Source organism: Methyloversatilis universalis FAM5 (genome assembly GCF_000214035.2).
GTDB lineage: Bacteria > Pseudomonadota > Gammaproteobacteria > Burkholderiales > Rhodocyclaceae > Methyloversatilis > Methyloversatilis universalis.
In genome coordinates this window covers 229231-342713 of sequence record NZ_AFHG01000059.1, presented here as the reverse complement: position 1 = coordinate 342713, position 113483 = coordinate 229231, and the positions used below count along the sequence as shown (strand labels likewise).

General features: G+C 69.4%; 102 protein-coding genes (2 of these 102 only partly in view). 55 read left to right on the top strand and 47 right to left on the bottom strand.

The genetic code is table 11. The features are described from left to right. From METUNV1_RS19450 to METUNV1_RS19435, 4 genes are all read right to left on the bottom strand, one after another. Positions 1 to 91 carry the 5' portion of a BCD family MFS transporter gene (locus METUNV1_RS19450; protein WP_008064800.1) on the bottom strand. The gene continues 1286 nt to the left of window position 1, outside the view, so only the first 91 of its 1377 coding nucleotides appear in the window; it begins with the start codon at positions 89 to 91; its stop codon lies off the left edge, out of view. Position 92: 1 nt separating this feature from the next. Further along, the gene (gene chlG / locus METUNV1_RS19445; protein ID WP_081471395.1) at positions 93 to 974 is read right to left on the bottom strand and encodes a chlorophyll synthase ChlG; all 882 of its coding nucleotides are present in this window, start codon (positions 972 to 974) and stop codon (positions 93 to 95) included. Between the two features lie 193 nt (positions 975 to 1167). Then, positions 1168 to 2580, bottom strand: coding sequence for a transcriptional regulator PpsR (ppsR, locus tag METUNV1_RS19440; protein ID WP_162829707.1), 1413 nt, complete (start codon positions 2578 to 2580; stop codon positions 1168 to 1170). A gap of 105 nt (positions 2581 to 2685) precedes the next feature. Continuing rightward, entirely contained in the window at positions 2686 to 3591 is a 906-nt protein-coding gene (locus tag METUNV1_RS19435; RefSeq protein ID WP_008064796.1) for a cobalamin B12-binding domain-containing protein, read from the bottom strand. Positions 3592 to 3985: 394 nt separating this feature from the next. On the opposite strand from METUNV1_RS19435, the gene bchF reads away from it, so the two are divergent. Genes bchF through puhE form a run of 12 tightly spaced genes read left to right on the top strand, consistent with a single transcriptional unit; the run spans position 3986 to position 18093 of the window. After that, positions 3986 to 4507, top strand: a complete 522-nt coding sequence (gene bchF / locus METUNV1_RS19430; RefSeq protein ID WP_008064794.1) for a 2-vinyl bacteriochlorophyllide hydratase — start codon at positions 3986 to 3988, stop codon at positions 4505 to 4507. Continuing rightward, a complete protein-coding gene (locus tag METUNV1_RS19425) occupies positions 4504 to 5784 on the top strand; it encodes a ferredoxin:protochlorophyllide reductase (ATP-dependent) subunit N (protein WP_008064792.1) in 1281 nt (426 codons plus the stop codon). The genes bchF and METUNV1_RS19425 overlap by 4 nt, the downstream gene beginning before the upstream one ends. Positions 5785 to 5794: 10 nt before the next feature. Then, positions 5795 to 7387 (top strand): ferredoxin:protochlorophyllide reductase (ATP-dependent) subunit B, encoded by a 1593-nt coding sequence (bchB, locus tag METUNV1_RS19420; RefSeq protein ID WP_008064790.1) that lies wholly within the window; start codon positions 5795 to 5797, stop codon positions 7385 to 7387. Next, positions 7362 to 11138, top strand: coding sequence for a magnesium chelatase subunit H (locus METUNV1_RS19415; RefSeq protein ID WP_008064788.1), 3777 nt, complete (start codon positions 7362 to 7364; stop codon positions 11136 to 11138). The genes bchB and METUNV1_RS19415 overlap by 26 nt, the downstream gene beginning before the upstream one ends. A gap of 31 nt (positions 11139 to 11169) precedes the next feature. Next, a complete protein-coding gene (bchL, locus tag METUNV1_RS19410) occupies positions 11170 to 12096 on the top strand; it encodes a ferredoxin:protochlorophyllide reductase (ATP-dependent) iron-sulfur ATP-binding protein (RefSeq protein WP_008064786.1) in 927 nt (308 codons plus the stop codon). 2 nt (positions 12097 to 12098) lie between these two features. Further along, the gene (bchM, locus tag METUNV1_RS19405; protein WP_008064784.1) at positions 12099 to 12794 is read left to right on the top strand and encodes a magnesium protoporphyrin IX methyltransferase; all 696 of its coding nucleotides are present in this window, start codon (positions 12099 to 12101) and stop codon (positions 12792 to 12794) included. Continuing rightward, positions 12791 to 14245, top strand: coding sequence for a BCD family MFS transporter (locus METUNV1_RS19400; RefSeq protein ID WP_008064782.1), 1455 nt, complete (start codon positions 12791 to 12793; stop codon positions 14243 to 14245). The genes bchM and METUNV1_RS19400 overlap by 4 nt, the downstream gene beginning before the upstream one ends. Before the next feature lie 25 nt (positions 14246 to 14270). Continuing rightward, on the top strand, positions 14271 to 15041 hold the full coding sequence (gene puhA, locus METUNV1_RS19395) for a photosynthetic reaction center subunit H (protein WP_008064780.1): 771 nt from the start codon (positions 14271 to 14273) through the stop codon (positions 15039 to 15041). Continuing rightward, a complete protein-coding gene (puhB, locus tag METUNV1_RS19390; RefSeq protein ID WP_008064777.1) occupies positions 15038 to 15739 on the top strand; it encodes a photosynthetic complex putative assembly protein PuhB in 702 nt (233 codons plus the stop codon). Before puhA ends, puhB begins: the two co-directional genes overlap by 4 nt. Before the next feature lie 10 nt (positions 15740 to 15749). Beyond that, entirely contained in the window at positions 15750 to 16220 is a 471-nt protein-coding gene (puhC, locus tag METUNV1_RS19385) for a photosynthetic complex assembly protein PuhC (RefSeq protein WP_008064775.1), read from the top strand. After that, positions 16217 to 17293 (top strand): magnesium-protoporphyrin IX monomethyl ester (oxidative) cyclase, encoded by a 1077-nt coding sequence (gene acsF / locus METUNV1_RS19380; protein WP_008064773.1) that lies wholly within the window; start codon positions 16217 to 16219, stop codon positions 17291 to 17293. The genes puhC and acsF overlap by 4 nt, the downstream gene beginning before the upstream one ends. A gap of 5 nt (positions 17294 to 17298) precedes the next feature. Continuing rightward, the gene (puhE, locus tag METUNV1_RS19375) at positions 17299 to 18093 is read left to right on the top strand and encodes a putative photosynthetic complex assembly protein PuhE (protein WP_043360367.1); all 795 of its coding nucleotides are present in this window, start codon (positions 17299 to 17301) and stop codon (positions 18091 to 18093) included. Positions 18094 to 18434: 341 nt separating this feature from the next. Here the strand turns inward: puhE and METUNV1_RS19370 are convergent, their stop codons facing one another. From METUNV1_RS19370 to METUNV1_RS19315, 12 genes are all read right to left on the bottom strand, one after another. After that, positions 18435 to 18884: a CBS domain-containing protein gene (locus tag METUNV1_RS19370; protein ID WP_008064768.1), complete on the bottom strand. Its 450-nt coding sequence runs from the start codon at positions 18882 to 18884 to the stop codon at positions 18435 to 18437. A gap of 199 nt (positions 18885 to 19083) precedes the next feature. Beyond that, a complete protein-coding gene (pufC, locus tag METUNV1_RS19365; protein ID WP_008064767.1) occupies positions 19084 to 20172 on the bottom strand; it encodes a photosynthetic reaction center cytochrome PufC in 1089 nt (362 codons plus the stop codon). Continuing rightward, positions 20169 to 21197, bottom strand: coding sequence for a photosynthetic reaction center subunit M (gene pufM, locus METUNV1_RS19360; protein ID WP_232416289.1), 1029 nt, complete (start codon positions 21195 to 21197; stop codon positions 20169 to 20171). Before pufM ends, pufC begins: the two co-directional genes overlap by 4 nt. Then, a complete protein-coding gene (pufL, locus tag METUNV1_RS19355; RefSeq protein ID WP_008064764.1) occupies positions 21170 to 21994 on the bottom strand; it encodes a photosynthetic reaction center subunit L in 825 nt (274 codons plus the stop codon). Before pufL ends, pufM begins: the two co-directional genes overlap by 28 nt. Positions 21995 to 22100: 106 nt before the next feature. Next, a complete protein-coding gene (pufA, locus tag METUNV1_RS19350; RefSeq protein WP_019916985.1) occupies positions 22101 to 22301 on the bottom strand; it encodes a light-harvesting antenna LH1, alpha subunit in 201 nt (66 codons plus the stop codon). A gap of 10 nt (positions 22302 to 22311) precedes the next feature. Continuing rightward, positions 22312 to 22545 carry a light-harvesting antenna LH1, beta subunit gene (pufB, locus tag METUNV1_RS19345; protein WP_024300835.1) on the bottom strand — a complete coding sequence of 78 codons (234 nt, stop codon included), beginning with the start codon at positions 22543 to 22545 and terminating at the stop codon, positions 22312 to 22314. Positions 22546 to 22683: 138 nt separating this feature from the next. Next, positions 22684 to 24123: a chlorophyllide a reductase subunit Z gene (bchZ, locus tag METUNV1_RS19340; RefSeq protein WP_008064758.1), complete on the bottom strand. Its 1440-nt coding sequence runs from the start codon at positions 24121 to 24123 to the stop codon at positions 22684 to 22686. A 34-nt stretch (positions 24124 to 24157) separates the two neighbouring features. Further along, positions 24158 to 25705, bottom strand: coding sequence for a chlorophyllide a reductase subunit Y (bchY, locus tag METUNV1_RS19335; RefSeq protein WP_043360456.1), 1548 nt, complete (start codon positions 25703 to 25705; stop codon positions 24158 to 24160). 10 nt (positions 25706 to 25715) lie between these two features. After that, complete coding sequence (locus tag METUNV1_RS19330) at positions 25716 to 26735, bottom strand: chlorophyllide a reductase iron protein subunit X (RefSeq protein WP_008064756.1); 1020 nt, start codon at positions 26733 to 26735, stop codon at positions 25716 to 25718. Beyond that, positions 26732 to 27667 (bottom strand): chlorophyll synthesis pathway protein BchC, encoded by a 936-nt coding sequence (bchC, locus tag METUNV1_RS19325; RefSeq protein ID WP_008064755.1) that lies wholly within the window; start codon positions 27665 to 27667, stop codon positions 26732 to 26734. Before bchC ends, METUNV1_RS19330 begins: the two co-directional genes overlap by 4 nt. A gap of 92 nt (positions 27668 to 27759) precedes the next feature. Continuing rightward, entirely contained in the window at positions 27760 to 28953 is a 1194-nt protein-coding gene (locus METUNV1_RS19320) for a methyltransferase (protein ID WP_008064754.1), read from the bottom strand. Between the two features lie 16 nt (positions 28954 to 28969). Next, the gene (locus tag METUNV1_RS19315) at positions 28970 to 29854 is read right to left on the bottom strand and encodes a polyprenyl synthetase family protein (protein WP_008064753.1); all 885 of its coding nucleotides are present in this window, start codon (positions 29852 to 29854) and stop codon (positions 28970 to 28972) included. A gap of 151 nt (positions 29855 to 30005) precedes the next feature. On the opposite strand from METUNV1_RS19315, the gene crtD reads away from it, so the two are divergent. Beyond that, a complete protein-coding gene (gene crtD / locus METUNV1_RS19310; RefSeq protein ID WP_008064752.1) occupies positions 30006 to 31496 on the top strand; it encodes a 1-hydroxycarotenoid 3,4-desaturase CrtD in 1491 nt (496 codons plus the stop codon). Continuing rightward, positions 31493 to 32440, top strand: coding sequence for a carotenoid 1,2-hydratase (locus METUNV1_RS19305; protein ID WP_008064750.1), 948 nt, complete (start codon positions 31493 to 31495; stop codon positions 32438 to 32440). Before crtD ends, METUNV1_RS19305 begins: the two co-directional genes overlap by 4 nt. Before the next feature lie 22 nt (positions 32441 to 32462). Here the strand turns inward: METUNV1_RS19305 and METUNV1_RS19300 are convergent, their stop codons facing one another. Further along, complete coding sequence (locus METUNV1_RS19300) at positions 32463 to 32603, bottom strand: hypothetical protein (RefSeq protein WP_008064748.1); 141 nt, start codon at positions 32601 to 32603, stop codon at positions 32463 to 32465. Positions 32604 to 32665: 62 nt separating this feature from the next. On the opposite strand from METUNV1_RS19300, the gene bchO reads away from it, so the two are divergent. Next, the gene (bchO, locus tag METUNV1_RS19295) at positions 32666 to 33538 is read left to right on the top strand and encodes an alpha/beta fold hydrolase BchO (protein ID WP_008064746.1); all 873 of its coding nucleotides are present in this window, start codon (positions 32666 to 32668) and stop codon (positions 33536 to 33538) included. A 10-nt stretch (positions 33539 to 33548) separates the two neighbouring features. Here the strand turns inward: bchO and METUNV1_RS19290 are convergent, their stop codons facing one another. From METUNV1_RS19290 to METUNV1_RS19265, 6 genes are all read right to left on the bottom strand, one after another. Next, positions 33549 to 34598: a phytoene/squalene synthase family protein gene (locus METUNV1_RS19290; RefSeq protein ID WP_008064744.1), complete on the bottom strand. Its 1050-nt coding sequence runs from the start codon at positions 34596 to 34598 to the stop codon at positions 33549 to 33551. Then, on the bottom strand, positions 34591 to 36111 hold the full coding sequence (locus METUNV1_RS19285; protein WP_008064743.1) for a phytoene desaturase: 1521 nt from the start codon (positions 36109 to 36111) through the stop codon (positions 34591 to 34593). Before METUNV1_RS19285 ends, METUNV1_RS19290 begins: the two co-directional genes overlap by 8 nt. Before the next feature lie 28 nt (positions 36112 to 36139). Then, the gene (locus METUNV1_RS19280) at positions 36140 to 37987 is read right to left on the bottom strand and encodes a magnesium chelatase subunit D (RefSeq protein WP_043360357.1); all 1848 of its coding nucleotides are present in this window, start codon (positions 37985 to 37987) and stop codon (positions 36140 to 36142) included. A gap of 11 nt (positions 37988 to 37998) precedes the next feature. Continuing rightward, positions 37999 to 39018, bottom strand: a complete 1020-nt coding sequence (gene bchI, locus METUNV1_RS19275; RefSeq protein WP_008064739.1) for a magnesium chelatase ATPase subunit I — start codon at positions 39016 to 39018, stop codon at positions 37999 to 38001. 112 nt (positions 39019 to 39130) lie between these two features. Next, complete coding sequence (locus METUNV1_RS19270; protein ID WP_008064736.1) at positions 39131 to 39766, bottom strand: trimeric intracellular cation channel family protein; 636 nt, start codon at positions 39764 to 39766, stop codon at positions 39131 to 39133. Between the two features lie 43 nt (positions 39767 to 39809). Next, positions 39810 to 40301: a hypothetical protein gene (locus METUNV1_RS19265; RefSeq protein ID WP_008064729.1), complete on the bottom strand. Its 492-nt coding sequence runs from the start codon at positions 40299 to 40301 to the stop codon at positions 39810 to 39812. A gap of 238 nt (positions 40302 to 40539) precedes the next feature. On the opposite strand from METUNV1_RS19265, the gene METUNV1_RS19260 reads away from it, so the two are divergent. From METUNV1_RS19260 to METUNV1_RS19205, 12 genes are all read left to right on the top strand, one after another. Further along, positions 40540 to 41685 (top strand): M48 family metallopeptidase, encoded by a 1146-nt coding sequence (locus tag METUNV1_RS19260; RefSeq protein WP_008064728.1) that lies wholly within the window; start codon positions 40540 to 40542, stop codon positions 41683 to 41685. A gap of 107 nt (positions 41686 to 41792) precedes the next feature. Then, the gene (locus METUNV1_RS19255; protein ID WP_008064727.1) at positions 41793 to 42725 is read left to right on the top strand and encodes a DMT family transporter; all 933 of its coding nucleotides are present in this window, start codon (positions 41793 to 41795) and stop codon (positions 42723 to 42725) included. Between the two features lie 253 nt (positions 42726 to 42978). Then, positions 42979 to 43461, top strand: coding sequence for an MSMEG_0572/Sll0783 family nitrogen starvation response protein (locus METUNV1_RS19250; RefSeq protein WP_008064726.1), 483 nt, complete (start codon positions 42979 to 42981; stop codon positions 43459 to 43461). 168 nt (positions 43462 to 43629) lie between these two features. Next, positions 43630 to 44667 carry a Nit6803 family nitrilase gene (locus METUNV1_RS19245; RefSeq protein ID WP_008064724.1) on the top strand — a complete coding sequence of 346 codons (1038 nt, stop codon included), beginning with the start codon at positions 43630 to 43632 and terminating at the stop codon, positions 44665 to 44667. Next, entirely contained in the window at positions 44588 to 45724 is a 1137-nt protein-coding gene (locus tag METUNV1_RS19240; RefSeq protein WP_232416290.1) for an MSMEG_0568 family radical SAM protein, read from the top strand. The genes METUNV1_RS19245 and METUNV1_RS19240 overlap by 80 nt, the downstream gene beginning before the upstream one ends. Beyond that, complete coding sequence (locus tag METUNV1_RS19235; protein ID WP_008064722.1) at positions 45711 to 46286, top strand: MSMEG_0567/Sll0786 family nitrogen starvation N-acetyltransferase; 576 nt, start codon at positions 45711 to 45713, stop codon at positions 46284 to 46286. Before METUNV1_RS19240 ends, METUNV1_RS19235 begins: the two co-directional genes overlap by 14 nt. Further along, a complete protein-coding gene (locus tag METUNV1_RS19230; RefSeq protein WP_008064720.1) occupies positions 46283 to 47293 on the top strand; it encodes a sll0787 family AIR synthase-like protein in 1011 nt (336 codons plus the stop codon). The genes METUNV1_RS19235 and METUNV1_RS19230 overlap by 4 nt, the downstream gene beginning before the upstream one ends. Beyond that, complete coding sequence (locus METUNV1_RS19225) at positions 47286 to 48461, top strand: MSMEG_0565 family glycosyltransferase (protein WP_008064718.1); 1176 nt, start codon at positions 47286 to 47288, stop codon at positions 48459 to 48461. Before METUNV1_RS19230 ends, METUNV1_RS19225 begins: the two co-directional genes overlap by 8 nt. Positions 48462 to 48479: 18 nt before the next feature. Then, positions 48480 to 48758, top strand: coding sequence for an MSMEG_0570 family nitrogen starvation response protein (locus tag METUNV1_RS19220; protein WP_232416291.1), 279 nt, complete (start codon positions 48480 to 48482; stop codon positions 48756 to 48758). 19 nt (positions 48759 to 48777) lie between these two features. Continuing rightward, on the top strand, positions 48778 to 50052 hold the full coding sequence (locus tag METUNV1_RS19215; RefSeq protein WP_008064714.1) for an MSMEG_0569 family flavin-dependent oxidoreductase: 1275 nt from the start codon (positions 48778 to 48780) through the stop codon (positions 50050 to 50052). Then, positions 50046 to 50909 carry a Pnap_2097 family protein gene (locus tag METUNV1_RS19210; RefSeq protein ID WP_051165312.1) on the top strand — a complete coding sequence of 288 codons (864 nt, stop codon included), beginning with the start codon at positions 50046 to 50048 and terminating at the stop codon, positions 50907 to 50909. The genes METUNV1_RS19215 and METUNV1_RS19210 overlap by 7 nt, the downstream gene beginning before the upstream one ends. Beyond that, positions 50909 to 52300, top strand: coding sequence for an aminotransferase-like domain-containing protein (locus METUNV1_RS19205; RefSeq protein ID WP_008064710.1), 1392 nt, complete (start codon positions 50909 to 50911; stop codon positions 52298 to 52300). Before METUNV1_RS19210 ends, METUNV1_RS19205 begins: the two co-directional genes overlap by 1 nt. Before the next feature lie 17 nt (positions 52301 to 52317). On the opposite strand, the gene ccoG is transcribed toward METUNV1_RS19205, so the two are convergent. The 5 genes from ccoG to METUNV1_RS19180 form a co-directional block, all read right to left on the bottom strand. Further along, entirely contained in the window at positions 52318 to 53712 is a 1395-nt protein-coding gene (ccoG, locus tag METUNV1_RS19200; RefSeq protein ID WP_008064708.1) for a cytochrome c oxidase accessory protein CcoG, read from the bottom strand. A gap of 115 nt (positions 53713 to 53827) precedes the next feature. Continuing rightward, a complete protein-coding gene (locus METUNV1_RS19195; protein WP_008064706.1) occupies positions 53828 to 54151 on the bottom strand; it encodes an antibiotic biosynthesis monooxygenase family protein in 324 nt (107 codons plus the stop codon). A gap of 180 nt (positions 54152 to 54331) precedes the next feature. After that, on the bottom strand, positions 54332 to 55744 hold the full coding sequence (locus METUNV1_RS19190; RefSeq protein WP_008064704.1) for an aminotransferase-like domain-containing protein: 1413 nt from the start codon (positions 55742 to 55744) through the stop codon (positions 54332 to 54334). Between the two features lie 48 nt (positions 55745 to 55792). Further along, positions 55793 to 56335 carry a single-stranded DNA-binding protein gene (gene ssb / locus METUNV1_RS19185; protein WP_008064702.1) on the bottom strand — a complete coding sequence of 181 codons (543 nt, stop codon included), beginning with the start codon at positions 56333 to 56335 and terminating at the stop codon, positions 55793 to 55795. 88 nt (positions 56336 to 56423) lie between these two features. Beyond that, positions 56424 to 57770, bottom strand: a complete 1347-nt coding sequence (locus tag METUNV1_RS19180; protein WP_008064700.1) for an MFS transporter — start codon at positions 57768 to 57770, stop codon at positions 56424 to 56426. A gap of 158 nt (positions 57771 to 57928) precedes the next feature. Between METUNV1_RS19180 and uvrA the strand changes: the two genes are divergently transcribed. Then, the gene (uvrA, locus tag METUNV1_RS19175) at positions 57929 to 60769 is read left to right on the top strand and encodes an excinuclease ABC subunit UvrA (protein ID WP_008064688.1); all 2841 of its coding nucleotides are present in this window, start codon (positions 57929 to 57931) and stop codon (positions 60767 to 60769) included. A 385-nt stretch (positions 60770 to 61154) separates the two neighbouring features. On the opposite strand, the gene METUNV1_RS19170 is transcribed toward uvrA, so the two are convergent. Then, a complete protein-coding gene (locus METUNV1_RS19170) occupies positions 61155 to 61820 on the bottom strand; it encodes a response regulator (protein ID WP_008064686.1) in 666 nt (221 codons plus the stop codon). After that, positions 61817 to 63310, bottom strand: a complete 1494-nt coding sequence (locus tag METUNV1_RS19165) for a sensor histidine kinase (RefSeq protein WP_008064683.1) — start codon at positions 63308 to 63310, stop codon at positions 61817 to 61819. Before METUNV1_RS19165 ends, METUNV1_RS19170 begins: the two co-directional genes overlap by 4 nt. A 129-nt stretch (positions 63311 to 63439) precedes the next feature. Here METUNV1_RS19165 and METUNV1_RS19160 point away from each other — a divergent pair, with 129 nt between their 5' ends. After that, positions 63440 to 63649 carry a DUF2970 domain-containing protein gene (locus METUNV1_RS19160; protein WP_043360350.1) on the top strand — a complete coding sequence of 70 codons (210 nt, stop codon included), beginning with the start codon at positions 63440 to 63442 and terminating at the stop codon, positions 63647 to 63649. Here the strand turns inward: METUNV1_RS19160 and METUNV1_RS19155 are convergent. After that, positions 63639 to 64472, bottom strand: coding sequence for an IclR family transcriptional regulator (locus METUNV1_RS19155; protein ID WP_008064681.1), 834 nt, complete (start codon positions 64470 to 64472; stop codon positions 63639 to 63641). The genes METUNV1_RS19160 and METUNV1_RS19155 overlap by 11 nt on opposite strands. A gap of 174 nt (positions 64473 to 64646) precedes the next feature. On the opposite strand from METUNV1_RS19155, the gene METUNV1_RS19150 reads away from it, so the two are divergent. From METUNV1_RS19150 to METUNV1_RS19110, 9 genes are all read left to right on the top strand, one after another. Continuing rightward, complete coding sequence (locus METUNV1_RS19150) at positions 64647 to 65312, top strand: pyridoxamine 5'-phosphate oxidase family protein (protein WP_008064679.1); 666 nt, start codon at positions 64647 to 64649, stop codon at positions 65310 to 65312. A 97-nt stretch (positions 65313 to 65409) separates the two neighbouring features. Further along, positions 65410 to 65946, top strand: a complete 537-nt coding sequence (locus METUNV1_RS19145) for a DUF1097 domain-containing protein (RefSeq protein ID WP_008064677.1) — start codon at positions 65410 to 65412, stop codon at positions 65944 to 65946. A 112-nt stretch (positions 65947 to 66058) separates the two neighbouring features. Further along, positions 66059 to 67081: an AAA family ATPase gene (locus METUNV1_RS19140; protein WP_008064676.1), complete on the top strand. Its 1023-nt coding sequence runs from the start codon at positions 66059 to 66061 to the stop codon at positions 67079 to 67081. Beyond that, entirely contained in the window at positions 67078 to 67941 is an 864-nt protein-coding gene (locus tag METUNV1_RS19135) for a DUF58 domain-containing protein (protein ID WP_008064673.1), read from the top strand. The genes METUNV1_RS19140 and METUNV1_RS19135 overlap by 4 nt, the downstream gene beginning before the upstream one ends. Before the next feature lie 53 nt (positions 67942 to 67994). Next, positions 67995 to 69011: a hypothetical protein gene (locus METUNV1_RS19130; RefSeq protein ID WP_008064672.1), complete on the top strand. Its 1017-nt coding sequence runs from the start codon at positions 67995 to 67997 to the stop codon at positions 69009 to 69011. After that, entirely contained in the window at positions 69008 to 70090 is a 1083-nt protein-coding gene (locus tag METUNV1_RS19125; RefSeq protein ID WP_008064670.1) for a vWA domain-containing protein, read from the top strand. The genes METUNV1_RS19130 and METUNV1_RS19125 overlap by 4 nt, the downstream gene beginning before the upstream one ends. Next, positions 70087 to 70623: a tetratricopeptide repeat protein gene (locus tag METUNV1_RS19120; protein ID WP_008064668.1), complete on the top strand. Its 537-nt coding sequence runs from the start codon at positions 70087 to 70089 to the stop codon at positions 70621 to 70623. Before METUNV1_RS19125 ends, METUNV1_RS19120 begins: the two co-directional genes overlap by 4 nt. Positions 70624 to 70633: 10 nt before the next feature. Beyond that, a complete protein-coding gene (locus METUNV1_RS19115; protein ID WP_051165314.1) occupies positions 70634 to 71587 on the top strand; it encodes a vWA domain-containing protein in 954 nt (317 codons plus the stop codon). A gap of 183 nt (positions 71588 to 71770) precedes the next feature. Then, positions 71771 to 72934 (top strand): OpgC family protein, encoded by a 1164-nt coding sequence (locus METUNV1_RS19110; RefSeq protein ID WP_008064658.1) that lies wholly within the window; start codon positions 71771 to 71773, stop codon positions 72932 to 72934. A 137-nt stretch (positions 72935 to 73071) separates the two neighbouring features. On the opposite strand, the gene METUNV1_RS19105 is transcribed toward METUNV1_RS19110, so the two are convergent. Both METUNV1_RS19105 and METUNV1_RS19100 read right to left on the bottom strand, forming a co-directional pair. Continuing rightward, complete coding sequence (locus METUNV1_RS19105; protein ID WP_008064656.1) at positions 73072 to 73851, bottom strand: SDR family NAD(P)-dependent oxidoreductase; 780 nt, start codon at positions 73849 to 73851, stop codon at positions 73072 to 73074. 151 nt (positions 73852 to 74002) lie between these two features. Continuing rightward, positions 74003 to 74332 (bottom strand): YnfA family protein, encoded by a 330-nt coding sequence (locus METUNV1_RS19100; RefSeq protein ID WP_008064653.1) that lies wholly within the window; start codon positions 74330 to 74332, stop codon positions 74003 to 74005. A 149-nt stretch (positions 74333 to 74481) separates the two neighbouring features. On the opposite strand from METUNV1_RS19100, the gene METUNV1_RS19095 reads away from it, so the two are divergent. After that, entirely contained in the window at positions 74482 to 75684 is a 1203-nt protein-coding gene (locus METUNV1_RS19095) for an MFS transporter (RefSeq protein WP_008064652.1), read from the top strand. Positions 75685 to 75752: 68 nt separating this feature from the next. Then, positions 75753 to 76202: a hypothetical protein gene (locus METUNV1_RS19090; RefSeq protein ID WP_008064650.1), complete on the top strand. Its 450-nt coding sequence runs from the start codon at positions 75753 to 75755 to the stop codon at positions 76200 to 76202. A gap of 10 nt (positions 76203 to 76212) precedes the next feature. Here METUNV1_RS19090 and METUNV1_RS19085 read toward each other — a convergent pair whose 3' ends face one another. The 10 genes from METUNV1_RS19085 to METUNV1_RS19050 form a co-directional block, all read right to left on the bottom strand. Beyond that, complete coding sequence (locus tag METUNV1_RS19085) at positions 76213 to 76830, bottom strand: hypothetical protein (protein ID WP_008064648.1); 618 nt, start codon at positions 76828 to 76830, stop codon at positions 76213 to 76215. After that, entirely contained in the window at positions 76824 to 77492 is a 669-nt protein-coding gene (locus METUNV1_RS19080) for a hypothetical protein (protein ID WP_232416292.1), read from the bottom strand. The genes METUNV1_RS19085 and METUNV1_RS19080 overlap by 7 nt, the downstream gene beginning before the upstream one ends. 72 nt (positions 77493 to 77564) lie before the next feature. Next, positions 77565 to 77837: a BrnA antitoxin family protein gene (locus tag METUNV1_RS20050; RefSeq protein ID WP_242059676.1), complete on the bottom strand. Its 273-nt coding sequence runs from the start codon at positions 77835 to 77837 to the stop codon at positions 77565 to 77567. Positions 77838 to 77847: 10 nt separating this feature from the next. After that, positions 77848 to 78123: a BrnT family toxin gene (locus tag METUNV1_RS20045; RefSeq protein WP_008064644.1), complete on the bottom strand. Its 276-nt coding sequence runs from the start codon at positions 78121 to 78123 to the stop codon at positions 77848 to 77850. A gap of 169 nt (positions 78124 to 78292) precedes the next feature. Continuing rightward, the gene (locus METUNV1_RS19905) at positions 78293 to 78634 is read right to left on the bottom strand and encodes a hypothetical protein (protein ID WP_043360348.1); all 342 of its coding nucleotides are present in this window, start codon (positions 78632 to 78634) and stop codon (positions 78293 to 78295) included. Between the two features lie 257 nt (positions 78635 to 78891). After that, a complete protein-coding gene (locus METUNV1_RS19070; RefSeq protein WP_008064639.1) occupies positions 78892 to 82932 on the bottom strand; it encodes a translocation/assembly module TamB domain-containing protein in 4041 nt (1346 codons plus the stop codon). A 69-nt stretch (positions 82933 to 83001) separates the two neighbouring features. Beyond that, positions 83002 to 84300: an HlyD family type I secretion periplasmic adaptor subunit gene (locus METUNV1_RS19065; RefSeq protein ID WP_008064637.1), complete on the bottom strand. Its 1299-nt coding sequence runs from the start codon at positions 84298 to 84300 to the stop codon at positions 83002 to 83004. After that, a complete protein-coding gene (locus METUNV1_RS19060; RefSeq protein ID WP_008064635.1) occupies positions 84284 to 85999 on the bottom strand; it encodes a type I secretion system permease/ATPase in 1716 nt (571 codons plus the stop codon). The genes METUNV1_RS19065 and METUNV1_RS19060 overlap by 17 nt, the downstream gene beginning before the upstream one ends. Before the next feature lie 166 nt (positions 86000 to 86165). After that, positions 86166 to 87977, bottom strand: a complete 1812-nt coding sequence (locus METUNV1_RS19055; protein WP_043360345.1) for an autotransporter assembly complex protein TamA — start codon at positions 87975 to 87977, stop codon at positions 86166 to 86168. Further along, entirely contained in the window at positions 87978 to 88652 is a 675-nt protein-coding gene (locus tag METUNV1_RS19050; protein ID WP_008064630.1) for an FKBP-type peptidyl-prolyl cis-trans isomerase, read from the bottom strand. A 382-nt stretch (positions 88653 to 89034) separates the two neighbouring features. On the opposite strand from METUNV1_RS19050, the gene METUNV1_RS19045 reads away from it, so the two are divergent. The 11 genes from METUNV1_RS19045 to METUNV1_RS18995 all read left to right on the top strand — a co-directional run bounded on the left by METUNV1_RS19045 (position 89035) and on the right by METUNV1_RS18995 (position 101968). After that, entirely contained in the window at positions 89035 to 90054 is a 1020-nt protein-coding gene (locus METUNV1_RS19045; RefSeq protein WP_008064627.1) for an AAA family ATPase, read from the top strand. Between the two features lie 14 nt (positions 90055 to 90068). After that, positions 90069 to 90920 carry a DUF58 domain-containing protein gene (locus METUNV1_RS19040; protein ID WP_008064626.1) on the top strand — a complete coding sequence of 284 codons (852 nt, stop codon included), beginning with the start codon at positions 90069 to 90071 and terminating at the stop codon, positions 90918 to 90920. Position 90921: 1 nt separating this feature from the next. Continuing rightward, complete coding sequence (locus METUNV1_RS19035; protein WP_008064625.1) at positions 90922 to 91986, top strand: hypothetical protein; 1065 nt, start codon at positions 90922 to 90924, stop codon at positions 91984 to 91986. Positions 91987 to 92140: 154 nt separating this feature from the next. After that, on the top strand, positions 92141 to 93169 hold the full coding sequence (locus tag METUNV1_RS19030; RefSeq protein WP_008064623.1) for a vWA domain-containing protein: 1029 nt from the start codon (positions 92141 to 92143) through the stop codon (positions 93167 to 93169). Beyond that, positions 93166 to 93705, top strand: a complete 540-nt coding sequence (locus METUNV1_RS19025; RefSeq protein WP_008064621.1) for a hypothetical protein — start codon at positions 93166 to 93168, stop codon at positions 93703 to 93705. The genes METUNV1_RS19030 and METUNV1_RS19025 overlap by 4 nt, the downstream gene beginning before the upstream one ends. Further along, positions 93702 to 94724 (top strand): VWA domain-containing protein, encoded by a 1023-nt coding sequence (locus METUNV1_RS19020; RefSeq protein WP_008064619.1) that lies wholly within the window; start codon positions 93702 to 93704, stop codon positions 94722 to 94724. The genes METUNV1_RS19025 and METUNV1_RS19020 overlap by 4 nt, the downstream gene beginning before the upstream one ends. A gap of 289 nt (positions 94725 to 95013) precedes the next feature. Continuing rightward, complete coding sequence (locus tag METUNV1_RS19015; RefSeq protein WP_008064618.1) at positions 95014 to 96816, top strand: methanol/ethanol family PQQ-dependent dehydrogenase; 1803 nt, start codon at positions 95014 to 95016, stop codon at positions 96814 to 96816. Between the two features lie 454 nt (positions 96817 to 97270). Beyond that, positions 97271 to 99073 carry a methanol/ethanol family PQQ-dependent dehydrogenase gene (locus METUNV1_RS19010; protein ID WP_008064614.1) on the top strand — a complete coding sequence of 601 codons (1803 nt, stop codon included), beginning with the start codon at positions 97271 to 97273 and terminating at the stop codon, positions 99071 to 99073. A 241-nt stretch (positions 99074 to 99314) separates the two neighbouring features. Beyond that, entirely contained in the window at positions 99315 to 100190 is an 876-nt protein-coding gene (locus tag METUNV1_RS19005) for a quinoprotein dehydrogenase-associated putative ABC transporter substrate-binding protein (protein WP_008064611.1), read from the top strand. Then, positions 100153 to 101244 (top strand): trypsin-like peptidase domain-containing protein, encoded by a 1092-nt coding sequence (locus METUNV1_RS19000; RefSeq protein WP_008064609.1) that lies wholly within the window; start codon positions 100153 to 100155, stop codon positions 101242 to 101244. The genes METUNV1_RS19005 and METUNV1_RS19000 overlap by 38 nt, the downstream gene beginning before the upstream one ends. 43 nt (positions 101245 to 101287) lie before the next feature. After that, complete coding sequence (locus METUNV1_RS18995) at positions 101288 to 101968, top strand: altered inheritance of mitochondria protein 21 (RefSeq protein ID WP_008064608.1); 681 nt, start codon at positions 101288 to 101290, stop codon at positions 101966 to 101968. A gap of 40 nt (positions 101969 to 102008) precedes the next feature. Here METUNV1_RS18995 and METUNV1_RS18990 read toward each other — a convergent pair whose 3' ends face one another. Genes METUNV1_RS18990 through METUNV1_RS18975 form a run of 4 tightly spaced genes read right to left on the bottom strand, consistent with a single transcriptional unit; the run spans position 102009 to position 109387 of the window. After that, positions 102009 to 104105, bottom strand: coding sequence for a putative bifunctional diguanylate cyclase/phosphodiesterase (locus METUNV1_RS18990; protein WP_043360341.1), 2097 nt, complete (start codon positions 104103 to 104105; stop codon positions 102009 to 102011). Beyond that, positions 104102 to 106852 (bottom strand): response regulator, encoded by a 2751-nt coding sequence (locus METUNV1_RS18985; RefSeq protein WP_008064604.1) that lies wholly within the window; start codon positions 106850 to 106852, stop codon positions 104102 to 104104. Before METUNV1_RS18985 ends, METUNV1_RS18990 begins: the two co-directional genes overlap by 4 nt. Then, on the bottom strand, positions 106849 to 107382 hold the full coding sequence (locus METUNV1_RS18980; RefSeq protein ID WP_008064602.1) for a YfiR family protein: 534 nt from the start codon (positions 107380 to 107382) through the stop codon (positions 106849 to 106851). Before METUNV1_RS18980 ends, METUNV1_RS18985 begins: the two co-directional genes overlap by 4 nt. Positions 107383 to 107401: 19 nt before the next feature. After that, on the bottom strand, positions 107402 to 109387 hold the full coding sequence (locus METUNV1_RS18975; protein ID WP_008064600.1) for a TonB-dependent receptor plug domain-containing protein: 1986 nt from the start codon (positions 109385 to 109387) through the stop codon (positions 107402 to 107404). Between the two features lie 266 nt (positions 109388 to 109653). On the opposite strand from METUNV1_RS18975, the gene METUNV1_RS18970 reads away from it, so the two are divergent. The 4 genes from METUNV1_RS18970 to METUNV1_RS18955 all read left to right on the top strand — a co-directional run. Next, a complete protein-coding gene (locus METUNV1_RS18970; protein WP_008064598.1) occupies positions 109654 to 111717 on the top strand; it encodes a M3 family metallopeptidase in 2064 nt (687 codons plus the stop codon). Positions 111718 to 111819: 102 nt separating this feature from the next. Further along, entirely contained in the window at positions 111820 to 112356 is a 537-nt protein-coding gene (locus tag METUNV1_RS18965) for a DUF4124 domain-containing protein (protein WP_008064596.1), read from the top strand. 14 nt (positions 112357 to 112370) lie between these two features. Further along, positions 112371 to 113129 (top strand): exodeoxyribonuclease III, encoded by a 759-nt coding sequence (gene xth, locus METUNV1_RS18960; protein ID WP_008064594.1) that lies wholly within the window; start codon positions 112371 to 112373, stop codon positions 113127 to 113129. Next, positions 113126 to 113483, top strand: partial view of a Crp/Fnr family transcriptional regulator gene (locus tag METUNV1_RS18955; protein ID WP_008064592.1) — the 5' portion only. 305 nt of this gene lie beyond the right edge of the window; 358 of the gene's 663 nt are visible here — the first part of the coding sequence; the start codon lies at positions 113126 to 113128; its stop codon lies off the right edge, out of view. The genes xth and METUNV1_RS18955 overlap by 4 nt, the downstream gene beginning before the upstream one ends.

Genomic DNA, 113483 nt, shown 5'->3' with positions numbered 1-113483 from the left:
GCGTCGAGGTGGTCAGCACCACGATGGCGCCAAGCGCGGTCTGTACCAGACCGAGACGGAAGATGCCGAGCCAGCCGAGCGGCGTGTTCATGTCAGTCACCTCCGAGTGCGCGCAGCGCAAAGGCGCTCACCAGCATGCCGACCACGTAGAGCGTGATGCCGGTGCCGTTGTACCAGGGCGCACGGCCGCGCGGATCGTCCAGCAGGCGCGACATCAGCATGAGCTGTACGCCGAGCAGCAGGCCGACCAGCGCGGCATGCACCGGTGCGCCCCAGTGCGCGAGCAGCGCAACGACCACGATCTGCGGCAGCGCCATCACCCAGCAGGCGACGCGGCCGGCACGTGCGACGCCCAGCTGCACCGGCAGCGAAGCGATGCCCATGCGGCGGTCGCCCTCGACCGACTTGAAATCGTTCAGCGTCATGATGCCGTGCGCACCGGCGCTGTACAGACCGGCCAGCAGCAGGCTGCGCAGATCGGGCATGCTGCCGCCGGCCATCACCGCCGCGCCGGTCACCCAGGCCAGCCCTTCGTAACAGAGCGCGCAGGCGCTGTTGCCCCACCAGCCGTTGGCCTTCAGCCGCAGCGGCGGCGCGCTGTAGGCCCAGGCCAGCAGCAGGCCGACCGCGGCCGCGGCAAAGCCCCAGGGACCGAGCGCAGTGGCCACCGCGAGCGACAGCGCGGTCCAGATGACCGCGATGTAGAGGCCCCAGTGGCCGGGCATGCGACCGGATGGAATCGGCCGCTGCGGTTCGTTGATCGCATCGACATGGCGGTCGAACCAGTCGTTCACCGCCTGACTGGTGGCGCAGACCAGCGGCCCCGCCAGCAGCACGCCGAGCAGCACCACCTGCCAGCGCTCGCCGGCCGGCAGGCCGGACGCCACGACGCCACAACCGAAAGCCCACATCGGCGGAAACCAGGTGATGGGCTTGAGCAGTTCGGCAACGGCAGAGAGAGCAGGACGTGTCATGAGCTAACAGTAGGCTTGACACACCAGAGCGTCAAGACAAACTTACACTCAATCAGTCTATTTTGATTTACATCTCGGCGCTTCAAGGGCGGTCTGGGCATTCAGGGGCAACACCCTCCGCCAGATCATCGCGAATGCACCACAGCGGGCGACGCCGGCCCGCCTCGAATGGCAGGGCCGGCCGCTCACCGCGTCACTCCTCGCCCGCGTCCTGCCCGCCCTCGTCGCCCTGATCGGCGTTGAGGTCGCCGATGCCGTAGCGGCGCAGCTTCACGTACAGGCTCTGCCGGCTCAGGCCGAGCATTTCAGCCGCCGAGGCACGGTTGTCGTTGGTCATGTCCAGCGCCGCCTCGATGCACAGCTTCTCGATCAGGTCGGTCGATTCGCGCACCAGATCCTTCAGCGACACCCGGCCGACCAGCCCGGTCAGCTGTTCGACCGAGCGCGGCATTTCGCGGCTGATGCGCGGTTCCGGTTCGATGCGGCGACTGACGCCCCGCACGGTGAACCCGATGCACGGGTGATCGCCACGGTCCACCGCGACCGCCGACACCTCGACGTCCACGTCCGAACCGTGCTCGCCGCGCAGCACCGTTGAAAACAGGCGGATCGAGCCGTGCTGACGCACATTCACCATCAGCACCTTGAAGTCGACCCCAGGGCGGCCGAGCCAGCGCTCCAGCGACTGCGTGCGCGCCTGTTCGATGGTCGCCAGCTGGGCAAGATCGACGAAAGCCTGGTTGGCGGTCAGGATGACGCCGTCCTCACCGGTCAGCACGAAGGCGTCCGGCACCATTTCGACCGCGTCCGTCACCGACATCCGTTCGCCGGATTCGGCGCCGGCGGCTCCGATCTGCGACAGGCGCACCAGATACAGCGAGGCCGCGTCCTGCCTGACCAGCGAGGCGGCCACCAGCCAGTCGCTGCCGCCCGGTCCGCGCACGCGCACGTCGTCCGAGCGGCCGTTGGCGCGCACTGCGGCGAACAGCCCCTGCACCGCCTGATTGCCGGCGTCGTCCAGCCCTTCGGGAAAATTGCGCCCGAGCACGCTGCGCGTGTCGTCCCCGAGCAGCCGGTTCGCGGCCGCGTTCGCCTCGACGATGCGCTGGCTGACCGTATCGACCACCAGCACCGCTTCCGACGTCATCTGGAACAGCAGGCGGTAGCGCGCCTCCAGCTGGCGCAGGCGGGCGTAGTCGCGCTCTATCGACTGCTGCGCGTCGACCAGCCGCTGCTGCAGCATGGACAGCGCGGTCAGGTCACGACCGAGCGCGACCACCGTACCGTCGTGGCCGATGCGCACGGTCGAGTAGAGCAGCGGCAGATCGCTGCCACCCGCCACCGGATGATTCACGTGCCGCGCACGGCGGCTGTCGCCGCTCGCCGCGTCCTGCAGCAGCGCCTCGACCTTGGGGCGGCTTTCCACCGTGACCACCTCGGTCCAGCGACGCCCCAGCCAGCGCGCGCCGGCCTCGGGCAGCAGCGCGCCGTCGTTGAATGCAAGGTCGCGGATGACGCCCTTGTCGTCGAGCAACAGCGCAACGTCGGAGGCGGCGGCAATGAGTCGTGCAGCCGACTCGGCGTCGACGCCATGTAGCAATCCCATCGGCGAATCAAAAGGCTTCACCGTCAACCTTCCCGCATCGGCGTCCATTTTCGCGATCTGATCGCGCCCCTGCTCCGAACCCAATCGATACCCTCCAGAAACTGATCACCCATGCGCGAATCGCACAGGCAGCAATGATTCGGCCATGTCGACCGCCGCGCTCGCGTCGCGGGCCGTGGCATCGGCGCCGACCAGCGGCACCCACTCAGGGCGGCTGACGAAGATCGGGCCACCGACCATCACCACGATGTCGCGCTGCAGCGATACGCGACGTGCCGCGACGATCCATTCGGCCAGTTCGTCGACCCGCGTTTCGCTGCCGAGCGACACGCCCACCAGATCGAAGCGCTCGGCGCGCAGCAGGCGCAGGGCCTCGCCGCGCGGTCCCGGCGTATCGAGCCGCACGTCCCAGCGGCGCTGGCGGAAGAAGTCGGCCACCATGGACATGCCAAAGGTGTGCTGCTCCCCGGGCAGGGTCGCAAGCAGCACGCGGCGGCCGCTTTCACCCGAATGCAGGTCGCTGCGGAAACTCGGGCTCACGTCGTGCAGCACCTGCTGTATCCGCCACAGGCCCAGCGTGACCTGGGTGAAATCGCACAGATCGGCTTCCCACAGTTCCCCGAGCCGCCGTGCCGCCGGCGCCAGCAGATCGAGGCAGAGCGCCTTGGGCCCGACACCGCGCGCGCGGATCGCCTGCACGCAGCGGCGCACGACGCCAGCATCCTGCGCCAGCACCAGATTGGCGAAATCGTGGATTTCGCGCGCCGAGATGCTCGCCGAGCCGATTGCGGCCTGCGGTGCATCGGCGACACCGCCATGCGCCAGCATCAGGCGCGGAATGATTTCGGCTTCTATCGTCTGCGCCAGATCACCCAGCCAGTCGGGGGCGGCGAACACCGGCGGCCCGATCGGCGGTCCGCCGAACTGACTGACCCCGCCCTGCTCCTGCGTGGATAGAGCCTCGCCCGACATCGGCACCCTGCGGGCGCCTCGCTGCGTCATCCCGGCCATCTTCCTGCCTCCTTGCGTCTTTTTTCTGTCGTGCCTCGACCGTGTCGGATGCGTCTTCGGCGGACGCAGCCTGGATGCGGACGGGCTGTACGGCTGCTGCGGGTCGTGAACCCAGTGTCCGTGGAGGCACTGATGACGAGGGTGAGCAAGTCTCTGGGCAGGAAGGCGGGTGTTCTGTCTGTCTGCAGAACTGGACGCCAACATTGTAGGAATAGAGCGCGCACCCCTGCACTGTCAAGTTAACTTGTCATTTTTGACCGCGCGGTCCGCCGGACGGGCGCCCGCTCCGCACGCATCGCCTCCGACCAATGTAATTTCGTCGTGACGTCAATTTACATTGACACTTTGTCCTCAGCCGTCTAGATTCGATTACGAGGACAGAGGAGACGCGACGATGCGCAACAAAGAGGCCTCACCGGCGACGCGGCACACGCCGCTCTACACGCCGGAAGAACGCCGCCGGCGTGACGATTCGCCCTGGACCCTGGTGCAGGGGGTGCTGGCGCCGGTGCAGTTCATCGCCTTCGCGATCAGCCTCGCGCTCGTGCTGCGCTATCTGTGGTCCGGCGAAGGCCTGACCGCCGCGACCTGGTCGGTGGTGATCAAGACCCTGCTGCTGTACGCCATCATGGTGACCGGCTCGATCTGGGAAAAGGCGGTGTTCGGCGTCTGGCTGTTCGCCCGCCCCTTCTTCTGGGAGGACGTGTTCAGCTTCGCGGTACTCGCGCTGCACACCGCCTACCTGGTCGCACTGGCGACCGGCAGCCTGGGCCCGGACGGCCTGATGTGGCTCGCGCTGGCCGCCTACTTCACCTATGTCATCAACGCCGGACAGTTCCTGCTCAAGCTGCGCGCCGCGCGGCTGGACGTGACCGGACCGGTCGCCTGCGAGCCCGCACCGGCGGTGCAGGCATGAGCAATCTGCACGACATTCCGGTCACCACCCGCAGCGGCTGCGGCGAACGCCCGGTGCTGCGCGAACGCGGCCAGCGGGAAGTGTTCTGCGGCCTGACCGGCATCGTCTGGCTGCACCGCAAGCTGCAGGACGCCTTCTTCCTGGTGGTCGGCTCGCGTACCTGCGCCCACCTGATCCAGTCCGCCGCCGGCGTCATGATCTTCGCCGAGCCGCGCTTCGGCACCGCCATCCTGACCGACCGCGACCTGGCCGGCATGGCCGACGCCAACGACGAACTCGACCGCCTGTGCGTCACGCTGCTCGAACGCCGGCCGGAAATCCGCACGCTGTTCCTGGTCGGGTCCTGCCCGTCGGAAGTGATCAAGCTCGACCTGGCACGCGCCGCCGAACGCCTCAATGCCCGGCTGCTGCCGCAGGTTCGGGTGCTGAGCTATTCCGGTTCCGGCATCGAAACCACCTTCACCCAGGGCGAGGACGCCGCGCTGCGCACCTTCGTGCCGCTGATGCCGCACACCGACGCGCGCCAGCTGATGGTGGTGGGCTGTCTGCCGGACGTGGTCGAGGACCAGTTCCGGCGCCAGTTCGAGCAGATGGGCATCGCAGACGTGGTGTTCCTGCCCGGCCGGCGCGCATCCGACGTGCCGGCGATCGGTCCGAACACCGACCTGCTGCCGGCCCAGCCCTTCAATGGCGACACCGTGCGCGCGCTGGTCGCCCGCGGCGCCCGCCTGCTGCACGCGCCCTACCCCTTCGGCGCCGAAGGCACGACCGCCTGGCTGGAAGCGGCCGCCCGCGCCTGGGGCGTGACACCGGCCGCCTTCGACGCGGTCACCGCGCCGGCGCGTGCGCGGGCTGAAACCGCACTCGCCCGGCAACGCCCGCTGCTGGCCGGACGCAGCCTGTTCATGCTGCCGGATTCGCAGCTCGAACCGTCGCTCGCACGCTTCCTGCATCGCGAACTGGGCATGCGGCTGATCGAGGTCGGCACGCCCTTTCTCGACCGCCAGATGGTGAGCGAAGAACTGGCACTGCTGCCGGAGGACGCCGTGCTCAGCGAAGGCCAGCACCTGGAGCGCCAGCTCGCCCGCGTGCGCGCCGCCCGTCCCGATCTCACCGTGTGCGGTCTCGGTCTGGCCAATCCGCTCGAGGCCGAAGGCCTGGCCACCAAGTGGTCGATCGAACTGGTGTTCTCGCCGATCCACGGCTACGACCAGGCGGGCGATCTGGCCGAACTGTTCGCCCGTCCGTTCGCGCGCCGCGCACGGCTGGCCGTCTGAGGGACGCACGATGCAGCTCACGCTCTGGACCTACGAAGGCCCGCCCCACATCGGCGCCATGCGCATCGCCACCTCGATGCGCGACCTGCACTACGTGCTGCACGCACCGCAGGGCGACACCTATGCCGACCTGCTGTTCACGATGATCGAGCGGCAGGACCACAGGCCGCCGGTCACCTACACCACCTTCCAGGCTCGCGACCTCGGTGGCAGCACCGCCGAACTGGTGAAGGCCGCGGTCGCCGAGGCCTGGGAACGCCATCGCCCCGCCGCACTGCTGGTCGGCGATTCCTGCACCGCCGAGCTGATCCAGGACCAGTCCGGCGCGCTGGCTGCCGGCATGCAGTTGCCGATACCGGTGGTACCGCTGGAACTGCCCGCCTACTCGAAGAAGGAGAACTGGGGCGCCGCCGAAACCTTTTACCACCTGGTGCGTGCCCTGCTCGCTGACCAGGTGCCGGCGCCCGGAAGCAGCCGCCCGCCGCGCGACCCGGCGCGCCGGCCGTGCGCCAACCTGCTCGGCCCGACCGTACTCGGCTTCCGCTGCCGTGACGACGTGATCGAGATCCGCCGCCTGCTCGACGCGCTCGGCATAGACGTCAACGTGGTGGCACCGCTCGGCGCCTCGGTCGACGACCTGCGCCGCCTGCCGGATGCCGACTTCAACATCGATCTCTACCCGGAGGTGTCGCGCACGCTGACCGGCTGGCTCGGCCGCAGCTTCGGCATGCCGGCCACGCGGACCATTCCGATGGGCGTCGGCGCCACGCGCGACTTCATCGCCGAAGTCGCCGCACTGGCCGGCGTCGATCCGTCACCGCTGCTGGCCAGTGAAACGCCGGGTGCAGCCGGACGCGGCACTTCGGCCTCGCGCCAGCCCTGGTATGCGCGCTCGGTCGACTCGACCTATCTGACCGGCAAGCGGGTATTCATCTTCGCCGACGCCACGCACGCGATCGCGGCCGCCCGCATCGCGACCGAAGAGATGGGCTTCACCGTGGTCGGCCTCGGCTGCTATGCCCGCGACTTCGCACGCGACGTGCGCGAGGCGGCGACGCGTTACGGCGTCGAGGCGCTGATCAGCGACGACTACCTCGAAGTCGAGAAGGCCATCGCCGCCGCCGCACCCGAACTGGTGCTCGGCACGCAGATGGAGCGTCATATCGCCAAGCGGCTCGGCATCGCCTGCGCCGTCATATCGAGCCCGATCCACGTGCAGGACGTGCCCGCCCGCTACAGCCCGGTGTACGGCTTCGAAGGCGCCAACGTGCTGTTCGACAGCTGGGTGCATCCGCTGGTGATGGGGCTGGAGGAGCACCTGCTGCAGATGTTCCGCGACGACTTCGAATTCAACGACGCCGCGCCCGCCTCGCACCTGCCTGCCGTCGCCGCACAGACGATGGCGGTGGCCGAACTCGGCAGCAGCGACGACGCGGACGACGCCCCCGCATGGACCGAGGACGGCGAGCGCGAACTGAAGAAGATTCCGTTCTTCGTCCGCGGCAAGGCGCGCCGCAATACCGAAAGCTACGCCCGCAGCCGCGGACTGAGCACCATCACGGTGGAGACGCTCTACGATGCCAAAGCTCACTTCGCGCGCTGAGCCCTCGACCGCCGATGCCACGCCGGTACGCGTGGTCATCGTCACGATGGACACCCACCTGGCCAGTGCCACCGAGCGCGCACGCAGCACGTTGCGGCGCGAACTGCCCGGTCTGGAACTCGAGGTGCACGCCGCCTCCGAATGGAGCGACCGGCCGGAGGCACTGGCGCGCTGCGAAGTAGCCATCGGCGCCGCCGACATCGTCATCGCCACCATGCTGTTCATGGAGGACCACTTCCGCCCGGTACTGCCGGCGCTGATCGCGCGCCGCGAGCACTGCGATGCCATGGTGTGCGCGATGTCGGCCAGTGAGGTCGCGCGGCTGACCCGCATCGGCCGTTTCGACATGAGCGCGCCGCCGAGCGGTCCGATGGCACTGCTCAAGCGGCTGCGCGGCAATGCCGGCAAGGGCGGCAGCAGTTCCGGCGAACGGCAGATGCGCATGCTGCGCCGCCTGCCCAAGCTGCTGCGCTTCATACCCGGCACCGCACAGGACGTGCGCGCCTACTTCCTGACGCTGCAGTACTGGCTGGCGGGCTCGCAGGACAACATCGCCAACATGGTGCGCTTCCTGATCGACCGCTACGCCGACGGCCCGCGCGCCCATCTGCGCGGCCGCATGAAAGCGGGCGCACCGTTCGACTACCCGGAGGTCGGCGTCTATCACCCGCGCATCGCCCAGCGCATCGGCGAACAGGTCGCTGCGCTGCCGACTGCGCCGGACGCGCGCGGCACGGTCGGCGTGCTGCTGATGCGTTCCTACCTGCTGGCCGGCAACGCCGCCCACTACGACGGCGTGATCGCCGCGCTGGAAGCGCGCGGCCTGTCGGTCATTCCCGCCTTCGCCACCGGTCTGGACGCGCGGCCGGCGGTCGAGCGCTTCTTCATCCGCGACGGCCGCGCCGTGGTCGACGCAGTGGTTTCGCTGACCGGCTTCTCGCTGGTCGGCGGGCCGGCCTACAACGACGCGAAAGCGGCGGAAGACCTGCTGGCGAAACTGGACGTGCCCTACCTCGCCGCCCACCCGGTGGAGTTCCAGACGCTGGAACAGTGGGGCGCCTCCGAGCGCGGCCTGCTGCCGGTCGAGAACACCATCATGGTCGCCATCCCGGAACTCGACGGCGCCACCAGTCCGATGGTGTTCGGCGGCCGCTCGGCCGGCGCCGGCGGTACCTGCGAAGGCTGCGCGCGCCGCTGCAGCTTCCCGCCCAGCGAGGGCGGGCGCGACATGCACGTGTGCGCCGAGCGCGCCGACATGCTTTCGGACAAGGTGGCGCGGCTGATCGCGCTGCGCCGCGCCGAACGGGCGCAGCGCCGGGTTGCGGTCGTGCTGTTCAACTTCCCGCCCAATGGCGGCGCGGTCGGCACCGCCGCCCACCTGTCGGTGTTCGCCTCGCTCTACCGCACGCTGGGCGCGCTGAAGCGCGAGGGCTACCAGATCGACATGCCTGCCAGCGAGTCGGCACTGCGCGACGCGCTGCTGACCGGCAATGCCGAGCGCTTCGGCGCACCGGCCAATGTGCATCACCGGATCCCGGCGGACGAACACGTGCGGCGGGAAACCTGGCTTCGCGAGATCGAGGCGCACTGGGGCCCGGCACCCGGCCGCGATCTGAGCGACGGCCGTCACCTGTTCGTGCTCGGCGCGCGCTTCGGCAACGTGTTCGTCGGCGTGCAGCCGTCCTTCGGCTACGAAGGCGACCCGATGCGCCTGCTGTTCGAACAGGGCTTCACGCCGACGCACGCCTTTTCCGCCTTCTACCGCTGGCTGCGCGAGGACTTCGCCGCCCACGCGGTGCTGCACTTCGGCACCCACGGTGCGCTCGAATTCATGCCGGGCAAGCAGGCCGGCCTGTCCGGCGCCTGCTGGCCGGACCGCCTGATCGGCGCGCTGCCCAACCTCTACCTGTACGCCTCGAACAACCCGTCCGAGGGCGCGCTGGCCAAGCGCCGCTCCGGCGCCACGCTGATCAGCTACATGACGCCACCGGTCACCCAGGCCGGCCTGTACGCCGGACTGGCCGAACTGAAGGTATCGGTCGAACGCTGGCGCGCACGCGAACCGGGCAGCGAGCGCGAGGCGCCGGCACTGGCTGCGCTGATCCAGGCGCAGGCGGCTGCGCTCGAACTGTGCGCGGCGACGCCGCCATGGGCCGACGCTGAAACCGCCATCACGACGCTGGGCCTGCAGATGCACGAACTGGAGCGCACGCTCATCCCCTGCGGTCTGCACGTGGTGGGCGAGGCGCCGACAGAAACCGAACGTGCCGACCTGCTGCACGCGGTCGCCCAGGCCGGTCACGGCATCGAATTGCCGCGCGCGATGATTGCCGCGGTCATGCGCGGCGACAGCCCGGAGCGCATCCGCAGCGCAGGCAACCTGGCCGACGATGACGGCACGCGCGCGCTGATCGAAGAACTGACGAAAACCAACCGCCTGCTGGCGAAGGACCACGAGGTCGATGCGCTGGTGCACGCACTGGACGGCCGCTTCGTCCGTCCTGCGCCCGGCGGGGACCTGCTGCGCACGCCGGCGGTTCTGCCGACCGGCCGCAACCTGCACGGCTTCGACCCCTTCCGCATCCCGAGCGCCTTCGCCGTGATCGATGGCGCGAAACAGGCGGCCCGGCTGCTCGCCCGCCATACCGACGACGGCCACCCCTTCCCGGAATCGATTGCCATGGTGCTGTGGGGCACCGACAACCTGAAGAGCGAGGGCGGGCCGATCGCGCAGGCGCTGGCGCTGATGGGCGCGCAGCCGCGCTTCGACAGCTACGGCCGCCTGGTCGGTGCGCAGCTGGTGCCGCTGGAAGAACTGGGCCGGCCGCGGGTCGATGTCGTGATCACGCTGTCCGGCATCTTCCGCGACCTGATGCCGCTGCAGATCCGCATGCTGGCCGAAGCCGCCTTCCTCGCCGCCAGCGCCGACGAGCCGCTGGCGCACAACTTCGTGCGCAAGCACGCACTGGCCTTCCAGGCGGCCAATGGCTGCGACCTCGAAACCGCCGCGCTGCGCGTGTTCGGCAATGCCGAAGGCGCTTACGGCTCGAACGTGAATCACCTGATCGAGAACAGCCGCTGGGACGACGAGGACGAACTGGCGGAAACCTATACCCGACGCAAGGGCCACGCCTACGGCCGCAGCGGCCGTCCGGTCGCCCGCAGCGCGCTGCTCGCCAGCGTGCTGGCCGACGTCGAACTGGCCTACCAGAACCTCGAATCGGTCGAACTGGGGGTGACCACGGTCGACACCTATTTCGACACGCTGGGCGGCATCTCCCGCGCGGTGCGCCGCGCCCGCGGCGCCGACGCCGCGGTGGCACCGGTCTATATCGGCGACCAGACCCTGGGCGAAGGATCGGTGCGCACGCTGGACGAACAGGTGGCGCTGGAAACGCGCACCCGCATGCTGAACCCGAAGTGGTACGAAGGCATGCTGGCGCACGGCTACGAAGGCGTGCGCCAGATCGAAGCGCACATCACCAACACCATGGGCTGGTCGGCCACCACCGGCCAGGTATCGCCCTGGGTGTACCAGCAGCTGACGCAGACCTTCGTGCTCGACGAGAAGATGCGCACCCGGCTGGCCGAACTGAATCCCACCGCCGCCGCCAAGCTCGCCAACCGGCTGATCGAGGCGCACGACCGACGTTACTGGCAGCCGGACGACAGCGTGCTCGCACGCCTGCGCGAGGCCGGTGACGAACTGGAAGACCGCCTCGAAGGCGTGTTCCAGCGGGCCAGCGCATGACGCACCTCACCCACTTCTCCAGGGCCGCACCGTGAATACAGTCACCACCACCCATGTCCCGCTGTCGTCGCTGAAGACGCGTCGCGGCACCTCGCAGGCGGACGGCGAAGGCAGCGTTCAGGTGCATCAGGACCCGACGCTGCGCATCGGCACCGCCAAGGTGTTCGCCGTCTATGGCAAGGGCGGCATCGGCAAGAGCACGACATCGTCCAATCTGTCGGTCGCCTTTTCCAAGCTCGGCAAGCGCGTGCTGCAGATCGGCTGCGATCCCAAGCACGACTCGACCTTCACGCTCACCAAGTCGCTGGTGCCGACGGTGATCGACATTCTCGAAACCGTCGATTTCCATTCGGAAGAACTGCGGCCGGAGGACTTCGTGTTCCCCGGCTACAACGGCGTCATGTGCGTCGAGGCGGGCGGCCCGCCGGCCGGTACCGGCTGCGGCGGCTACGTGGTCGGACAGACCGTGAAGCTGCTGAAGGAACACCACCTGCTCGACGAGACCGACGTGGTCATCTTCGACGTGCTCGGCGACGTGGTGTGCGGCGGTTTCGCCGCACCGCTGCAGCACGCCGACCGCGCGCTGGTGGTGACCGCCAACGACTTCGATTCCATCTTCGCGATGAACCGCATCGTCGCCGCCATCCAGGCCAAGTCGAAGAATTACAAGGTGAGACTGGGCGGCGTGATCGCCAACCGCAGCAATGCCACCGACCAGATCGACCGCTTCAACGAGCGGGTCGGCCTGAAGACCATGGCGCAGTTTCCGGACCTCGACGTGATCCGCCGCAGCCGGCTGAAGAAGGCCACGCTGTTCGAGATGGATCCGACGGTCGAGGTCGAGGCGGTGCAGCACGAATACCTGCGCCTGGCCGCCTCGCTGTGGGCCGGCGCCGATCCGCTGGAATGCGCGCCGATGAAGGACCGCGACATTTTCGACCTGCTGGGATTCGACTGATCATGGACAGCTCCTACCTCGAACGCCGTGGCGAGATCGCCACCTATTTCGACCGCACCGCGGTGGATGCCTGGAAGCGGCTCACCTCGGACGCACCGGTCGGGCGCATCCGCGCCACCGTGCGCGCCGGCCGCGACCGCATGCGCGCCACGCTGCTCGACTGGCTGCCGGAGGACATGCGCGGCCGCCGGCTGCTCGACGCCGGCTGCGGCACCGGCGCGCTGGCGGTCGAGGCGGCACGCCGTGGCGCGCATGTCGTCGCAATCGACCTGTCGCCGACCCTGGTCGGGCTGGCGCGCGAGCGCATGCCGCAGGGCCTGGCCGGCCACATCGACTTCCGCTCCGGCGACATGCTGGATCCGGCGCTCGGTCACTTCGACCACGTGGTGGCGATGGATTCGCTCATCCACTACCGGCCGCGCGACGCGGTGCGCGTGCTGTCCGGTCTGGCCGCACGGACCGCCGCCTCCATCCTGTTCACCTTCCCGCCCAGCACGCGCGCGCTCGACGCCATGCATTTCGTCGGCCGCCTGTTTCCGCGCGGCAACCGGGCACCGGCGATCGAACCGGTGCGCGCCGCGGTGCTCGGCCGCCTGATCGCCGAGGAGGACGGCCTGCGCGCGATGGCGCCGCTGCGCAGCGAACGCGTGGTCAGCGGCTTCTACACCTCGCAGGCGATGGAACTGGTGCGCACATGAACGCGCCGCGCAGAGGGCACGGACTGCCCGCACTGAACGCCCGTGCCGCACGGCTCTGGACCGGTGTCGGCGCGCGCTTCCTGCCCTTCGCCGACGCGGCCAGCGACGCGCTGCCGCTGGCCCGCCTGCTGCGCCTGTCGCTGTTCCAGGTGTCGGTCGGCATGGCCACCGTGCTGCTGATCGGCACGCTGAACCGGGTGATGATCGTCGAGATGGGCATGGCCGCCTGGCTGGTGGCCGCCATGGTGGCGCTGCCGCTGCTGTTCTCGCCCTTCCGCGCGCTGCTCGGCTACCGCTCGGACACTCACCGCTCGGCGCTCGGCTGGCGCCGCGTGCCCTATCTGTGGATGGGCACGCTGGTGCAGTTCGGCGGGTTGGCCATCATGCCCTTCTCGCTCATCCTGCTGTCCGGCGACACGCGCGGCCCGGAATGGGTGGGCCAGGCCGGCGCCGCGCTCGCCTTCCTGATGGTGGGCGCCGGCATGCAGACGGTACAGACCGCCGGCCTCGCGCTCGCCACCGACCTCGCACCGGCCGCGGCGCGCCCGCGCGTGGTGGCGCTGATGTACCTGATGCTGCTGGTCGGCATGGTGGGCAGCGGCATCGCATTCGGTCTGCTGCTGGCCGACTTCTCTCAGCTGCGGCTGATCCAGGTGATCCAGGGATCGGCCCTGCTCACCATGGCGCTGAACATCGCCGCGCTGTGGAAGCAGGAGGCGCGCAGCGCACGCGGCACCGACGCGCCGCGCCCGCCCTTCCGCACGATCTGGCAGCAGTTCGCGACGCACGCGCGCGCCACCCGCTACCTGCTGGCGCTGGGGCTCGGCAGTGCCGCCTTCAGCATGCAGGACATCATTCTCGAACCGTATGGCGCCGAGGTACTGGGCATGGGCGTCGGCGCGACCACCGCACTGACCGCGCTGATGGCCTGCGGCGCGCTGGCCGCCTTTGCCTTCGCGGCGCGCACGCTGGCGCGCGGCGTCGATGCCTGCCGCGTCGCCGCCTTCGGCGCGCTGATCGGCATCGTCGCCTTCTCGACCGTGGTGTTCGCCGAGCCGCTGCACTCGGCCGCGCTGTTCCGCGGCGGTGTCGGCCTGATCGGCTTCGGCGGCGGACTGTTCTCGGTCGGCATGCTGACCGCCGCCATGGGGCTGGACAGCGGCGGCCTGAACGGACTGGCGCTCGGCGCCTGGGGTGCGGTGCATGCCTGCAGCACCGGCCTGGCCATCGCCCTCGGCGGTGCGCTGCGCGACATGGTGTCCACGCTGGCCGCCGCCGGCACGCTGGGCCCGGCGCTCATCTCGCCGGCCACCGGCTACAGCTTCGTCTATCACTGCGAAATCTATCTGCTGTTCGCCAGCCTGGTCGCACTCGGGCCACTGGTGCGCAGCGCCCCGCACGCACCGGCTCCGGCCAGCGCGAAGTTCGGACTGGCCGATTTCCCCGGCTGACCATCCATCACACAGGAGAATGACCATGGAAACCGGCGCCATCACACAGTACATCGACGTCGCCCAGCTCGTGCTGTACGCGTTCTGGATCTTCTTTGCGGGGCTGATCTACCACCTGCACCAGGAGAGCAAACGTGAGGGCTACCCGCTGGAATCGGACCGCTCGGACAGCATCCGCGTGCAGGGCTATCCACCGATTCCCGACCCCAAGACCTTCCGCCTGCAGGACGGCCGCACGGTCACCGTACCCAATGACTTCAGGTCGCCGCAGACGCTGAAGGCCACGCCCAGCGGCAACTGGCCGGGCGCCCCGCTGGACCCGACCGGCAACCCGATGCTGGATGGCGTCGGTCCCGGCGCCTGGGCTGACCGCGCCGACCTGCCCGACCTCACCTTTGACGGCGCGCTGCGCATCGTTCCGCTGCGCGACGCGCCGGACTACGACGTCGCGCACCAGGACACCGACCCGCGCGGTCTGCCGGTGCTCGGCGCCGATGGCGCACGGGGCGGCGTGGTACGCGACCTCTGGGTGGACCGCTCGGAAGCGATCTTCCGCTACCTCGAACTGGACGTGCCGGCCGAAGGCGGCACGCGTCGCGTGCTGCTGCCGATGAACTTCTGCCGTGTCGGCGAACGCGCGGTCAGGGTGGCCTCCATCCTCGGCCACCAGTTCGCCAGCGTGCCCCAGCCCAGGGCGACTGATCGCATCACGCTGCTGGAAGAGGAAAAGGTGATGGCCTACTACGGCGGCGGCACGCTGTACGCCGAGGCGTCGCGCAAGGAACCTCTGCTGTGAGCGGCCTGCGCGCAGTCCGCCACGACGGCCACGAACACGAGTTCGAAGCTGCGCCTGGCCTGCCTGAACGGCTGCCGGCCGACGAAACCCTGCTCTGGCAGGGTGGCCCGGACTGGAAGCAACTGGCACGCGAGCGCTTCCACTTGCGCGCGCTGGCGCTCTACTTCGCAGTCATCCTCGCGCTGCGCGCCGGTTTCGTCGTCGCCGACGGCGGCAGCTTCGGCGACGCAGCCAGTGCCGTGCTGATGCTGCTGCCACTGGTGCTGGCCGCGCTCGGCATGATCACGCTGCTCGCCTGGCTGAGCGCGCGCACCACGGTCTACACGATCACCGACCGCCGCGTCGTGATGCGGGTCGGCATCGTGCTCAGCCTCACCTTCAACCTGCCGCTGAACCGCATCGAATCGGCCGGGCTGAAGCTCACGCGCGACGGGCACGGCAACATTCCGCTGCTGCTGGCCGCGCCCGACCGCATCGCGCTGCTGCACCTGTGGCCGCACGCGCGACCGTGGCGGGCCGCGCGGCCGGAGCCCATGCTGTGCTGCATCGCCGACGCCGCCCGCGTCGCCGGCCTGCTGACCGAAGCCTGGCAGACCGCGCACCGCGCAGGGCTGCAGCCGGCACGCGCGCAGGCCGCCGATGCGCCCGCACCGCGTGCCCGCCGCACCGCCGGCGCGCCGCAGCTGGCAACGCACTGAGGCCGACCGCATGAGCGCGCATTCCGCCCCCGCACTGCCGCGCTGGCCGCTGTTGGCCATCGGCCTGACGCTGGCAGGCGTGCTGGCCGCGGTGGCGCTGGTCCGTGTGTCCGGCACACCGATCGCCGCACCGGACGCGCCGGCGATCGCGGAGCGCGCGCTGCGCTTCGAGGACAGGCCGGACGGCAGCATCGCCGTGATCGACGCGCGGACCGGCACCCAGATCGACGCCTTCGTCGGCGAACAGGGCTTCGTGCGCGGCACGCTGCGCGGTCTGGTGCGCGAACGCCGCCGCCAGCAGATCGGGCCGGAGCAGCCGTTCTCGCTGGTCGCCCGCGCCGACGGCCGGCTCACGCTGATCGACCCGGGCACCGCACGCCGGGTCGACCTCGAATCCTTCGGCCCGGTGAACGCCGGCGCCTTCGGCCGGCTGCTCGACGCCGGCCGCCCCACCCTGCATGCATCGGGAGCACAGCCATGAGCACCGCCACACAGCCTGCGCCGCAGGCCGCCGTTTCCGTCGAGGCCACCGACAAGGCGCGCGTCAGCACCATGCTGAGCCCGCGCTTCTACACCACCGACTTCGACGCGATGAACCGGCTGGACGTGAGCCCGGTGCGCGCCGAGTGGGACGCGATGATGCTGGAGTACGAAGGCGACAACAATCACGACCACTTCCAGCGCAGCGCCGATTTCGGCGAACAGATCCGCGACCTGCCACCGGCCCTGCACCAGGAGTTCATGGACTTCCTGATCAGCTCGATCACCTCCGAGTTCTCCGGCTGCGTGCTGTACAACGAAATCAAGAAGAACGTCGACAACCCGGACATCAAGGCACTGATGGCCTACATGGCACGCGACGAGGCGCGCCATGCCAACTTCCTGAACATGTCGCTGAAGGACTACGGCCTCGGCGTCGATCTGGGCAGCCTGAAGCGCACCAAGCGCTATACCTTCTTCAAGCCGAAATACATCTTCTACGCCACCTATCTGTCGGAGAAGATCGGCTATGCACGCTACATCACCATCTACCGGCAGCTCGAACGTCATCCGGAACTGCGCTTCCATCCGATCTTTCGCTGGTTCGAGCGCTGGTGCAACGACGAATTCCGGCACGGCGAATCGTTTGCCCTCATCCTGCGCGCCCAGCCTCACCTGCTGCGCGGCGCCAATCTGCTGTGGGTGCGCTTCTTCCTGCTCGCGGTGTACGCCACGATGTACGTGCGCGACCACATGCGGCCGCAGCTGCACCAGGCCATGGGACTGGAGGCGGACAGCTACGACTACGCTGTATTCCGCATCACCTCGGACATCTCGAAACAGGTGTTCCCGCTGACACTGGACACCGACAGCCCGGCCTTCCGCGCCGGCCTCGAACGGCTGTTCGCGCTGGCCCAGGCGAACGAGTGGGCCAAGCAGCAGGGCGGCCTCACCGGTCTGCTCAAGCGCGGCGTCTGCGCAGTGGCCGCCTTCGGCACCTTCGCCCGTCTCTACCTGCACCCGGTCAAGCCGAACACGGTGCCGGACGACGTGCGCGTGTCGCCGGCCTGGTGAGCGCGATGGACGGCGCCCTGCCCGGCTGGGCGCTGCCCCTGCTCTACGCGCTGGCGCTGTGGTGGGCGGCGACCGGTGTCATCCTCTATCTGGACGGCCTGCCGCGACGCACCTTCCGCGTCAGCATGACGGTGGCCAGCGGGCTGGCGATCGCGGCGCTGATCGGCCTGCATCACAGCGCGCAGCTCGACAGCGCGCTCGGCAGCTACTGCGGATTCACCAGCGCGCTGGTGGTGTGGGGCTGGATGGAAATGAGCTTTCTGATGGGCTGGGTGACCGGCCCGCGCAAGCACGCCTGCGCCGCCGGCTGCGACGGCCTCGCGCATTTCCGGCACGCGACCGAAGCCATCATCCATCACGAACTGGCCATCGCCGGCGGCGCGCTGCTGATCCATCTGCTCACGCTGGACGCCGCCAACGCCACCGCGCTGCACAGCTATCTGCTGCTCTGGGGCATGCGGCTGTCGGCCAAGCTGAACCTGCACTTCGGCGTGCGCAACTTCAGCGAGGAATTCCTGCCGCCGCACCTGCTCTATCTGAAGAGCTTCTTCCGCCGGCGCCGCATGAACGCGCTGTGGCCGCTGTCCATCGTCGCTGGCGGCGCGCTGACCGGCGAACTGGTCGGCCACGCGGCCGCCGCAGCCCCGGGCAGCGCCGATGCGGTCGCCCTCACCCTGCTCGCCACGATGGCCGGCCTGGCGGTGCTCGAACACCTGTTCATGGTGCTGCCGCTGCCGCTGAACGCGATCTGGAACTGGGGTCTTAAATCGCGTGCTCGTGAGGGCGTGAAACCGCTCTGATACGACCGCGGTCAGGCACGTACTCCTTGCAGGAGCGACTTCTGGTCGCGATGCGACCTGCCGGGCCTTCGGCTTCGATACAGGCTGCATCGCGAGCAGGCCCGCGCCCACAAAAGCCGGCTCCGGTGGCGAACAGGGCGCAATCCTTGTGGGACCGAGCACGGGTCGCGATGCGGCCATTGCAGACCGCGAGCGCCGGCCGGTTCAGGCCGTAATCGCGGGCACGCGCGCCCCCGCAATGCCCGGCTCCGTCGACGGGGCGAGCGTGCTTCTCATGGGCGCGGCCCTGGCCGTGCCATCACCGCGCCAGCAGATCCAAGGGCACACCGGACCGGCCGGTATCAGCTGCCGACGCGCGCGAAGAACAGCCCGCGGTTGATGTCGCCGATGCTCACCATGCCCACCAGCTTGCCGTCACGGGTGACCGGCATGCGGCGGAAGTTCTTCACGCCCATCCAGGACGCGGCTTCGAGTACCGGTGTCTCCGGCGCCAGCGCCAGCGGATTGCGCGTCATCACCGCGTCGACGCGCATCGCCAGCACGGCGTCGTAGCCCTGCTCCATCGCGAGAAAATCGCGCGTACCGACGTTGTCGTGGATGTAGTCGCCGAGCTTGGGATACATCGGCAGCATGATGTCGCGCACCGACACGATGCCGACCAGGGTGCGGTCCGGCTCGATGACCGGAATGGCGCCACAGTGACGGCTGAGCATGTGGATGACGACCGATCTGACACTGTCGCCGGGGGCTGCGCTGAGCACGCCGGACGACATGACTTCGCTGACCTGCATGACTGTCTCCTCTGCGCGGAGTGCGGGAGGGGCCAGCCGACCCGGGCGCTGCGCGATGCGGGCGCACCGGGTGGCGCGCCCTGCCTGCGTGGTGTCCGGATCCGCTCCCGCAGAGGCGCTGTCTGGCCCAGCGCGGAGGAGAACTGCAGGAGCGGCCGAACGGGGTCAGGTCGGCGCACCGCAGCGCGCCGACCGCGGATCAGGGCTTGGCTGCCGCCGCCGGCTCTGCGGCCGGTGCCGGTGCCTCGGCCGCCGCGACAGGCGGCAGCGCGGCCTGTGCGCCGGGCGCGCTGAGCGCCAGATAGTCCTTCAGCATCGAGCTGCCGTAGAGCGGCTTGTAGGCGCCCTGGTGGCAGGTCGCGCAGTTCAGCTTGGCGACATCGCCTGTGGGGCCGCGCCGGTGCGCCGGGAAGGTTCCGGTCAGCGGCGTCATGTAGTCGTTGTTCAGGTCGCGCGCCATCCGTATGCCGTGCCAGGCGGTCTGCCGCTGCGGCGTGCTTTCGCTCCAGGGGGCGAAGGCGCGGCTGTTGTGGCAGTAGGTGCAGTTCACGCCGAGCGCATCCGACATGTGCATCATCAGACCGTAGGTGCCCTCGGTGTCCGCCAGCGAGCCGTGCGGCGCGGTCGGCAGCGCGCTCACCGCATTGACGCGGATCTGCTGGCCCTTCTGCAGATAGCGGCTGAAGGCATCGTAGGGCAGCGAGGCATAGGCAACCGCGGCATCCGGCGTGTTCTGCTGCATCTTCGATCCGGCCATGCGGGTCGCGTGTTTCTGCGGCGCCGGCTGGAACCATACCTCGGCCGGTACCGGCTGACCGCGGTGACAGGTGTAGCAGGTGACGCCGGTCTCGGCGACGTGCGCCTTCCAGTCGGCATTGATGTGCTGCGTCATCTGGATCATCCGCCGCGCCACCACCTTGGTGTACATCGAGTCGTCGGCCATGTTCTCCAGCTTGTGGCAGTAGGCGCAGCCCTTTTCCGGCGCGACCCAGGCGCTCATCGCCACCATCAGCCGGGTGAATTCGGCCACGCTGACGTCGCCCAGCACCTTCACGTTCTGGAACACCTCGGACGCCTTCTGCCCTTCGCGCGGCGCTGCCGGTATCGCGACCGGCACCACGTTCTTCGGCTGCTCGCCCTCGACGATGCGCGGGTTGTACACCTGGACCATGCCGGTGCCGCGCATGCCGCGCTGCACCGTGTCGATCGGCGGCTTCTCGCAGGCGGCGAACAGCAGCCCCGCCCCCAGCATCGCGACGACGCGCAGTATTGCCTTCAGCCTGTTCATGGTTGCACTCCTTGCACGGTGGCGGGATCGACGACGGTGCCGAACACCGCCGGATACATCGGTGCAACGTGATGCTTGACGGCCCACAGATACCAGTTGTCGACCACCGTGCCGGTCAGCAGGATGCCGATGCCGCCGGTCAGCGGGCACAGCACCGCGAACCACCAGGCCCAGCGGTGGATGGATTCCATCGACGCGTTGAAACCCATGGTCCAGCGCCAGAACAGCGCGGCGCGCTCGGACGCGGTCCCGCGATCGACGATCTGTTCGATCTCGCGCTCGCCACCGAAGCGGCTGACCGCAAGGATGGTGGCGCCGTGCATCGCGAACAGCAGGGTCGAGCCGTAGAGGAAGGCGATCGACAGCATGTGGAAGGGGTTGTAGAACAGGTTGCCGTAGCGGATCGAGAACGCGGCGGTCCAGTCCAGGTGCGGGAAGATGCCGAAGGGCACCGCTTCCGACCACGACCCCATCAGCACCGGGCGGATGAAGCCGAGCACCAGGTAGAGCCAGATCGCGGCCGCGAAGGCCCAGGCCACGTGGGTACCCATGCCGAGCGCGCGTGCCCTGCGGTACATGCGCACCCACCAGAGCAGGATGGAGGTGGTGAGGAAGAAGCCCGCCATCAGCCACCATCCGCCTTCGTTCAGCGGGGGTATCGACAGTCCGTAATGCGGCGCCGGTGGCTCCAGCGCGAGCCAGAACAGCTGGCGCACGAACTCGATCGGATCCCAGTTCACCGAGGCCATCATGTTCAGGCCGATGATCTCGAAGGCGATGAAGCCGCAGATCAGCGACGCCAGCCCGAACCAGCCGAGGTAGATGGGCCCGACCTGCGCGTCGCCAAGGCGACCGAACAGATGCACGTGGATCGGCGTGCCGGTGCGCTCGCGGTCGTCACGACCGACCGACACCCCGGGAAAGGACGGTGCATGCACCTGCACCTGCGTGAATAGATTCTGGTACTCGGCCATGATGGCACCCTCGCTTTCGTCTGTTATCGCCACACGGGAAGGTTGAGCCACCAGCTCCACCATTCAGGCCACCCGCGCGTCCAGAACGGACCGCTGATGACGATGCACACCGCGCTCCAGAAGCCGGCGGACAGCGCCAGGAACAGGCCCAGCCGGTGCACGCCCAGCGTGCCGATCGAATAGCCGATGGCGTCGCGGAAGAAGGTGTTCTCGTGGTCCGGTGTCTTGACCACGCCATCGCCCGGCGGATTGGTCGCCGACAGGATGAGCGCACCGTGCAGCGACAGCGCCAGCGTGGTGGCGAAGAAGCAGCTCACCGCCAGCATGTGCGCCGGGTTGTAGTGGAAGTGCAGATACTGGTAGCCGGTGTTCGACACCCAGTCGAGGTGGCTCATGATGCCGTACGGAAAGCCGTGGCCCCAGGCGCCGAGCAGCAGCGGCCGGAACACCACCAGGGTCACGTAGGCGAAGATGGCGAACGAGAAGGCCACCGGCACGTGATAGCCCATGCCGAGCTTGCGGCAGATCTCGACCTCGCGCAGCGCCCAGGACACGAAGGCGCCGATGGCGCACACCGTGATCAGTTGCCACAGCCCGCCTTCCATCAGCGGTGCCATGCCGAGGCCGTACTTCAGGTCGGGCGGCGCGATGCTGATCTGCCAGAGATTCCAGGTGCTGCCCTGCGAGGCGCCCCAGATGATGAGCAGTGTGCCCAGCAGCGCGAAGAACAGGCTGGTCACACCGAAGAAACCGACGTAGAAGGGGCCGACCCAGAAGTCGAACAGGTCTCCGCCGAGCAGCGTCCCGCCACGGATGCGGTATTTTTTTTCGAAACTGAGCATGGACATGCCAACCCCCTTATCCGGAAGCGCAATGCCTCCGCGGTAGAAACGCGCTGCAGCCCTCATGCGGGGCCGGGCAGGCCCGGTCCCCGCACTCCTGCCGTCAGTGCATTTACTGCGTGGTCCGCATCGCGACCGGAGCCGGCATTGCGCTCTGGGCCGTGGCTGCGGGCTTCTTGCTCGGGCCTTCGATCCAGTTGAAGCGATCGGTGCTGAGCAGGATGAAATGGATCAGGAGCGCCAGCACCATGAGGAAGGTGAACAGCGCGACCAGCGATCTGCGCGGATCGAAAAGCAACCAAATACGCCACATATCTGCGCTCCTATGCCTGGTAGATGTAAGGAATGACCGAGTAGGTCGCCGCCTTGACGCCTTCGATCAGCGACGCGTATCCCTCGGAACCCGGCAGCCACGGGCGCCAGTTCCAGACGAGGATGTGCGCGATGATCGCGACGACCAGAAAGACGATGAAACTGGTCATGAAAATGGCGTGGAATTCCCGCGCCTCGGAATCTGTCAGTCCTGACAGGGATCCGCTTCTAGTGCCATCAGCCATACCGATTACCTCCTGACGGGCCTTTCGGCCATTGCCGCGCAACGCCCGCGCGGCGGGGACTTCCGGGGCCGACTGCGCCCCGCAAGAGGGTGGACGGGCGCGTGCTGCGCCCGCTCCGGACGGTGGCCAGACCGGTCCTCATGTCGTTTCCAGCGCACGCTGCACGCGCGCTGCGGTGATGCGTTGTTCGTCGGCGCTGCGCGCCGCTTCCTCCGCCTTGTCGCGCAGCCGCTTGGCGGCCGAGATGCGCACCAGAAAGGGCTGCCGGTCGAGGTACTGATCGAGCAGGCGCTGGGCGTCGTCGTCCCAGGGGCGCGCGTCGGCGCGCGCCAGCCGCGACGGGGTGGCGTCGACCCGGTCCATGTCGCTGCCCAGCGGCAGGATGTGGAACAGCGCATCGAACAGCGCGTTGCACACCTCCTGCACCAGATAGGTGGCGCCGGCGTAGCCCATGAAGGGCGTGCCGGTGTGGCGGCGGATGATGGCGCCGGGAAATGAGGCGGGGATGTAGCTGCCGCGTGCACCGCACTCGGCCATGTACATGCGCTCGTTGTAGCTGCCGAACATGACCAGCGGCGCCTTGTCGCGCACCAGCGCGCGCACCGCGTCGTTGTCGGTCTTGGCGCCGGCCCGGCGCGACACCGCGAAGGCGCAGGGCAGGCCCATGTCCTGTTCGAGGAAGTGGCGGATGCCGCGAGCGTAGGTGTCGTTGGCGACCACGGCGAAGCTGGCGGTGCCGAAGAAATCCTGGGTCACCGAACGCCACAGATCCCACAGCGGCTTGATCGTCGTGTGCTTCTCGCGCTCGATGAAAGGCTCCGGATCGAGACCGGTCAGCTCGCCCAGCGCGCGCAGGAAGCGGGTGGTCGAGTGCAGGCCGATCGGCGCCTGCAGATAGGGCCGCTCCAGCGTTTCGCACAGCAGCCGGCCGTACTCGCGGTACATGCAGACATTGACGTCGGCATCGACCAGTTTCGGCACGTCGGCCAGATGGCTGCCGAGCGGGAAGCTGAGATTCACCTCGCAGCCGATGCCTTCGACCAGGCGCCGGATTTCCGCCAGATCGCTCGGCGTGTTGAAGCAGCCGTAGATCGGCCCGATGATGTTCACCCGCGGCTTCACGCCGTCGGCGCGCGGCTTGCGTTCCGGGATGCGCTTGGCACCGTACTGCGTCCACAGCCAGTTGATGGCGCGGTTGGCGCACTGCCACTGGTCCTCGTCTATCGTGCGCGGCAGGAAGCGCTGGATGTTGGTGCCTTCCGGCGTCACGCCACCGCCTATCATTTCGGCGATCGATCCGGTCACCACCACCGCCGGCTGGTCCGGGTCCAGCACCTGGTGCGCGCGGCGCATGCTGCCTTCGGTGCCTTCGCGGCCGAGCTGTTCCTCGGCCAGGCCGGTCACGACGATAGGCAGTTCGTGCGGCGGCAGGCCGTCGGTGTAGTGCAGCACCGACGTGACCGGCAGGTTCTCGCAGCCGACCGGGCCGTCGATCACCACCTGCAGACCCTTGATCGCGGTGAAGGTGTACACCGCACCCCAGTAGCCGCCCGCGCGGTCGTGGTCGAGGATCAGCATGTCGTCACCTGCTGGAGGGCGGATTGCCGAGTACTCATATCGCCTCCTCGACGCTGCGCGCGCGGGCCAGCTTGGCCATCTTCGCGCGGTAGGCGGCACGGTACTCCGGCCTGTCCTTCGGCACGTCCTGCCACACGCCGCCGGCGTGACCGCTGCCGACGCCGTCGAAGAACTCGCTCATCGTGTCGAAGCGCAACTTGTTGCCGATGGCGCCATTGATCACCTGCGCCAGCGAACCGGCGCCGGCCGGCCCCATCAGCGGTCGCGCCGAAATCAGGTTGGTGAAGTAGAGCGCCGGGATGCGCGCCTCCTTCGCCGCCTGCACCACCGGCGTCGTGCCGATGGCCAGGTCCGGACGGAATTCGCGCATCGCGGCGAGATCCTGTTCGAGCGAGGCGCGGTACTGCACATGCACGCCGCGCGCGCTCAGCCATTCGCGGTCGGCCGCGCTGTGCGGCGTCTGCGGGCAGGCGGTGCCGACATAGCGCAGGTCGGCGCCGCTCTCGACCAGCAGCCGCGCCACCAGCAATTCCGAGCCCTCGTAGCCGGACAGCGTGATGCGGCCCCTGATCGGGTTGGCGGCAAGCGCACCGCGTATCGCCGGCAGAAAGCGGTTCTTCGCGGCGTCGATCTGCGCCTGACCCACGTTGGCCGCACGACCGATGGCCTGCAGCCAGGCTTCGGTGCCGTCGTGACCGATCGGCGCCGAGCCTACGATGGGTCGACCGGCCGCTTCGAACTCGCGGAAGCTGGCGGTGTAGAAAGGATGGATGGCACCGACCACAGCGCAGTCGAGCGCGGCGTACAGCTCGCGCCATTCGCGTGTCGGCACCACCGGGCCGGCGGCCAGTCCCATCGGTTCGAGCAGCGAGCCGATGATGACCGGATCGACCGGGAACATTTCGCCCACCAGCGCCACCGTCGGCCGGTCGGCCACGCCGTTGCGCGGCGCCTGCACCGGCCCCTGCTCCGCCTCCTGGCGGGCATAGCGCAGCATCGCACCGGCCAGCACGTCCTTCGCCTCGGCATGCGTCGGCACGCCGAAGCCCGGCACGTCGATGCCGATGATGCGCACGCCGTCGATCTCTTTCGGCAGCAGCTGCAGCGGCACGCCGCTGGCCGTCGGCACGCACAGATTGATGATGACGATGGCGTCGTACTGCGCCGGGTCGGCCAGCTTGTACACCGCCTCGCGGATGTCCTCGAACAGCTTGCCGGTCACCAGCGTTTCGCTGTTGAAGGGCACGTAGCCGACGCTGCGGCGGGCGCCGTAGAAATGCGAGGTGAAGGTGAGGCCATAGACGCAGCAGGCGGAACCGGACAGCACGGTCGCGGTGCGGCGCATGCGCAGGCCGACGCGCAGCGAACCGAAAGCCGGGCACATGCTCTGCGGCTGGTCGTGCGGGCCCTTCGGATAGTCGGCGGCGTAGCGGTCCAGCGTTTCGCTCTTGCCGGCGGCGCGCGCCGCGCCCTCCAGCTGTTCGCGCCCGGCGTGGCAGCCGATGCCGTCACCGCCGGCCGGCTCCCGCTGCGCCTTCAGCGCGTCGGTGTTGATGACCTGTGTATGCGTTGTGTCGGTCATGGTGGCCACCTCAGACGGTGTCGTACACCACTTCGAGCGACGGCCGGGCGACGTCTTCCCGGCCCAGCATGTCGGCCACCGTGGCCGGCGTCATCACGTAATCGCGACCGGTCACGTCGGCGGCGAACAGGCCGAGCAGGCCGTCCTGGCTCATCGGCTTCGGCCGCACCGGGGGCGCTTCCGCCACGTTGGTGGCCAGTTCCTCGAACAGCGGCGCCCACTGCGAACCGGGGCGGCCGATGATTTCGTAGCTGGCGCTCTTGCGCCGGATGTCGTCGTTGGCCGGGATGGTGGCCAGCACCGGAATGCCGGCTGCATCGGCGAACCTCGCTGCCTCGCCGGTGCCGTCGTCGCGGTTGATCACCACACCCGCCACGCCGACGTTGCCGCCCAGCTTGCGGAAGTACTCGACCGCGCTGCACACGTTGTTGGCAACGTACAGGCTCTGCAGGTCGTTACTGGCGACCACGATCACCTTCTGGCACATGTCGCGGGCGATCGGCAGGCCGAAGCCGCCGCACACCACGTCGCCAAGGAAGTCGAGCAGCACGTAGTCGAAGCCCCAGTCGTGGAAACCGAGCTTCTCCAGCGTTTCGAAGCCGTGAATGATGCCGCGCCCGCCGCAGCCGCGGCCGACCTCGGGGCCACCCAGCTCCATCGCGAACACGCCGTCGCGGATGAAGCAGACGTCGCCGATGCCCACGTCCTCGCCGGCCAGCTTCTTCTTCGAACTGGTTTCGATGATGGTCGGGCAGGCCTTGCCGCCGAACAGCAGCGAGGTGGTGTCGCTCTTCGGGTCGCAGCCGATCAGCAGCACCTTCTTGCCCTGCTGCGCCATCATGTAGCTGAGGTTGGCCAGCGTGAAGCTCTTGCCGATGCCGCCCTTGCCGTAGATGGCGATGATCTGCGTCTGCTTGGTGATTTCGCCGTCCGCGACCGGATCGGGATCGATCGCCGCCTCGGCGCGCAGCACCTTGGTCAGGTCGAACTTGATAGTGCTGACGGCGCCGCCGCCACAGGCTTCGGTCATGACAGCTGTCTCCAGTCGAGGATCATCTTCAGGCAGGCGGGGTCACCGAATGCCGTGCGGTAGGCGAGGTCGGCGCGACTGGCCGCCTCGCGGTGCGTGATCAGGCCATCGAGCGACAGCCGGCCATCGGCCGCCATGTCGCGCACGCTGGCCAGATCGGCGTCCTGCCACTGGGCGGCGACGCGCAGCCGCGCCTCGCGCATGAAGGCCGGTGCGAAATGGAAGGACAGCGCGTCTTCGTAGAAGCCGGCCAGCACGATTTCGCCCTGCGGCGCCAGCCGTGCGATCAGCATGTCGAGCAGGGTGGCATCGCCGCTGACATCGCAGATGCAGCGGTAGTCGCGACGGCTGTCCAGCGCGGCCGGGATGACCGGATAACCGGTGCTGCCGGCGGCACGCATCGGATTCGTTTCCCACACCACCGGCTGTCCGCCGGCTGCCACGGTCAGCCGGGCGACCAGCCGGCCGAGCACGCCGTGACCGACGATGAGGTCGGGCAGCGTGGCGCCGCCCATCACCGCGTGCTGTGCGGTGGCGGCCAGCGCCAGCAGGATTCCGCGTTCGGCCAGGTCTTCGTCGATGGGCAGTGCCCGCGCGGCCGGCACCACCAGCCGCGAGGCGGCACCGCCGAACAGGCCGCGCACCTCGCCGAAACAGCGCGCACCCGGCACGAATACCCGCTCGCCGACACGCAGGCCGGCGTCGCGCCCGGCGGCGCTGACGCGGCCCACCGATTCGTAGCCGGGCACCAGCGGATAGCCCATGCCGGGAAAGGGGGGCATGCGACCGGACCACAGCAGGCGCTCGGTGCCGGTGCTGATGCCGCTCCACTCGACGTCGACGACGACGTCGGCGTCTCCTGCCGGCGCCAGATCCAGCCGCTTCACCACCAGCTGTTCCGGCTGCTGCAGCACTACGGCCATGCTGTCCATCGCGCCTCCCCGTTGAGGACGGTCGGCTGACGGTGTCAGCGCGGCCTGTCGCATAAGTGTCATTCTATGTTTACCATGACTTGTGTCAACATTTAATTACACCGTTCCTTACATCTCTCTTCATCCGGTGTCAGCGGTCGTGGACGCGCCACCATCACGCAGGTCTGCAGCGGGATGCGCGTCGGCAGACGACCGATCTGGCAGAAGCCGGCCGCGCGCAGCATGTCGGTGAGCCGCGCCTCGCTGCGCGGGCGGCCCCGCCCCATCGCCATCAGGTAGAAGCCGAAATAGGCGTCGCCCACCGGCTCCGCACCGGCCACGCCGGACATCGGTTCGGCGATCAGCAGCGTGCCGTCCGGCGGCAGCAGCGCGCGGATGGCGCGCAGCAGCTGCATCACGTCGTCGTCGTCGTGGTCGTGCAGCACGCGCACCACCGACACCAGGTCGGCACCGCGCGGTAAGGCATGGGTCTGGAAAGCACCGCCGAACACCTCGGCGCGGGCCGCCAGACCCGCTTCGGCAAAGCGCAGGCGCGCCTGCGCGGCCACCGCCGGCAGGTCGAACAGCTGCAGTTTCAGGTCCGGCGCGCGACGCGCCGCAGCGCGCAGGAAGCTGCCGTCGCCGCCGCCGACGTCGAGCAGGCAGCGATGCATGGCCACCGGATAGGTGTCGAGCACCTCGTCCGCCACCAGCGGCTGGGACGCCGCCATCAGCGCGGTGTAGTCGGCGGTACGGCCGTCGTCGAGGGCGGCGGCGTCGGCATTGCCGGCATAGGGCCAGTAGCCGGACAGCGCGGTGGCGCCGGACAGCCCGCGCAGCAGCGCCACCGGGTCTTCGAAATCGCGATAGACCCGGCCGTGGTGCTCGACCATGTCGGCGATGCCCGGATTGGCCACCATGGCCGCCCCCAGCATGCCCAGACCGTAGCGCCCGCCGGCCCGGCGCGACGCCAGACGCAGCGCCACCGCCGCGTCGAGCAGCCGCTCGGCGGCGTCGCGGCTGAGCCCGGTGCGCAGCGCCAGCTGCTGCGCGCTGAGCGGGCCGTCGGCCAGCAGCTCGAACAGTTTCAGCCGCACGCAGGCCAGCAGCACCTGGGAATAGACGAAACCGGCGCACAGATCGAACAGCGCACGCGCCTCGCGGCGCGCCTTGTGCCGGGTCAGCGGAAAGGCGGCCGCCCAGCGATGGAAACGCGGGCTGCTGAGCAGGCGCTCCGCCGCCTGGCGGATGCGCTCGATCACCCCTTCGTGCGGCGTCATCGCCGACGGCCGCAGCGTGTCGGGCATCTCCACGACCCGACCCTCAGGTGGCGCAGGCGGCGATGTCCGCCGGCAGGAAGCGCTGCGCCTCCATCGCGATCACCGCACGCAGGCCGTCGGCGCCGGAGCAGGCCGGCACCGCGTCCATCGCGTCGCTGACCAGCTGCCGCAGCCGTTTCACTGCGCCCGGAATGCCCAGTTCGCGCGCCGCACTCGGACGGCCCAGTGCGGCATCGCGGCCGATCGGCTTGCCGATGCGCTCCTGGGTGGAGGCCACGTCGAGAATGTCGTCGGCGACCTGGAAGGCTTCGCCCATGCAGTCGCCGAGCGCACGCCACGGGCCGGGGTCGGCCCCGGCCGCGGCGGCACCGGCCATGGTGGCCGCCGCGAACAGCGCGCCGGTCTTGGCCTGCTGGTACTGGCGCAGGTTCACGTCGGTTTCGCATTCGAGCGCCTGACCGGCGACGATGCCCGACGGCACGCCGACACCGCGGCCGATGATGGACAGCAGCGGCAGCAGCCGGTACGGCGCCTGCGCCGCGCCGCGCGCCATGGTCTGAAAGGCGAGCACGATGAGCGCGTCGCCGGTCAGCACCGCGATGCGCTCGCCGAAGGCACTGTGCACCGACGGCTTGCCGCGGCGCATCGGCGCATCGTCGAAACAGGGAAGATCGTCATGGACCAGCGACGCGCAGTGCAGCAGTTCGATCGCCGCGGCGGCGTGGTCGGCGATCGAAGTGTCGTCCTCGTCGCAGGCGCAGGCCGCCGCCAGGCAGAGCCGCGGCCGGATGCGCGCGCCGCCCGGAAACACCGCGTGGCGGATGGCCGCCGCCAGCAGCGGCGGGCAGCCGGGGCCGTCGGCATGCGACAGCGCGGCCACCAGCGATTGTTCGACCGCCATCCCCAGGGCCTGCTCAATGCGCTTCATTCCATCCATGGCCTGTTCCCCCGCATGTGTCGGTGTGCTGCCCTGTCCGACGAGTTGTCGCGCCTACTGTCAACCTTGATTGTCAGGCACTGGTGTAATGTAATGTAGACATGACAGATCGCAACGTCAATGAAGGTTTACAGGAACCGGCATGAACAGACAGGACGTGGTGGTGATCGGCGCTGGCGTGGCGGGCCTGGTGGCCGCGCTCGAACTGGCGCGCCGCGGTCTGGCGGTGACGCTGACCGAACGCGCGGACACGCCGGGCGGCAAGCTGCGCGAAGTGGCGGTGGCCGGTCAGCGTCTGGACGCCGGCCCGACCGTGTTCACGCTGCGTGAGGTGTTCGAGGACATCTTCGACGCCGCCGGCAGCGACTTCGCCAGCCAGGTCGGCACGCGCAGGGTGGACGTGCTGGCGCGCCACGCCTGGTCGGCCGGACAGCGTCTGGACCTGCACGCCGGCATCGAGCGCAGCGCCGAAGCCATCGGCGACTTCGCCGGCGCCGCCGAGGCGCGGCGCTTCGTCCGCTTCACCCGCGACGCGCAGACCATCTACCGCACGCTGGACGCCTCCTTCATGCGCGCCCAGCGGCCGGGGCCGCTCGAACTGGCACGCCGCGCCGGCCCCGGCATCCTGCGCATCCGCCCCTTCGCGACGATGTGGCGGGCGCTCGGCAGCCATTTCCGCGACCCGCGGCTGCGCCAGCTGTTCGGCCGCTATGCCACCTACTGCGGCTCGTCGCCGTTCGACGCGCCGGCCACGCTGATGCTGGTGGCCCATGTTGAACAGCGCGGCGTCTGGCTGATCGAGGGCGGCATGTACCGGCTGGCCGAAGCACTGGCCGCGCTGTGCGTGCGCCACGGCGTGCAGTTCCGCTACGGCGCGCACGTCAGCGAGATCACGCTGCAGGGTGATCGCGTGTCCGGCGTGCGGCTGGCCTCGGGCGAATGGCTGGCGGCGCGCGCCGTCGTCGCCAACGCCGATGTCGCCGCGCTGCCGGCCGGCCACTTCGGTGACAGCGTGCGCCACGCGGCGACGGCGGTCGAACCGGCCACCCGTTCCCTGTCGGCGGTGACCTGGAATCTGGTGGCGACGACCCAGGGCTTTCCGCTGCTGCGCCACAACGTGTTCTTTTCCGCCGACTACCGCGCGGAATTCGACGACCTGCAGCGCCATCGCAGGCTGCCGCGCGCGCCCACCGTATACGTCTGCGCACAGGATCGCGGCGACACGGCGCCGGCCTCGCCGCTGCCGGCGGAACGGCTGCTGTGCCTGATCAACGCGCCGGCCGACGGCGACCAGCGGCTGGCGCGGCCGGGCGAAATCGAGCGCTGCGCGCATCTCGCCTTCCGCCAGCTCGCGCACTGCGGCCTGAAGGTAGACCGGCGCGCCAGCGCCTGCGTCACCACCACGCCGGAGGATTTCAACCGGCTGTTTCCGGCCACCGGCGGCGCACTGTACGGCGAGGCCTCGCATGGCTGGCGGGCCGCCTTCCGCCGACCCGGCGCGCGCAGCCGCGTGCCCGGCCTCTATCTGGCCGGCGGCAGCGCCCACCCCGGCCCCGGTCTGCCGATGGCCGCGCTGTCCGGCCGGCTGGCCGCCGACTGCGTGCTGCTCGACCGGCAGGCGGCCGCCTCATGAACGCGCGCGACTTCAGCGCGCCGGTGCCGCCCGGTGGCTACCGCTGGTGGTATGTCGACGCCACCAGCGATGACGGTCGCTACGGACTGACGGTGATCGCCTTCATCGGCAGCGTGTTCTCGCCGTATTACGCACTGGCCCGCCGCCGTCGCCCGGGTGCCGCCGACCCGCACGCGCACTGCGCGGTCAATGTCGCGCTCTATGGCGACAAGCGCCGCTGGGCCATGACCGAACGCGGCGCCAGCGCGCTGCAGCGTGACGCGCGGAACCTGCGCATCGGCCCGAGCCGGCTGCACTGGGACGGAGATGCACTCACCATCGAGCTCGACGAGATCGGTGCGCCGCTGCCGCTGCGGGTGCGCGGCAGCGTGCGCCTGCACGCGCCCACGTTCGCACAGGACGCCTTCGCGCTCGACGCCGACCGGCGTCATCTGTGGCTGCCGATCGCGCCCTGCGCCCGGGTCGAGGTCCGGCTCAGCGAACCCGCGCTGCAATGGCACGGCGATGCCTATGCCGACAGCAATGCCGGCAGCCGTGCGCTGGAGCAGGACTTCACCCGCTGGCACTGGTCGCGCAGCAGCCTGCGCGGCGGCGACACCGCGGTGCTGTACGACGTGCAGCGACGCGACGGCACGCCGCATTCGCTGGCGCTGCATTTCGACGCCGACGGCGGCTGCCGCCACTTTGCCGCGCCGGCCGAACGCACGCTGCCCGGCACCCGCTGGGGCATCGCCCGCGCCACGCGCAGCGAAGCCGACACCTCGCCGCAGGTCCGCACGCTGGAGGACACGCCCTTCTACGCCCGCTCGCTGCTGGACACCCGGCTGCTCGGCGAACCGGTGCATGGCGTGCACGAAAGCCTGGATCTCGAACGTTTCAGCAGCGGCTGGGTGCAGATGCTGCTGCCCTTCCGCATGCCGCGGCGCAGCGCATGGGCGACCTGAGAAGCCCGGATCCGCGCCCGGCTCAGCGCTCAGGCTTATCGTCCTGGCGATCGCCCTCGCGTTTCTGCAGGCGGCGCACCGATACCAGCTGGTACACGGCGAACACCAGCACGCCGCCGAATATCAGCACCGCCTCGACGATGACCAGCGTGGTCGGACTCATTGCACGCGCTCCTGTATGGTTGCATCGACTGCCCTGACCCGGCCGTGAACAGGCCTGCCTCCATGCCCGCAACCGAAAGTCTCGACTGGCTGCGCGACGGCGCCGACTGGCCCCATCGCGACGCGAGCCGCTTCGTCGTCGCGGGCGGCGTGCGCTGGCACGTGCAGATCGCCGGTGACGGACCTCCGCTGCTGCTGCTGCACGGCAGCGGCGCCTCGACCCATTCCTGGCGCGACCTGCTGCCGCTGCTGGCCCGCACGCATACCGTGATCGCGCCCGACCTGCCCGGTCACGCCTTCACCTCGACCCCGCCCGCCCACACGCTGTCGCTGCCGGGCATGGCGCACGCGGTCGCCGCGCTGATGGACACGCTGCGGATCGCACCGGCCGCGGTGGCCGGACATTCCGCGGGCGCCGCGATCGCGCTGCGCATGCAGCTTGACGGCCTGCTGCCCGGACGCCATCTGGTCAGCCTCAATGGCGCCCTGCTGCCGCTGCCCGGTCTGGCCGGCCTGCTGTTCCCGCCGGCCGCCCGCCTGCTGTCACTGACACCGTTCGCCGCCGCCCTGTTCGCGCGCAGTGCGGCGCGCAGCGGCGCGGTCGAACGGTTGATCGCCAGCACCGGTTCGCACATCGACGCACGCGGCGTGGCGCTGTACGCGCGGCTGGTGCGCTGTCGCGCCCATGTGACCGGGGTGCTCGGCATGATGGCGAACTGGGACATCGCGCCGCTGGCGCGCGACCTGCCACGGCTGGACGCCGCGCTCACGCTGATCGCGGCGCGCGGCGACCGCACGGTGCCGGCCGAATGTTCGCGCAGGGTGGCGCGCATCGTCCGCGGCGCACGCCTGATCGAGCTCGACGGGCTGGGCCATCTGGCGCACGAGGAGGCGCCGCAGCGGCTGGCCGCGCTGATCGACGAGGCGGTGCGGTAGGCCACCGGCGTCAGCCGCCCTGCGCGCGCGCCCTGTCCTGCCGCTCCAGCCGCTCGAACAGGTCGATCAGCCACTCCAGCCGCTGACGCGGCGTCCGCGACGGCAGGCGATCGAGCCGGCCCCGTAGCGCCTGCGGCAGCGGTGCGGCGGTGACCGCATCGACCAGCATCGACACCTCCTCCAGCTCGTTGTAGCGCGCATGCGCCGGCGGCAGCGTGGCGCTCAGCGAACCGGCCAGCAGCACGGTCTTGCGCCAGGACGACACGACCGAGCGCTGCGACACCGAATCGTGGCCGTTGGCCACCACGCCGCGGCCGATGTCGCGGTAGATGGCGCGCGCCGCGCGGATGCCCGGCCGGCAGGCCGGCGGCAGCTGTTCGATGCCGACCGCGGCACGCGCGTACAGCAGATCGGCGATGCTCAGCAGGCGATCGAGCACCGGCACCAGACGCGCATCGAACACCGGCTGCGCCAGCCAGGCGTCCGGGTCGATGCCGGCCACGCGCAGCCAGCCGCGCGGCAGGTAGAGGCGGCCGCGCCGCGCGTCCTCGCCGATGTCGCGGGCGATGTTGGTGAGCTGCATCGCCAGCCCGAGGTCGCAGGCGCGCGCCGCCTGTTCGCGGTCGCGCACGCCCATCAGCATGGCCATCATGGCGCCCACCGTGGCGGCGACGCGGGCGCAGTATTCATACAGTTCGGCCAGCGTTTCGTACTGCCGGCCGCGCGCATCCCAGGCGAAGCCTTCGATCAGCGCGTGCAGCAGCGCCGGCGGTATCGAGAACTGCACCACCACCCGCGACAGCATGCGGTCGACCGGATCGTCCTGCGGCCGGCCGGCGCAGGCGGCGTCCACCCGCCGGCGCAGCGCGGCCACGGTGGCTTCATCGGCCGCGCTGTCATCGACCAGATCGTCGGCGATGCGGCAGAAGGCGTACAGCGCACAGGCCGGCTCGCGTACCGCACGCGGCAGCAGCAGCGAGGCGGCGAAGAAGGAGCGCGAGCCGTCGCGCAGCAGGCGGCGGCAGGCCGCCATGTCCTGGGCGGCGTCGTGCTCAGACATGACAGGGATCCGGCACCAGCCGGTCGAGCACGCGCGCCGACGACAGCACGCCGGGCAGACCGGCGCCCGGGTGCGTGCCGGCGCCGACCAGATAGAGCCGTTCAAGCTCCTCGCTGCGGTTGTGCGGACGGAACCAGGCGCTCTGGGTCAGCACCGGCTCCAGCCCGAAAGCCGCGCCCTTGAGCGACAGCAGACGGTCGCGGAAATCGATCGGCGTGGTGACGCGCGAGGTGACGATGCGTTCGGCCAGCCCCGGGAGCAGCGTCTCCGACAGACGGTCCGCTATCGCCTGGCGGTAGCGCTCCGCCTCGATCGTCCAGTCGGTGCCGCTGTCCAGGTGGGGCACCGGCGACAGCACGTAGAAGGCGTCGCAGCCGTCCGGCGCCAGCGACGGATCGGTCGCGGTCGGCCGATGCAGGTAGAGGCTGAAATCGTCGGCCAGCAGCTTGCGCTCGAAGATGTCGTGCAGCAGCGCCCGGTAGCGCGGGCCGAGCAGTATCGTGTGGTGCGGCACCGCGTCGTAGCGACCGCGCGTGCCGAAGTACCAGACGAACAGGCTCATCGAATAGCGCGCGTCGTCGAGGCGGCGATCGGTCCAGCGCTTGCGCCGGGTGGTCGGCAGCAGGTGCTTGTAGGTATAGGCGGCGTCGGCGTTCGACACCACGACATCGGCCGCCAGCGTTTCGCCGCTGCGCAGCCGTACGCCGGTGGCGCGGCCATTGTGCGCGGTGATCTCGACCACTTCAGCGTCGCAGCGCACGCGGTTGCCCTGCCCCTCGATCAGACCGACCAGCCCGCTGACCAGACTGCCGGTGCCGCCCATCGCGAAGTGCACGCCCCACTGCCGCTCCAGATGCGCGATCAGTCCGTAGATCGACGTGACGGTGAACGGGTTGCCGCCAACGAACAGCGGATGAAAGCTCAGCACGAAGCGCAGCCGCTCGTCGCGCACATGACTGGACACCAGGCTGTACAGGCTGCGGTAGCTCTGCAGCTTCACCATCGCCGGCAGCACGCGCGCCATGTCTATCCAGCGGTCGAAGGGCACGTGGCCCAGCTGTTCGAAACCGACCCGGAAGGTGGCTTCGCTGGCCTGCATGAAGCGCTCGTAGCCGGCCACGTCGTCCGGGGCCAGCCGCGCCACCTCGCGTCGCATCGCCTCGGAGTCGCCGGAGCAGTCGAAGGTTTCGCCGTCGTCGAAGCGGATGCGGTAGAAGGGCGACAGCGGTCGCAGATCGACGTCGTCGGCCATCCGCCGGCCGCACAGCTGCCACAGTTCCTCGAACAGGAAGGGCGCGGTGACGATGGTCGGGCCGGCGTCGAAGGTGAAGCCGTCCTGCCGGTGCACGTAGGCGCGTCCGCCCGGCGCGTCGAGCCGCTCGAGCACGGTGACGCGGTAGCCGCGCGCACCGAGCCGGACCGCCGCGGCCAGCCCGCCGAAGCCGCTGCCGATCACCACCGCGTGCGGTGCGCTGCGGCCCACGCCGGTCACCGCCGGCGGCAGATCGTTCATCGAAGTCATCGCCGGGTACCGGTCATGTTCATCGGCTCTGGCCGGCGGACGCTGCGCCCGCCTGCTTCACCAGCTGGGAAATGCCCTGTGCATCGGCGGCAGACAGCGGTGCATACAGCGCGCCCATGCCGGCCGCCAGCGACTGCGCGGACGGATGCGGCCGCGGCGAGGTGTCGATGAACAGCGTGCGCAGCGCCGACGCGCGCACCCGCCGTGCCGCCGCCTGCGCGTCCTGCTCGGCCTGGGCGCGACCGCCCTGGCCGTCGCGCGCGACATTGCCGCGGCCGTCGGTCAGCAGCACCAGGGTGGGCGTTTCGCCCTGCCGGCGCAGCGCGTCCGCCAGGCTCCAGCCGGCTTCGATGCCGGCCGCCAGCGGCGTGCCGCCGCCCCCGGGCAGACCGGCCAGGCTGCGCTTGGCGCGCACCAGGGAACGGGTCGGCGGCAGCAGCAGTTCGGCACGGGTGCCGCGGAAGGCGATCACCGCCACCCGGTCGCGCCGCACATAGCAGTCGGCCAGCAGCAGTTCGACTGCGCCCTTGGCTTCGCCCAGCCGGTGCAGCGCCGACGAACCGGAGGCATCGACGACGAATATGGTGGTGGTCTGGGTGCGCTGCCGGTAACGGACGACGCGGAAGTCTTCCGGCCGGACCGCCACCCGCGTCGCGGGCGCGCTCTGGCGCCGGCGCAGCGCCTGCCACGGTGCCGCCGCGCGCAGCGTGTCGATGACGCTGAGCCGCAGCCCGGCGACCGGTCGCCCCTTGCGCACGCCCACCGGTCGGCCGCGCTGACCGCTGCCGCGCAGCGCACCCGACCGCCCGGCGCTGCGCGCCCGCGGCAGGCGACCGCCGGCCAGCCGGATGCGGGCCAGCAGATCGGGGCTGAGCACTGCGCGCACGGCGTCGAGCACGCGGTCCTCGAGCGGCTGTTGCAGGTCGGCCGGCCGCTCGTCCTTCGGCTCGTCGGCCGCGTCTACCGGCGGTGGCGCGGCCTCGGCCGGCGTGCTGTCCGGGGTCCGGTCGGGCGCCGCGGCATCGGGTGTCATCTCGGGCTGCACGTCGGGCTGCACATCGGCCGGCGCCTCGGCGGCGCTCACCGGACACTGCGTCGCACGCGGCGCCAGCACCAGCTGGGCAGCCAGCGTCACGTCCGGCTCGCCCACCTGATCGCGCCCGTCCAGCGCGGCGGCGGCGCGGGCGGTGCGCACCGCGAGCATGAAGGCGCGCAGCGAATCGACGCCGAAGGCCTGTGCCGCGGCGCCGAGCGACTGTATCGCCACGGCCGACACGCTGACCGTCGGCAGCAGCGCCCGCGCGGCGGCGATGTGTCCGGCATCGAAAGGCAGTTGCGGGCAGTCGCCGGCACGCAGACCTTCGAGCTCGACGATGCAGGCGAGGCGGTCGCACAGCGCGGCCGGCAGGTTCTCATCGTCGCCCTGCGCCTCGTCCAGCGCGATGACGCCGAACTCGGCGGCCTCGCGTGTTTCCAGCCCGTCGCGCAGCATGGCCACGACGCCCTCGTCCATCACCGCGGTCAGCCTTGCCGCCGCCGCCGAACTGATGCGCTCGGCCATGGCCAGCAGCACGACGCCGCCGTGCGCCTCGACCAGCAGGCCGCGCTCGGCCACCGGTCGGCCGGCACGCAGCGTGGCCGCGAGATCCAGCCCGCCGAGCAGACGGGCATCCGGTGCGTCGAGCGGAATGCGGCGCAGCGGCGTGCCCGGCGGCAGCAGCGCGCGCAGTTGCGTCAGCCAGGCGTCGCGCGCCGGGCCGGCCTGGGCGCGCAGCCTTACACCGCCGCAGCCGGCCGGATCGAGCGCGCACAGCGCGGCCGGCAGCAGTGCGCGCAGCCAGCGCGCGGTCGTTTCGTGCGTCTGCATCGGCCCCCCGTTCATGCCGGCAGCAGTTCATCGATCGCGCGCGCTACGCGCACGCCGGAGCCGGATTCGTCCAGCGGATCGCGGCGCAGCCGGTGACGCAGCGCCGACGGCGCGATGCGCCGCAGGTGCGCGTCGCCAACCTCGGCGTCGCCGTCGTAGGCCGCCAGCGCCCGCGCCGCGCGCACCAGCGTCAGTTCGCCGCGCAGGCCGTCGGTGCCGAGCTGCATGCACAGCCGGGCCGCCTGTTCGAGCGCCGCGTCCGGCACCCGCACGGCGGGCAGGCGCTCACGCGCACTGACGATGCGCCGCCGCAGCCGGGCGTCGTGTCCGGCCCACTGGGCGCAGAAGCCGGCGCGGTCACGCTCGAAGGCGTCGCGCCGTTTCACCACATCGACGCGGGTGGGCAGGTCGGTCGGCGTGCTCACCTCGACCGACAGGCCGAAGCGGTCCAGCAGCTGCGGCCGCAGTTCGCCCTCTTCCGGGTTGCCGCTGCCGACGAGCACAAAGCGCGCCGGGTGGCGCACGCTGAGGCCTTCACGCTCGACCACGTTCTCGCCGGAGGCGGCCACGTCGATCAGCAGATCGACCAGGTGGTCTTCCAGCAGATTGACCTCATCCACATAGAGGAAACCGCGGTGGGCACGCGCCAGCAGTCCGGGCTCGAAGGCTTTCTCACCGCGGGTGAGCGCGCGTTCGAGATCGAGCGCGCCGACCACGCGGTCCTCGGTGGCGCCCAGCGGCAGATCGACCACCGGCACCGGCACCCGGCGCGCGCGGCGCGACGCCGCAGCCGCAGAACAGATGGGGCAGACCGAGGCGGCCTCATCCGGGTCGCACTGATAGGCACAGCCCTCGACCGCGCGCATCTTGGGCAGCAGCGCGGCCAGCGCGCGCACCGCGGTCGACTTGCCGGTGCCGCGGTCGCCGAACACCAGCACGCCGCCGATGGACGGATCGACCGCCGACAGCAGGATGGCCTGCTTCATTTCGTCCTGACCGACGATGGCCGAAAACGGGAAGGCTTGCGACATGGCGCACCTCGCGCGGAAGTCGGGCGCCATGGAAGATCGATGGCACAGCCGATAGTGTCACTTTATGCTGACACTTCGAATGTGTCTACAGATTGACGATTGAGCGCGCCGCTCAGCTTTCGTCGCGCTGCCAGCGCGGCACCGTCCAGCCGGTGAGCACCGCCGCCAGCCGCAGGCCGGCAATCAGCGCCACCGACACCGCGAGCGACAGCAGCGGCGGAAGCTGCACCGCCTCCATCGCCAGATAGACCCAGGCGCCGGCAAAGGCGCACAGCGCGTACGGGCGGTGGTCGTGGAACACGTACGGCACTTCGTTGCAGATCACGTCGCGCATGACCCCGCCGAACACACCGGTGATGACGCCCATCATGACCGACACGACCGCCGGCATGTCGGCCGCGCTGGCCAGGCTGACGCCGGTGACCGAGAACAGCCCCAGGCCCAGCGCATCCGGCAGCATCATGGCGCGCTCGGTGAAACGCTCGCGCCGGCGGTGCAGCCAGGGCGCCGCCACCACGGCCAGTCCGAACACCAGCCACACATAGCCCGGATGCTCCACCCAGAAGAAGGGACGGCGGTCGAGCAGCACGTCGCGCACGGTGCCGCCGCCGAAGGCGGTGATGAAGGCCACCGCGAAAATGCCCACCACGTCCATGCGCCGGCGGGCAGCCTCGATCAGTCCGGACACGGCAAAGGCGAGCGTGGCGGCGAATTCGATCGCCGCGATGATGAGCTGGAATCTGGGCATGCGGCGATTCTAGGGCGTCCGCCCCGTTCCGCGCCGCGCCGGTTCAGCGTGCGACCGCCTCGAACACGTGCCGGCCGGCGGGCGTCACCACCGGTTCGAGGAAGCGGATGCGCCGGCGGTCGGCCGCGTCCGGCGGCTCGGACCGGCAGGGCGCCAGCGTGAACGGGCGGTAGTGATAGACCGACAGTTCGGCCGATTCGAAATGCACCCGCAGGGAGGACATGCGGCGCGGGTCGATCTCTTCCGGCAGCGCGATCTCGGCCACCAGCGTGTAGGCGATCAGCCGGTCGCGCCAGGCCATATTGACCAGCCGGTCGTGCAGGATTTCGTACTGCAGGTAATGCGGCAGCGCGTAATTGGCCGGATCGGATTCGAGCGGATGAACGTAGCCGGACGGGCAGACATAGGCGCCGAAAGGCCATACGCTGCCGAAGCGGCGCAGCCGGTCGCGGGCCTGGCGGTCGGCTCGGTCGAGCAGCTGCAGCAGCTCGACTTCCGCCAGCATGGATTCGGGATTGAACAGCGGCAGGGCCATGATGCGGAATGGGGCGCTTTCGGCAGCCGGCGCCCGGAATGTGCGACGAGCCAGTCTATTCTGCAGCCGACTGCACAAATGCCTACTGCATCACGGTTCCGGCGTCGCCCGCAGCGGGCGTGGAAATCGCCGTCGCACGCTCTCCGGCCGGCTGCCGGATTAGTGCTTTCGGCTGATTGCTGCCTGTGAAAGCGGCTGCGTATAAGGGCCGCTGCCCCGATTCATCCGCCTTCCCATCGTGTCCGCCACCGCTCCGCTCGCCGCCCAGCTCCGTCTACGCCTCGCCGTCCGCGCGGCGGCCGGTCTGGGCCTGCTCGCTGCGCTGAGCGTCGCCTGCGCGCTGATGTCGGTGCGTACGCTTGCACCGCTGGACACGCTGTCCGCCCTGCCGCACCTGCTGGCGGCCGGCCTGCTGGCTACGGTCGCGCTGCGCACGCTGTACTGGCTGTGGGTGCCGCCGTCCCGCGGCGCCGGCATCCTGCTGCCGGACGCCCGGGTGCCCGGTCTGCGCCGGCGGGTGGACCGGCTGTGCGCCCAGCTCGGCGCACGGAGGATAGATCACATCGTGGTCACGCCGGACATGAACGCCGCGGTGCTCTGCCGCCCGGCTCTCGGGCTGTGCGGCCCGATGCGCACCACGCTGCTGCTCGGCATCCCGCTCGCCCACAGCCTGACCGCCCGCCAGCTGTCGGCGGTGCTTGCGCACGAACTGGCCCACCTGTCGGCCCAGCTCGACCGCGCCGGCGCCTGGTCGGCCCATCTGCGCACCTGGTGGCTGCGCTGCGTGGATCGCATCGACGGCGACCGCAGCATGACGGCGCGCCTGCTGCTGTGGCTGCTGGCGCCGGTGGTGCGACTGGACCTGGAACAGTCGGTGGCGCTGTCACGGCTCGATGAATTCGAGGCCGACGCGGTCGCCTCGCGCGCGGTCGGCTCACCGGCACTGGCCGGCGCGCTGATCGAACTGGCGATGAAGGATCGTTTCCTGCACGACGATTACTGGGTGCGGGTGATGGACCAGGCGGAGGACCGGCGCCGGCCGCGGATGCGCCCCTTCCGGGAAATGGGGCTGGGCGTGCAGGTCGGCTTCGTGCGCCGCGAGGCGCTGGCCGGGCTGGATCACCTGTTGCGCTCCGACGGCGGCAGTCTGGACACCCATCCCTCGCTGCCCGAAAGGCTGGACGCGCTGCGCATCGGCCGGCTCGGCGGACTGCCGGTCGCGGCCGAAGGTCCGAGCGCGGCCGAACACTATTTCGCCGGCCTGCTGCCGACGCTGTCCCTGGCTTTCGACCGCATGTGGTGGCAGGCCTCGGCCGACGACTGGCGTCAGCGCTACCGGCAGGCGCGCGGCCACAGACGGCTGCAGCGCCGCACGCTGCTGTAACGGTCGGCACGACCGCACAGTGCCCGAGCGGTACAGCCGCGGTCCGTTGTGCAGCGCAAGAGCGCGCGTACACTGCGGAGCCGACTTCAGTCCGCCCCGCCCACCGCATGTCCGCCTCCCCTTCCCGGACGCCCGGCTATCTGGCCGCCGCCGGCACGGTCGCCCTCTGGACCGGCTTCATCCTGCTGTCCCGGCTGGCCGGCCGCAGCCCGCTGACCGCCTGGGACACGCTGGCGCTGCGCCTGGGCACCGCCGCGCTGCTGCTGCTCCCCTTTTCCGGCGACCTGATCCGCACCGCCTGGCGTGACCGCCGGCTCTGGATACTGGCGCTGCTCGGCGGGCTCATCTACGGCGTATTCGTGTTCGCCGCCTTCAAGTACGCACCCGCCGCCCACGCCGCCATCCTGCTGCCCGGCATGCAGCCCTTTCTGGTCGCACTGGCCGCGGCAGTCATCCTGGGCTCGCGACCGGACGGCCGGCGCATGCTCGCGCTGTGCTTCATCGCGCTCGGCATCGTGTTCGCCGGGGTGCACGAGTTTCATGCCCATGGCGGCCCCAGTCCGGACACGCTGACCGGCGATCTGCTGCTGCTCGGTGGCTCGCTGGCCTGGGCGGTGTACAGCGTGCTGGCCCGCAAATGGCAGCAGGCGGGGCAGCGTGACGCGCAGTCACCGGTGACCTACGACGCGTGGACGCTCACCCGCTTCGTCGCGCTCGCCTCGACCGCGCTCTATCTGCCGGTCTATCTGCTGTGGCTGCCCAAGGCGCTGGACCAGGTACCGCCGGTCATGCTCGCGGTACACGGCCTCTACCAGGGCGCCGGGGTCACCATCGTGGCCATGATGTTCTTCCTGAAGGCGGTGCAGGTGCTGGGGGCGGAGCGCACCGGCGCGCTGGTGGCGCTGGTGCCGGTGCTGGCCGGCGTCGCCGCCGCGCCGCTGCTGGGCGAAGCGCTGTCGCCCTGGCTGGTGGCCGGTCTTTTCTGCGTGTCCGGCGGCGCCTTCATGGCGGCCGGCCGCGCGACACCGCGATCGCAATGATCGGGTGCATTGATCGCACAGGCGCGCTTCATTCCGGTGCGTGACGGGCGGATAAACCCCTGCTTTGAAAAGGGTTTTTCCGGCTGTTCCGGATGGGCTGCCGGCGCCGGCAGCAGCCTGTGCGCTGCTTGATCGCATCTTGATCGCATCACCCTGACCGGGGTGTGGCACGCGGTATGCGAAAGGAAAGACGAGTGCGGGGGCATCGACCCCGGCACCGTCTTCCTGAACGCATCACCCACCGGAGATTGCCATGCCCAAAGTCACCCGCCCCGCGAACGAGAAAGGCGAATTCCTCGTCGATTACGAAGAGAAGGTGTTCGAGGACGTGAAGGCCGAGCCGGGCGAAAAGGCCCTGGTCACCTTCCACACCGTCGCCTTCGAAGGCTCGATCGGCTTCGTCAATCTGCTGCAGGCCACCCGCCTCAAGCGCAAGGGCTTCGACACCTCGGTGCTGCTGTACGGCCCGGGCGTCACGCTGGGCGTGAAGCGCGGCTTCCCGACGCTGGGTGACGAAGCCTTCCCGGGTCACCAGAACTTCAACAAGCAGATCGAGAAGTTCATCGAGGAAGGCGGCAAGGTCTACGCCTGCCGCTTCGCACTGCAGGCGCTGTACGGCCACGGCGAAGGCGCGCTGATCGAGGGCATCCGGCCGATCAATCCGCTCGACGTGCTGGATCTGATCCTGCTGCACCGCAAGTCCAACGCCTTCATCCTCGATACCTGGACGCTCTGAGATGACGGCCCCCACGCTCACTCCGTTCGCTGCCCCCCGTGGGGGCTGCGCTCGCCCTTGGGGCGGCCCTGCGGGCGGCGCGGGCTACCCGTTCGCCGGCAACCGGGCGCCTGGGCTGATGAACGGGCCCCCTTGCGCCCCGGCGAACATCCTGATGGAGCACCGGTCATGAGCGCGCCGCGCATCGTGCGCGCCGCGGCCATCCAGATCGCGCCCGATCTCGAATCCGCCGACGGCACGCTGGCCCGCGTGCTGGCGGCGATCGACGAGGCGGCGGACCGCGGCGCGCAGCTCGCGGTGTTCCCGGAAACCTTCGTGCCCTACTACCCCTACTTCTCCTTCGTGCAGCCGGCGGTGCGCATGGGCGCCGACCACCTGAAGCTGTACGAACGGGCGGTGACGGTGCCGGGCCCGGTCACGCAGGCGGTGGCCGAGCGCGCGAAGGCGCGCGGCATGGTCGTGGTGCTGGGCGTGAACGAGCGCGACCACGGCAGCCTGTACAACACCCAGCTGGTGTTCGACGCCGACGGCCGGCTCACGCTGAAGCGCCGCAAGATCACGCCGACCTATCACGAGCGCATGGTGTGGGGTCAGGGCGACGCCGCCGGGCTGAAGGTGGTCGATACCGCCATCGGCCGGCTCGGCGCGCTCGCCTGCTGGGAGCACTACAACCCGCTGGCGCGCTATGCGCTGATGACCCAGCACGAAGAGATCCACTGCGCCCAGTTTCCGGGCTCGATGGTCGGTCAGATCTTCGCCGATCAGATGGACGTGACCATCCGCCACCACGCGCTGGAATCCGGCTGTTTCGTCGTCAATGCCACCGGCTGGCTCAGCGACGAACAGATCCAGTCCATCACGCCCGACGCGACGCTGCAGCGCGCGCTGCGCGGCGGCTGCCACACCGCCATCGTGTCGCCGGAAGGCGTGCATCTGGCGCCGCCGCTGACCGAGGGCGAAGGCATGGTAGTGGCCGATCTCGACATGGCGCTGGTGACCAAGCGCAAACGCATGATGGATTCGGTCGGCCACTACGCGCGTCCGGAACTGCTGAGCCTGGCCATCAACGACCGGCCGGCCACGACGACCGTCGCCCTGCATGACACCTCACCCCGGAGCACTGCCGATGAGCACGATCACGCCCCCCGACGCCTCCAGCCGGCAACTGATGACGGAGCTGCAGTCGTACGGCTTGCGACTGGCTGACCCGAAGGCCGGTGCGCCCAGCCGGCGCGGCGGCGCCGGCCCGTCCGACCACAAGGCGGTCACGGTCGATGGCGTCACCATCATGGTGCCGGTGCATACCGGCAGCGCCTTCGAATCGCCGTTCAGCGCCGACGCGCCGGACGCCGACGGCCGCGTGCAGATCCGCCGCGGCCATATTCCGATCGCGCTGGCGAGCTTTCCGAAGCAGCCGCGCTTCTACGCGCTGCAGACCCTGGACGGCGTGCCGTACTCGCACATCGCGACGCTGCACGGCGCCGACGTGCTGGCGACCACGGTGCTGCAGACCTGCATCCGCTATGAAAGCCGGCGCAAGGCCTGCAAGTTCTGTTCGATCGGCCAGTCGCTAGCGGCCGGCCGCACCATCGCACACAAGACGCCGGAACAGCTGGCCGAGGTGGCACGCGCCGCAGTGCTGCTCGACGGCGTCAGGCACATGGTCATGACCACCGGCACGCCGGCCACGCCCGACCGCGGCGCGCAGGTGCTGTGCGATTCGGCGTTCGCGGTGCGCGCTGCGGTCGACCTGCCGATACAGGGCCAGTGCGAGCCGCCGGACGATGACCGCTGGTTCGCGCGCATGAAGGCGGCCGGCATCGACACCCTGGGCATGCACCTCGAAGTGGTGACGCCGGCGCTGCGCGAACAGATCATGCCGGGCAAGGCCACCGTACCGCTCGCCCGCTACATGGAGGCGTTCGCCGCGGCGGTCGAGGTGTTCGGCCGCGGTCAGGTGAGCAGCTACATCCTGGCCGGGCTGGGCGACACGAAGGACGCCATTCTCGACATGAGCGCGCAACTCATCGCGCTCGGCGTCTATCCCTTCGTCGTGCCCTTCGTGCCGATCAGCGGCACGCCGCTGGAAGACCATCCGGCGCCGTCGCCCGAATTCATGCGCTCGATACTGGCGCCGCTCGGCGAAATGGTGTCTGCCGCCGGCCTGCGTTCGGCCGACATCAAGGCCGGTTGCGGCAAGTGCGGCGCCTGCTCGTCGCTGTCCTCGTTCGAACGCGCGGAGGCGGCCCATGCTGTCGGCTGACGCGAAGGACCTGTGCGAACTGGCACCGCGCTTCGCGCCCTGCGAGTTCCGCATCAAGTGGGCGCACGGTGACTGGGAGCACGACCAGGCGATGCGGCTGCGCCGCGCGGTGTTCTGCGTCGAACAGGGCGTGTTCCCGGGCGACGACCGCGATGCCATCGACGAGCACGCGCAGACCATCGTCGCGCTCGCCTGCGTCGGCGGCATGCCGGACCAGGTGGTCGGTACCGTGCGCATCCACGAAGACCGCGCGAGCGATCCCGGCCTGTGGTGGGGCTCGCGTCTCGCGGTGCACCCGGCCTTCCGCAGCCAGGGGCGGCTCGGCGCGACGCTGATCCGCCTCGCGGTCACCAGCGCGCACGCGCGCGGCTGCCACACCTTCCTCGCCCACGTGCAGGCGCAGAACCTGCCGCTGTTCCGCCGCCTGCACTGGACGCCGCTGCAGGCGGAAACGCTGCACGGCCGGCCGCACTGGCTGATGCAGGCCCAGCTCGACCACTACCCGCCGTGCTACGACGTCTACACCGGCTTCGTGACGCGGGCGCAAGGGGCCACCGCATGACGCAGTCCGCCATGACGCTGGTGGAGCTGGCCGACGCACTGCGCGGCAGCCCGGGCTTCGCGCACAAGCGCGACATCGCCGACGTGATGGCCCGGCTCGGCGCCGCCCTGCCCGGCGGCACCGCTGCGATGACGCAGGCGGTGGCGGTGGGCGACGACTGCGCGGCGATACCGGACCCCGCTGGCGACGGCTGGCTGCTGTTCGCGATCGAAGGGCTGGTCGAGGAATTCGTCGCCCGCATGCCCTGGTTCGCCGGCTACTGCGGCGTCATGGTGAATGTGAGCGACATCTGCGCGATGGGCGGCCGGCCGATCGCGGTGGTCGATGCGCTGTGGAGCGACGGTGCCGACAGTTCCGAGCCGGTGCTCGACGGCCTTGCCGCGGCGTCGGCGCGCTACGGCGTGCCCATCGTCGGCGGCCACAGCAACCACCGCGCCGCGCGTGGCCAGCTGGCGGTGGCGGTGCTGGGCCGCGCGCGCAAGCTCATCACCAGCTTCGACGCGCAGCCGGACGACGATCTCATCCTCGCGGTCGATCTGCGCGGCGCCTTCGAGGAGCCGTATCCGTACTGGAATGCGTCCACCCGCGCGCCGGCCGAGCGGCTGCGCGGCGACATCGAAATCCTGCCGCGCCTGGCCGAAGACGGCCTGTGCGACGCCGGCAAGGACGTGAGCATGGCAGGCGCCATCGGCAGTGCGCTGATGCTGCTCGAATGCTCGGGTGTGGGCGCGCAGATCGACCTCGACACCGTGCCGCGCCCGGAGGGCGTGCCGCTGCTGCGCTGGCTGCTCTCCTTCCCCAGCTTCGGCTATGTGCTGTCGGTGCGCCCGCAGCAGCGGCTGCGCGTGCTCGAACGCTTCGCCGCGCGCGGTATCGCGGCCGCGCGCATCGGCCGCGTCACCGCATCACCGGAAGTGTGGCTGGAACGCAGCGGCGAACGCGTGCGACTGTGGGACGTCGCCCGTCAGCCCTTCATCCGCGCACCGCAGGAATCCGTCCATGGCTGACCGTCTGCGCATCGGCCTGCTCACCCACTCGGTCAATCCGCGCGGTGGCGTGGTGCACACGGTGGAACTGGCGCAGGCGCTGCACGCGCTGGGGCACGACGTGACCGTGTTCGCGCCGGCCGGCCCGGGCCAGACCCTGTTCCGGCCGCTGGCCTGTCATTTCGAGCCGGTGCCGGTGAGCGGCGACACCGACGGCGTGGCTGGCATGGCGGCGCAGCGCATCGACGCCTTCGTGCGCCATCTGGCGCCACGCGTCGCGGAAAACCCCTTCGATCTGCTGCACGCGCAGGACGGCCTCGGCGCGAACGCGCTGGCCACGCTGGAAGAGCGCGGCCTGATCGCCGGCTTCGTGCGCACCGTGCATCACCTCGATCCCTACACCGACGAACGCCTCGCCGCCTGGCAGCTGCGCGGCGTGCTGCGCGCACGGGCAGTGCTGTGCGTGAGCGACCTGTGGCAGCGCATCCTGCGCGACGAATACGGTGTGGCCGCCGGCCGCGTGAACAACGGCGTCGATCTCGAACGCTGGACCGCACGACCGGACGCACGCGACGCCACGCTGGCCGCTCGCCTCGGCATTCCGCCCGGGCCGCTGCTGCTGGCGGTGGGCGGCATCGAGGAACGCAAGAACACGGTGCGCGTGCTGCAGGCCTTCGCCGCACTGCGGTCCGCACTGCCGCAGGCACGGCTCGTGATCGCCGGCGGCGCCAGCCTGCTGAACCACGACCGCTACCGCCAGACCTTCGACCGCGCGCTGCAGGCAAGCGGCCTGCACGCCGGCGAGGACGTGATCGTCACCGGCCGCGTGGACGACGCCGACATGCCGTCGCTGTTCCGTCTCGCCGACGCACTGGTGATGGCGTCGACCCGCGAAGGCTTCGGCCTGGTGGTGCTGGAGGCGCTGGCCTGCGGTACGCCGGTGGTCGCCTCGCGCATCGCCCCCTTCACCGAATACCTGGACGACGACAGCGCGAGCTGGGCCGACCCGCTCGACATCGCGTCGATCGCGCAGGCCATGGAGCACGCGCTCGATCCGTCCCGCGCCGCGCTGCTGCGCACGCCGCCAGCGGTGTGCCACCGCTACGGCTGGGCGGCCAGCGCCGCCCGCCACCTCGAGCTTTACCGCGCCTCCGGCCTGCTGCCGGCGCGCCAACCCGAAACCGTCTGAGGAACGCAGATGCCCGCCATGCACTTCACCGTCCGCTGGCCGGACGCGACCGAAACCCGCTGCTACTCGCCGTCGCTGGTGATCAAGGACTACTTCGCGCCGGGCAGCCGTTACCCGCTGCCCGATTTCATGCGCTCGGTGCGCGAGGCGCTGCACATCGCCTCCGAGCGGGTGCGCGCGAAGTACGGCTTCGCCTGTTCGGCCGCGATGGACCAGCTGGCCGATCTCGAACAGCGCGCCGCCCGCTGGGGCGACGACCCGCAGCAGCACATCGATCTGGTCAGTTTCGACGAATGATCGCCGCAAGGAGAACGCCATGAGCACCCCCGAATCCATTCCCCACCTCCCGGTCATCATCGTCGGCGGCGGCCAGGCCGGCCTGTCGATGAGCGCCTGCCTGCAGCAGCGCGGCATCAACCATCTGGTGCTGGAGAAGCACAGCGCGCTGCACGTATGGCGCACCCGGCGCTGGGACAACTTCTGCCTGGTCACGCCGAACTGGCAGTGCGCGCTGCCCGGCCACCCGTACGACGGCCCCGAGCCGCACGGCTTCATGAAGAAGGACGAAATCAATGCCTGGCTCGACGCCTTCCGCCGCAAGGTGAATCCGCCGCTGCGCGAAGGCGTGACCGTGCACCGCGTGACGCCGCGGCCGGACGGTGGATTCCACGTATCGACCTCGGACGGCGAATGGACCGCCGACCAGGTGGTGGTGGCCAGCGGCGGCTATCACCTGCCCATCGTGCCGCGCATGGCCGAGCGGCTGCCGGCCGGCATCGTGCAGCTGCATTCCGAGCAGTACCGCAACGCCGGTGCGCTGCCGCCGGGCGCGGTGCTGGTGGTCGGTTCCGGCCAGTCCGGCGCGCAGATCGCGGAAGACCTGCATCTGGCCGGACGCACCGTGCATCTCGCGGTGGGCGACGCGCCGCGCTGCGCCCGCTTCTACCGCGGCCGCGACGTGGTCGACTGGCTGGCCGACATGGGCTACTACGACATGCCGGTCACCGCCCATCCGCTGCGCGAAGGCGTACGCGACAACACCAATCACTACGTGACCGGCCGCGACGGCGGGCGCGACATCGACCTGCGCCGCTTCGCGCTCGAAGGCATGCAGCTGTACGGCCTGATGCAGGACTACCGCGACGGCCAGCTCCGCTTCGCGCCCGGCCTGCGCGACGCGCTGGACAACGCCGACCGCATCTACAACGGCATCAACGCCGCCATCGACAAACACATCGCCGACCGCGGCATCGCCGCGCCGCCGCCTTCGGTCTATGAGCCGGTGTGGCAGCCGGACGCGGAATGCGCCGAGCTTGATCCGGTCGCCGCAGGCATCACCAGCATCATCTGGTGCATCGGTTTTTCGCCTGACTTCCGCTGGGTGGATGCGCCGGTGTTCAACGGCCGCGGCGATCCGGTGCATGTGCGTGGCGTCGCGCAGCAGGCCGGCCTCTACTTCCTCGGCCTGCCCTGGCTGCACACCTGGGGCTCCGGCCGCTTTTCCGGCATCGCGCGCGACGCCGGCTTCCTCGCCGAGCGCATCGCCGCGCGACAGTCACAGCCGCAGGACGAACGGGTGCTGTCATGCTGATGGACCGCGCCGAACGGCTGCGCCCGGCCAGCGCGCTGCAGCAGCACTACCGCGCCGGCATGCCGCAGCTCGGCCTGTACGGCCTGTCGGAAAACTGGCTGCTGAAGGAATGCGGCCACCTGCACTGGCTGGCGATCGCGCAGGCGCACGGCCGGGCACTGCCGGAATTCGCGGACGAGGCCGGGCACAAGAGCTATGCCGCGCTGACCGCGCTGCATCTGCACGAGGCGCAGCTGGACGCGGTCACCGAGAACGCGACGTTCTCGCTGGCGGTGCGCGCCACCTCGCCCGGCCGCGCCCAGCACTTCAGCACCCAGACCCTGCGCACCGGCACGCTGCGTGGCGCGCGCGTCGAACTGCTGTCCGCCTTCATACGTCGCGCAGCCGGCAGCAACCGCAGCATCGTGCGCGCCCCGGTCGGCGGCGACAGCACGGCGGTCGAGGACCGCACGCTGTCCGACGCCGCGCTGTCGCTGCAGGCGCGCGCCCGCGTATTCCGCACCGGCGGCGGCGTCGGCCGCCTGGGCCTGCAGCCCGCACACGGCGGCGCACTGCGCAGCGCGGTCTTCACGCCCTGCCCGCACAACGATTTCAACGGTGCCGGCCTGCTCTACTTCGCCAGCTTCCAGGCGCTGGCCGACCGCGCCGAACTGGCGTGGCACGGCCTGCGGCCGGCGCTCACGGTCGAGCGCGAACTGTATTTCTACGGCAACATCGATCCGGGCGAGTCGGTGCGCGCCGAACTGCTGGCCGAGCGTGAGGACGGCGACGAGTACGCGCACTGGATACGCCTGAGCCGCTGCGCCGACGGTGTACGCATCGCCGACGCCCTCACCCGCAAACGACGAGTGGCCTGATGGACAAGACCGCCCAGCACTGGCTCAAGCGCATCCGTGCGAGCAACAAGCCGGCCTATCTGCTGATCGCCGACCTCATCGCAGAGGACGTGCGCAGCGGCCGGCTGAGCCCGCGCGACCGCCTGCCCGCGCTGCGCGATCTGGCCGACGCGCTCGAACTGAACTACACCACGGTGGCGCGCGGGTACGCCGAAGCGCGCAAGCGCGGCCTGATCGACGCGCGCGCCGGCATGGGCTCCTTTGTCCGCGGCAGCACGCCCGGCCTGGCGCTGCGCGGCGGCAGCGCGGCGGAAATGACGATGAACCTGCCGCCCGAGCCGCAGGATCCGGCGCTGCTCGCCCATCTGCGCGACAGCGCGGCCGAGGTGATGGCGCAGTCAGACTGGAACGATCTGCTGCGCTACCAGGACTTCGGCGGCTCACGCGAGGACCGTGCGGCCGGCGTGCACTGGCTGCGCCAGCGTCTGCCGCTGTGCGCCGCCGAGCGGGTGCTGGTGTGCCCGGGCATCCACAGCGCGCTGACTGCGCTGGTGTCGCTGCTGGCGCGGCCGGGCGAGACGATCTGCGTCGAATCGCTGACCTATCCGGGCATCAAGGCCATCGCCACCCAGCTCGGCGTGCAGCTGCACGCGCTGCCGCTGGACGACGACGGCCCCAGCGCGGAAGCCTTCGAGCAGGCCTGCCGCACGCTGAAGCCGCGCGCGCTGTACTGCAACCCGACGCTGCTGAATCCGACCACCGGCACGGTCACCCGGGCACGGCGCGAAGCGCTGGTCGATGTCGCGCTGCGCTACGCCATCCCCATCATCGAGGACGACGCCTACGCCATGCTGCCGCGCGAGGTGCCGCCGCCGCTGGCCACGCTGGCCCCGGCGCTCACCTATTACATCGGCGGCCTGTCGAAGTGCTTCGGCGCCGGGCTGCGCACCGCCTACGTGCATGCCCCGGGGCCGCGTCAGGCCGAGCGGCTGGCCGGTGCGCTGAGAGCCACCACCGTCATGTGCTCACCGGTCACCAGCGCGCTGGCCACGCGCTGGATCACCGACGGCACTGCGGACACGATGCTGGACGCCATCCGCTCGGAATCCGCCGCACGCCAGGCCATCGCAGCACGACTGCTCGGCCGGCACCGGCTGCGCGCGCAGCCGGAAAGCTTCCACCTGTGGCTGCCGCTGGATGGCGAAACCTCCATCGTCGAATTCGCCTCCGGCCTGCGTGCTCGCGGCGCGGCGGTGGTGGCCAGCGCCGCCTTCAGCACCGACGGGCTGCCGCCGGACGCGGTAAGGGTCTGCCTCGGCGGACCGAGCTCGCGCGCCGACTGCGAAATGGCGCTCGGCCTGATCGCCGATGCGCTGGAGCACCCGCTGCGTCCGCACGTCGGCGTGATGTAAGGGCCACTGCGGCCCGCTCACGGCAGCAGGAAGCGGCTGTCCGCGAACGCGGCCGCCGTCGCGTCATCGGTCCGCGCCACCGTGATGCGCACAGGGCGGGCGCCGCGCTCGCCCTCATCCGCTGCCGATACCGTCAGCTGCAGGCTGGCGAGCCGGTTGGCCGGTACGCGCAGCCGGTCCGGCCCGGCCACGCGGACGCCGGGCAGACCGTCGACCGTCACCACGACATCCGCCTCGTCCCCGGCCAGATTGGCCACCTTGAGCAGATACACGTTCTCGATCCGGCCATCCGCCGCCTCACGCGCCAGCACGCTGCGGTCGCGCAGCACGTCCACCCGCAGCGCCGGCCGGTTCGCCAGCAGCCACAGCGCCGCACCGGCGCACAGCGCGATCAGCGCCGCATAGACGGCGACCCGGATTCGCGGGCGGCGCAGGTCGCGACCCGCGAGCTGATGTTCAGAGGCGAACCGGATCAGCCCGCGCGCACGGCCCACCCTGTCCATCACGGTGTCGCAGGCATCGATGCACAGACCGCAGTTGATGCAGGCGTACTGCACGCCGTTGCGGATGTCGATGCCGGTCGGGCACACCTGCACGCAGATCGTGCAGTCCACGCAGTCGCCGGCGCCCTGGCTGCGCGCCGATGCGCGCGGCTCGCCGCGCCGCCGGTCGTAGCCGACCTGGCGGGTATGCGCGTCGGTCATCACGCCCTGGAAGCGCGAATAGGGGCACATGTGCTGGCACACCGATTCGCGCGCAAAGCCCGCCTGCAGACAGGTGAAGGCGGCGTAGAACACCAGCCAGAAGCCTTCCCACATGCCGACGTCCCAGGCGGTGAGGCGCGGCAGCAGATCGCGTATCGGGCTGAAGTAGCCGACGAAGGTGATCGCGGTCCATGCCGCCAGCGCCCACCACAGCGCGTGCTTGACGCCCTTCAGCGCGATCTTGCGCGGCCCCCACGGTGCCGCGTCCAGCGCGCGTCGCGCCGCCGGCCTGCCTTCGATGCGCGCCTCGATCCAGGTGAACATCATCGTGTACACCGTCTGCGGACAGGCGAAGCCGCAGAACAGCCGGCCGGCCAGCGCGGTCACGAAGAACAGCGCCAGCGCCGCGACGATGAGCACGAAAGCGAACAGCAGCGCGTCCTGCGGCCACAGCACCCGGTCGAACAGGTAGAGCCGCTCGTGCGGAATGTCCATCCACAGCGCCGGCCGCACCGTGTCGCCGTCGCGCCAGGGCAGCCACACGCCGCCGTAGAAAACGAGCTGGGTGAGCCAAACCATGGCCCAGCGCCAGGTGTTGAAGCGCCCGGACACCGCGCGCGCATGCACCGTGCCCGGGCGGGGGTGAAAGGTGAGCGGCACGGCGCGGACCACGCCCGCGCCGCCCGCCAGCGTCGTATCGGTGTTCATCTGCAGGCTCCGGAAAGGGATGCCGGCAGTACACCCGCCGCGGGCGGACAGGAACAGATTCAGCGGAGTTGATTCACTTCAGGCACAGATGCGGAGTGCAGGTTCGGGCCGTGGATCAGCTCGTCGCCGCCAGCGGATGCGGGATGCCCTGGTCGCCATAGGTGCGCACCACCTGAGCGATCACCACCTGATAGCCCTTGAGCCAGCGCGCCTGCAGCTGCTTGGCCCGGATGTGCTCCGGGTGCTGCATCAGCGCCTGCAGCGCCTCCATCGAGTCCCAGTAATAGACGTTCGAGATCAGCCCGGTTTCAGCGTTTTCCCAGGCTTCCTCACCGAGATAGCCGGGAATGGCGCGGGCGACCCCGGCGATGACCGCGTCCAGTGCGTGAAACGCATCGTCGTACTGGCCTTTGGCGAAGGTGAAGGTGGAGGTGAACATGTCGTCGAAAGATGAATGAGGGCAGCAGCAAGGGGGCCGCCGGGCAGCGGTCATGACAGGTGAACGGAATCCGGCACCGAACGTATCACGACCGGGCCGTGCGGTCGGCTTCGGTCATCCAGTCCTGCTGGCGCCGCCGGATGACCGGCTGGCAGGCGATGCTGCGAACGCTGGGCGCAGTCACCCCTGCAGTGCGATCAGCCGCCCCAGCTCGCGCACTGCCGCCCTCCTCGCCTCCGTATCCGGATGCCCGAAGTTCAGCCGCACGAAATTCCGGAACTCCCGCTGCGCCGAGAACATCGGTCCGGGTGCGATGCTGATGCCTCGGGCCAGTGCTTCGCGGTGCAGCGCCAGCGTGTCGCAGTCCCCCGGCAGTTCCAGCCACAGGAAGTAGCCGCCTTCCGGTTCGGCCATGCGGGTGCCGGCCGGGAAGTGGGCTTCGACGTCGGCCACCAGTGCGGTGAGCTGGGTGCGCAGCGCGGCGCGCAGGGTGCGCAGGTGACGGTCGTAGCCGGCCTGCTTCAGGTAGTCGGCCAGCGCGTGCTGCAGCGCGACCGGCGTGGCGAGGCTGAATGACAGCTTCTGCCGGCGGATGGCGTCGGCGTAGCGGCCGGCGGCGACCCAGCCGATGCGGAAGCCGGGCGCCAGGCATTTCGAGAACGACGATACGTGCATCACCCGGCCGTCGCGGTCCAGCGCCTTGCTGCACAGCGGCGGCTGTTCGCCGTGGTGCAGTTCGGCATACACGTCGTCCTCGATCAGCGGCAGATCGTGGCGCTCGAGCAGCGCCATCAGCGCGCGCCGGCTGTCGTCGGGCACACAGGCGCCGGTCGGGTTGGCGTAGTTCAGCATGAACAGGCAGGCGCGCACCGGGTGGGCGTCGAGCACCTGTTCGAGCGCGGCAAGGTTCACGCCTTCGCGCGGATGGCTGGGCACTTCAACCACCTTGAGCCCGAGCCGCTCGGCCGCCTGCAGGCCGGCGTAGAAGGTGGGCGATTCGACCGCGATCAGGTCGCCCGGCCGGGTGACCGCCTGCAGGCAGAGGTTGAGCGCTTCCATCGCGCCATGGGTGACGATGATGTCGTCCGGCGACACCCGTGCGCCCTGGCCAAGGTAGCGCAGCGCGATCAGCCGGCGCAGTTCCGGATGGCCCGGCGGCAGGTCGGTCAGCGTGTCCTGCGGCTTCATGCGGCGGGCGGCGGCGGCCAGACAGCGGCCGAGCCGGTCGAGCGGAAACAGTTCGGGCGCCGGAAAGCTGGAGCCGAGCGGCACCACTGCCGGATCGCGCACGCTGTCGAGGATTTCGAAGATGAAATCGCTCACCTGCAGCGCACTCGAACGCCGGCCCGGCGCGCTCATGGCCGGTTCGGGCAGCGCGCGGCCGAGGCGGGCGCGCACGAAGTAGCCGGAACGCGGCCGCGCCTCGATCAGGCCACGGCTTTCCAGCAGCGCGTAGGCCTGGGTGACGGTGATCGGGCTCAGGCCGTTGGCCTGGCAGGCCTGACGCACCGACGGCAGCCGGTCGCCCGGGCGCAGCACGCCGTCGGCGATCTGCCGGGCGGTGCGGTCGGCGAGGTCTTCGTAGAGGGTCATCGCAAATGAAAACGGCGCCCGCAGGCGCCGTTCGCGTTCAGGTGACGATCAGAACGGAATGTCGTCGTCCATGCCGCCGAAACCGCCACCGGACGATGCCGGCGGTGCGGACGGCGCGCTCTGCGGGCGGCTGGGCGCCTGACGCGGGGCCGACTGGCGCTGCGGCGGGGCCTGATCGAAATCGTCGCCACCGCCGTAACCGCCACCACCACCGCCGTATCCGCCACCGCTGCCGCCGCCTTCACCGCCGGCGCCCTGACGGCTGCCCAGCATCTGCATCTGTTCGGCGCGGATTTCGGTGGTGTAGCGGTCCTGGCCTTCCTTGTCCTGCCACTTGCGGGTGCGCAGCGAACCTTCGACATACACCGGCGAGCCCTTGCGCAGGTACTGACCGGCGATTTCGGCCAGCCGGCCGTAGAAGCTGACGCGGTGCCACTCGGTCTGTTCCTTGCGCTCGCCGGTCTGCTTGTCCTTCCAGCTGTCGGTAGTCGCCACCGTGATGTTGCAGATGGCGTCGCCGTTGGGCGCGTAGCGGGTTTCCGGATCGCGGCCCAGGTTGCCGACGATGATGACCTTGTTCACTGAAGCCATGATTTTCCTCCCGCGAGATGCGTGAATTTGGTTTCTGACAGCGGCGCCGGGCACCGGAAAGGCGCCGCACCATTATTCCATATGAATCTCAGGCAGCCGCCGGCGCGTCCAGCAGCCGGCGTACGCCCTCTTCGTCCCACAGTTCCAGATTCACCTTCAGATACGCCATCCGGCGATCCCGTTCAACACTGGCTTCGCGGACGCCCGGCAGTTCGAGCAGGCGCTCGCGCAGCCACTCGATATCGACATGATCGCCGACCGCGTATTCGCGCAGGGCCACCACCGGCGGCGGCTGCATGCTGCGCGCCCACAGCCACCAGGCGATCGCCAGCGCGATGCAGAAGCCGAACACGCCGCTGGCGCCGAAACGCAGCGCGATCGCGCCGCCGATGGCGCTGCCGGTGGCGGCGCCGACCGACTGCGCGGTATTGAACACGCCGAGCGCAGCGCCCTTGGCGGCCGGCGGCGCGATGCGTGACACCAGCGAAGGCAGCAGCGCCTCAAGCAGGTTGAAGGCGATGAAGAACACGAACAGGCCGCCCACCAGCACCCACATCAGGCCCACCTGCGCCAGGAAGACGAACTGCGAGGCGATCAGCGTGACGATGGCCGCCAGGAAGACGGTTTTGACCCGCGCGCGCTTTTCCGCCCACACGATGGCCGGCACCATGACGACGAAACTGGCCAGCACGATGGGCAGGTAGAGCGTCCAGTGCTCGGCCACCGGCATCCCCATTACCTCGACCAGCGCCAGCGGCACCATCAGGAACATGGCCATCTGGACCATGTGCACCGTGAACATGCCGAAGTTGAGCCGCATCAGCTGCCGGTCGGCGATCACCCGCGCGAACGGCGTGGGCTTCACCTCGGGCGCGTGATCCGGGTCGGGCACCACCTTCAGCAGCAGCGGAATCGCGGTCAGCGCCAGCACCGCGATGAACAGGAACATGCCGTCCATGCCCACCCAGCCGTACAGCGCCGGCGACAGCACCAGCGAACCGGCGAACACGAGGCCGATGGTCGATCCGATCATCGCCATCACCTTGGTGCGGTGCTGGTCGCGCACCAGATCGGCGGCGAGCGCGGTCACCGCGGCGGAAATCGCGCCGGTGCCCTGCAGGATGCGGGCGGCGATCATCCAGTGGATGTCCGGCGCCCACATCGCCAGCAGGCTGCCCGCCGCATACAGCAGCAGACCGATGACGATGACCGGCTTGCGGCCGAAGCGGTCGGAAGCGATGCCGAACGGAATCTGCATGAAGGCCTGAGCGAGACCGAACACGCCGAAAGCCAGACCGGCCATGAAGATGTTGTCGCCGCCGGGCAGCGTCCGCGCGAACACCGAGAACACCGGCAGCACGAGGAAAAGGCCGAGCATGCGCAGCGCAAGAATGAAGGCCAGCGTGACGCCCGCACGCCATTCGGTGCGGGTCATGCGGTCTTTGATCGGGGGAGTCATGGCTTGCAGGGAAAGAGGCAGCCCGGATTCTAGCAAGCGGCAGGGGCCTGCGCACCGCGGGCGCGCACCGCGACGCTCGCCTTTCCTGGCGAAATGGGTTTTCATAGCCGGTTCGCTGTGAACCGGGCTGGCTGATGGACTGGATACGCATACGCGGTGCGCGCACCCACAATCTGAAGAACGTCAATATCGACATTCCGCGCGACCGTCTGACGGTGATTACCGGGCTGTCCGGCTCCGGCAAGAGCTCGCTCGCCTTCGACACGCTGTACGCCGAAGGCCAGCGCCGCTACGTCGAATCGCTGTCCGCCTACGCGCGCCAGTTCCTGCAGCTGATGGAAAAGCCGGACGTGGACCTGATCGAGGGCCTGTCGCCGGCGATCTCGATCGAACAGAAGGCCACCAGCCACAATCCGCGCTCCACCGTGGGCACGGTGACCGAAATCCACGATTACCTGCGCCTGCTGTTCGCCCGTGTCGGCACGCCGCACTGCCCGGAACACGGCGCGCCGCTGGCCGCGCAGAGCGTGTCGCAGATGGTGGATGCGGTGCTCGCCATGCCGGAAGAAAGCCGCGTGGCCATCCTTGCGCCGGTGGTGAGCGAGCGCAAGGGCGAACAGACCGAACTGATCGCCGACCTGCGATCGCGCGGCTTCGTGCGGGTACGGCTGGACGGCAAGCTGATGGACATCGACCAGCTGCCCAAGCTGGACAAGAACATCAAGCACTCGATCGACGTGGTGGTCGACCGCCTGAAAGTGCGCGCCGATGCGCGGCAGCGGCTGGCGGAATCGATCGAAACCGCGCTGCAGCAGGCGGAAGGCCGGGCCATCGCGCTGGACATGGACAGCGGCGCCGAACAGCTCTTTTCCGCCCGCTTCGCCTGCCCGGTGTGCGGCCACAGCGTGGCCGAGCTGGAGCCGCGCCTGTTCTCGTTCAACAACCCGGCCGGCGCCTGTCACAGCTGCGACGGCCTGGGCATGGTCACCTTCTTCGACCCGGCGCGCATCGTCGCCCATCCGCACCTGTCGCTGGCCTCAGGCGCGATCCGCGGCTGGGACCGGCGCAACCAGTTCTACTTCCAGCTGCTGGCCAGTCTGGCCACCTTCTACAGATTCGACGTCGATACGCCCTGGGACCAGCTGGACCCGAAGCTGCAGCACACGGTGCTGAACGGCTCCGGCCAGGAGCGCATTCCCTTCCGCTACCTGTCGGAATCCGGCCGCACCACGGTGCGCGAACACGCCTTCGAAGGCGTGGTGCCCAATCTGGAGCGGCGCTACCGTGAAACCGATTCGGTGGTGGTGCGCGAGGAACTGGGCAAGTACCGCAATACAAAGGTGTGCCCGGACTGCCAGGGCACGCGGCTGCGCTCGGACGCGCGCCATGTGAAGGTGGGCGGCCACACGCTGCCGCAGCTGGCGGCGCTGCCGCTGCGCGCCTGCCAGCAGGTGTTCGAGGGACTGGAACTGGATGGCGCGCGCGCTGCCATCGCCGCCCGCATCATGCGCGAGATCGCGGCGCGGCTCGGCTTCCTGATCGACGTCGGGCTCGACTACCTGAGCCTGGACCGCTCGGCCGAAACGCTGTCCGGCGGCGAGGCGCAGCGCATCCGTCTGGCCAGCCAGATCGGCTCCGGCCTGACCGGCGTCATGTACGTACTCGACGAGCCGTCGATCGGCCTGCACCAGCGCGACAACGCGCGCCTGCTGGGCACACTGAACACGCTGCGCGACCTCGGCAATACCGTGGTGGTGGTCGAGCACGACCAGGAAGCGATCGAAATGGCCGACCACGTGGTGGACATGGGCCCGGGCGCCGGCCAGCACGGCGGCCAGGTGATCGCCCAGGGCACGCCGGCCGACATCGAGGCGTCGGAAGACAGCCTGACAGGCGCCTACCTGTCCGGCCGCAAACAGATCGAGGTGCCGAAGAAGCGCACCCAGCCGGGGGAGGCCTGGCTGCACGTGCGCGGCGCGCGCGGCAACAATCTGCGCGGCGCCGACGCGTCGATTCCGCTCGGCCTGATCACCTGCGTGACCGGCGTGTCCGGCTCCGGCAAGTCCACGCTGATCAATGACACGCTGTACACCGCGGCCGCCCACCATCTTTATGGCTCGGCCGCGCTGCCGGCGGCGCATGACGCGATCGAGGGGCTGGAACAGTTCGACAAGGTGATCAATGTCGACCAGTCGCCGATCGGCCGCACGCCGCGCTCGAACCCGGCCACTTACACCGGCCTGCTGACGCCGATACGCGAGCTGTTCGCCGGCACGCCGGAAGCGCGCTCGCGCGGCTACGGCCCGGGCCGCTTCTCGTTCAACGTGAAGGGCGGCCGCTGCGAAGCCTGCCAGGGCGACGGTCTGGTGCGGGTCGAAATGCACTTCCTGCCCGACGTGTTCGTGCCCTGCGACGTGTGCAACGGCAAGCGCTACAACCGCGAAACGCTGGACATCCGCTACAAGGGCAAAACCATCCACGAAGTGCTGGGCATGACGGTGAACGAGGCGCGCGAGTTCTTCGACGCGGTGCCCACGGTCGCGCGCAAGCTGGAGACGCTGGTCGAGGTCGGCCTGGGCTACATCGGTCTGGGCCAGAGCGCCACCACGCTGTCCGGTGGCGAGGCGCAGCGGGTGAAGCTGGCGCTGGAACTGAGCAAGCGCGACACTGGCCGCACGCTGTACATCCTGGACGAACCGACCACCGGCCTGCATTTCCACGACGTGGACATGCTGCTCGGCGTGCTCTACCGGCTGCGCGACGCCGGCAACACCATCGTCGTGATCGAGCACAATCTGGACGTGATCAAGACCGCCGACTGGATCATCGACCTCGGCCCGGAAGGCGGCGCCGGCGGCGGAGAGATCATCGCCAGCGGCACACCGGAACAGGTGGCCGCGGTCGAGCGCTCGCACACCGGCCACTACCTGGCGCCGCTGCTCAAGCCGCGCAAGGCGACGACGCGACGGAAGTAAGCGGACCGGCGCCTGCCGCGATTACGGCCCGGGCATGGAGACAGCGTCTGATCGGACGCCCCATCGCGGCGAGGCGCCGCTCCCACGGGTCTCGGGCAACGACCCGGGCGAGTTTTTCGTGGGGGCGGCGCCCCCGCCGCGATTGCTGCCCAGGCATGGAGACAGCATCTGATCAGACGCCCGATCGCGACGAGGCGCCGCGCCCACGGGTCTCGGGCAACGAACCGGGCGAGTTTTTCGTGGGAGCGGCGCCCCCGCCGCGATTGCAGCCCGGGCATGGAGACAGCATCTGATCAGACGCCCGATCGCGGCGGGGCGCCGCTCCCACAGCCCCCCCCGGCCACCGACTGCGCGAGCTTGTGGTGAGCGCGGCGATGCAACGCGCTCAGTCAATCAGCCCGAGCTGCCGCGCCGCGTGCATGAGTTCGATATCGGTCGACACGCCGAGCTTGGACTTGATCTGGTAGTGGATGTTGAGCACGGTCTTCAGGCTGAGGTGCAGCGTGTCCGCGATGTCCTCGCGCGACCTGGCGGCCACCAGCATGCGCAGGATTTCGAATTCGCGTGCGCTCAGCGCGGCCAGTGCATTGCGACCCGAAATGCCGGCGCGGCGCAGCGCCGCCAGTTCTTCCTGCACGTCCGGGCTCAGCGTCTGCCGGCGCGCATGCACCGCGCGTATCGCCTGCACCAGCAGATCCGGCGGCGAGCTTTTGGTGACATAGCCAAGCGCGCCGGATTCCAGCGCCTTTTCGACGAAGGTGGCGTCGCGGTGCATGGTGAACACCAGCACCCGCGCATCGCGGTCGCGCGCCAGGATGCGCTGCAGCGTCTGTATGCCGCTGGCGCCGGGCAGCGTGATGTCCATCACCACCAGATCCGGCGCGAGTTCGGTGTACAGGCGGTAGGCCTCCTCGCCGGACCCGGCTTCGGCCACGATGTGCAGCGGCGGGTGACGTTCGATCAGCCGGCGGTAGCCTTCGCGCACCACGGCGTGGTCATCCACCAGCAGGATGCCGACCGGCGCGTCGACCAGCGGTGCGAATCCGTTCATGCTGCCTCCACCTGCGTGCCCAGTCGCCACGGCACTTCGATATCCACCACCAGTCCCTGCGGTTCGCGCGCCGACAGCAGCACGCGGCCGCCCAGCGCCACCACGCGCTCATTCACGCCGATCAGGCCGAAGCCGCCGGATTCCGGCTGCTTCACCGCCAGCACCGGGCCGCGCACCACGCCGTCATCGATCACCCGCAGCCGGATGTCGTCGCGCACCGGCCGCCGCTCCAGCCTGACCTCGACCACCGTGGCCCCGGAGTGCTTGGCCGCGTTGGTCAGACATTCCTGCACGATGCGGTAGAGATTGATCGCGATGTCGTCCGGCAGGTCGGCGAAATCGCCCTCGACCTCCAGCGAGTAGCGGCAGCGGCCGCGCGCCTGCGCGTCCCACATGCGGACCATGCGGTCCAGCCCGGCGATCAGGCCGTATTCGTCCAGACCGACCGGGCGCAGCTGGCGCAGAATGCCGTGCAGCGATTCCATCATGCGGCTCACCGTGCGCATCACGGTCTGACCGCTGTCGCGCAGCGCCTCCGGCTGCGGCGCGGGCCGGTCGGCCTCGTTCACGACGCAGGCCGCTTCGGCGCTGATCGACGCCAGGCTCTGTCCGAATTCGTCGTGCAGTTCGCGCGCCAGCCGGCGCCGCTCGCCCTCCTGCACCGTGAGCAGCATCTGCGCCAGCCGCTGCTGTTCGCGTGTCTTCTGTTTCAGGTTTTCCGCCATCGTGTTGAACACCGAACCGATGCGGTCGAATTCCGCCAGTTCGAAGGCCGGCAGCCGCGCATCCAGATCGCCGCGCTCCAGCTTGCCGAGGCCGTCCAGCACCGCGGACGCCGGCCGCAGCGCGCGGCTGATCGACAGGTAGATGAGCAGGTTGAACGCCAGCACCGCCACCGCGGCGCCCGCGAGCAGGCGCAGGATTTCCTGCCACACCGCGCCGCTTTCGCGGTCGGCATCGACCCGGATCAGCACTTCGCCCATCTTGAGGCCGGGCGCACGGCCCACGTCCAGACCGACGCCATAGGGCTGGTACCACAGCACCCGGCGCCCGACGCGCACCCCCGGCTCGCCGGCCACGTCCTGCTCGATGGCGGCGCCGCGCTCGATGCGGCGGTTCAGCATGTAGCGGATCAGTTCGCGGAACCACTCGGGCGCGTACTCGCCGGGCCGCGTGCCGTCCGCGGTGCAGCTGTTGGCCGACAGCCGGCCTTCGAGATCGAAGTACTGCACGCACAGCCGGGTCACTTCGGAAAACTCGGCAAAGCGCGACAGGTCGGGCTTGCCGATATTCAGTTCGAGGCCACTCAGCTGGCGCGACATCTGATCGCTGACGAGCCGCGACACCAGATCGGCATTGCGCTCAGCCTCGGCCTGCAGCCGCGATGTGGTGCGCCAGATCAGCGCAGCCGACGCCAGCACGCCGATCACCACCGCGAGCAGCGTGATGCGCACCATGAGGGTGAGTTTGAGGTTGGTGCCGCGCTTCATGCTCCGGATTCTATCCGCGCGCGCGGGGCAACTTGCCCGATCTGTGCCGGTCTGACCGGACACCGTCTGTCACTGTGCCGGCGAGCCGTCGCGCGCTACGGTGTCAGCCTGCACAAGGAGGTCTTCATCATGGCACCCGTCCATCCCACCCCCGCCCGTCCGACGCCGTGGCGCGTCGCCACCACGGTGTTCTGGAGCTTTTTCGGCGTACGCAAGCGCAGTGGCCACGACCAGGACACGGTGCAGCTCACGCCGCTGCAGATCGCCTGCGGTGCGGTGATCGGCGCCGCGCTGTTCGTCGGCACGCTGCTCACCGCGGTGCACTTCATCACCCGCTGAGCGGCAGGTCGAACAGGCGCGCCGCAATGCGCGCGGCCGCGCGTTCCATGCGGGCGCGGCAGTCGGCGCGCCCCGCCTCATCCAGCCAGGCACTGATGAAGGTGGTGCCGACGCCCGCCACCGGATAGCCGGCGGCGTCGCACAGCGGCACGCCCATACCGCCGGTGCTGCGGTCCAGCACCATGCCGTCGAAACAGCTCCAGCCCTCGCGCAGCGCACGCGCGATCGCCTCGCGGTGCCGCAGTTCGTCATAGCGTTCGACCCGGTGGTAGCGCGGCAGATTGATGCGCACCACCTCCCACACCTCGTCCTCGGGCAGCCGCGACATCATGGCGATGCAGCTCTGGGTGACGCCGAAGGCGGTGCGCAGGCCGACGTCGCCGCGACCGATCTGTATGTCGGAGCGCGGGTCGTAGCGGCCGATGCACACGCTGTCCAGCCCGCTGCGCAGGTTCAGGAACACCACCTGTCCGAGCGCCTCCGCCAGCGCGCTCAGTTCGGTCGCCGCCGCCCGCTCCACCGGCTGCCGGCTGATCGCCGAATAGCCGAGCGCGGCGAGGTCGCGCCCGAGGTTGAAGCGCTGGGTCACCGGATCGCGCTCGACCCAGCCCATGTCCATCAGCATGTCGAGCACGCGATGGATAGTCGCCCGCGGCAGGCCGGTGCGCGCCACCAGTTCGGTCAGCGCGCTGCCGCGGCGCGAACCGCGCGCGATCGTGGTGACCAGCAGGCGCGCGCGGTGCAGGCTGCCGGCCGGCACCTCGCCCGCATCCGCATGCTGCGCGCCGCGTCCCTGCTTCGTCCGGTTGTCCGCCTCCGCCATGCCCCGTGCTCCGTGCGCTCTGCGTCGCAAGCGGGTGTCCGCTATCCGGACACCTATGTATCCCCGGCCTGTTGCCGCTCACAGACATGAACACTAGCATCCTGTTCAAACAACAAGAGCATGAACAAACCGCTTGTCCGACCTTCGGACAGCTTTCGTGACTCAGGAGGAGACATGAGCCAGCTCTACGGGGCGCAGCATCGCGCGCTGCAGGATGACTTCGACATGCAGCCGCTGGCCGACCGGGTGGCCGAATTCATCGTGCATCCGGCGATACAGCCGGAACACCGCGCCTTCATCGAATCGCGCGACTTCTTCTTCCTCACCACCATCGACCACCGCGGCTACCCGACGGTGTCGCACAAGGGCGGCGCGCCCGGCTTCGTGCGGGTGATCGACGACAGCACGCTCGCTTTCCCGAGCTTCGACGGCAACGGCATGTTCCTGTCCATGGGCAACATCACCGCCCACCCGAAGATCGGCCTGCTGTTCATCGATTTCGAAACGCCGCACCGGGTGCGGGTGCATGGTGACGCCACGGTGAGCCGCGACGACCCGCTGCTGGAGGGCAGTTCGCCCGCCTTCCACGGTGCCGAATTCGTGGTGCGGGTGAAGCTGGCGGAAATCTTCATCAACTGCCCGCGCTACATCCACCGCTACCGCCGTGTGGAGGACGCGAAGCACGTGCCGCAGCCCGGCTGCCCGACGCCGCCGGCGCAGTGGAAACGCATCGACGGGCTGCAGGACGTACTGCCCGAGCGCGACCGCCACATCGCGGACGAACTGGGCGTGCTCTCGCCGGACGCCTACGCCGAACTGGTGCAGCAGGGCCGCACCTGAACCGCGGCGGCACCCGTCGCCGCCCTTTCCGCACGTCACCGCATGCAGCCCGTCCGGGCCGCAGGGGCCGGCGCGCGCCCACCGAAGGAGTCCGCACATGAAACCCCTCGCCGCACTGGTCTGCGCCAACGTGATGCTGGCGGTCGCAATGACCTTCTCGATGCAGTCCGCACCGCTGCCGATGTGGCCCATGGTGATCGCATGGGCCGCCTTCTTCCATCTGGGCGGCATGCAGCACGCGCCGTCGGCGCTGCTGGCGGTGCTGGCGCACGCGGTGTTCGGCGTAGCGGTCGGCTGGCTGGCCGCGCTCGCCATCCTCGCCAATCCGACCGCGCTGCCCGGCAGCGTCTGGGTACCGCTGGTGGTCGGCGCCGCAGTCGGGCTGATGAGTGCGGCGTCCGGCTGGTCGCGGCTGGCGGTGCTGCCGGTGTGCGTCTACGGCTTCGCGGCGAACTGGGCCTTCCTCGACGTGCCCGGCCGCTTCGACCCGGCGGTGCTGACCGCGCTGCGCGCCGACAACGTGATGATCGCGCTGCCGCCGGCGCTGCTGATCGGCGGCCTGTTCGGCTGGGCCAATGTCCGGCTGATCGCGCGGCTGTCCGCGCCCGCCGCCGACAGCGGACGGTCCGCGTGAGCGCGCGCATGCAGGGCAACTTGCCCGTGCGCGACTGCCTAGACTGCGCGACAGCCCGCAGCCGGCGCTTCAGCGCCGCACACGCACATCGATTCCATACCGGGGAGACAGCATGAGCAGTCAGGAGCAACTGCAGGACTGGCGCGACGCCGCGCTGCGCATCGAGAACGAGGTCCGCAAGGCCGTGATCGGCCAGGACGGCATCGTGCGGCTGATCAATGTCGCGCTGTTCGCCCGCGGCCACGTGCTGCTCGAAGGCGATGTCGGCGTCGGCAAGACCACGGTGCTGCGCGCCTTCGCGCGCGCCATCGGCGGTGACTTCGAACGCGTCGAGGGCACGGTGGACCTGATGCCGAACGATCTCGTCTATCACACCTATGTCGATGCCGACGGCAAGCCGCGCATCGAGCCTGGCCCGCTGCTGCGCCACGGCGAACGGCTCACCACCTTCTTCTTCAACGAAATCAACCGCGCCCGGCCGCAGGTGCAGTCGCTGCTGCTGCGCGCGATGGCCGAGCGCACGGTGTCGGCTTTCAACCGCGACTACCGCTTCCCGCACATGACGGTGTTCGCCGACCGCAACAAGGTCGAGAAGGAAGAAACCTTCGAGCTGGCTTCGGCCGCGCGCGACCGCTTCATGTTCGAACTGCGCATGGAAACGCCGCGCGATCCGTCGGTGCGCCGCGCGCTGGTGTTCGACACCGCCTATCACGACGTGGACGCGCTGATCGACACCGTGTCGCCCGGCCTGATCGACGCCTTCCAGCTCAATGCCATCGCCGCCCACATCCAGCGCAGCGTGAGCGCCAGCGAAGCGATGGAACGCTATGTAATGGACCTGTGGGACGCGAGCCAGAACCCGGCCGCCTTCGACATCCGCATCGACGGCGTGGACATGAAACGCCTCATCCTCGCAGGCGCCAGCCCGCGCGGCATGAGCGCGCTGCTGCGCGCCGCGCGCGTGGTGGCCTGGCTGGACGGCCGCAGCCACCTGCAGCCGGACGACGTGCGCGCCATCCTGCCCTCCACGCTGGGTCACCGCGTGTTCTTCACCCCGGTCTACGAGATGCGGCGCGCGCAGATCGCCGACGCGCTGATCGCGCAGATCATCGACAAGATCGCCACGCCGCGATGACGCACGCGGAGCAGGTGCAGGAATTCCACTACCGGCTGCCGCACCGCAGCGCCGGCGCGCGGCCGGGTTCGCACCCGGGCAGCAGTCTGGGCGCGGGCCAGGAATTCGTGTCGCACATGAATCTGCACGACCGCCCGGACCCGCGCCGGCTCGATCTGCGCGCCAGCCTGCGCAGCATCACCGGCGAATGGCTGGTGCGGGTGAACAGGCAGCGGGTGGGGGTCGCCGTGCAGGCGCTGGTCGACGTATCGGCGTCGATGGCCTTCGGCGCTCGACGGCGCAAGATCGACCTCGCCGCCGATTTCGTCGAATCGCTGGCGCACAGCGCCTTCCGTGTCGGTGACGCGCTCGGCCTGCGCGCCTTCGACCACGCGGAACGTGCCGACCTCACGATACCAGCCACGCTCAGCCGCGGCCTCGGCAGCGTGATGGCGGACAGCCTGCGCCACTGCGACACAGCACCCGGCGGCATCGAAGGGCTGGAGGACGTGGTGCAGCAGATGGTAGGGCGCGAGGCGCTGGTGTTCATCGTGAGCGACTTCCACTGGCCGCTGGACCGCCTGGGCGCGGCGCTCGACCTGCTGTCGCACGCCTTCGTCGTGCCCATGGTGCTGTGGGATGCCGCCGAAACCGAGCCGCCGCACAGCGACGCGATCGCGCCGCTGCGCGATGCCGAAACCAATGTCCGGCGCACGCTGCTGCTGCGGCCGAAACTGCGCAGCCAGTGGCGCGACGCGGTGGCCGACCGGCGCGAGGCGCTGAACGCGCTGTTCGCCGCGCACGACCTGCGGCCGTTCTGGCTGACCGGCCGCTTCGACGCCGACGCCCTGTCCGACTACTTCATGGAGGCGTGCGCATGACGACGTCCCGCGCACGCCGCACTGCAGATCCACGTCATGGAATGCCTGTCGTCATGAAACCGCTGATCCGCGCACTGCTGTGCGCCAGTCTGCTGCAGCTGACCCCGCTCGCAAACGCAGAACAAACGGCCGAACAGGCGGCCGCGCCGGCTGAAGGCACCACCACGCCCACCCCCTCCGCGACCGAAACGCCGGCCGACAGCGCTGGCAAGGCACCGGAAGCGGACGGCGCCACGCCAGCGCCGGAGGCCACCGCTGAAGCGCCCGCCGCACCGGCCGGGCCGGTCGCCCAGGTGCTGCAGCCGCGCGCCTGGGGCCACAGCGTCGGCGACCTGCTCACGCAGCGCGTGCTGCTGGCGATCGACGGTCGCGCCACCGGCCTGCCCAAGCTGCCGGACCCGGGACGCATCGGCGTGTGGCTGGAGCGCCGCCCGGCGCGCCTGGACACCGATGCCGACGGCCGCCGCTGGCTGGTGCTGGATTACCAGCTCATCAACGCACCGCAGACGCTGACCGCGATCACGGTGCCCGCCTTCGAACTGCGCACCGACGACGGGCCGCTGCAGGTGCCGGCCTGGACTTTCAGCGCAGCGCCGCTCACGCCGCGCACCGCCTTCGCCGGCAACGGGCTGGACGCGCTGCAGCCTGACCGCGGCGCGCCCGCGGTCGACACCGCGCCGCTGCGTCACCGGCTGCTGCTGTGGAGCGGCCTCACCGGCGCGCTGCTGCTGGCCTGGGGCGGCTGGCTGGTCTGGCGCAATGTGCGCAGCGCCCGCGCCCAGCCCTTCGCCCAGGCCCAGCGCACGCTGCGCGGGCTGAAGGACGATGCGCCGGATGCGTGGCAGGCGCTGCACCGCGCCTTCGACCGCACCGCCGGCGCCAGCCTGCAGCCCGCCTCGCTGCACCGGCTGTTCGAACGCGCGCCGCACTTCGCGCCGCTGCGCGCCGACATCGAGCGCTTCTATGCCGACTCGGCCGCGCGCTTCTTCGGTGACGGCGGCGCTGCCGCAAGTTCGCCACGCGCACTGGTACGTGCGCTCGCCCGCATCGAACGGCGGCACGAATCATGACCTTCGCCGGTGTCGACTTCGCCCAGCCCTGGGCACTGCTGCTGTTGCCGCTCGCGGTGCTGCCGCTGCTGCGCCGCCGCCGTGACACGCTGGCCTTCCCGACGCTGGACTGGCTGCCGGCCGACCGCGCCGGCCGCATCGCCGGCTTTGCCGGGCGCGCGCTGGCGGTGCTGGCCATCGCCGCCACGGTGCTGGCGCTGGCCGGGCCCGGAACCCCTGAAACCACGGTCATGCGCACCGGCCGCGGCGCCGAAATCATGATCCTGATGGACCGCAGCCGCAGCATGGACGCCAAGATGAAGCCGAGCGACTGGCGCACCATCGATCCGCACTCGCTGCTCTATCAGGTGGATTCGCGTGGCGAACCGAAGTCCGCGGTGGCGCGCGACCTGCTGTCGGCCTTCGTCGGCCGGCGGCCGGACGACCGCTTCTCGCTCATGTTCTTCAGCGCCGGCCCGATGCACGTGGTGCCCTTCACCCAGCATGACGAGGTGGTGCAGGCCGGCATCCGCGCCGGCGGCATGGGCCGCGGTCTGTCCGACACCAATGTCGGCCGTGCGCTCACTGGCGCGATCGACAGTTTCGAACAGCGCGCCTACACCGGCAGCCGCATCATCCTGCTGGTGACCGACGGCGGCGCCCACCTCGACGAGCCCACCCGCAAGCACATCCGCGAGGGGCTGAAGGCGCATCGCATCGCGCTGCACTGGCTCTATCTGCGCACGCTCAACGCGCCGGAACTGGGTGCCGAGGAAAGCGCGCCGCCACCGGCGGCAGACGGCGACAGCCCCGAGGCGATCGAGACGCGCAACGCCTACTACGCGCAGGAATCGGTGCCCGAAGTGTCGCTGCACCGCTTCTTCCAGTCGCTGCCGGTGACCTACCGCCTCTATCAGGCGGACAACCCGGACGACCTCGCGAAGGCGGTGGCCGAAGTCGGCCGCCAGCAGAACTTCCCGCTCGACTACGACGAGCGCATTCCGCGGCAGGATCACAGCCGCGCCGTGTTCGCGGTGGCTGCGCTGTGCTGCGCGCTGCTGCTGGTCCATCGATCCCTGCTGTTGCGGAGCTGGCTGTGAAAAGACTGACCCTGCATGCCCTGTTCGGCGGTACCGCGCTGGTGTGCGCCGCGTTCGCCCTGCACTCACTGAATGCGCTGCAGGAGGCCGAGCGCGTGAATGCCGCCATCGCCTCCGGCGGCGCGCCGGAAGCCGCACTGCCCGAAGCGCGCTTCGCGCATGCGCTGTCACTGAACCGCGGCGGCGACAGCGAAGCCGCCACCCGCGCCTGGAAGGCGCTGATCGCCGGCGAGCGGGCCGACCTGCGGCAGGCGGCGCGCTACAACCTCGGCAACCTGCACCTGCGCGAAGCGCTGGCGCAGGGCGAGAACAATGTGTCGGACGCGCTGCCGCTGATCGAACTGGCCAAGCAGCGCTACCGCGACGCGCTGCGCGACCGGCCGGACGACTGGGACGCGCGCTACAACCTGGAACGCGCGCTGTGGCTGGCACCGGAGATCGAATCTGCAGCGGTGGCCGAGGACGAGGACGCCCAGGCGCCGCGCGAACGGGTGGTCACCACGCTGCAGGGCGTGCGGCTGGATCTGCCGTGAGGGCCGCGCAATGAGGATGGCCACCTTCCTGCGCCGGCTGCTCGCCAGCCTGGCAGAGCGCGAGGCGCGCACGCTGGTGCTGGCGGCGGTGCTGCTGCTGACCGCCGCGCTGCTGCCACCGCTGGACCTGAAGCGCGACAGCTGGGACACGGTGGTGGTGTTCGACCTGACCCAGAGCATGAATGTCGAGGACTACGACGTGAACGGCCAGCCGGTCAGCCGGCTCGCCTTCGCGCGCGAAGCCGCGAAGCGTGCGCTGCGCGAACTGCCCTGCGGCTCGCGAGTAGGCTGGGCCGGCTTCGCCGAATACCGCACCCTGCTGCTGCTCGCACCGGTCGAGGTATGCGCCTACTACGGCGATCTGGTCGCCGCGCTCGACAACATCGACGGCCGCATGCGCTGGGGCAATTCCAGCGAGGTCGCGAAAGGCGTGTTCTGGTCGGTGCGCGCCGCGAAGGAACTGGGCGAAGGCACGCAGGTGGTGTTCATCAGCGACGGCCAGGAGGCGCCGCCGCTGCGCGACGGCGACCGGCCGGGCTTCGAGGACATCAAGCCGGGCGAGGTGCGCGGCTGGATACTGGGTGCGGGCGGCGATGCGCCCCAGCCCATCCCGAAGAGCGACGAGGACGGACGCACCATCGGCGTGTGGAAGGCCGGCGAGGTGATACAGCGCGACGCGATGCTGCCGGACGGTCGCCGCGTGCCGGGTACCGAACACCTGTCGTCACGGCGCGAACCGCACCTGCGCGCACTCGCCCAGCAGGTGGGCTTCGACTACGCCACGCTGGACGATGCCGCCGTGCTCGCCCGCGCCATGAAGCACGACGGCGCCGCACTGCGCCGCCCGGTGCCGACAGACCTGAACTGGCTGCCGGCCCTGCTCGCACTGGCGCTGCTGCTGTTCCGCTTCAGGCCGGAGCGGCCTGCGCGCGGGCTTTCCGCCACGCCTGTCAGCGAACGCTGACACACCCCTCGCACCGACGCGGCGTCGTCTATCCTTGCGCCGCGCCGGCTGCGGCCGTCGCGTCCAGCACACCGCTCGTGCGCCGCGCCACTGCCGGCGGCGCATCCGTCCCATCAGGAAGGGCTGAGGACGCCTGCAGGGTTTTCATGCAGGCCGTCCACCCTCTGCACGGAGCCTGCACCGATGAGCCACGCACCTGCGCCTGCGGCGCGCGACCTGCGCGTCGACTTCTTCCGCGGCATCGCACTGGTCTGCATGTTCTGGGACCACCTGCCGGGCAATCCGCTCGGCTACGCCACCTTGCGCAATGTCGGCCTGAGCGACGCGGCCGAACTGTTCGTGTTTCTCGCCGGCTACGGCGCCATGCTGGCCTACGGCCGGCGCTACGAACTCGACGGCTTCTTCCCGGCCGCGGTGCGCGTGCTGCGCCGCGCCTGGGTGCTGTACGTGGCCCACGTATTCCTGCTGGCCCAGCTGATGGCGCTGGTGTTCGTCGCCAACGAGCATGTGGAAACCCGCGACTTCATTACCGAGATGGGGCTGGGCTATTTTCTCGACCAGCCGCAGTCGGCGCTGCTGGCCGGCATCCTGATGCAGTTCAAGCCGGTGCTGATGGACCCGCTGCCGCTGTACGTGGTGCTGATGACGCTGATGGCCGGCCTGCTGCCGCTGCTGGTGCGCCGGCCGCTGTGGGTGCTGATTCCGTCCGGGCTGCTGTGGCTGCTGGAAAAGCATACCGGCCTCAATCTGCCGGCCGCGCCCGAGGGCGTGTGGTTCTTCAATCCGCTGGCCTGGCAGTTCCTGTTCGTGATCGGCGCCTGCTGCGCACGGCCGCGCTCGCTGCTGCGGCTGAGGCCGCTGGAGCGGCGCATCGGCCGCAACATCGTGATGCCGGTGGCGCTCGGCTTCCTCGCCGCCTGCTTCCTGCTCAGCCTGTCCTGGCGCTGGCCGGACATCCACGACGCGGTGGTGCCGCAGTCGGTGGCCACGCTCATCTATCCGATCAGCAAAACCGACCTCGACCTGCTGCGGGTCGCCCACTTTCTGGTGCTGGCCTGGGTGACCACCACGCTGCTGCGTCCGGGGCGCTGGCTGGAGGCGGCGCCCGCACGCGCGCTGCGCTGCATGGGCCGGCATTCGCTGGAGGTGTTCTGCCTCAGCGTACTGCTCGCGCCGCTGGCCGATGCGGCCAGCGCACTCGCCTTCGACCTGCCGCTGGTGCAGCTGGGCGCCGGCATGACCGGCGCGCTGCTGATGCTGGCCCTGGCCGGGTGGCTGGACGCGGTGCGCAACCCGCAGCGCACCCTGCCGCAGCAGCGCGGCGCGCCGGCGCCGGTCCGGGTCTAGGGACGACGCCCGGCCTCATGGCCGCCGCCGCATCGCGGCGAAGGCGCCGCTCCCACGGGTCCCTGGCAGCGGACTGCGCGAGGTTCTTGTGGGAGCGGCGCCCCGCCGCGATGCGGCCTTGAACAGATGACGCGCAATCAGAACGCGCTCTTCACCGTGCCGCCGTCCACCCGCAGCGCGGCCCCGGTGGTGGCCGATGCCAGCGGGCTGCACAGATAGGTCACCATGGCGGCGACCTCTTCGGTCGTCGCGAAACGCTTGATCAGCGAAGTCGGGCGCACCTTCTCGAAGAACTCCTGCTCGAACTGCTCGAAGGTCTGGCCGCTGTCGCCGGCCAGCGCCTGCACAAAATCCTCGACGCCGCGCGAGCGGGTCGGGCCGGGCAGCACGCTGTTCACGGTGATGCCGCTGCCGGCCACGGTTTCGGCGATGCCGCGAGCGATGGCGATCTGGGCCGACTTGGTCATGCCGTAATGCACCATCTCGGCCGGAATCTGCAGGCCGCTCTCGCTCGAAATGAACACGATGCGGCCCCAGTTGCGCCGCTTCATGCCGGGCAGCACCAGCCGCGCCAGACGCGCGCCACTCAGCACGTTCACTTCGAAGAAGCGCATCCAGTCGGCATCCGGAATGTCCTCGAAGGCCTTGGGTTCGAAAATGCCGAGGTTGTTCACCAGGATGTCGATGTCCGGGTAGGCCGCGGCCAGCTTCTCGGCCGCCGCCGCGGTGGCCAGGTCGCCGGCAAAGCCGATGGCGCCCGCGCCCAGCTTCGCCACCGCGGCGTCGACCGAAGCCTGCGAGCGGCCATTGACGATGACGCGCGCGCCTTCGCGCAGCAGCGCTTCGGCGATGGAATAGCCGATGCCGGCAGTACTGCCGGACACCAGCGCGAGACGGTTGTTCAGTTGCAGGTCCATCATGACTCCTTCGAATGAGCGGCGCCCTGTGGGCGCCTTCAAGATACAAGACTCAAGATTCAAGGCGCACGGGCCAGGGATACGGATGCAGGGTTCGGAGCGAGGTTCTGCCTTTCCCTGAAACCTGAAGAGCCTGACTTGCGTCTGCCCTTCACCCGCGCGGCGCGAACAGGATGATGGCCATGCCGGCCAGCGCCACCGACACGCCGACGATGTCCCACAGGTGCGGGCGTTCGCCATCGACCAGCCACAGCCACAGCACCGCCACGCCGACATACACGCCCCCATAGGCCGCATACACCCGTCCGGCTGCGGTCGGATGCAGCGACAGCAGCCACACGAAAGCCACCAGCGAAGCGGCCGCCGGCAACAGCACCCATGCGGGCGCGCGGTCCTTCATCCACAGCCAGGGCAGATAGCAGCCGACGATTTCGGCCACCGCGGTCGCTGCAAACAGTGCGGTCGTCGTGACGAAATTCAAGATGCGGTACCCGGGCTGTACGGTTCAGTCGGCAAGGTACAAGAAAAGCCGGACGAAACTGCACCGCACAGTGGATTTCGCGCACGGCGCAATTCCTTGTAACGTGCGGCGGTGTTCCCTGAACGGTGTTCGCTGCACCCCGTCGTCCGATGCCTGCTGCCCTGTCCGCCGTGCTGTGCGCCGCCCTGCTGCTGATGGTCAGCATGGGCGTGCGCCAGTCCACCGGCCTCTTCATTTCGCCGATCAACACCAGCACAGGGCTGGGCGTGGTCAGTCTGAGCTTCGCGCTGGCCATCGGCCAGTTCATGTGGGGCGCCATACAGCCGGTCGCCGGCGCGGTGGCCGACCGCTGGGGGCCGGGCCGCGTACTGGCCATCGGCCTGCTGGTGCTGGCCGCCGGCTGCGCGCTCACGCCTTTCGTCGACAGCCGCTTCGGCATGACCGTCACGCTGGGCGTGCTGGCCGCGGCCGGATCAGGCGCCGGCAGCTTTTCGGTGCTGATCGGCGCGGTGTCGCGCCGGCTCGACAGCGCACAGCGCGGTCAGGCCGCGGGCATCATCAATGCCGGCGGTTCGCTCGGCCAGTTCGTGTTCGCACCGCTCGCGCAGAAGCTCATCACCACCGTCGGCTGGATGGGCGCGATGTACGCGATGGCCGCCGCCGCGCTGGCCGCGCTGCCGCTAGCGCGCGCGCTGCGCGCACGCGAACCGCATCCGCAGCACGCCGACAGCGCGGCCGACGGCGGCGTGCGCCGCGCGATTTCCGACGCAATGCGCGACCGCAGCTATCTGCTGCTGCACGCCGGCTTCTTCACCTGCGGCTTCCATATCGCTTTCCTGATCACCCATCTGCCGGGCGAAGTCGGCCTGTGCGGCCTGCCGGCTGAAGTGGCCAGCGGCGCGCTGGCGCTGATCGGCCTGTCCAACATCTTCGGCAGCCTGTTCGCCGGCTGGGCCACCGGCCGCTGGCGCAGCAAGATGATCCTGTTCTGGATGTACGCCTCGCGCGCGGTGCTGGTGCTCATCTACCTCGCATCGCCGCGCACCGACCTCACCTTCTACCTGTTCGCGATCGGCCTCGGCGTGACCTGGCTGGCCACCGTGCCGCCGACCGCCGGCGTGGTCGGCAAGCTGTTCGGCACCCGCTATCTGGCGACGCTGTTCGGCCTCACGCTGCTGTCGCATCAGACCGGCGGCTTCTTCGGCGCCTGGCTGGGCGGTCTGGCGCTGGAGCACAGCGGCAGCTATCAGTGGATGTGGTACGCCGACGCCGCGCTTGCGGCCGCCGCCGCGCTGGTGAACCTGCCGATACGCGAAGCGCCGGTGGTGCGCGCCGCGCCCGCCGCCGCGTAGGACAGCGCCGGTGGCGCGCTGTGTCGCGCCGGGTGACAATGGCGTTGCCATCCCGACAGGAGACAACGATGAGAACACTGGGCGCACTGGGCATTCTGGTACTCGGCCTGCTGGCCGCATTCGTCATTGCCAACTGGCATGTGCTCGCCATGCCGGTCGAGGTGTCACTGCTGGTGGCCACCATCCAGGCGCCGGCCGGCATCATCCTGCTCGGCGGCACCGCGCTGCTGCTGGTGCTGCTCGCCGCCTACACGCTGAGCCTGCACACGTCCACCCTGCTCGAATCGCGTCGCCACGCGAAGGAACTGCGCGAACAGCGTCTGCTCGCCGATCAGGCCGAAGCGTCGCGCTTCACCGAACTGAGCAGCGCCATGCACAAGGAATTCGCCGACCTGCGGGTCGAGCTGCAGAAGGTGTCGAACGAATCGTCGAACTCGCTGGCGGCCGCCATCGGCGAAGTGGAAGACAAGCTGGATCGCGCGCTGGGCACGCCGGGCGAACGGCGCGTGGTGCAGTAGGCTTCAGGCCTCAGGGTTCGTCCGCGAAGAGGGAGAAGGAGAAGTCCTCCAGCCGCGGCGCATCGATGCGCGCCTTGCGCTTGTTCACGGCCACCGCCCTGCCCTGACGCCAGGTGGTGACCACCACCTGCCCGGTCAGCAGATTGGCCGAATAGGTCCGGGCGCGGAAATTCACGTCGCAACTCTGCACGTCAGGATCTTCGCGGTCATAGCCGGATACGCGCCACTGCCCGGACACGCGGTAGAAGCGGAAAGTCTCTACCCGTACCCCGCAGGCCGAGTGCGCAGCGACGTCCATCGAAAACCGTCCCCTGCCGTTGTGCTCGACGACTTCAAGGTCATAGCCGGTGCCGAAATCGTTGCGGAAGGGCGCGCTGGCCGCCTCGACCTCGTAGCGCCCGGCGGCGTTCCTGCGCAGCACCAGCACCCGGCCCGACTCGCGACCCAGCACCGCGCCCAGCACGAGATCGCCGTCCGGCGTGCTCGCATGGAACACCCGGGGCTGCGCGCCGACCGCGGCGCGCTCGCTGAGCACCTGATCGACCGTGACCTCCGCCGCCGCAAACCGGCCGCACGACGCCGCGCACACCAGCAGCGCGAGCCGGCGCATCAAGCCATGGTTCAGCATCCAACACCGCCGTGGCAGCCCGCCAGCCGGACCGGCACGCCGGCTGGCGCGCCGGAAGAAAGGTAAAGACACACGCCGCCCCGGTTGTAGCCGCTATAGGAAAACAGCAGATCGAGCCGGCCGTCGCGGTCCAGATCGCCCGCCCACAGCAGCGACGCAGCGTCCTCACTGTCCGGCCGCGCGGCGGCAAGATCGGGCAGCACGACGCGCATCCCACCTGTACGCACCTCGATGCCCGCCTTCCGGCCCTCGATCACGTACTCGTCCGATCTGAACTGCAGCTTCAGCGGCGCCTCACCGAGCGAAATGAGCCGGGCACCGCCGCTGAACTTCAAAGCCGGCGTATCGACCTTGCCCGGCTGCAGATCCGGAAGACGCAGCAGCACGAGGGTGTCGCTGCGGTTGGAGGTCAGCGCGATGCCGGTCCGGTCGCCCTCCGCATCCAGCACCGGGTCATGCACCCGCGTCGCCCGCACGATCGCGGGTTCGAGCCGCCACACCCCACCGACCGGAACCAGCGCCAGCCACCCCGGCCCGGGTCGCGCCGGCGCTTCGTCGCCGTGGTATTCGCCGGGGACCAGCACGCGCCAGTCGGTGACCGGCGGCTCTGCGGAAACGCTGGTTGCGGCCAGCAAGACTGCACTGAGAAGAAGTGTGCGCATCGGGTAGTCGAATCTGCCGGTGTTCGGCGACGCTGAAGGAAAGACGATCGATAAGCGAAGCAGGAAACCGCCTCAAACTTTGACCTGGGACGGGGCTGACGGCGCAGCAACTTTCTTCCGCGGAGAGGGCCCTTTGGCCAATTGCTCCGCCATGCGTGTCTGCCAGCCCGGGCCGGTTGCACGCCAGCGTTCGATCACCTCAGGCGGCAGACGAAGGCTGATGAGCTGACGCGGACGGGCCGACCTGGGACGCCCGCCCTTATTGACGACGGCGCGCGCCAGCATGTCATCGGTCAGTTCCGGCAGCTCCTTGTACTCGTGCGGCTTGATGACATGGCTGTCCACGCGCTTGAGGTCAGAGCCCGAGGTAGGGCGCGAGGCGGGTTTGCTCACGATGATTGGCCTTTCGCATGCTGAAAACGTGACGGGCCGCGCCACGCGGGGTGTAACCGACCACAACGACCCGCCCGTGCAGCAGGCCGTAGCAGACGATGCGGCGTTCCCCATAGTCCCGCCGGTCGTCTTCAACCTCGACCGTTGTGCCCGAGAAAACCCGCAAGGCGTCCTCAAAATCGAGCCCACGCTCAGCGAGCGTCTTCTCGCGCTTGGCGGGATCGTAGGTAATGCGCACAGGGTTATTGTATTTACAAAAACACGGAGGAACAACTCAGCATCTCATTGTTCAGACCGTAATCGGGCGTCTTGAATCGCGGCATCGCGGGGCTCCGGAGAGGCGATAACTACGGCATGGGAACGGGGGCGGAGTGGGAGGGGCTTTTCTACAGCCTCAACGTTCGCGCTCAGCGGGCGGCGAAGCCGTCCGCTGGAGCAATGGGTTGGGCCTCATCGACCGGCTCCATTGGGAAGAACACATGCCCCTTGTTGGGCGCGAGGAGCCACTGGCGAAATGATGAGGAGCTTGACTCAGACACTGCGAGCGAGAGTTGCTCCGCCGTTGGTTGGTCAGCGCAATCGCCGCGCGTCCAAACATCCCGCACGTTCCGCAGTGCCTTGGCCTCGGCGGCTTTCAAATCGCCAGCCCATACGACTCGGGAAGTGAAGAAGCCAACGATCGGAGGCTGATCCTCCTCCCCCGCTATGTAGAGGTTCGTACCTTCGATGAGCACATGGAAGAACGGCATAGGCGGGTGGCAGCGTTTATGAAGCCCAACGTGAGGTGGACGACATATTCGTCCAATAAGTCGGACGCTGTTCGGGTAAGCGAACAAACCGGACAACGGATTTCATATGCATCTCAACGTGCTCCGTTCGACACGACGTTGCTCACGTTACGAAAAAAACACTGAAACCGAACACCCGGCAACCTGCGCCCGCGGCCCAGAAAATTCCATTCAATTATGCACTGAACGGACAGGCGCGCGATCGCAGCTCAGACGTCTTACTTGAACGAAAACACGTACCGCACATCCACCGCCTGCTCGGTGCCGGTGCTGCCGATCAGCGCGAGGTGGCGGGTGAGGTTCCAGGTGAGCTTGACGATGCTGGTGGCGCCGGCCACGCCCTGTTCGTAGGTGAGCAGGGCGTTCGATGACAGGCGCTTGCCGACGCTGACGACCTGGCCGCCGACGGTGCTGGTGCTGCTGGACGAACTGACCACCTGGCTGCGCGGGCCGGTGCTGGTGCTGCTCTGGGTGAGCGCGATCTGGTCCAGGCCGAGGGCCTGGGCGAGCGAGCCGGTGACGCCTTCGCCCTCGCCGCCGAGCAGGGCGCTGGCGGCGGTGGCGAGCAGCGACAGGTCGGAGCCGCCGGCGCGGTCCTGACCGCGGCCGAGCACGATCCACGACAGCTTTTCGCTGTCCGGCATGGCGGTGTCGGACACCAGCCGCACGCGCGGCTTCTGCACGGTGCCGCTGACCTCGACGCCGGCCTGCACCGGCAGGTTGGGACGGATGGCGCGCACGTTCAGGCCGGGATTGGACACCGAGCCCTGGAAGCTGATGATGCCGCGCTCGATCACCAGGTCCTGCCCGTAGGCGCGGTAGCGGCCGTCGGCGGTGCGGATGTTGCCGGTGGCGCGCAGGCCGCGGCCTTCGTCGCGCAGGGCGAGCTGGCCGGCGAGCCGAGTGTCGAGCCCGCGCCCCTTGAAATAGAGCCGCTCGCCGAGGTCGATGTCGATGGCCAAGCCGAGCGGCGGGCCGGCCGGCTCGTCGACCGTGCGGCCCTTGACCACCACGTCATCTCCCAGCGCGGGGGCTGACTGTTCGGGCACGGTAAAGAGGCCGGCGTCGGCCTTGAGCCCGAGTTGCAGCTTCAGCCCGTCTTTCGCCGAGCCGCGCAGCCGGCCGTCGCCGGACAGCATGAGCCACTGTTCGCCGCCCTGCAGCGGCACGAAGCGGCGAATGTCCAGTTCGATGTCGGCGGCGGTGGTGGCGAGCGCGACACTGCCCCGCGCCGTCAGCCGGCCGGGCTCGCGGCTGAGCGCGTTGCCGCCCAGACGCGCGTCCGGCGGCGGGCGGCGGTTGTCGCTTTCGAAACTGAGCGACTGCAGCGTGAGCCGGTCGCCCTCGAACTGCGCGCGCAGGCTGCCGCGCTCCAGCCGCACGCCGGCATCGACCAGCGCGAAGGCAAGCGCGTCGCCATCGACCCGGCCGGACAGGCGCGGTGTGCGCAGCGTGCCGGCCAGCGTGACGTCGCCATTCATGCGGCCGGCGGTGCTCATGTCCAGCCGCAGCGTGCGGCCTATCCAGGCGAGCGAAGGCACGGCCAGCGTGGCCTTGCCGCCCACCGGCGCGTCGAGGTCGGGCAGCCACAGGCTGCCTTCACGGCGCAGCGGCAACGCGATTTCCGCCTTCATTTCGCCGATATCCGGCCCGGCCAGCACCGCCTGCGCATTCGCACTGCGACCGGCCAGCCGTGCATCGACCCGTGCCGCCGACAGCGCCAGTTCCGCCCGGGTGTCGCCGGACACCACCACGTCACCCGCCTCACGGAACAGCGCCAGCGTGCCCTCCACCCGCTCGTCGCCGGCCAGCAGCGCGGACAGCGACCAGTCTGCGCCCAGCTTCAGCGGCGCACGCACCGCGATGCCGGCGGCGCGGTCGCGCCACACCAGCCGCAGCGGCACGCCGCGCGCGCGGCCGGCGGCTTCGATGCGCTCGGGCGTCCAGGCGGTGCGCGCCAGCGTCAGTTCGCCGCCGCCGGTGAGCGCAAAGCCGGCGCCTTCCAGCGTGACCGCCTGCGGCGACGCCGCCAGCCGCGCCGGTGCGCCCAGCGTGGCGCTCAGTTCGGACGACAGCACCAGCGCCAGCCGGTCCAGCGTGCCTGACCACGCCGGGCCGGCGGCGTCGCTGCCTGCAGACAGCCCGCCGCGGGCGGCGAGCTTCAGCGAGGGCTTGACCGGCGTGTCGCCGCGCTCGGCCGGCGGGGCGGCGGCCAGCACATCCAGCGTGAGCGCATGGGCGGCGCGGGTGCCGGTGAGCTCGGCCTTCAGGCGCTCGACCGGCTGCGGCAGCTGCGGCGCGCGCAGATCGGCCGCGTCGAGCGACAGCGTCATGCGGCCGTCGGCGCCCGGCGCCAGTTCGGCGGCCAGGTCTGCGCTGGCCACACTGCCGAGGCTGCCCAGCGAAAGCGCGCGCGCGGCCAGCGTCATGCGGCCATTGGGTGCGGCCAGCGTGCCTTCGAGCCGGCCGCTGCCGCTCAGGCTGCCGGCCAGCGTCTGCCCGGTGAATGATTTCAGCGCGCCGAGGCGGCGGGCATCCAGCGCCCAGTCCAGCACGTCAGACGACTTGCTTCCCCCGAACGCGCCCTGCGCGGTCAGCGTGTTGCCGCCCCAGTCCAGCGCGATATCGACGCCGGACAGGCGCTGCCCCTGCAGCCGTGCTCGGGCGCGGCCGGCCAGCGGCTCGCCAGCCAGCACGCTGGGTTCGATGTCGACCGCGGCCTGCAGATCGGGCTGCGGGCGCAGCCGGCCAGCGGCGTCGAAGCGGGCCGACAGCTTCGCGGCCGGCGCCTTCACGAAGGCGGACGGATCGAACTGCTGCAGCCGGCCTTCGGCCTTGAACTCCAGCGTGTCGTCCAGCGCCAGCGTGCCGCGCAGCGTCGCTTCGGCGCCACGGGCCGCCAGCCGGGCCGACGCCAGCGTGAGCTGGCTGCCGTCCACCGCACCGTCGGCCTTCAGCGCGAGCCGGCTGCTGCCGCGGTCGTCCAGCGCGATGTCGAACTGCTGCCGAGTGTCCGAGGCATGCACTGCCACCGTGCCGCCTATGCGGGTGCGCACGCCCTGACGGTGAAGCGCGGCGGTGTCGATGTCGTGCAGCGTGAGCAGCGCTTCGAGCGGCAGCGCGCCGGCGCGCCGCCAGCCCACATCACCCCGGATGCTGCCCCCGCCGGCGAGCGCGATCGCCAGTCCGCGCAGGTCGACCGCCTCCGGTGCGGCTTCGATGTCGGCGGCGATCGAGGTGACCGGCGCCCTGCCCTGGTCGATGCGGCCGGGCTCGGCGTTGCGCGCCTCGATGCGGCCGACCAGCGGCGTGGGCGTGTCGCCGCGCGGCGCGAGCTCGGCATTCACCGTCCAGCGGCCGGCCGGCGCCGCCGGATGCAGGGTGTGCGGGTCGAAGGCGTCGAGCGCCAGCGCAGCCGACTGCAGCGGCTGCACGGCAAAGGGCCGGGCCGCCACCCGGGCGCTGCCGCTCAGACCGTGGCCCTGCGCGGTGAGCGCGATATCGGTGCGCTCGGCCAGCGTGCCACCCAGCACCGCGTCGACCGCGTACTGCTCGGCCTTCAGCGCCAGCCGGCCCTGCAGCGGGAAGGGCGCGCTGCCCTTCAGGCCGGCTTCGCCGCTCAGTGCGCCCCAGGGCGTGGCCAGCGACAGCGCGCCGACACGGTGGGCGCTGCCGTCGGAATCGACGGTGAGCTGCAGCGGGCCCAGCGTCAGCGCCTCAGAGGCCGGTGCGTCATGGCTGCCGAACTCGATGCGGCCGACCTCTACCCGGGCCTGCAGCGCCAGCGGCAGTTCGAGGCTGGCCGGCGTGGTCGGTGGTTCGTCGCTGGGCGATGTGGCGACGCGCAGCGCGTCCGCCGCCAGCCGGTCGATCACCAGCCGGCCGCGCAGCAGTGCGGACGGTTGCCAGTCCAGCGCCAGCGCGCTCAGTTCGATGCGGGTGCTGCCGTCGTCATGCAGCACGCGCGACAGGCGCGGCGATGACAGCAGGCTGCCGGAGGCGACCTCGATCTGCAGGCCGCTCACCGCGCGCCCGGCCAGCGCCGCCACCGTACGCAGACCGGTTTCGGTGGCGAGCAGTCCCCAGCCCGCGACAAAGGGCAGCGCGAGCAGCGCCAGATCGGTCAGCGCCAGCCCGAACAGCCGGGGCCGCCGGCGCCTGGCGACGACCGGCTGCGCGGCGGATGCATCGGCAGACGCGTCTGCAGAGGATCCGGCGGGCGGTTCGGGCGGTGAGGTGGGCGGAAGCGGTTCAGTCATCGGTCATGCACGGTGAGTGCCGGAGCATACCCGGAGGCTGACAGCCTCCGGAGCGCCCGGTTCGCCGCATCAACTTTCGCGCATCGAACGGCGGGTGACGTTGATGACCGGATCGAGCAGGTAGTCGAGCATGCCGCGCTCGCGGGTGCGCAGGAAGGCTTCGACCGGCATGCCCGGCTCCACCCGTTCGACCGGCTTGCGATCGAGCTGCACGTGCACGACGTAATAGGGCATGCCACGAGCGGAATCGACCAGCCGGTCGGCCGACACGTAGATGACCCGGCCAGGCATGAGCGGCGTGGTGCGCGCGTTGTAGGCCGACAGCCGCACTTCGGCCGGCTGGCCGGCATGCACCTCTTCCACGTCCTGCGGCGACACGCGCACCTCGACGATGAGGGCGCCGGCTTCCGGCACGATGTCCACGATGGGTTCGCCCGGCCTGACCACACCGCCGACCGTATGCACCTGCAGATTCACCGCGCGGCCGGCCACCGGCGCCACCACCTCCTTGCGCCGCTGGCTGTCCTGCGCCGGGCGCAGGCGCGCCTGCAGGTCGAGCAGCTTGCGGCCGGACAGCTGGGCTTCGTCGGTGGCGCGCTGCACGAATTCGGCGCGCACCTGGGTGCGGCGCAGGCGGAAGTCGCCGATGTTCTGGCGCGTGCGTGACAGCATGGCCTGATGCTCGGCCATGTCGGCTTCGCGCACCGCGAGGTTGCTGCGCAGTTCGAGCAGCCGGGTGTGCTGGATGAATTTCTGCTCGGCCAGCTTTTCCGACGCCTGCAGCTGTTCGCGCAGCGCGGCCACCGCGCGCTGGTCGGCCTCGACCTGGCGCTGTACCTCGCCCGCTTCGCGCTCGGCTTCGCCGGCCTGGGCTTCGAGCAGCGACAGCTGTTCGCGCAGATTGTTGCGGCGGGTCTGGAACAGCCGCTGTTCGCCCTCGATCAGGCTGCTGTAGCGCGGCGATGCTGCCTGCGCGGTGAGATCCTGCGGCAGCGCGAGTGCGGGCAGTTCGCGCTTTTCCGATTCCAGCCGCGCCAGCGTCAGGCGCTCGGCCACGATTTCGTTCTGCAGCGCATCGACCGAGGCATCGACCCGGGCGTCGCCCAGCACCAGCAGCACCTGACCGGCCTGCACCACGTCGCCGTCGGCCACCTTCAGTTCGGCCACGATGCCGCCTTCGAGGTGCTGGACGGTCTTGCGCTCGCCCGACACCCTCACCTCGCCGGCCGCCACCACCGCCCCGGACACCGGCGCCAGTTCGGCCCAGGCCAGCATGGCGGCCAGCGTGCCGGCGATCACCCACAGCCCGGCGCGCACCACGCGCTCACGCGCCAGGCCCGGCAGACCCGCATCAAGCTCGCTGGCCATGGCCGCCTCCTCCGATCTGGGCCGTCCGCTCGCCCACCGCGGCGACCTTGGGGCCGCGGGCGAAGCGGGCGGCGATGTCGGCGTAGTCGCCGAACTGTTCGACCACGCCCTCGCGCAGCACCAGCAGCTTGTCCATGCCCTGCAGCATGCGCGGCCGGTGTGCGACCACCACCACGGTGAGGCCGCGCTCGCGCAGCCGCGCCAGCATGTCGACCAGCGCGTCCTCGCCTTCGGCGTCGAGGTTGGCGTTCGGTTCGTCCAGCAGCACCAGCGCCGGCTGGCCGTACAGCGCGCGGGCGATGCCCACCCGGGCGCGCTGGCCGGCGGACAGCTGTGCGCCGCCCTCGCCCACCTCGGTGTCGTAGCCCTGCGGCAGACGCAGGATGAGATCGTGCGCGCCGCACAGCTGGGCGGCGGCGATCACCGCGTCGGCGTCCGGCTGCGGCTGCATGCGCGCGATGTTCTCGGCCACCGTGCCCGGGAACAGCTCGACGTTCTGCGGCAGGTAGCCGATGGCGGCACCCAGCGTGTCGGCCGGATAGTCCTGCAGCCGCGCGCCGTCGAGCCGGACCGCGCCGCCGGCCGGTGTCCAGATGCCGGCCAGCAGCCGCAGCAGCGCGGTCTTGCCGGCCCCGCTGGGGCCGATCACCGCCATCTGCTGGCCGGGCAGCAGCGCGAAATTCACGCCGCGCAGCAGCACGCGCGGACCGGCGGTCATGGACAGCGCCTCGACCTCCAGCCGGCCGGTCGGCCGGGGCAGCGGATGCGGCTCGCGCACCTGATCGCTGCCGTCGAGCAGCGCGGACAGGCGGTCCACCGCCTCGATGAATTCGAACAGCCCGCGCCAGCTCGACACGATGGCTTCGACCGGCGCCAGCGCGCGCGCCAGCACCAGGGTGCCGGCCATCATGACGCCGGAGCCGAGGTCGCCGGTCACCACCAGCCAGGCGCCGCAGCCCAGCATGAGCACCTGCAGGTACTGCCGCACGAAACGGGTAAGGCCGGTCCAGGGCGCGCCGGCCGCCTGCGAAGCAGCTGCGGTGCGCAGCACCTGGTCGTTCAGCGCGCTCCAGCGGCGGCCGAGGTCGGCCGACATGCCCATGGCGCGCACCGCGTCGGCATTGCGCACCGAGGCATCCATGAACTGCGACGACGCGCGGCCGGCCCGCGCAGACACCTCGTTGTAGTGGCGGGTGACCCGGCTGTTGAGCCAGGCGCAGGCCAGCAGCACCAGCGCGCCGGCGGTGGCCAGCACGCCCAGCAGCGGGTGGAACACGAAGATGAGCAGCAGGAAAAGCGGTGCCCAGGGCGCATCGAACAGCGCGATGACGCCGGGGCCGGTGAGGAAGCCGCGCACCGTGGCGACGTCGCGGATGCACTGGGTCTGCGCCGCGTGGCCGGGCGAACCGGCCACCGCGAACAGCCGGGTCACCACCTGCGGACCGAGCGCGCGGTCCAGCCCGAAGGCGCAGGACATGAGCAGGCGCGCCCGCACCTGGTCGAGCAGGGTCATGCCGACCAGCGCGATGGTGGTGACCAGCGTGAGCATGACCAGTGTCGGCACGCTGTGGCTCGCAAACACGCGGTCGAACACCTCCAGCGTGTAGAAGGGCAGCGCCAGCACGAGCACGTTCAGCACCAGACTGAACACGGCGGCCCAGAACAGGTGACGGCGGCAGGCCTGAATGAAGGCGTTCATGCGGTGATCTCGGGCATGTCGCGTAAGGCGGACCGGCAGGCGCCGCCGCTCGGGTATCCAGGGGGCTGCCATCTTCGCACTGCTTGCCTGCCTTGCATTAAGCAATCCGTCCCGAAGCCGGTGCAAAAGCGGGGCAAGGACGATGCATGCGGACTCATCAACGGGCTCAGAACGCGATCGACAGCGAAAAATGCGGCCGCCACTGGCGTTCGCGTTCGCCGTAGGCCAGATCGAAGGCGATCGGGCCGGCCGGCGAGCGCCAGCGCACGCCGGCGCCGACGCCGTAGGCCGGATTGAAATCCTTGCGGCTGTCAGCGGCGTCGCCGGCATCGATGAAAAAGGCGGCGCCCCACTGGTCCCAGCCCCAGTGCACGTATTCGACGCTGGCCACGCCGAGCGCCCGGCCGCCGACGATGGCGCTGCCCTGACGCACGCCGAGCGACAGATAGTCGTAGCCGCGCACCGTGGTCGAACCGCCGGTGCGGAACAGGAAGTCCTGCGGCAGTGCGTCGGTCTGGCCGCCGGTCAGGCCGGCTTCGCCGCGCAGGATGAGCTGGTCGCGCCGGCCGACCGGAATGAACCACTGCGCCTTCAGATAGCCGCGCAGGAAGTTGGCGTCGGACAGCACGCCCTTGAGGCCGCCGCCGACCTGGGCGTTGAGCACCCAGCCGTCGCGCGGATTGAACAGGTCGTCCACCCGCCGCCAGGTCCAGGAGGTGTTGGCGGCCAGCGACTGCTGGGTGCTCTGCACCAGTCCGTCGATCTCGCGCTGCTCGCGCTGCAGCGACAGCGAGTGGCGGATTTCGATGTCGCCGCGCAGCCGCGCGCGCACCACGCCGACGCCGACGCGCTTGGTGATCAGGTCCTGGATGTCGGCGTTCTCGGCCAGTACGCCGAAGCTGTCGCGGTAGCCATCCTCGTGCGGCGGCAGCATCACGTCGGCGAAGGCGATCTGGCGCAGCTGTTCCAGGCGCACTGCGCTGTTCAGCAGCCAGGACTGGCCGAACAGATTGTTGTCGGACCAGCCGACCTCGCCGCGATAGCCGGTGTTGCTGCTCAGACCGGCGCCGAAGGACAGCCGGCGCGACGGCGCTTCGGTCACCGCCACCCGCACCGGCGTGGCGGCGGCGCGCGCCGGGTCCGGGTCGGCGAGGATCTGCACCGAGCTGAAATAGGGCGAGGCCAGCAGCGCACGCTCGAAGGCCAGCACCGCTTCGGTCGAATACGGATCGCCGGCCTTGATCGTCGAATAGCGCTTCACCAGGTCGAGGTCGTGCAGCGCCAGCCCAGTGGCTTCGATGTCGCCGAAACGAAAGGCCGGGCCGCTGTCCAGCGCCACCGTCAGGTCGGCGCGGGCGCTGTCCGGATCGATGTCGGCCCGGCTGTCGGCGATCACGCCGGCGGCGTAGTCGCGTGCGGTCAGCTCTTCCAGCAGCGCCTGCTTGGCGGCGGACCAGTCGGCCTGACGGAAGGGCTCGCCGGCCGGCAGCCGCCAAGCGGCGCGCAGCGCCTCGCGCCGTTCGGCCTGTTCGCGTCGCTCGCCCGCCAGTTCGCCGCTGAATTCGATATTCACCGCGGCGATGGTGGTGCGCACGCCCGGCTCGATGCGCAGCGTGGGCGGGCTGCCGACGATGTCGAACTGCGGGCTGAACCAGCCTTCGGTCGCCAGCAGATCGGTGATTTCGCGGCGTACCCGGCGCAGTGTGCGCCGCTCGGCGCGCTCGTCGTCCAGCGGCTCGCGCAGCTGCAGCGAACGGGCATGCCGTTCCAGCATTTCAAGCACCGGACCGGGCAGGCCCGGTGCCTCGATCACCAGCCGGCCGTGATCGACCGCCAGCGGCGCCTCCGGCAGCGGCAGATCGCTGCTGTCGGCCGCCTCGGGGGCGTCTTCAGCGTCGACGGCGTCCTGGCCGAGCGCCGGCATTCCGGCGCCCAGCAGCAGGCATGCAAGCAGGAGAGAAAGCAGCGTCGGGCGCAATCAGCCCGCGCTCAGCAGCTCGACCTCGAACACCAGCGTGGCGTTGGGCGGGATGACGCCGCCGGCGCCGCGACGGCCGTAACCGAGGTGGGCAGGAATGGTGAGCTTGCGCACGCCGCCTTCCTTCATGCCGGCCACACCTTCGTCCCAGCCGCGGATGACCTGACCGGCACCGAGGTGGAAGCTGAAGGGCTGCTTGCGGTCCTTGCTCGAATCGAACTTGCGACCATCGGTCAGCCAGCCGGTGTAGTGCACGGTGACGCGCTGGCCCGGCTGCGCTTCCTTGCCGGTGCCCGGAGTCAGCTCCTCGATCACCAGTTCGCCTTCGTTGCGCACCACGGCCAGCAGTTCGACCTCGAACACCAGCGTGGCATTCGGCGGAATGACACCGCCGGCACCGCGCTCGCCATAACCCAGCTGCGGCGGAATGGTGAGCTTGCGCACGCCGCCTTCCTTCATGCCGGCCACGCCTTCGTCCCAGCCGCGGATCACCTGACCGGCGCCGAGCTGGAAGCTGAAGGGGTCGTTGCGGTCCTTGCTCGAATCGAACTTGCGGCCGTCGGTCAGCCAGCCGGTGTAATGCACGCTGACTTCCTGGCCCGCGGCCGCTTCATGGCCGGTGCCCGGGGTGGTGTCTTCGTAGACGAGGCCGCTTTCGGTGGTGATGGCAGTCATGGTGGGGGCCTGAGTGTGTGAAAAGCCGGCAGTTTACCCAGCGAACAGCGATCTGGACGGTCCTGTAGGACAAACAGCGCGCCGGACCGCCGGAAAGCAGGCGCGGCCACGGGCATTTTCCACGCGCGGCTGCGGTGCGCCTGCGCTCGCGGGGTGGCGTGGGCACAGTACATTCCGATGCGCCGGACAGGGCCGATGGCGCCGACTGCGCGTCGCGGCGCGGGGCGCGCCGGCAGGTCATGTCGTCAGGATAGCCGGGGGCATCCCTGAAGGCCCTCGGCAATGAGACAGATGACTCGCAGTGCAGCATGCAGGCGGGACGCAAACCTTGTATCTTGCGACGCGTTTTCCCGTCCCATAAACCGTGCCGGAATCTTCGCTAATGCTCTCCCAGGAAGCCCTCCAGGACTGGCGCAGCCTCGCGCTGCGCGTGGAAGAAGAAGTGCGCCGCGCCGTCGTCGGTCAGGACGACACGCTGCGCCTGATCAACGTCGCGCTGTTCGCCCGCGGCCACGTGCTGCTCGAAGGCGATGTCGGCGTCGGCAAGACCACGGTGCTGCGCGCCTTCGCGCGCGCCATCGGCGGTGACTTCGAGCGCGTCGAAGGCACGGTGGACCTGATGCCGAATGACCTCGTCTATCACACCTATGTGGACAGCGAGGGCAAGCCGCGCATCGAACCGGGCCCGCTGCTGCGCCACGGCGAACGGCTCACCACCTTCTTCTTCAACGAAATCAACCGCGCCCGGCCGCAGGTGCAGTCGCTGCTGCTGCGCGCGATGGCCGAACGCACGCTGTCCGCCTTCAACCGCGAATACAGCTTCCCGCACATGACGGTGTTCGCCGACCGCAACCGGGTGGAGAAGGAAGAAACCTTCGAACTCGCCTCGGCCGCGCGCGACCGCTTCATGTTCGAACTGCGCATGCTGACCCCCGCGGACGACGACACCCGGCGCGCGCTGGTGTTCGACCCGCGCTTCCACGACACCGACGCGCTGATCGACACCGTGACGCCGGGCGTGGTGGATTGGATGCAGATGAACACCATCGGCGCCGGCATCCAGCGCGCGGTCAGCGCCTCGGACGCGCTGCAGCGCTACGCGATGGACATCTGGGCTGCCACCAGCAATCCGGTGAAGTACGGCCTGCAGATCGAGGGCGTGGACATGTCGCGCCTCATTCTGGCCGGCGCCAGCCCGCGCGGCATGGGCATGCTGATGCGCGCCGCGCGCGTGGTGGCCTGGTTCGGCGGCCGCGACTACCTGACGCCGGAAGACATCCGCGCGGTGCTGCCCTCGACCCTGGTGCATCGCGTGTTCTTCACGCCGGTCTACGAACTGCGCCGCGCCGAACTGGCCGACGCGCTGATCGAACAGATGCTGGAGCGGGTCGCCACGCCCTGAACACGGCTGCCGCCATGAGTTTCCAGCGCGATTTCCATTACCGCATCCCGATGCGGGTCGGCGGGCAGCGCCCGGGTGCCCACCGCAGCACCACGACCGGCAGCGGCCAGGAATTCATCGCCCACCAGACGCTGTTCGACCGGCCGGACCCGCGCCGGCTGGACCTGCGCGCCAGCATCCGCGACCCTGAGGGCCGCTGGCTGGTGCGGGTGAACAGGCAGCGCGCCGGCATTCCGGTCTATCTGGTGGCTGACGTGTCGGCCTCCATGGCTTTCGGTTCTTCCGAAACCAAGCTGGCGCGGCTGGCGCAGTTCGCGCTGTCGCTTGGCGATTCGGTGTTCCGCACCGGCGACGCACTCGGCATGCTGGGCTACGACAGCAGGGAGCGCACCGACCTCATGCTCGCCCCCATGCATTCACGGGGCGCCGGCGTCATGATGTCCGAGGCGCTCGGCCGCGTCCGCGCCGACCAGGGATCGACTGACGGCGTTCTGGAAGCCTGTGCCCGCATCGCCGGCAAGCAGGCGCTGGTGTTCCTCGCCTCCGACTTCCACGCACCGCTGGCCCAGACTGCGGCCGCGCTCGACCTGCTGTCCCACGCCTACGTCGTACCCATGGTGATCTGGGACGAAGCCGAACCGCGCGCACCCGACGGCGAAGGCCTGCTGGCGCTGCGCGACATCGAGACCGGCCGCCGGCGCGGGCTGTGGCTGCGGCCGCAGATCCGCCGCCGCTGGGAGGACGCGTTCGCGCAACGGCGCGAAGCGCTGGACAAGATGTTTTCGGCGCGTGGCACCCGCCCCTTCTACATGACCGGCCGCTTCGATGCCGACGCGCTGTCACGCTATTTTTTCGAGGCTGTCTGACATGAAACCGCTGCCCGCACTCCGGCTTCTGGGCACGCTGCTGGCGCTGACCTGCACGCTGCCGGCCGGCGCCCAGGACACCAAACCGGCCGACGCCACCGCTGCGCCGGAGGCACCGCCCAAGCCCACCGGCGCGGTGATTCCGCCCACCATGGACCTCAGCCGCCCTGCAGGGTCGACCGACGAGGCCGCACCGGCCGAAGCCCCCGCCGCCCAGGCACCGGCCGCCCAGGATGCGCCGGTCGCACCGGCGGCCCCGGTGCTGGCGGCCATCACGCCCGAGGTGGAGGCGCCCCGCCCCTTCGGCTACGTGATCGGTGACATGGTGGTGCAGCGCATCGCGCTGGACCATGACGGCGCGCGGATCGAGCCGGCCAAGCTGCCACCGCTAGAGCGTGCCGACAACTGGTTCGAGCGGCGTGACGCCCGCATCGAACAGGACGCCGCCGGCCGCCGCTGGCTGGTGATCGACTACCAGATCATCAATGTGCCGGACGAGCTGCGCGCGCTCGAACTGCCAGCGCTCGACCTTGAACTGACCGACGGCAAGCGCCGGCTGCAGACCACACCGCTGCCGATCACGGTCGCGCCGCTCACGCCGGAAGTGGTGCTGGCACGCGCCGGGCTGGAAGCGATGCGCCCCGATCTGCCGGCGCCCCACATCGACCCCGCGCCCTTCGAACGCGGCCTGCACGCGGCGCTGAGCGCCGGCGCGGCGCTGGTCGGTCTGTGGCTGCTGATGGCGCTGCTGCGGCAGGTGGCCGCCCGCCGCCGCCTGCCGTTCTCGCGCGCCCAGCGCGAACTCGGCCGCCTGGACAGCGGCTCGCCCGACAGCTGGCGGCGGCTGCATCGCGCACTCGATGACACCGCCGGCCAGGTGGTGCGTGACGGCAACCTGGATGTACTGCTGGCGCGCGCACCCTGGCTCACGCCGCTCGAGGCCGACCTGCGCCGCTTCTTCGAGGCCTCGCAGGCCCGCTTCTTCGCCGACCGGCCTGCCGGCGACGTGGATCCGCGCACGCTGTGCGCCCGCGCCGCGAAACTGGAACGCCGGGCGCTTGCATGAAAAAGGCCCCCACGCTCACTGCGTTCGCTCGGGAGGGGTGGCTTTGCACAGCCACCCCGTTCAGCCGGCGCAGCGCATGCGCTGCGAAACCCCGGCTTCACCCCCACCAAGCGGGCTGCACTCGCCCTTGGGACGGCCCGGCGGAGGTCGCGACGTGAACGGGTTCACTCTGAATCTGTGGCCGGGCGCGCTGGAGCTGGGCGCGCCGGGGTGGCTGCTGCTGCTGCCGCTGGCACTGCTGCCGCTGTGGCCGCGCCGGCGCAATGCGCTGGACTACGCCTGCCTGGACTGGCTGCCGTCCGATCCGCTGGGCAATGCGCTGCTGCGCGCCGGCCGCATCGCGGCGGCGCTGGCCATCGCGGCCGCGGTGTTCGGGCTGGCCGGGCTGGCACAGCCGGTGACCGAGGTGCAGCGCACCGGCCGCGGTGCGGAAATCGTGATCGCGCTCGACCGCAGCCGCAGCATGGACGAGGCGCTGCTGCCCAAGGGCCGCCAGCCGTCGATCGATACCACGGCCGAAGCCAAGGGCAAGGTGGCGCGGCGCCTGCTCGCCGATTTCGCCGAACGGCGGCCGGACGACCGCTATTCGCTGCTGCTGTTCAGTTCGGCGCCGATGCCGGTGGTGCCGTTCACCCAGCACGGCGACGTGGTGCAGGCCGGCATCCAGGCAGGCGGCATCGGCCGTGGCCTGTCGGAAACCGACATCGGCCGTGCGCTGCTGGCCGGCGCGGAACAGTTCGACCGCCGGGCCTACTCCGGCAGCCGCATCCTGCTGCTGGTGTCGGACGGCGGCGCGCAGATCGACGAGGCGATGCGCGACAAGATACGCCGCGCGCTGCAGCGCAACCGCATCGCGGTGTACTGGATCTTCATCCGCTCGGCGCTCAGCCCCGGACTCAAGGCGGATGCGGGCGACGGCAACATTCCGGAAGTGGCGCTGAACCAGTTCCTGAAGTCGGCCGGCGTGCCCTACCAGGCTTTCGAGGCGGAAGACCCGGAGGCGGTGAAGGAAGCGGTGGCCGAGGTGGATCGCCAGCAGAACCTGCCGCTGGACTATGTGGAACAGATTCCCCGCCGGGACTTTTCCGGCTGGTGTTACGCGCTGGCCCTGCTTGCGGGCGCGGCGGCGCTGGCCTGTCGCCTGATTACGCGGCCGGCCTGGAAGGAGGAAGTGCAGTCATGAGGATGCGCAGTCTGTCGTCGCTGATCGCGGCGGGCATTGCAGTCAGCATTGCGGTCGCCGGCTGGGAGGGCTACCGGCTGTCCAGCGCCCGCGATTTCAACCGCCTGGTCGACAGCGGTGTCGATGCGGCGGCCACCCAGGGCAGCCCGGAAGCGGAATTCGCGCGCGCGCTGTCGCTCGCGGCGCACAACGACTACGAGGGCGCGGTGCGCGCCTACAAGGAACTGTCGCGCAATACCGACGGCCCGCTGCTGCAGGCGGTGCTGTACAACCTCGGCAACCTGCATCTGCGCGAGGCGCTGCAGTTCGGGCCGGAAAGCATCGGCAAGTCGCTGCCGCTGGCCGAACTGTCCAAGACCAGCTATCGCGAGCTGCTGCGCCTGAATCCGCAGCACTGGGACGCCAAGTACAACCTTGAACGGGCGCTGCGGCTGGCGCCCGAACGGGAGGCGTCGGACGAGGAGGCACCGCCGCTGCCGCAGAACAGCGAACGGGCGGTGACCACGATGAAGGCCTTCACGCTGGGTCTGCCATGATCGCGACCACGCGCCAGCTGCTGGCCCGTGCGCGCAGCCCGCAGACGCGCCCGCTGGCCATCGCGGCCGGGCTGTTCGCGCTGGCGGCGGTGCTGCCGCCGCTGCCGCTGCCCGGCCGCAGCTACACCCACATGATCGTGCTCGACATCACCCAAAGCATGAACACGCTGGACTATGAACTGGACGGCAAGCCGGTCGACCGGCTGACCTACGCCAAGCACAGCCTCGGGCAGGCGCTGCGCAGCCTGCCCTGCGGCTCCAGCGTCGGCTGGGGCGTGTTTTCGGAATACCGGCTGCTGGCGCTGATGACGCCGGTCGAGGTGTGCGGCAATTACCACGAGCTGCTGGCCACGCTGTCCAACATTGATGGCCAGATGTCGTGGGCCGGCGCCAGCGAGGTGTCGAAAGGGCTGTTCTCGTCCATTCGCGCGCTGAAGGACCTCGACCAGAAGCCGTCGCTCATCTTCGTGACCGACGGCCACGAAGCGCCGCCGCTGCACCCCAAGCTGCGCCCGTCCTTCGACGGCGAGCCGGGGGTGGTGAAAGGCCTCATCGTCGGTACCGGCGGCCCGACGCTGAGCCCGATTCCGAAGTTCGACCCGGACGGACGGCCGCTGGGCTTCTGGCGGGCGGACGAGGTGGCGCAGATCGACACCGCGACGCAGGGCCGCGCCGGTTCGGCCGGCAACGGCGAAGCCATGGTCGATGAGAACGGCAACCGGGTGGCTCAGGTCCAGAGCGCAGGCACCGAACACCTGTCCAGCCTCAAATCGACCCATCTGCGCGACCTCGCGTCGCAGACCGGCATGAGCTACCTCACGCTGGCCGACACCGAGGCGCTGGCCAAGGCCATGACTCATCCGGATTTCGCCCGGACCCAGTCGGTACCGACCCGGGTAAGCTGGCTGCCTGCGCTGCTGGGCGTGCTCTCCCTCGCCTGGGCCTTCCGGCCCGACCGCCGGCCGGCGTCGATAGACCGTCTGCGCAGCCTGTTCTCCCGCCCCCGCACAGCGCGCTGAACCCGCACGCCGCACCTCCCCCAGGGATGGTGCGGCGCAGCGAACACCCTCCTTTCCGCACGACCCACCTCTCGCCCGGCCCGATCAGGGAAGCCCTCCCGAAACCGCCGGGATTGCCACCCGACTGCGGGGCATCACGGCGTCAGACCGAGGGATTCCGTCCCGACGTTGCATTTTGCGATGTATAAAACCCATAACCCGCTCGAATGAAGCCACTTATGGACAGCGGGCTGCTGGCTCCGTTGCACTGCGACACGGACCCGTCCTACAAGCACAGAGGAGAATGCACATGTCGATGAAGAGAAACACCCTTCCGCTGTGGCTCGCCGCGCTCGCACTGCCGGGCGCCGCAATGGCCAACGCCGATCTGGCGAAACTGATCAAGGATCCGAAGAACTGGGCCATGCAGGCCGGCAACTTCGAGAACCAGCGTTACAGCACGCTGAACCAGATCAACAAGTCGAACGTGAAGAACATGAAGGTGGCGTGGACCTTCTCGACCGGCGTGCTGCGCGGTCACGAAGGCGGCCCGCTGGTGATCGGCGGCATGCTGTTCGTGCATACGCCCTTCCCCAACAAGGTGTTCGCGATCGACCTGGAAACCCAGAAGATCGTCTGGAAGTACGAGCCCAAGCAGGACCCCACCGTGATTCCGGTCATGTGCTGCGACACCGTGAACCGCGGCCTGGCCTACGCCGAGGGCAAGATCCTGCTGCAGCAGGCCGATACCGTGCTGGTCGCGCTGGACGCCAAGACCGGCAAGAAGCTGTGGGACGTGAAGAACGGCGATCCGAAGATCGGCGAAACCAATACCCAGGCGCCGCACGTGTTCAAGGACAAGGTGATCACCGGGATTTCCGGCGGCGAGTTCGGCGTGCGCGGTCGGGTGACCGCCTATGACCTGAACACCGGCAAGATGGTGTGGAAGGGCTACTCGACCGGCCCCGACGCTGAAATGCTGATGGATCCGGAAAAGACCATGACCTGGACCAACGGCAAGATGGCGCCGGTGGGCAAGGATTCGTCGCTGAAGACCTGGCAGGGCGACCAGTGGAAGATCGGCGGCGGTTCAACCTGGGGCTGGTACTCGTACGACCCGCAGGAAAACCTGATGTATTACGGCACCGGCAACCCCTCGACCTGGAACCCGTCGCAGCGTCCGGGCGACAACAAGTGGTCCATGACCCTGTGGGCGCGTGACGTCGATACCGGCAAGGTGCGCTGGGTCTACCAGATGACTCCGCACGACGAGTGGGATTTCGACGGCGTGAACGAAGTCATCCTTGCCGACATCGACGTCAAGGGCAAGAAGCGCAAGGTTGCGGTGCACTTCGACCGTAACGGCTTCGCCTACACGCTGGACCGCGTGACCGGCGAACTGCTGGTGGCCGAGAAATTCGACCCCAAGGTGAACTGGGCGACCCACGTCGACATGAACACCGGCCGTCCGCAAGTCGTGGCCAAGTACTCGACCCGCCAGAACGGCGAGGACGTGAACACCAAGGGCATCTGCCCGGCGGCGCTTGGCTCCAAGGACCAGCAGCCGGCGTCATTCAACCCGAAGAACGGCCTGTTCTACGTGCCGACCAACCATGTCTGCATGGACTACGAGCCGTTCCGTGTCGAGTACACCGCCGGCCAGCCCTACGTCGGCGCCACCCTGTCGATGTTCCCGGCCCCGGGCAGCCACGGCGGCATGGGCAACTTCATCACCTGGGACGCCGGCAAGGGCAAGATCGTCCAGTCCAAGCCGGAGAAGTTCTCGGTGTGGTCGGGCACGCTGGTCACCGCCGGCGGCATCGCCTGCTACGGCACGCTCGAGGGCTACCTCAAGTGCGTCGACGCTGACGACATCAAGAAGGAACTGTTCAAGTTCAAGACCCCGTCCGGCATCATCGGCAACGTGACCACCTGGGAATTCAAGGGCAAGCAGTACATCGGGATCCTCTCGGGCATCGGGGGCTGGGCCGGTATCGGTCTGGCAGCCGGCCTCGAAAAATCCACCGACGGTCTGGGTGCCGTGGGCGGCTACGCCGAACTGGCCAACTACACCGAACTCGGTGGCGTGATGACGGTGTTCGCGCTGCCGTAAGCGACCGACTCCACCCGCAGCATAACCGCCCCGCCCCCGGGGCGGCATCCGCGGCGCCCGGGCCCTCCGGAGCGCCGTTTTTTTTCGTCCGGACTGCCTCATTTTTAAGCAGCGCCGAGTGTTCCGTTCCGGAACGCCCGGGTGGTACACCCTGCCCGCCAGCGCGTTGCGCGCTGCAACATCTGGCGATTTCATCCATGTTGCAGCGCGCCACAACCACCCCCTCCAGCAGCACCGGAAAGCCGACGGAAAAACAGAGAGCGGAAAATCAAAAATCCGTCAAGTTTAAAATTTTAAGAAGTTGAAGGGAAAACTTCCCGCTGTTCAAAAATCGTGTGCTATATCTTCATTACCTCGACGCCCGGGGGCACTTATGGGCGTCGTAGGGCAACAGCGGCCGGAGCCTACGACATGGGGTGTCCGGTCACATTTTGGTAGCAATGAGGAGGAGCCTATGTCTAGCAAGATGAAACAACTGCCCCTGTGGGTCGCCGCCCTGGCCATCCCGGGTACTGCACTGGCCAACGCCGACGTCGCCAAGCTGATCAAAGACCCGAAAAACTGGGCAATGCAAGCTGGTAACTTCGAAAACCAGCGCTACAGCAACCTGAACCAGATCAATAAGAGCAACGTTAAGAACATGAAGGTGGCCTGGACCTTCTCGACCGGCGTTCTGCGCGGTCACGAAGGCGGCCCGCTGGTGATCGGTGACACCCTGTTCGTGCACTCGCCCTTCCCCAACAAGGTTTTCGCAATCGACCTGGAAACCCAGAAGATCAAGTGGAAGTACGAGCCGAAGCAGGATCCGTCCGTGATCCCGGTGATGTGCTGCGACACGGTTAACCGTGGTCTGGCCTACGCCGAAGGCAAGGTGTTCCTGCAGCAGGCAGACACCACCCTGGTTGCACTGGATGCCAAGACCGGCAAGAAGCTGTGGGACGTCAAGAACGGCGACCCGAAGGTCGGCGGCACCAACACGAACGCGCCGCACATCTTCAAGGATAAGGTCATCACCGGCATCTCCGGCGGTGAATTCGGTATCCGCGGCTACGTGGCTGCCTACGACATCAACACCGGCAAGCAAGTGTGGAAGGGCTACTCGACGGGCCCCGACGCCGAAATGCTGATGGATCCGGAAAAGACGATGACCTGGACCAACGGCAAGATGGCGCCGGTGGGCAAGGATTCGTCGCTGAAGACCTGGCAGGGCGACCAATGGAAGATCGGTGGCGGCACGACCTGGGGCTGGTACTCGTACGATCCGCAAGAGAACCTGATGTACTACGGTTCGGGCAACCCCTCGACCTGGAACCCGTCGCAGCGTCCGGGCGACAACAAGTGGTCCATGACCCTGTGGGCGCGTGACGTCGATACCGGCAAGGCTCGCTGGGTCTACCAGATGACCCCGCACGACGAGTGGGACTTTGACGGCATCAACGAAGTCATCCTGGCCGACGTCGATGTCAAGGGCAAGAAGCGCAAGGTTGCGGTGCACTTCGACCGCAACGGCTTCGCCTACACGATGGACCGCGTGAGCGGCGAGCTGCTGGTGGCCGAGAAGTACGATCCGAAGGTGAACTGGGCGACCCACGTCGACATGAACACCGGCCGTCCGCAAGTCGTGGCCAAGTACTCGACCCGTCAGAACGGTGAAGACGTGAACACCAAGGGCGTGTGCCCGGCAGCGCTGGGTACCAAGGACCAGCAGCCGGCTGCGTTCAGCCCGAAGAACGGCCTGTTCTACGTGCCGACCAACCACGTCTGCATGGACTACGAGCCGTTCCGCGTTGAGTACACCGCTGGCCAGCCGTACGTCGGCGCCACCCTGTCGATGTTCCCGGCCCCGGGCAGCCACGGCGGCATGGGCAACTTCATCACCTGGGACGCTGGCAAGGGCAAGATCGTCCAGTCCAAGCCGGAGAAGTTCTCGGTGTGGTCGGGCGCCCTGGTCACCGCCGGTGGCATCGCCTGCTACGGCACGCTCGAGGGCTACCTCAAGTGCGTCGATGCTGACGACATCAACAAGGAACTGTTCAAGTTCAAGACCCCGTCCGGCATCATCGGCAACGTGAACACCTGGGAACACAAGGGCAAGCAGTACATCGGCGTGCTGTCGGGTATTGGTGGCTGGGCCGGTATCGGTCTGGCAGCCGGTCTCGAAAAGCCGACCGACGGTCTGGGTGCCGTGGGTGGTTACGCCGAACTGGCCAACTACACCGAACTCGGTGGCGTGATGACGGTGTTCGCACTGCCGTAATCGGCGAGCGAACGAGAAGGGCGCCTGCAGCGCCCTTCCGCAGCACACTGAACGGGCACTTCGCGGCAACGCAGGTGCCCGTTTTTTCATCCTCCCGCGCGCCGCCGGGAAAGCGACACTTTCACGATTTTCTCAAAACAAAATCCCTGTTCGCGGTGTCAGACTGTCGGCTCGGGATTCAGCCTGCGTGCGCTTCCCGCTACAACAACATGAGCCCTGCCACCCGAGGAGAAACCCCACGATGAAGCTTCGACTGTCCGCCGCCGTTCTCGGCCTCGCCGCCACTTTCGGCCTTCCGTCGGCCTACGCCCAGGAAAGCGTGACCGGCGACGACAAGGTGCTGCGTGTCTGCGCCGATCCGAACAACCTGCCGCTCTCGAACGAAAAGGGTGAGGGCTACGAGAACAAGATCGCCGAACTGCTGGCCAAGGATCTCGGCTACAAGCTCGAATACGCCTTCTTCCCGCACCGCATGGGCTTCGTGCGGATGACGCTGAAGGCCAAGCACCCGGAAATTCCGGGCAAGTTCCGCTGCGATCTCATCGTCGGCGTACCGGTGGGTTTCGACCTGGGCGCGACGATCAAGCCCTACTACCGCTCCACTTATGCGATGGTGTTCAGACAGGGCCGCGGCTTCGACAGCGTGAAAACCCCGGACGACCTGCTGAAGCTGCCGCCGGAAAAGCTTTCCAAGGTGCGCTTCGGCGTGTTCCAGCAGACCCCGCCGGTCGACTGGCTGCTGCGCAACAAGCTGTTCGATCAGGCCATTTCCTATCAGCGTCAGTCCGGTGACCCGGGCGCCTATCCGGGCGAGATCGTCGAGAAGGACCTGGTCAGCGACAAGCTGGACATCGCCATGGCCTGGGGCCCGATCGCCGGCTATTTCAGCAAGAACTCGGGCGCCAAGGATCTGGTGACCGTCGCCTTCCCGCCGGAGAACGACATCAAGTTCGACTACGCGATCACGATGGCGGTCCGCTTCGGAGAAAAGGACTGGAAGAACAAGATCGAAGAGACGGTTCAGCGCAACCTGCCGGCCATCCAGGGCATCCTGAAGTCCTACGGTGTGCCACTGGTCGATGAATCGCAGGCCAGCCATACCGCTGCCGACCGCTGAGGACTGGCCGGTGCGCCTGCCCGCTCCCCTGCTCGGCACCCTGCTCGTCTGCGCGCTGCCGTTTCCGGCACGCGCGCTCGACGAACGCGACATCGCCGCGCTGATCAGCCTGCGCCCCAGCGTGCTCAAGGTCGAGGCCTCGGACGCCCGCGGCAATGTCGGCGTAGGCACCGGCGTGGCGGTGGCGCCCGGCGTCATCGCCACCGCCTGTCATGTGACCGCCCACGCCACCACGCTGCGCGTGGTGTCCAACGGCGAGCGGATGCAGGTGAGCAACCAGCGCGCGGAGGTCGCGCGTGACCTGTGCCTGCTGGACGTGCCCGGCGCTTCGCAGGTGCCGCCGGTGCCTCTGCGCGATACGCCGCTGAAGCCGGGCGAGGAGCTGGTGGCGCTGGGCTACATCCTCGGCGCGGCACCGAGAGTGAGCAACGGCACGGTGCTGCGGCTGCACGACTACGATGGCGGCAAGGTGATACAGAGCACCACGCCGTTCACGTCGGGCGCCAGCGGCGGCGGCATGTTCGATCGCGAGGGCCGTCTGGTCGGACTGATGACCTTCAAGTTCCGGGCGGGGACCGACAACCAGTTCTCGGTTCCGGTCGCCTGGATCAGCGAAGCGCTGCGCCTGCCGACCGGACCGGAGGTAGCGCCACTGAGCGGGCGCGCCTTCTGGGATGCGCCGGAGGCCGGCCTGCCGCCCTTCCTGCAGACGCTGAGGATGGAGGCGGAACGGCGCTGGTCGGACCTCGAAGCACTCGCTCGGCAGTGGATCGCCGGCAATCCGGACAGCGCATCGGCCTGGCATGCACTCGGGCGGGCCCAGGCCGCGGGCGGCCGCGGCAGTGAGGCACTGCAGTCGTTCGCGCGCGCGGACGCGCTCGAACACGGCAATCCGGTCTTTCTGAGCGATCTCGCGCTGGCGCACTACCGCCAGCACGATGATCAGGGCTACGCCCGTACCCGGGCCGAACTCGAACGCATCGCCCCGTCCGCGCTGTCCACGCTGGATGCACGTGCCGGCGCCTGCACACCCGATATTCCCCAACCCTGCTGAATTCAACAACGGGCACAGACCCGGCATCACGAGAGGAGTCGTCATGAAGTTCCGCACCACCCTGCCCGCCCTGCTGTGCGCACTGCTGTTCCACGCCGGCATGGCCCAGGCCGAACCGAGCCAGGAAATCACCGAAGCCGAAAAGCAGCTGTTCATGAATGACCAGCTGTCCAGCCTGAAGGCGCCCACCACGCTGAGCTACTCGTTCAAGCGCACCGGCACGCAGGAAGTGCCGTTCCAGGACACGGTGGAAGTGCGCATCAGCGAGGACAAGGGCACCCGCAAGGTGAGCACCAGCTGTCTGAGCGGTACCCGCAAGACCGAAATCCCGGAAATCGACTCGGCCCAGAGCAACCCGGCGCTGATGTGCTTCCTCGAGCGCGACATCCGTGAAATGGAGCGCCTGACCGGCGGCAAGTCCAACTACTTCCGCAAGCGCATCCGTCTGGCGCTGTCCGAAGGCCCGAAGGGCACGCCGATCAAGGTGAGCTTCAACGGCAAGACCGTAGACGCGAAGGAATACCGGATCACGCCCTACACCGATGATCCGAACAAGCAGAAATTCCCGAAGTATCTGGGCAAGACCTACATCTTCGTGCTGTCTGACGCGGTACCCGGCGGCCTGTACCGGGTCGACACCGTGGTGCCTGACAGCGGCAAGGACGGCAAGTCCGCGCTGATCGACGAGGACATGGTGCTGGCCAGCGTGTCGGCCAAGAACTGAAGCCCGCACGGGCCGGCGGTCCGCGGCGACGCGGACCGCTTCACTCCCGCCGCAGCACGCCCTCCCGCAGCAGCCCGGCGAATACGTCGGCGGGCTGCGGCCGGGAATACAGATAGCCCTGCATCAGGCCGCAGCGCCGGCTGCGCAGGAAGTCGCGCTGCGCCAGGGTTTCCACCCCCTCCGCCACCACGCCCAGACCAAGCGCGTGTGCCAGCGCGAGAATGGCTTCGACGATGGACGCACCGCTGGCATCGTCCGGCAGGTCGCGCACGAAGCTGCGGTCGATCTTGAGCAGGTCGATCGGAAACTGCTTCAGCGTGGACAGCGACGAATAGCCGGTGCCGAAATCGTCGATCGACAGCATCAGCCCCAGCGACTTCAGCGCGCCCAGCGTGGCCATGGCCTGTTCCGGCTCCTGCATGACCGCGCTTTCGGTCAGTTCCACGTGCAGATAGCGTGACGGCAGGCCGGTACTTTCCAGCGCATAGGCGATCGACGTAAGCAGCGAATCGGAGCGGAAATTGTGGGCCGAAAGATTCACCGCGACCGGCACCACCGGCAGGCCCTCGGCCAGCCATACCGCCATCTGGCGGCAGGCTTCCATCACCACCCACTCGCCGAGCGGCACGATGAGGCCGGTTTCCTCGGCCACCGGAATGAACTGCACCGGCGACACCATGCCGCGCAGCGGATGTTCCCAGCGCAGCAGGGCTTCGGCCGACACGATGCGGCCGGTGGCTGCGTCGACCTGCGGCTGGTAGTGCAGCACGAACTGCGACTGCTCGACCGCACGCACCAGGTCCTGCTCCAGCGACAGCCGCTCGACCGCCTGCAGCTGCATCGTTTCGGTGAAGAATTCGTAGGTGTTGCGACCGCGCTGCTTGGCGGCGTACATGGCCATGTCGGCGTGGCGCAGCAGCGTTTCCGGGTCTTCGCCATTGTCCGGGAACACCGCGATGCCGATCGAGGCCGTAACCGCCAGCTCGATGTGCGCCACCTGCAGCGGCGCGCTCAGTTCCTCGCAGATGCGGGCGGCCACTCGGGCGGCATCGTCGACCCGGGCCAGATCGGTCAGCAGCACGGTGAATTCGTCGCCGCCGAGCCGCGCCACCACCTCTTCCGCCGACTGGTCTTCGCGCGCGACGATGTCGGCGGTACGGATGGAGCCGACGATGCGGGTCGCCACTTCGCGCAGGATCTGGTCGCCCAGCGTGTGACCGAAGCTGTCATTGATGCGCTTGAGCCGGTCCAGATCGAGATAGAGCAGCGCGCAGCGCGAGCCGATGCGCTGCGAGCGTGCCAGCGTGTGGTCCAGCATTTCGCGGAACATCTGGCGGTTGGCCAGCCCGGTCAGGCTGTCGTGATAGGCCAGGAAGCGGATGCGCCGCTCCGCCTGTTCGCGCTCGGTCACGTCCTGGGTCACGCCTTCGATGCGCACCACCCGGCCGAACTCGTCGCGCTCGGGCACCGCGTGTTCGTGCAGCGACACGATGATGCCGTCAGCCCGCTGCACCCGGAAACTCATCTGGTAGGGCTCACCCTGGCGGGCACGCTCCATCGCCTCGCGCAGATGCTGGCGGTCCGGGCTGAGCACCCGGGCCAGCAGGCCGAAGGGCTCGGTATGCAGAGCGGCCGGCACATCGCCCCACAGCTGCAGGCAGATCGGGCTGCGCTCGCAGCGGTCCTCATCGACATGCCATATCCAGCCGCCCAGCCGCGCCACACGCTGGGCCACCGCCAACCGGCGCTCGGAAGACTGCAGCTCGCTCATCGTGCGGGCCGCCCGCAGCGCGTACCGGATGCGATAGACCAGCAGCGTCCAGTTCAGCGGCTTGGTCACGAAATCGGTCGCGCCCATCGCGTACGCGCTGTCGATGGAGCCGGTGTCGTCCATGCCGGTCAGCATGATGATGGGCAGCGTGCGGCCGTGCGGGTGGGCGCGCAGGCGTCGGCACACCTCGAAGCCGTCGATGCCGCCCAGGCTCACGTCGAGCAGCACCAGCGAGAACTCGTGCCGCTCGAACAGCTCCAGCGCGCTTTCCCCGTCCGCCGCCTCCATCACCTCGAAACCGGAGGCGATCAGCGCTTCGGCTGCAAGCAGCCGCACCATCACATCGTCATCGACCAGCAATATCACGTGCGTGCTCCCGGAGTCTGCGCGTCGCCGGCCAGCCGGTCGAGCGCGTCGAAAGTGTGCAGCAGAATGCCTTCCAGATCACGCTGCGCCTGTGCATCGAAACGCGCATGTCCTTCGCGGGCGGCCGTTTCGATGCCGCGCGCGCATTCGAAGGCGCGACGCGCGCCGAGCGCGCCGCTCGAGCTCTTGAGCCGGTGCGCGGCTTCGCGCAACGCGTCGGCATCACCGGCGGCCGCGGCCGCCTTCATGCGCTCCAGACTGGCGCCGGCCTCGCGCCGGTAGAGCATGGCCATACGGGTCAGCAGCCTGCTGTCCGGATTGCGCATGCCCGGCACGCTGAACAGCTGCTTTTCGTCGATCAGCGCGACATCGGCCGACGGCGCCGGCTGCACCGGCGACGGACCGGCCGACCGCCGCGCGCACTGTTCGATCACCCGCGCCAGTTCGCGCAAGGGAATGGGCTTGGGCAGGTAGTCGTCCATGCCGGCCGCGAGACAGCGCTCACGGTCGCCGCTGAGCGCATTGGCGGTCAGCGCGACGATGGGCACCGGCGGCCGCGACAGCTCGTGCTCCAGCGCGCGGATGCGCCGGCTGGCCTCGAAACCGTCCATCACCGGCATCTGGCAGTCCATCAGCACCAGATCGAACGGTTCGCGTGACACCGCACCCAGTGCGATCAGTCCGTTCTCCGCCGCATGCACGCGGCAGCCCAGTTCGGTCAGCATGTCGAGCGCGATTTCGCGATTCACCGGATGGTCCTCGACCAGCAGCACCTTGATCGACGGCTTCGCCGGCGCCTCGATGCGCGTCAGCGCGCTTGCCGGCCCCGGCCTGCGCGCATCGCCCAGCAGCAGTGCGAGCTCGCCGCGCAGCACCGGCTTGCGGATGACCGGCAGCGAAATCCGCGCCAGATCGGGGTCCGCACTGCCCTGCATGCAGATCAGCCGCGGCGGACTGCCGAAGCGCTCGGCCAGCATGCGCGCCAGTTCGACCGCACCGGCATCGGCCAGCTGCTGCGCGCACAGCACGGTGTCGAAAGGCAGGCCGCACAGCTCGCCGCGCATCAGCGCCATCATCGCCTCGGCCGCGGTCTCGCAGTGCAGGCACTCGATGCCGCCATCCGTCAGCAGGGTGAGCAGGTTCTGCGCGCTGCGCAGCGACGGATCGACCACCAGCGCGCGCTGCGTGCCGCCGGCCTGCAGGCCGGGCGCCACGGTGCCCGCGCGGTCGAACGGCAGGCTGAAATGGAAGTGCGAGCCGTAGCCCGGCACGCTGCTGAAGTCCAGCGTGCCGCCCTGGGCGGTAATCAGTTCGCGGGTTATGGCCAGGCCCAGGCCGGTGCCGCCGAAACGCCGGGTGGTCGAACTGTCGGCCTGGGCAAAGGCGTCGAACACCCGGGCGGCGGCATCGGCGGAAATGCCGGAACCCGTGTCGACGACCGCAGCCTCCAGCCACACCTGCGCCGGTGCACCGTCGACGGCGACGGCCTGTACGTCGACCAGCACTTCGCCGGCGGCGGTGAACTTGAGCGCGTTCGACACCAGATTGATCAGCACCTGCCGCAGCCGGTGCGGGTCGCCGACCAGCCCGTGCGGCAGTGAGGGCGCAATACGCAGCGACAGCTCGATGCCCTTGCTGCGGGCCGGGTCCGCGAACAGCAGCACCACGTCCTCGAACACCTGCTGCGGCTCGAACACGACGCGCTCGAACTGCAGCTTGCCGGCCTCGATCTTGGAGAAATCGAGCACATCGTTGATCACCCGCAGCAGCGATTCGGCCGAGCCGCTGATGGCGTCCAGATAGCGGCGCTGGCGCTCGTCCAGCGGCGTGCGTTCGAGCAGGCCGGCCATGCCGATCACACCGTTCATCGGCGTGCGGATCTCATGGCTCATATTGGCCAGGAAGCGGCTTTTCGCCTGGTTGGCCGATTCCGCCTGTTCCTTCGCCTCGCGCAGTTCGCGGGTACGAGCCTCGACCTCGCTTTCCAGCCGGTCACGGTGCGCGCGCAGTTCGCCGTCGCGCAGCGCGATCTCGCGCAGCATTTCGTTGAAACGGTCGGTGAGCTGGCCGATTTCGTCATTGCCCGGCCGCGGTACGGTCACGTCATAGCGCCGTTCATCGATCACCGCGCGCGCCGATTCGATCAGCGCCTGCACCGGATCGGTGATGCGCCGCTGCAGCCGGGTGGACAGCCGGTAGGCCAGCGCGAATGAGAGCGCGGTAAACAGCGCATTGAGCAGCAGGATGAAAGCGGTGCGCTGCCACAGAGGAAGCAGATCGGCCTGCAGCACGATGATGCCGGAACGCTGGCCCTCCTCCACCAGCGGACGGGCCAGCAGCAGGTCGGAAGACCAGGGCGCGCCGATCACCGACAGGCCGCCCGGCCCGCCGACGTCAGCGGGCGGCAGCGCCGGCGCATCGTCCGGGTGCGCGGCAAAGGGCGAGCCGTCGCTGAGCAGGATCCAGGCGCGCACCACGGCCGGCACGCTGGACACCGCTGCCAGCGTGGCGCGGGCCGAATCCGGATCACTGAACGCGAGCGCGGAGGCGCTGTTGGCACCGATGATGCGGGCGATCGCATCGAGCTGATCGATCAGCCGCTCGCGTTCGTTGTACAGGCCGTTCAGCGAATACACCGCGAAATTCAGCGCCAGCGCCGCCGCCAGGCAGAGCAGCAGGATGCGCTGCAGCTTGATGCGCAGCGGCAGGTCGACCAGTTCGCCCAGAAAGCGCTCGACCCGCTTCATCGTGTCCGCCCGCCCAGATTGCGCGCCAGTTTCAGCAGCTGCGAACTGGCGCGCAGCCCGGCCCGCTGCAGCGCAGGCTGGTTGATGTCGAACTGCAGCCGGTCACCGCTGCGCACCAGCCCTATCATGCCGCCTTCATCGATGAAACCTTCGCCGTCGCCCACCGTCAGCACGCCCTGGGCCGGCAGCTGCCTGAGCCAGGCGGCGCTCCGCCGCACCGCGGACTCGGCCACCACCACCAGATGACAGCCGGCTGCCCCGGCAGGCGTGGCGAGGCGCTGCACCTGGAAGCTGCGTCCCGCCACCATGCGGCCGTCGAACTGCGACAGCGCAGCGGCCAGACCGTCGCCGCTCGCCACGCAGGCGACCAGCGGGCCGTTGCCCGACGCGCTTTCCGGCCATTCGACGTACTTGGCGAAATTGAACACGAAGGCCGCCTTCAGCGGGTCCTCCAGCACGTCGCTCTGCGCCTGGATCAGGCCGCACGCGCACAGTGCGCACAGCGCGCACAGCATCCGCAGCAGCGTCATGCGAAATCCGGAGCGCATGTCAGAAGGACCACACCGCTTTCAGATAGGCGGCCCGCTCTATGGCCAGTGACGACGAAGGCAGCGTGTCCGCCACGTACTGCGCGCGGCGGGCATGCAGCAGGTTCTGGCCGACCAGCGACAGTTCGAGATCCCGCCTGACCTGCCAGGCCAGCCGGAGGTCGACGTCGGTATAGCCGCCGATGCCGCTCGGCTCGACGCTGCTCACGCTGCGCAGCCAGGCGTCCAGCTGCCAGTCCGGCGCCAGGTTCCACGACGAACGCAGCGAAAGCCGGTGCCGGGCATCGGCGGAATAGATGAAGAAGGACGTGAGCGGAAGCTGGGTCGGAAAACGCCGGTCCAGCGCGGTCGAATCGGTATAGGTATAGGCGGCGTGCAGGCTCCAGTCGGCGCTGTAGCGGTAATCCGCGGCCAGTTCGAAGCCGTAGGCGCGGCTGTCGTCGGTGGTGCGCACCTCGATGTCGGTCACCCGGGTCAGCGCCGGCAGCGCGACCACGCCGTCGAAGGTGACCACGTATTCGGCCTGGCGCCGGTAGCGGGTGGCGAAGGCGGCGGCATCGAAGGTGAAGCTGCCCTGGCGATAGCGATAGCCCAGTTCGACCGTGCTGGCGGTTTCACTGCGCATGTCGTCGCCCTGACCGGTGCTGCGGACCAGCCAGCCGCCGGCCAGCGGCGCCGGCAGCGGGAAGGGGCCGATGCGGGCGCCAAAGTCGCGCAGTGCGCGCGAGGGCTGGCGGGTGGTGCGTGACAGCGCGGCCCAATAACTGTGCGGACCTTCCGGCGTGTACATCAGCCGCGCGGTCGGCTGTATTTCGGTGCGGCCCGGGCTGCTGCCCTCGACCCGCGCGCCGAGCACCAGATTGAGCCGCTCCGGCAGCAGCGAAATGTCGTCCTGCACGAATACGCTGGTCCAGGTCTGGGTGCGCCGCGAGGGCTGTATCGAACCGCCGATCAGCTGCACGTTCAGATCGTCCCGCGAGTGGCGGTAGCCCAGCCCCCACACGATGTCGTGCCGACCCGCGCCGCGTGCTTCCCGCCGCTGGAAGTCGATGTCCAGCGTGCTGCGCTCATCGTCGATCGGTCCGACCGGATTGACGATGGCGAAGCCGCTGCTGGCATACGAGGTCTGCAGCGAATAATCGGCGCCGTCCGCGGTCTGGCCGCCATAGCGCGCCATCAGATGGCTTTCGCGGGTTTCGATGCGGCCCGGCACCGGCGCGTTGCCGAACAGGAAGCGGGTGAGGTCCAGCTCCTCGCCATGGTGGGCAGCGGTAATGCCGCCGCTCAGCGACAGCGTGCTGCCACCGGACAGGCGCATGTCCCAGTTGAAGCCGCCGGAGCTGGCGTGGCCGCCGTCATAGCCGGCGCTGCCGTCCGGACGGTCGCTGGCATCCATCACGCGCCGCTTGCCCCAGATGCGCGCGCTCTGGTCCTCGCCCGGCTGGAAGCCGTAGCGCACCGCGAGCCAGCCCTTCTGTTCGGTGCCGATGCCGGTGCTGACCAGCGTGCCCTGAGTGTCGGCAGGGCGACGGGTGATGATGTTCACTACCCCGTTCATCGCGTTGCTGCCCCACAGCGCACCGCCCGGCCCGCGGACCACCTCGATGCGCTCGATGTCGGCCAGCACGAAGTCGCGGTCTTCCCAGACCGTGCCGGAAAACAGCGGCGTATAGACGCTGCGGCCATCGACCAGCACCTGCAGCTTGTTGGCGAAGCGGCCGTTGGCGCCGCGCAGCGAAATGGCCCAGGTACCGGACGAAATGCGGCCCACCTGAACGCCGGGCGCCATCTGCAGCGCCTCCGGCACCGAGGTGGCACCGGAGCGTTCGATGTCCTCGCGCGTGATCACGAACACTGCGGCCGGCGTTTCACGCACCGACTGCGGCTTGCGGGCAGCGGTGGTGATCTTGAGCTGCAGCAGGTCCTCCAGCTCCAGACCGCCCAGATCCGGCGCATCCGCCGCCCACGCCTGTGACGCGGCACACATGAGAGCGGCACTCAGCAGCGGGCGCAGGGAATCAATCGGGATCCGGAACGGTCTTCTCATGGCTCGGCGCATTCGGCAGATTCAGGGCCGGCGGATCGGTGCTGCAGTCGCAGCACGGCCCGACGTGTAACGCTTGCTTTCGGCATGTTAATGCCCAACTTGAGCAGGCAGATGGCCGAGGCCAGCTAGAATCTGCCGGGCGCACGCCCCGGGCTGCATCCACGGCCCGCCCGGCCCACCTCCACACGGACACCGCCAGACTGATCATGAACACGAACCCGCTGCTCGACTTCTCCGGCCTGCCCCGTTTCGACACGGTGCAGCCCGAACACGTGGCGCCGGCCATCGGCGAACTGCTCACCCGCTACCAGGCCCTGATCGACGACCTGACCGCCCGCCCGGACGCCCCCACCTGGGACAGCTTCGCCGCCCCGATCACCGACATGGGCGAGCAGGTGAACCGCGCCTGGGGCATCGTCGGCCACCTGCACGGCGTCAATGACGTGCCGGCCTGGCGCGAGGCCTATAACGCCACGCTGCCCGACATCACCCGCTTCTACAGCGCACTCGGCCAGAACCTTGCGCTGTTCGCCAAGTACAAGGCGCTGCGCGAATCCGCGGAGTACGCGACCCTGTCGCCGGCGCGCCAGCGCATCCTCGACAACGAAGTGCGCGATTTCCGCCTGTCCGGCGCCGAGCTGGCCGAAGACCAGAAGCCGCGCTTCAAGGAAATCCAGGAAGAACTGGCCGCGCTGTCGGCCAAGTTCAGCGAAAACCTGCTCGACGCCACCAACGCCTTCGCCGAATACGTGACCGACGAAGCGCTGCTGGCCGGCCTGCCGGAAGACAGCATCGAGGCCGCCCGCGAAGCCGCCCAGCGCGACGAACGCGACGGCTGGAAGTTCACGCTGCACATGCCGTCCTACCTGCCGGTCATGCAGTACGCCGACAGCCGCGACCTGCGCGCCCGCATGTACCGCGCCTACGCCACCCGGGCATCCGAGTTCGGCGAAGCCGAACGCGACAACACGCCGCTGATCGCCCGCATCCTGGCGCTGCGCGTGGAGGAATCGAAGATGCTGGGCTTCGCCAGCTTCGCCGAACTGTCGCTGGTGCCCAAGATGGCGGACACGCCGGAACAGGTGATGGACTTCCTGCGCGACCTGGCCAGGCGCGCCCGCCCGCACGCCCAGCGCGACCTCGACGAACTGCGCGCCTTCGCCCGCAACGAATTCGGTCTCGACGAACTGCAGCCCTGGGACATGGCCTGGGTGTCGGAAAAGCTGCGCGTGCAGCGCTACGACTTTTCGGAACAGGAAGTGAAGCAGTACTTCCCGGAGCACAAGGTGCTGGAAGGCCTGTTCCGCGTGGTCGAGGGGCTCTATGGCGTCACCATCCGGCCGGATACCGCGCCGGTGTGGCACCCGGACGTACGTTTCTTCCGCATCGAGCGCGCCGGTGGCGCCGGCAGTGAACTCGTCGGCCAGTTCTACCTCGACCTGTACGCGCGCGAAACCAAGCGTGGCGGCGCCTGGATGGACGAAGCCATCACCCGCCGCGCAGTCAGCGGTGGCGTGCAGACGCCGGTGGCCTACCTGAACTGCAACTTCCCGTCGCCGGTCGGTGGCAAGCCCGCCACCTTCACCCATGACGACGTGATCACGCTGTTCCACGAAACCGGACACGGCCTGCACCACCTGCTCACCCGGGTCGAAGACCTGCCGGTGTCCGGCATTCACGGCGTCGAGTGGGACGCGGTCGAACTGCCCAGCCAGTTCATGGAGAACTTCTGCTGGGAGTGGGACGTGCTGACCGGCATGACCGCCCATGTCGACTCGGGCGAACCGCTGCCGCGCGCGCTGTACGACAAGATGATCGCCGCGAAGAACTTCCAGAGCGGCATGCAGACGCTGCGCCAGATCGAGTTTTCGCTGTTCGATCTGCGCCTGCACCACGACTTCGTGCCCGGCGGCGACCGCACGCTGCTGCAGCTGCTGGAAGAAGTGCGCGACGAAGTGTCGGTGGTGCGCCCGCCGGAGTGGAACCGCTTCGCCAACAGCTTCAGCCACATCTTCGCCGGCGGCTACGCGGCCGGCTACTACAGCTACAAGTGGGCCGAAGTGCTGTCGGCCGACGCTTTCGAGGCCTTCGAGGAAGCGCGCGGCGCTGCCGGCACCGTGCTCGACACAGCCACCGGCCGCCGCTTCTGGGACGAAATCCTGGCGGTGGGCGGCTCGCGTCCGGCGCTGGAATCGTTCAAGGCCTTCCGCGGCCGCGAACCGCGCCCCGATGCGCTGCTGCGCCACAGCGGCATGGCCGAAGCCGCCTGACACGCCCCGCGCCCGCTGACCCGCGGCGGCCTCACGCCGCGGGTCAGCGGGCATGGGTAGAATCGGGGCCTCACTGAGCGGCCGTCACCGAGGAGAGCGCGCATGAAGCTGCACCGACTGATCTGCATCGTGCTGGCCGGCGCCCTGTGCGCAGGCACCGCCGTCGCCCAGACCTACAAGTGGAAGGACGCGCAGGGCCGCACCCACTACACCGACACCCCGCCGCCGCCAGACGCACGCTCGGTCACCGAGAAAAAGCTGCAGCCCAGCGTGGTCGAACAGGGCGCGAGCTACGCCGAGCGCGAAGCGATGAAGAACGCACCGGTCACCGTGTGGTTCGGCAACGAGTGCGACAAGCTGTGCGAGTCCGCCCAGGCGCTGCTGCGCGATCGGGCCATCGCCTACACCGAACAGCGCATCACCACCGAAGAACAGAAAGCCGCCTTCACCGCCCGCTTCAAGGTAAAGGAAGCCCGCGTGCCGGCCATCGCCGCCGGCGCCGATCAGCTCATGGGCTACAGCGCCGACGCCTGGAACCGGCTGCTCGACCGTGCCGGCTACCCGGCCAAGGGCAGCGCCAAGCCGCCGGCGCCCAAGCCCGTGACGGGCGAGCCGGCTGACGGCGCAGCAAAACAGTAACGGAGCCGTCTCTTTTGAAAATCGCCTGCTGGAACGTCAATTCGCTGAAAGTCCGCCTGCCCCACCTCACCGACTGGCTCGCCGCCGAACAGCCGGACGTGGTGTGCCTGCAGGAAACCAAGACCGAAGACGCCACCTACCCGCGCGCCGAACTTGAAGCCGCCGGCTATCACAGCGCCATCAGCGGCCAGAAAACCTACAACGGCGTGGCCATCCTGTCGAAGTCACCCGCCAGCGACGTGCAGATCGGCATTCCCGGTTTCGAGGACGAACAGAAGCGGGTGATCGCCGCCACGGTCGATGGCGTGCGCATCGTATGCACCTATTTCCCGAACGGGCAGGCGGTCGGCTCTGAGAAGTTCGAATACAAGATGCGCTGGCTGGCCGCCCTCACCGGCTGGCTGCGCGACGAACTCACCCGTCATCCGCAGCTCGCGCTGCTCGGCGACTACAACATCGCGCCCGAAGACCGCGACGCCCACCCGGACTGGAAGGACGACATCCACGTGTCGCCGCCGGAGCGCGCCGCCTTCGCCGACCTGATCGCGCTCGGCCTGACCGATGCCTTCCGCATGTTCGACCAGCCGGAAAAGAGCTGGTCGTGGTGGGACTACCGGGCCGGCGCCTTCCGCCGCAACTTCGGCCTGCGCATCGACCACATCCTGCTGTCCGCGCCGCTGGCCGCCCGCTGCACCGCCTGCACCGTGGACAAGGCCCCGCGCAAGCTGGAACGCCCCTCCGATCACGCCCCGGTCATCGCCACCCTGTCATGAACGGTCACGCCGACGCCCTCACCGCCATCTATCCGCTGCTGTCCGGCCTGTCGCCGGCGGCCCGCGCCCTCATCGAGAAGGAAGGCCGGATGATGGAGGTGCCGGCCGGCACCCACCTGTTCGACGAGTACCAGCCCTGCGGCGGCTTCCCCTTCGTGCTCGAAGGTCAGGTCAAGGTGGCGAAGTCATCCGCCAACGGCCGCGAACTGCCGCTGTACCGGGTGCATGCCGGTGAAACCTGCGTCATATCCAGCGCCTGCCTGCTCGGCCACATCGAATACAACGCGCACGCCGTGGCCGAAACGCCGGCCAGGCTGCTGGTGCTGCCCACCGCACTCTTCGACCGCCTGCTGT

Excerpts from the sequence above, each read along its gene's own strand:
- METUNV1_RS19135 (WP_008064673.1), top strand. The coding sequence starts at position 67,078 with ATGACGCACGCGGAGCAGGTGCAGGAATTCCACTACCGGCTGCCGCAC.
- METUNV1_RS19180 (WP_008064700.1), bottom strand. The coding sequence starts at position 57,770 with ATGACCCGCACCGAATGGCGTGCGGGCGTCACGCTGGCCTTCATTCTT.
- METUNV1_RS19265 (WP_008064729.1), bottom strand. The coding sequence starts at position 40,301 with ATGGCCCTGCCGCTGTTCAATCCCGAATCCATGCTGGCGGAAGTCGAG.
- METUNV1_RS18995 (WP_008064608.1), top strand. The coding sequence starts at position 101,288 with ATGAAGTTCCGCACCACCCTGCCCGCCCTGCTGTGCGCACTGCTGTTC.
- METUNV1_RS19140 (WP_008064676.1), top strand. The coding sequence starts at position 66,059 with ATGAGCAGTCAGGAGCAACTGCAGGACTGGCGCGACGCCGCGCTGCGC.
- METUNV1_RS19250 (WP_008064726.1), top strand. The coding sequence starts at position 42,979 with ATGCCCAAAGTCACCCGCCCCGCGAACGAGAAAGGCGAATTCCTCGTC.
- METUNV1_RS19315 (WP_008064753.1), bottom strand. The coding sequence starts at position 29,854 with ATGAAGCGCATTGAGCAGGCCCTGGGGATGGCGGTCGAACAATCGCTG.
- METUNV1_RS19065 (WP_008064637.1), bottom strand. The coding sequence starts at position 84,300 with ATGGCCAGCGAGCTTGATGCGGGTCTGCCGGGCCTGGCGCGTGAGCGC.
- METUNV1_RS19290 (WP_008064744.1), bottom strand. The coding sequence starts at position 34,598 with ATGTCTGAGCACGACGCCGCCCAGGACATGGCGGCCTGCCGCCGCCTG.
- METUNV1_RS19085 (WP_008064648.1), bottom strand. The coding sequence starts at position 76,830 with ATGCTGAACCATGGCTTGATGCGCCGGCTCGCGCTGCTGGTGTGCGCG.
- pufL (WP_008064764.1), bottom strand. The coding sequence starts at position 21,994 with ATGTCCATGCTCAGTTTCGAAAAAAAATACCGCATCCGTGGCGGGACG.
- puhC (WP_008064775.1), top strand. The coding sequence starts at position 15,750 with ATGAGCGCGCATTCCGCCCCCGCACTGCCGCGCTGGCCGCTGTTGGCC.
- METUNV1_RS19090 (WP_008064650.1), top strand. The coding sequence starts at position 75,753 with ATGAGAACACTGGGCGCACTGGGCATTCTGGTACTCGGCCTGCTGGCC.
- bchI (WP_008064739.1), bottom strand. The coding sequence starts at position 39,018 with ATGTCGCAAGCCTTCCCGTTTTCGGCCATCGTCGGTCAGGACGAAATG.
- ppsR (WP_162829707.1), bottom strand. The coding sequence starts at position 2,580 with ATGGGATTGCTACATGGCGTCGACGCCGAGTCGGCTGCACGACTCATT.
- METUNV1_RS19150 (WP_008064679.1), top strand. The coding sequence starts at position 64,647 with ATGAGCCAGCTCTACGGGGCGCAGCATCGCGCGCTGCAGGATGACTTC.
- crtD (WP_008064752.1), top strand. The coding sequence starts at position 30,006 with ATGAACAGACAGGACGTGGTGGTGATCGGCGCTGGCGTGGCGGGCCTG.
- METUNV1_RS19330 (WP_008064756.1), bottom strand. The coding sequence starts at position 26,735 with ATGACCGAAGCCTGTGGCGGCGGCGCCGTCAGCACTATCAAGTTCGAC.
- METUNV1_RS19145 (WP_008064677.1), top strand. The coding sequence starts at position 65,410 with ATGAAACCCCTCGCCGCACTGGTCTGCGCCAACGTGATGCTGGCGGTC.
- METUNV1_RS19050 (WP_008064630.1), bottom strand. The coding sequence starts at position 88,652 with ATGACTGCCATCACCACCGAAAGCGGCCTCGTCTACGAAGACACCACC.
- METUNV1_RS19015 (WP_008064618.1), top strand. The coding sequence starts at position 95,014 with ATGTCGATGAAGAGAAACACCCTTCCGCTGTGGCTCGCCGCGCTCGCA.
- bchF (WP_008064794.1), top strand. The coding sequence starts at position 3,986 with ATGCGCAACAAAGAGGCCTCACCGGCGACGCGGCACACGCCGCTCTAC.
- METUNV1_RS19160 (WP_043360350.1), top strand. The coding sequence starts at position 63,440 with ATGGCACCCGTCCATCCCACCCCCGCCCGTCCGACGCCGTGGCGCGTC.
- METUNV1_RS19105 (WP_008064656.1), bottom strand. The coding sequence starts at position 73,851 with ATGGACCTGCAACTGAACAACCGTCTCGCGCTGGTGTCCGGCAGTACT.
- METUNV1_RS19320 (WP_008064754.1), bottom strand. The coding sequence starts at position 28,953 with ATGCCCGACACGCTGCGGCCGTCGGCGATGACGCCGCACGAAGGGGTG.
- pufC (WP_008064767.1), bottom strand. The coding sequence starts at position 20,172 with ATGAACAGGCTGAAGGCAATACTGCGCGTCGTCGCGATGCTGGGGGCG.
- METUNV1_RS19240 (WP_232416290.1), top strand. The coding sequence starts at position 44,588 with ATGAGCACGATCACGCCCCCCGACGCCTCCAGCCGGCAACTGATGACG.
- METUNV1_RS19060 (WP_008064635.1), bottom strand. The coding sequence starts at position 85,999 with ATGAACGCCTTCATTCAGGCCTGCCGCCGTCACCTGTTCTGGGCCGCC.
- METUNV1_RS19115 (WP_051165314.1), top strand. The coding sequence starts at position 70,634 with ATGAGGATGGCCACCTTCCTGCGCCGGCTGCTCGCCAGCCTGGCAGAG.
- METUNV1_RS19220 (WP_232416291.1), top strand. The coding sequence starts at position 48,480 with ATGCACTTCACCGTCCGCTGGCCGGACGCGACCGAAACCCGCTGCTAC.
- pufA (WP_019916985.1), bottom strand. The coding sequence starts at position 22,301 with ATGTGGCGTATTTGGTTGCTTTTCGATCCGCGCAGATCGCTGGTCGCG.
- puhA (WP_008064780.1), top strand. The coding sequence starts at position 14,271 with ATGGAAACCGGCGCCATCACACAGTACATCGACGTCGCCCAGCTCGTG.
- bchB (WP_008064790.1), top strand. The coding sequence starts at position 5,795 with ATGCAGCTCACGCTCTGGACCTACGAAGGCCCGCCCCACATCGGCGCC.
- METUNV1_RS19225 (WP_008064718.1), top strand. The coding sequence starts at position 47,286 with ATGGCTGACCGTCTGCGCATCGGCCTGCTCACCCACTCGGTCAATCCG.
- METUNV1_RS19285 (WP_008064743.1), bottom strand. The coding sequence starts at position 36,111 with ATGAACGATCTGCCGCCGGCGGTGACCGGCGTGGGCCGCAGCGCACCG.
- METUNV1_RS19095 (WP_008064652.1), top strand. The coding sequence starts at position 74,482 with ATGCCTGCTGCCCTGTCCGCCGTGCTGTGCGCCGCCCTGCTGCTGATG.
- METUNV1_RS19270 (WP_008064736.1), bottom strand. The coding sequence starts at position 39,766 with ATGCCCAGATTCCAGCTCATCATCGCGGCGATCGAATTCGCCGCCACG.
- METUNV1_RS19155 (WP_008064681.1), bottom strand. The coding sequence starts at position 64,472 with ATGGCGGAGGCGGACAACCGGACGAAGCAGGGACGCGGCGCGCAGCAT.
- chlG (WP_081471395.1), bottom strand. The coding sequence starts at position 974 with ATGACACGTCCTGCTCTCTCTGCCGTTGCCGAACTGCTCAAGCCCATC.
- bchY (WP_043360456.1), bottom strand. The coding sequence starts at position 25,705 with ATGACCGACACAACGCATACACAGGTCATCAACACCGACGCGCTGAAG.
- METUNV1_RS19110 (WP_008064658.1), top strand. The coding sequence starts at position 71,771 with ATGAGCCACGCACCTGCGCCTGCGGCGCGCGACCTGCGCGTCGACTTC.
- bchC (WP_008064755.1), bottom strand. The coding sequence starts at position 27,667 with ATGGACAGCATGGCCGTAGTGCTGCAGCAGCCGGAACAGCTGGTGGTG.
- METUNV1_RS19215 (WP_008064714.1), top strand. The coding sequence starts at position 48,778 with ATGAGCACCCCCGAATCCATTCCCCACCTCCCGGTCATCATCGTCGGC.
- METUNV1_RS18985 (WP_008064604.1), bottom strand. The coding sequence starts at position 106,852 with ATGAAGCGGGTCGAGCGCTTTCTGGGCGAACTGGTCGACCTGCCGCTG.
- puhE (WP_043360367.1), top strand. The coding sequence starts at position 17,299 with ATGGACGGCGCCCTGCCCGGCTGGGCGCTGCCCCTGCTCTACGCGCTG.
- METUNV1_RS19205 (WP_008064710.1), top strand. The coding sequence starts at position 50,909 with ATGGACAAGACCGCCCAGCACTGGCTCAAGCGCATCCGTGCGAGCAAC.
- bchO (WP_008064746.1), top strand. The coding sequence starts at position 32,666 with ATGCCCGCAACCGAAAGTCTCGACTGGCTGCGCGACGGCGCCGACTGG.
- METUNV1_RS19010 (WP_008064614.1), top strand. The coding sequence starts at position 97,271 with ATGTCTAGCAAGATGAAACAACTGCCCCTGTGGGTCGCCGCCCTGGCC.
- METUNV1_RS19130 (WP_008064672.1), top strand. The coding sequence starts at position 67,995 with ATGAAACCGCTGATCCGCGCACTGCTGTGCGCCAGTCTGCTGCAGCTG.
- METUNV1_RS19305 (WP_008064750.1), top strand. The coding sequence starts at position 31,493 with ATGAACGCGCGCGACTTCAGCGCGCCGGTGCCGCCCGGTGGCTACCGC.
- METUNV1_RS19190 (WP_008064704.1), bottom strand. The coding sequence starts at position 55,744 with ATGACCCTCTACGAAGACCTCGCCGACCGCACCGCCCGGCAGATCGCC.
- METUNV1_RS19400 (WP_008064782.1), top strand. The coding sequence starts at position 12,791 with ATGAACGCGCCGCGCAGAGGGCACGGACTGCCCGCACTGAACGCCCGT.
- METUNV1_RS19435 (WP_008064796.1), bottom strand. The coding sequence starts at position 3,591 with ATGGCCGGGATGACGCAGCGAGGCGCCCGCAGGGTGCCGATGTCGGGC.
- ccoG (WP_008064708.1), bottom strand. The coding sequence starts at position 53,712 with ATGAACACCGATACGACGCTGGCGGGCGGCGCGGGCGTGGTCCGCGCC.
- METUNV1_RS19125 (WP_008064670.1), top strand. The coding sequence starts at position 69,008 with ATGACCTTCGCCGGTGTCGACTTCGCCCAGCCCTGGGCACTGCTGCTG.
- METUNV1_RS19235 (WP_008064722.1), top strand. The coding sequence starts at position 45,711 with ATGCTGTCGGCTGACGCGAAGGACCTGTGCGAACTGGCACCGCGCTTC.
- pufB (WP_024300835.1), bottom strand. The coding sequence starts at position 22,545 with ATGGCTGATGGCACTAGAAGCGGATCCCTGTCAGGACTGACAGATTCC.
- METUNV1_RS19170 (WP_008064686.1), bottom strand. The coding sequence starts at position 61,820 with ATGAACGGATTCGCACCGCTGGTCGACGCGCCGGTCGGCATCCTGCTG.
- METUNV1_RS19415 (WP_008064788.1), top strand. The coding sequence starts at position 7,362 with ATGCCAAAGCTCACTTCGCGCGCTGAGCCCTCGACCGCCGATGCCACG.
- METUNV1_RS19165 (WP_008064683.1), bottom strand. The coding sequence starts at position 63,310 with ATGAAGCGCGGCACCAACCTCAAACTCACCCTCATGGTGCGCATCACG.
- METUNV1_RS19425 (WP_008064792.1), top strand. The coding sequence starts at position 4,504 with ATGAGCAATCTGCACGACATTCCGGTCACCACCCGCAGCGGCTGCGGC.
- METUNV1_RS19245 (WP_008064724.1), top strand. The coding sequence starts at position 43,630 with ATGAGCGCGCCGCGCATCGTGCGCGCCGCGGCCATCCAGATCGCGCCC.
- METUNV1_RS19370 (WP_008064768.1), bottom strand. The coding sequence starts at position 18,884 with ATGCAGGTCAGCGAAGTCATGTCGTCCGGCGTGCTCAGCGCAGCCCCC.
- METUNV1_RS18970 (WP_008064598.1), top strand. The coding sequence starts at position 109,654 with ATGAACACGAACCCGCTGCTCGACTTCTCCGGCCTGCCCCGTTTCGAC.
- METUNV1_RS19035 (WP_008064625.1), top strand. The coding sequence starts at position 90,922 with ATGAAACCGCTGCCCGCACTCCGGCTTCTGGGCACGCTGCTGGCGCTG.
- METUNV1_RS19070 (WP_008064639.1), bottom strand. The coding sequence starts at position 82,932 with ATGACTGAACCGCTTCCGCCCACCTCACCGCCCGAACCGCCCGCCGGA.
- METUNV1_RS19230 (WP_008064720.1), top strand. The coding sequence starts at position 46,283 with ATGACGCAGTCCGCCATGACGCTGGTGGAGCTGGCCGACGCACTGCGC.
- METUNV1_RS19005 (WP_008064611.1), top strand. The coding sequence starts at position 99,315 with ATGAAGCTTCGACTGTCCGCCGCCGTTCTCGGCCTCGCCGCCACTTTC.
- METUNV1_RS19210 (WP_051165312.1), top strand. The coding sequence starts at position 50,046 with ATGCTGATGGACCGCGCCGAACGGCTGCGCCCGGCCAGCGCGCTGCAG.
- acsF (WP_008064773.1), top strand. The coding sequence starts at position 16,217 with ATGAGCACCGCCACACAGCCTGCGCCGCAGGCCGCCGTTTCCGTCGAG.
- METUNV1_RS18965 (WP_008064596.1), top strand. The coding sequence starts at position 111,820 with ATGAAGCTGCACCGACTGATCTGCATCGTGCTGGCCGGCGCCCTGTGC.
- bchM (WP_008064784.1), top strand. The coding sequence starts at position 12,099 with ATGGACAGCTCCTACCTCGAACGCCGTGGCGAGATCGCCACCTATTTC.
- METUNV1_RS18975 (WP_008064600.1), bottom strand. The coding sequence starts at position 109,387 with ATGTGTGCCGCGTCACAGGCGTGGGCGGCGGATGCGCCGGATCTGGGC.
- METUNV1_RS19255 (WP_008064727.1), top strand. The coding sequence starts at position 41,793 with ATGTCCGCCTCCCCTTCCCGGACGCCCGGCTATCTGGCCGCCGCCGGC.
- METUNV1_RS19905 (WP_043360348.1), bottom strand. The coding sequence starts at position 78,634 with ATGCCGTTCTTCCATGTGCTCATCGAAGGTACGAACCTCTACATAGCG.
- METUNV1_RS19300 (WP_008064748.1), bottom strand. The coding sequence starts at position 32,603 with ATGAGTCCGACCACGCTGGTCATCGTCGAGGCGGTGCTGATATTCGGC.
- METUNV1_RS19000 (WP_008064609.1), top strand. The coding sequence starts at position 100,153 with ATGAATCGCAGGCCAGCCATACCGCTGCCGACCGCTGAGGACTGGCCG.
- METUNV1_RS19280 (WP_043360357.1), bottom strand. The coding sequence starts at position 37,987 with ATGCAGACGCACGAAACGACCGCGCGCTGGCTGCGCGCACTGCTGCCG.
- METUNV1_RS19080 (WP_232416292.1), bottom strand. The coding sequence starts at position 77,492 with ATGCGCACACTTCTTCTCAGTGCAGTCTTGCTGGCCGCAACCAGCGTT.
- METUNV1_RS18980 (WP_008064602.1), bottom strand. The coding sequence starts at position 107,382 with ATGACGCTGCTGCGGATGCTGTGCGCGCTGTGCGCACTGTGCGCGTGC.
- METUNV1_RS19040 (WP_008064626.1), top strand. The coding sequence starts at position 90,069 with ATGAGTTTCCAGCGCGATTTCCATTACCGCATCCCGATGCGGGTCGGC.
- METUNV1_RS19020 (WP_008064619.1), top strand. The coding sequence starts at position 93,702 with ATGATCGCGACCACGCGCCAGCTGCTGGCCCGTGCGCGCAGCCCGCAG.
- ssb (WP_008064702.1), bottom strand. The coding sequence starts at position 56,335 with ATGGCTTCAGTGAACAAGGTCATCATCGTCGGCAACCTGGGCCGCGAT.
- uvrA (WP_008064688.1), top strand. The coding sequence starts at position 57,929 with ATGGACTGGATACGCATACGCGGTGCGCGCACCCACAATCTGAAGAAC.
- METUNV1_RS19045 (WP_008064627.1), top strand. The coding sequence starts at position 89,035 with ATGCTCTCCCAGGAAGCCCTCCAGGACTGGCGCAGCCTCGCGCTGCGC.
- bchZ (WP_008064758.1), bottom strand. The coding sequence starts at position 24,123 with ATGCTGATCCTCGACCACGACCGCGCGGGCGGCTACTGGGGTGCGGTG.
- METUNV1_RS19025 (WP_008064621.1), top strand. The coding sequence starts at position 93,166 with ATGAGGATGCGCAGTCTGTCGTCGCTGATCGCGGCGGGCATTGCAGTC.
- METUNV1_RS19195 (WP_008064706.1), bottom strand. The coding sequence starts at position 54,151 with ATGTTCACCTCCACCTTCACCTTCGCCAAAGGCCAGTACGACGATGCG.